Here is a 115,343-nt window from a genome sequence, read left to right on the forward strand (position 1 = left end):
GCGCCTTGTCGGTGTAGACGAGGCGGCCGATGCCGGCCGTGTCGAACAGCTCCAGGCATTCCTCGCGGGAGAGGACCTGGAGCCCCGCGGAGTCGTACATCGCACCCCTTCGCGCCCCGGTCGCCGAACTGACACGTTCGGCGCTGTGATCGTCCTTGCCTAGAGTCGGAAGTCCCGGCTTCCTCGGCTTCCACCCGGATGGGGGATTTCCACCATGTCGTCACCCGATGTTCCCGCCTTTCTCCGACGCCTCGGTCTGGCCGAGGCCGAACCGCCGGGCGTGGCGGCGCTGACCCGGTTGCACCAGGCGTTCGTGGAGCGGGTGCCGTACGAGACGGTGGAGATCCAGCTCGGTCGGCTGACGTCGCTCGACCCGCGCGACTCGGTGGCGCGGGTGCTGTCCGGTCTCGGCGGGTACTGCTTCCACCTGAACGGGGCGTTGGCCGCGCTGCTGCGGGCGCTCGGCTACCGCGTGACCATGCACGCCGGCGGTGTGCAGCTGACGCGGGACGTCGAGCCGGTCATCAACCGGAACCACCTCGTGCTGACGATCCGGGACCTGCCGGGGTCCGACGACACCTGGCTGGTGGACGCCGGTCTGGGTTTCGGCCTGCACGCGCCGTTGCCGCTGCGGGAGGGCGCGTACCGGCAGGGTCCGTTCACGTTCGGGCTGCGGCCGTCGGTGGTCGCGCCGGGCGGGTGGCGGATGGAGCACGACGAGCGGGGCAGCTTCCTGGGCATGGACTTCGCACCCGAGCCCGTCACCGGCATGGACCACTTCGCCGACCGGCACCTGCACCTCTCCACCTCACCGGAGTCGGGGTTCGTCCGCACGTTCTGCGTGATGCGGGTGGACGGCGGGGGGCGGGACGTGCTGCGCGCGCTGACCCTGTCCCGGATCGGGGAGACCACGACCAGGACGCTGCTGGACCGCCCGGCCGACTGGTTCGCCGCGCTGGCCGACGTCTACGGCCTGGTGCTCCCCGCCGAGGACCGCGACCCGTTGTGGCGCAAAGCCGTGTCCCAGCACGAAGCGCGCTTCGCGGAGGCGACCGCTCAGACCGCCTAGTACTCGGTGAAGTGCCGCACGAACCCCTGGTAGAGCTGGGGTGCGAACCGCTGCAACGCCAGGTCGAGCATGGGGCCGCCGGTCTCGTCCGCCAGCAGGATCCAGTGGCCGTACATGTTCTTCGGAACGCTGCGGTAGGTGGCGGCGAACGCCTGCTTGTCCCTGGGCGCCAGGTGCATCCACAGCGACGGCTTGTCACCGGTCCGCGACAGCGCCACCGCGTGCAACTCGTACCACGGCACCGTCCACGATCCGCTCTTCTCCTCCCAACGCAGCCCGTGCGGCTCCACGACCAGCCGACGAGGCCGGGCGCGCCGCCGCCAGATGCCACCGCCGACCAGGCCGCCGAGCGCGACCAGCGGTCCGACCACCATGGCCGCCAGGTGGCCGTCGGAGTACGACAGGAACATCAGCAGGACGCCGAACGCGGTCAGCCCGAGCTGCACCGCGAGCGCGACCCGCCGCTCGGTCCGGTTGCCGAAGGGGATCGCGATCTCGTTCACGCGAGTCCCACGGACGTCGTGTCCTCCGGCGTCATCCGCCTACCCCCTCCACCAGTCGATCAGCCGCAGCGTAGGGGTCCAGCTCACCCGCCACGACCCGTTTGGCGAGGGTTTCGAGCGCGGACGCGCCGCGCAGGCCGCCGATGCGGGAACGCAGCCCCGCCAACGCGATCGCCTCGACCTCGCCGGCCGCCCTGGTCGCGCGCCTCCGCTCCAGCTCACCGCGTTCCGCCAGCCAGGCGTGGTGCGAGTCGATGGCGTCCACGACGTCGTCCAGGCCTTCGGAGCGCGAGGCGACCGTCTTCACCACGGGTGGCCGCCACAGGCCGCCCTCCCGGTCCCGGCGGCCCAGGGAGATCATGTGCTTGAGGTCGCGCGCGGTCTGGTCGGCGCCGTCGCGGTCGGCCTTGTTCACCACGAACACGTCCGCGATCTCCAGGATGCCCGCCTTCGCGGCCTGGATGCCGTCACCCATGCCGGGCGCGAGCAGCACCACCGTCGTGTCGGCCAGCGCGACCACCTCGACCTCGGACTGGCCCACCCCGACGGTCTCGACCAGCACCACGTCGCACCCGGCCGCGTCCAGCACTCTTAGCGCCTGCGGCGTGGCCCACGACAGCCCGCCCAGGTGACCTCTGGTGGCCATCGAGCGGATGAACACTCCGGGGTCGGTGGCGTGCTCGCCCATCCGCACCCGGTCGCCGAGCAGCGCGCCGCCGGAGAACGGCGACGACGGGTCCACGGCCAGCACGCCGACCCGTTCGCCCCGCGCGCGGTAGGCCGCGACGAGCGCCGACGTGGACGTGGACTTGCCCACGCCCGGAGCGCCGGTCAAGCCGATGACCTGGGCGTTCCCGCAGAACGGCGCCAGCGCCGCGGCCACCTCGCGCAGCTGCGGGCTGGCGTCCTCCACCAGCGAGATCAGCCTGGCGACCGCGCGCGGTTGTCCCTCACGCGCGCGGTCGACCAGTTCTGCTACGTCAACGGTGCGGGCCACACCTCTAGACCTTAGGGACGCGGACGATCAGGGCGTCACCCTGACCACCACCGCCGCACAGGGCAGCCGCGCCCACGCCGCCACCGCGGCGCTTCAGCTCCAGGGCGAGGTGCAGCGCGATCCGGGCGCCCGACATGCCGATCGGGTGACCGAGGGCGATCGCGCCGCCGTTGACGTTGACCTTGTCCTCGGCGATCCCGAGTTCACGCGTGGAGACGACGCCGACCGCGGCGAACGCCTCGTTGATCTCGACCAGGTCCAGGTCGGCCGGGTCGATGCCCTCCTTGGCGCACGCGGCCTTGATCGCGTTCGCGGGCTGCTCGTGCAGGCTCGCGTCCGGACCGGCCACCACGCCGTGCGCGCCGATCTCGGCCAGCCAGGTCAGGCCCAGCTCCTCGGCCTTGGCCTTGCTCATCACGACCACGGCCGCCGCGCCGTCGGAGATCTGCGACGCCGAGCCCGCGGTGATGGTGCCGTCCGGGGCGAACGCCGGGCGCAGCTTGGCCAGCGTCTCCACCGTCGTGTCGCCGCGCACGCCCTCGTCGGTCGAGAACAGCACCGGGTCGCCCTTGCGCTGCGGGATCGAGACGGGGGCGATCTCCTCGGCGAACACGCCGTTCCCGGCGGCCTGGGCGGCCAGCTGGTGCGAGCGGGCCGCGAACGCGTCCTGCTCCTCGCGGGTCAGGCCGTAGCGGGCGTTGAACTTCTCCGTGGAGGAGCCCATCGCGACCTGGTCGAACGCGCAGAACAGGCCGTCGTGCGCCATGTGGTCGATCATCGACACGTCGCCGTACTTGAACCCGCCGCGCGACTTCGGCAGCAGGTGCGGCGCCTGGGTCATCGACTCCTGGCCGCCTGCCACCACGACGTCGAACTCACCCGCCCGGATGAGCTGGTCGGCGAGCGCGATCGCGTCGATGCCGGAGAGGCACACCTTGTTGATCGTGAGCGCGGGCACGGTCATCGGGATGCCGGCGTTCGCCGCGGCCTGGCGCGCGGGGATCTGGCCGGCGCCCGCGGTGAGCACCTGGCCCATGATCACGTACTGCACCTGCTCGGGCGCGACGCCGGCCCGTTCCAGGGCGGCCTTGATCGCGACGCCACCGAGCTGGGCGCCGGAGAAGTCGTTCAACGATCCGAGCAGTCGCCCCATCGGGGTTCGGGCCCCGGCGACGATGACGGAACCGGACACAACAGCCTCCACAGCGGGTGTAAGCGAGTGTTAACACGCCACGATACCCAGTGTTACCGCGCGGTAGCCTGTGAGGCGTCGCACAGCAGGACCTGCACCGATTCGGTCATTACCCTTTCCTGCCATGGAAGAGATCCGAGCTTTCGTCACGGCCATCGACCACGTCGGGATCGCCGTGCCCGACCTCGACGCCGCCATCGCGCTGCACCGGGAGCACTTCGGTCTGGTCGTCTCGCACGAGGAGGTCAACGAGGAGCAGGGCGTGCGCGAAGCGATGATGCGCACGCCGGGCGACGACGGCACGGGCGCCGCCGTCCAGCTCCTCGCGCCGCTCACGCCGGAGTCGACCATCGCGAAGTTCATCGACCGGTCCGGGCCGGGGCTCCAGCAGCTCGCCTACCGCGTGTCCGATGTGGACGCCGCGTCCGAAGCACTGCGGGCCAAGGGGTTCCGACTCCTGTACGACTCGCCGCGGCGTGGTTCGGCCGACAGCCGGGTGAACTTCGTGCACCCCAAGGACGTGGGCGGCGTGCTGGTGGAACTGGTGGAGCCGGCCGCGTCCCGCTGAACACCCCCGAGCGGGGGTTCAGTCGAGCGCGGGGCGCCCCGGCACCGGCGGCCCCGGCCGTTCGAGCGCGGACGCCACGAAGGTCAGCTCCAGGTCCATCCGGTCGTCGTCCGGCGCGTGCCGGGCGACCGCGTGGCGGTAGCTGACCGCGAGCGCGAGCAGCGCGGCGGCGCTGTCCACGTCCTTCGCCGCCACCGCCGCCCCACCGGCCGCGATGATGACGTTGCGGATCTGCCGCACCACGGACCGGTAGCGCTCGTGCAGCGCGTCGCGGACCGCCGTGTGCGTGTCCGCCTCCCGCCACAGCAGGTGGCTGAGCAGCGGCGATGCGTTCAACCGGGCATCCAGCGCGGCGACGAGCCTGCGCAGGCTCTCCGCGATGTCGCCGACCACCACGACCCGGCGCGCGTCCACCGTGCCGTCCGGCAGGCGCTGCACGAGCGCCGCGAGCAGGTCGGCCTTGCGGCGGAAGTAGTAGTGCACGAGCCCTTTCGGCACCGCGGCGCGTTCGGCGATGCGCGAGGTCGGCGTGGCGTCGAAGCCCGACTCGGCGAACAACTCCTCGGCCGCTCGCAGGATCCGGTCACGGGCCGACGAGTCCTCTGCCAATGCTGCCTCCTGCGTTTGATTGCCGTGTTGGATTGCCGTGTTGGATTGCCGTGTTGGATTGCCGCTGCTCCGCAGGCGGCGGCTCGGTCGCCTGGAAGTCGACCGCTCGCGACCCATTTTCCGACGATCGAAAAGCGTGATCGTCGGAAAATGTGCCGCGAACGATCGACGCGACCTCGCGGGGGTGGTGCGAGCGGCCGATCCATCAGGGTGGGGTGGGCGGCCGATCCATCAGGGTGGGGTGGGCGGGCGATCCGCAGGGGTGGTGGGCGGGCGATCCGCGGGGGGTGGGGTGAGTGGGCTTCGGGTGCGGATGGGAGTCAGGCCGTTCCCGGAAGCCGGCCGCGGTGTGCCGCGTTCGCCAGCGGGAGCGCCATCGCGCCGGCCGCCGCGGTCAGCACGCCGCCTACCCACGAGACCCACGACGCGCCCGTCAGCTCGCTGTAGCCGATCACCCACGGGGAGATGAACAGCAGCGCGCCGAGGACGATCTGGAACCACTCGCCGTAGACCATCCCGGGCATCGCGAGCGACGCGAGGCCGTCGATGGCGATCAGCGCACCGAGCACGATCATCGTCCACATGGCGCCCGCGGTGGTCGCCACCACCAAGGGCGAGAGCAGAACGAGGGCGCCGATGACAACCTCGGCCCAGTCCTGCCACCTGGTCCACGCCTTTGCCATGACCTCTACCTCCGTCCTTCGACTGGAACACCTCCGATGGTCCGCTTGGTTGGCCGCCCGGTCAAGAAATCAGGGCGTCGAGATCGGCAACCGATCGGGCGAAAAGTCAGTGCGGTGCCTCACAGCTGTGGGTTCTGAATCGGTTACCCGTGGGTAACCTCCTGCCACCTGCGTGGACCTGGTGCCACCACATCCCTGCTCACCCCACCTGGGAGGGAACCTCGTGCAGAAGATCCTCGACGCGATCCTCGCCGACGAACTGGACGCGATCGGATCGCTGGACGTACCGGAGAGTTACCGGGGCGTGACGGTGCACGCCGACGAGGTGGCGATGTTCGAGGGGCAGGCCACCAAGGACAAGGATCCCCGCAAGTCGCTGCACGTCGACGAAGTCCCGACGCCCGAGCTCGGGCACGGCGAGGCGCTGGTGGCGGTGATGGCGAGCGCCATCAACTACAACACCGTGTGGACCTCGATCTTCGAGCCGATGCCGACGTTCGCGTTCCTGAAGAAGTACGGCGGCCGGCACGACCAGCCGTTCCACGTCGTCGGCTCCGACCTGGCCGGCGTGGTGCTGCGCACCGGTCCCGGCGTGACCTCGTGGAAGCCCGGCGACCGGGTGGTCGCGCACTGCCTCGACGTGCAGCTGGAGCACCCGGACGGGCACAGCGACACCATGCTCGACCCGGAGCAGCGGATCTGGGGCTTCGAGACCAACTACGGCGGCCTGGCCGAGATCGCGCTGGTCAAGGCCAACCAGCTGATGCCGATGCCGGCCCACCTGACGTGGGAGGAAGCGGCGTCACCCGGTCTGGTGAACTCCACCGCGTACCGGCAGCTCGTGTCGACCAACGGCGCGAACATGAAGCAGGGCGACACCGTGCTGATCTGGGGCGCGTCCGGCGGCCTCGGCTCGTACGCCACCCAGTTCGCGCTGAACGGCGGCGCGACCCCGGTGTGCGTCGTGTCGTCGCCGGAGAAGGCCGAGATCTGCCGCAAGATGGGCGCGGAGCTGATCATCGACCGCAGCGCCGAGGGCTACAAGTTCTGGAAGGACGAGCACGAGCAGGACGTCCGCGAGTGGAAGCGGCTCGGCGCGAAGATCCGCGAGCTGACCGGCGGGGACGACCCGGACATCGTGTTCGAGCACCCCGGCCGCGAGACGTTCGGCGCGTCGGTCTACGTGGCCCGCAAGGGCGGCACGATCGTGACCTGCGCGTCCACCAGCGGGTTCATGCACCAGTACGACAACCGGTACCTGTGGATGCACCTCAAGCGGATCATCGGCTCGCACTTCGCGAACTACCGCGAGGCGTGGGAGGCCAACCGGTTGGTCGCCAAGGGGAAGATCCACCCGACACTGTCCAAGGTGTACTCGTTGGAGGACACCGGACAGGCGGCGCACGACGTGCACCGCAACGCCCACCAGGGCAAGGTCGGCGTGCTGGCGCTGGCCCCGGAGGAAGGGCTCGGCGTCCGCGACCACGAGCGGCGTGCCGCGCACCTGGCCGGGATCAACCGATTCCGGGGCGTGTAAAGCGAAATCACCCTTGATGTGCGGCCGGCAGGTGCCGGCCGCACATCAAGAGCGGGTAGCGTGAGCGGCATGGGCCTCGCCGACGACCGTGACCTCGTCCCCCTGGGATCCGGCTTCGACATCGTCAAGCGCGGATACGACCGCGCCCAGGTCGAGGACCACCTGGAACGCCTCGACTCCGACCTGCGCCTGCTCGCGGCCGACCGCGACGCGGCGGTGTCGCAGACCAACGACCTGACCCGGCAGCTGGAAGCGGCCCGGTCGGAGATCGCGGAGCTGCGCGGGCAGGTGGAGCGGCTGTCGCTGCCCCCGACCACGCTGGAGGGGCTGAGCGAGCGCTTGCAGCGGATGCTGCGGCTCGCCCAGGACGAGGCGAACGAGATCAAGGCGCGGGCCGAGGCCGAGGGCGGGCACATCCGGGCCAAGGCCGAGGCCGACGCGGGGGTGCTGCGCACCCGGTACGAGAAGCTCATCGCGGAGCTCGACCAGCGGCGTGCCGACATGGAGGCCGAGCACCGGGGCGTGCTGGAGAAGGCGCGCGCCGAGGCCGACCGGGTCGTGGGTGAGGCGAAGGCCGAGGCCGAGCGGTTGGACGCGGAGTCGCTCCAGCGCCGGAACACGATCGAGGAAGACTTCGAGATCGCGATGGCGGCCCGACGGGTCGAGTCGATGAAGGTGCTGGCCGAGCAGGAGGCGTCGTCCAAGGGCGAGGCCGAGCGGCGGCTGCGCGAGGCGGCCGAGGAAGCGGCTCGGGTGCGGGCCCAGATCGCCCAGGAGCAGGCCGCTTCGAGCGCCGAGGCGCAGCGCCTGGTGCGCGAGGCCACCGAAGAGGCGAACCGCCGCCGCCACGACTCCATCAGCGAGGCCACCGCCCGCGTGCAGGAGGCGACGGACGAGGCGAACCGCCGAGTGCGCGAGGCCACCGAGGAGTCCAACCGCCGCGTCGCGCAGGCCACCCAGAAGGTCGACGCCCTCCGGCAACTCCGCAACCGCCTGTCGCAGCAGCTGCACGCCGTCCGCACCGCCCTGCACGACGTAACCCCCCTCCTGGACCCGCTGGCCGAAGAACACCCCGCCGGCACCCCCACCCCCGCCGGCACGCCCGCCCCCGCAGCCGGCCCCGCCACCCCGGCCGCTACCGCCCCGGACCCCGACAAGCCGACCCCGGACGGCCCCACCCAGAAGATCGCCCGCCCCAACCCCAGGGCCAACGCCGGCAAGCGCTGACCCCCGACGCCCGCGCCCCGCCGCGCGAGTTCACCGCTCAGGCACCGCGAGTCGCGCACTCGAGCACCGCGAACCACGCGTTCAAGCACCGCGAGTCGCGCACTTGAGCACCCCGAGTCCGCCGGCGAGGACGCCCGCCGTCACACGCCGGCGCGGTGACGCCAGTCCAGGACGGCCGAGGCGAACGCGTCCGGCACCTCCACCGGCGTCAGGTGCCCGGCCCCCGGCAACTCGACGTACTCCCCACGCCGCAGCACCTCGGCCAACTCCCGGGCCAACGCGGGCGGCGTGAGGGCGTCGTGCTCCCCCACCAGCACCAACGCCGGCACGTCCACCGACGCCAGCACCTCCGTCGAGTCGGGTCGCGCGGCCATCGCCCGCTGTGCCCAGGCCACCTCCGCCGGGTCCTGCCCGAGGATCGACTCCCGCACCCGCGCAGCCACCGCCGCGTCCGCCGCACGCCCGAGCAGCCCACCCACCACGGCGTCCGGCACCCATCCGACGCCCTCCGCCTCGACGCGTGCCGCCATCGTCAACCGGTTCGCCCGCGCCTCGTCCGTGTCCGCCCCGGCGCGCGTGTCGGCCAGCACCAGCCCGGCCACCCGCGACGGGTCCCGCCGCAGCACGGCCATCGCCACGTACCCGCCCATCGAGCACCCGCCGAGCACCGCCCGCTCGATCCCGCGCTCGTCCAGCACCCGCAGCACGTCGTCCGCAACGACCATCAGATCGGGTGAACGACCACCGCCACGCTGGTCCGGTGTGATGGGTTTCAGCAGGTCACGCACCCCATCCCACATGTGCGAGTCGAGGGGGAAGGCGTGCAGCAGGACTAGCGGCGCAGACTCCATACCCGGTTCCATACCCCGAATTGTCGGACCCCGTCTCTACCTTCGTCCCATGACCTCCAACCCGGGACCGGACGAGATCCGGACCGACCGCCTCCTGCTGAGGCGCGTCGGCCCGGCTGACGTGCGCTCCGCGATCGCCGTGAGACCGGGGAGGTCATCGGCTTCGGCGGCCTCCGCCACCACGAGCTGGACGGGGAGCCGACGTTGAACCTGTTCTACCGGTTCCGCCCTCGGCACTGGGGTCGCGGCTACGCACCGGAGATGGCACGCGCGGCCGTCGACTGGGCGAGCCGGGCCCGGCCGGGCCGTCCGGTGGTGATCATCACCGATCCCGACAACACGCCCTCCCAGCGCGTCGCGGAGAAGCTGGGCTTCGCGAACGTGGGCGACAGCACGATTGACGAGGGACCGGTGCAGGTCTGGCGGCGTCAGGAGGCCACGATGGTCACTTGACGGCGTTCGTGAGGGCCGGACCAGGTGCGCGGCAACGGCGTGGGCACCTCGGGCACGGCCGCGGACACGATCGCGTCCAGCACCTTGTCGGCGTGCCCGACCATGAGGTGCTTGGCGCCGGGGAAGTCGATCACGTCCGCGGTCGGGATGTCCGCGCCGAACCGCTGCCTGGCCTCGGCCGGCGGCAGGTAGGTGTCGAACTCGGGCACCAGGCACACCACGGGTTTGCCCGCACGCGCCCAGGCACGCAGGTGATCGGATTCGCTCCACCGCAGAGGAGGTGAGATCAGGACGGCGCCCTCGACTCTCGGGTCACACCCGTGCATGAGCGCGAGGTCGGTGCCGAACGACCAGCCCACGAGCCACACCGAGGGCAACCCTCGATCGGTCGCGAACGCCAAGGCGGCGGCGACATCCAGCCGCTCCCCCACGGCGTGGTCGAACGCGCCCTCGCTGCGCCCCGCCTCACTCACCGTGCCGCGCGTGTTGAACCGCAACACCGCCAAGCCGGCCAGCGCGGGCAGCCGCCACGCCGCCTTGCGGTAGAGGTGGGAGTCCATCATGCCGCCGTGCGTGGGCAACGGGTGCAGCAGCACGACGGTGGCCCTTGGGTCCCGGTCCGCCGGCAACGCCAGCTCGCCGACCAGCGCGAGCCCGTCGTCGGTCCGCAACGTCACCGCTTCCCGGCGTGCCGGGAGCACGGTGTCGGCTTTGATCCGGACTTCGTCAGCCACGACGACATCCTGCCGGCCGCCGTATCGCGCCAGCGGCACGGGAGCCAGGAGGCAGCACGGGAGCCAGGAGGCAGGAGGGCGAGAAGGCCGGATGCGCGGGGCACGCCAGTCAGTCCGCACCCGCAGGACGCACGCCGGCCAGTCGGACGTGCACGGCAGTCCGCACAGGCTGGGCAGGCCGCATGCACCGGGCGGACCGGGCAATCCGCGCACGCGCAGGCGGGCTGGCCTTCGGGACAGGCACGTCGCGCATGCGGGCACTCAGCCGCAGCAGCACAGCGGTGAGCACGCAGCGTCACCAACGACGGGACGTGGGGCCTCTCCGGCCGCGTGACGACCAGCAGCCCTGGTGCCAGTGGCGGCGGTCTTCGACCGAGCCGTGGTCGGAGGCGGGCCAGGCGACGACGTGCGGGGTGCCGGGGCGGATCTCGTGGTCGCAGCCGGGGCAGCGGTAGGTCTTGGTGGTGGCGGCGCCGGAGACGGTGCGCACCAGCCACTCGCCGTCCGGGCCGCTCTCCGCGCGCGCCCAGCCGTGTCCACCGATGGGTGACGGCTCGTCGGGGCGGTTCGGGCGGTTGCGGCGGGGCACGGGTAGCGAGGGTATCCGGGCTCGCCGTGGGTGATCCCCTACGGTCCACGGGGTGAGCAAGTCGCGACGGGTCATATTAACCCTGCTTCTGATGGTCGAAATGGCCGTGACGCTGCTGCCGGTGGTGCGAGGACTGCTGATCGAACCGTCGGCGACGGACGTTTCGCCTGGTGGTCGGGTCCACCCGGTGATCCACGAGGACGACGTGCCGATCGGTCAGCCGGCCGGGCTCCGGCAGGGCGTGCTGCTCGCCACGACGATGTTGATGCTGGTCACAGCAGCGTCCGCACTGGCGACGGCGTGGTTGCGACCAAAGGCGCGGACGTGGACGGTGACGTTCACCGGCACCCACGTGGCCGCCGCAGGTCTGGGATGGGTCCACGGCCTGCCGGTGATGACGCTGCTCGCGGCAGTGTCCGCTGTTGGGGTGCCCTTGCTGGTGCTGTCCCCGTCGCGACGGGGAGAATGAGGGACGTGCCCACCTACGAGTTCCGTTGCAAGGCGTGCGGGTCGACCTTCGACGTGAAGCGGTCGATGAGCGAAGCCTCCGCACCCGCACCGTGCCCGAACGGCCACGGCGACACCGTGAAGCTGCTGTCCATGGTCGGTCTCGGCGGCAAAGCCGACGCGCCCGCCGGCGGCGGGAACGGTGGCGGCGGGTGCTGCGGCGGCGGCTGCTGCGGCTGACCAGCCCTCCCACCGCGTCCTTCCACCGGCCCCTCAGGGCCGGCAGAAGGCCCGAAGCCGGCAGGGTCCCTCCCGGGCTGCGACCCTCCCGAGCCCATAGAGCCCTTGGGCGGCCCAGGCCGTCAGCCGGCGGGGCCGACCGTCAACTGCCGGGTCAGCCGGTGGGTTCCTTCGACAACAGGACCTCGGCCACCTTCTTGCCCTGGTCGCAGATGGCGCCGAACCGGGCCGAGCCGTCGATCACGATGATCCCGATGCCGCCCCCGGCGTAGTCCATCACCAGCACGCACGACGGCTGCACCGACGTGTCCGTGGTCCGGTCGAAGTACGTCACCTTCCGGTCCGCCAAGTCGAACTCGCCGTTGCTCTGCTCCAGCGTGATCGGCCTTCCCTCGCGGAACCTGAGGGTGACGCCCACGTCCAGCGATTCGACCGACGTCTGCCACTTGCACGACTGGTCGAACGACGTGTCGTACCCGGTGTCGGTGGGCTCAGCGCCCTTGTCGGGCACCTCGTACGGCAAGTCCTTCCACCCGATCAACGAGCAGATGTCGCCCACTGCCGACGGCTCGCCCGAAGGCGACGGCTTCGGCTTGGTGGACGACTTGCCGGACCCCGTCGGCGTGGGCTTGGTCGAGGTGAACGGCGGGTCTACGTCGAGCACCTGTTCCGCCACCGGAGTCCCGTTGACCGTGTACGCGCAAGCGCTCGTCAGACCGAACGCCACCACCAGGAGCGAGATCACCACACGCCGCATGGTGCCCACGATGCCAAACGCCGATTCACGCCACTCCATCAGGCCGCGTAACCGGCCCTCAGACCGAGTAGTCGCGGAAGCCCTTGCCGGTCTTGCGCCCCAGCCTCCCGGCCTTCACCAGGTGCTCCAACAACGGCGCGGGGGCGAAGCCTGCTTCACGGAACTCCAGGTAGAGCGTCCGCTCGATCGCCAGCGACACGTCCAGCCCCACCACGTCCAGCAGTTCGAACGGCCCCATCGGCAGCGAGCAGCCGACCTTCATCGCGTTGTCGATGTCGTCGGCCACCGCGTAGTGCGCCTCCAGCATCTTCACCGCGTCGTTCAGGTACGGGAACAGCAGCGCGTTGACGATGAACCCGGCCCGGTCGCCGCAGTGCACCGGCACCTTGCCCAGGTCCAGGCACACCCGCCGGGCGGTGGCCACGACGTCGGCCGACGTGGAGATCGTCTCCACCACCTCGACCAGCTTCATCACCTGCGCCGGGTTGAAGAAGTGCAGGCCGACCACGTCACCGGGCCGCGCGGTGGCGGCGGCGCACTCGATCACGGGCAGCGACGACGTCGTGGTCGCCAGCACGGCACCCGGCTTGCACACCTCGTCCAAGGCCTCGAACACGGCCTTCTTGACCGACAGCTCCTCGGCCACCGCCTCGACCACCAGGTCGCAGTCGGCCAGGTCCGAGAACTCCACGGCGGGCGTGATCCGGGCCAGCGACGCATCACGGTCGTCCGCGGCGAGCTTGCCCCGTGACACCGCCTTGTCCAACGACTTGCCCACCTTGGCCACGGCGGCGGCAGCCTTCTCGGACGACCGCGCCCGCAGCACCACGTCGTACCCGCGCTTGGCGAACACCTCGACGATGCCGGTGGCCATGGTCCCGGTGCCGATCACGCCGACCCGCTGGACCTCACGAGCGGGCACGCCTTCCGCCGCGGCCACCGGCGTGTGCACGTCCGGCACGACGACAGGTGAGTCGGGCGCGTCGTAGGTGTAGAAGCCGCGCCCGCTCTTCCGGCCCAGCAGCCCCGCCGTGATCATCTGCTTGAGCAACGGCGCGGGCGCGTGCAGGCGGTTGCGCGACTGGTGGTACATCGTGTCGAGGATCTCGTACGCGGTGTCCAACCCGATCAGGTCGAGCAGCGCCAGCGGGCCCATCGGGTAGCCGCAGCCGTACCGCATGGCCGCGTCGAGGTCCTCCCTCGTCGCGTAACGGGATTCGTACATCCGGACCGCGTGGTTCAGGTACCCGAACAGCAGCGCGTTGGCGATGAACCCGGCCCGGTCGCCGATCACGACCGGCGTCTTGCCCAGCCCTTCGACGAACGCGACCACGTCGGTCACCACGTCCGGCTCGGTGACGACCGTCCGGATCACCTCGACGAGCTTCAACACCGGCGTGGGGTTGAAGAAGTGCATGCCGACGACCTTGCCCGGCCGTCCGGTGTGGACACCGATCTCGGTGATCGACAACGACGACGTGTTGGACGCGAACACCGCGTCGGGGCCGCAGATCCGGTCCAGCTCGGTGAACACCTCGGCCTTGAGCTCCATCCGCTCCGGCACCGCCTCGATCACGAGGTCGGCGCCGGCCAACGCGTCCAGCGACGTGGCGTAGGAGATGCGCGCCAACGTGGCGTCCCGCTCCTCCGCGGACAGCTTCCCGCCCGCCACGGCGCGGTCCGTCGAGTGGGTCAGGTGACCGCGTCCGCGGTCCAGGGCGGACTCGTCCACGTCCACGGCCACGACAGTGACGCCGGTCCGGGCAAGCACCTCGGCGATACCGGCGCCCATGGTGCCGAGACCGACGATTCCGACCGTGTTGAACTGGCGCGTCACTGTGTACCTCCCACTCACCGGAGTGGCTACCGGACGGTAACTTGTCGCGACTATCCCACGGCCGTCACGCGTCGTTCGCGTGAGCTTCACCATCGGTATCGTGCAAGTAATCGGTCCAGGGACGTCTCAACAGCTCATTCGTCGAACCGCCGCGCGGCCAGTTCCTCCACCCTCCGCACGGCCTCGGCAGCGTCGGCCCCACTGGCCACGACCTCGATCCGGGCACCACCGGGCGCGCCCAAACCCATCAACGCCAACACGCTCTTGGCGTCCGCCTCCTCGTCCCCGAACCGGACCACCACCGTGGCGTCCAACGCGTCCAACGCCCGGGCCACCAACGCCGCCGGCCGGGCGTGCAGCCCGACGGAGTTCGTCAGCGCGACCTCCGCCCGGACCGACTCCCCGTCCTCGGCCCCAGCCCCAGCCCCAGCGGAAGCAGAAGCAGAAGCAGCCGAAGCAGCAGCAGCCGCCACCTCCGACAACCCGGCGCCACCCTGCGCGCGAACGGCAGCGGCCACGGCACCCTCGACCAACGGCGCGTCCACGACGACCACCGACCCGACAGCCTCTTCAGCGGCCATGTCAGCGACCATCTTGGCGCTACCGAGATCGAACAGGACGACCACACCGGCACCCGAATCGGCCTGCGCGATGGCCTCCCCCACCGCCGCGTAGTCCGTCCCCAAGCCACCCGAACCATCGCCACCGGAAGGCACGATCTTCACCGAGGGCGCCATCTGCCCGGCCAGCTCTGCCACGCCCGACGCCAACTGCCGGCTGTGCGACACCACCACCAGCCCGATCACCGCACCCTCCCCGCCAGCGTCCTCAACAGCAACGACGTCGACCGCGCCCCCGGATCGAGGTGCCCGGCGCTGCGCTCGCCCAGGTACGACGCACGCCCCTTCCGGGCCACCAGCGGCACCGTGGAGTCGGCGCCCAGCTCCGCCGCGTCGGCCGCCGCCGACAACACCTCGGCCACCCCGCCGCCACTGCCCGCCGCGGACTCGGCAGCAGCCACCGCAGGCGTGAGGGCGTCGACCATCGTCTTGTCCCCCACCTCGGCCTTGCCCCGCGCCACAACGCCGTCCAGCGCGGCCCGCAGCGCCTCCGCGACCGCCACACCGTCCAGCGACGCGACATCACCGACCGACGTGGCCGCACGCAGGAACGCCGTCCCGTAGAGCGGCCCGGCAGCGCCGCCGACCGTCGAGATCAAGGTGGTCGCCGCCAACCTCAGCACCCCACCCGGCGACGCGGGGGCCTCACCGTCCAGTTTGGACGCCAACGCGGTGAACCCGCGGGCCATGTTCTCGCCGTGGTCGCCGTCGCCGATCTCCCGGTCCAACCGCAGCAGCTCGTCGCGGTGCTCCACCACGACCGCCGCCACCGCCCGCATCGCCTCGGCGAGGGTCTCCGCCGTGCACTCCATCAGACACCCCACCGCAGCGCCGGGGTGTGCACGGGCGCGTCCCACAGCTCGACCATCTCGTCGTCCAGCTTCAACAAGGTCAGGCTCATGCCCTGCATCTCCAGGCTCGTGACGTACGGACCGACCAGCCGCCGCTCCACCGTGATCCCCCGTTCCGCGAGGAGCCGTTCCGCGATCCCGTGCGCCAGGTACAACTCGATCAGCGGCGTCCCACCCATCCCGTTCGTGAACAGCAGGACCCGGTCCCCGTCCCCGAACGGCAGGTCCTCCAGGATCGGGTCCAGCAGAGCGGGCACCAGCTGCTCCGCCGTCCCCACCTTCACCCGCTGACGACCGGGCTCACCGTGGATGCCGATGCCCAGCTCCATCTCGTCGTCGGCCAGCGTGAACGACGGCTCGCCCGCGTGCGGGACGGTGCACGCCTCCAACGCCAGCCCCATCGACCGGACCCGCGAGACGACCCGCCGCGCCAGCGCCTCACACCCGTCGAGGTCGACCCCGCGTTCCGCCGCGGCCCCGACGATCTTCTCCACCAGGACGGTCCCACCCACACCGCGCCGACCGGCGGTGAACAGCGAGTCCTTGACCGCGACGTCGTCATCTATCACGACGGTGCGGACGTCGACGCCGTCCGCACCGGCCAACTCTGCGGCGGTCTCGAAGTTCAGCACGTCACCGGTGTAGTTCTTCACGATCAACAACGCCCCCGCGCCGCCGTCGGTGCGCGTCACGGCCGCCGCGACCTGGTCAGGCGTAGGGGAGGTGAACACGGCTCCGGGACAGGCAGCGTCGAGCATCCCGCGCCCGACGAACCCGCCGTGCAACGGCTCGTGCCCCGACCCGCCGCCGGAGATCAGAGCCACCTTGCGAGGCACCGGAGCATCCGCCCGAACCACCACCGCCGGTTCGTACTGGATGTCCAGCAGGTCCGCGTGCGCGAGCGCCATCCCGCGCAACGCGTCCACCACCACTGTCGCCGGATCGTTGATGATCTTCTTCACGGGTGACCTCCCGATCGACGCTGATCACCCCATTACTACTCCACCGGAAGCGGCCCGGAAAGCGGGAGCTACGGTGAGGCTGCCCTAACAACAGCAGGTCAGTGACCTGGAGTAGCGGAGGAACCCCCCAGCGTGGCACACACCAGGATCGCGGCCCTGCTCGTCGCCGCACTCGCCCTCGGCGCGTGCGGCCAGGCGGAGACCCCCGCGGACAAGCCCGCAGTGGCCCAGGGTGGCTCGGAGTTCGGTCAGGCGGGCCGCAAGAGCGCCGGCTTCGGCACCGACGCCCGACCGGGCCAGTTCCCCCGGACGATCAAGCACGCCCTGGGCGAGACGGTCATCGAGGAGCGCCCCGAACGGGTGGTCGTCCTCGACGGCGGCGAACTCGACAACGTGGTGGCCCTGGGCATCGAGCCGGTCGGCGTCGCCTACCCGGACGGCGCGCCCACGATGCCGACCTACGTCGGCGACAAGGCGGGCGCCCCCGAGAACGTCGGCGGCATCACCAGCCTCAACCTGGAGACCATCGCCAAGCTCCAGCCGGACCTCATCATCGGCTCCCAGCTGCGCGCGGAGCAGCAGTACCCGAAGCTGTCCGAGATCGCACCGACCGTCTTCGCCGTCCGACCGGGCTACACCTGGAAGGACAACTTCCGCCTCAACGCCGCGGCGCTCGACCGCGTCGAAGAGGCCGAGAAGCTGATCGGCGACTACGAGGCGCACGCCAAGCAGGTCGGCGAGACCATCGAGCGCGAGGCGGGCAAGCGCCCCACCGTCACCATGCTCCGCTTCATGCCGGGCAAGACCAGGCTCTACGCCGAGAAGTCGTTCATCGGCACCATCCTGATCGACGCCGGCATCCCCCAGCCACCGGCGAGCCAGGCGGACGACCTCGCGGTCGAGGTCAGCACGGAGCAGATCAGCCAGGCCGACGCCGACTGGATCCTCATCGGCACCTACGGAGACCAGACCAAGACCGCCCAGCAGCAAGTCCTGGGCGGCCCGCTGTGGCAGACCCTCGGCGCGGTCAAGGCGGGCCAGGCCAAGCCCGTGAGCGACGAGACCTGGTTCCTGGGTCTGGGCGTCCTGGCCGCCGAAGAGGTCCTGACCGACCTGGAGGAGACCCTCGCCGCCGGCTGACCACCCCGACCCGGTGACCTACCGCCCGTACAGCACCCGGACCAGCCGGAGCACGCGCCGAATGGTCCGGGACCCCCGGTCGTAGGTCATCGGGTTGAGCATCGCGGCGAACCGCTTCCGGGTGACGGCGTGGGCGTACGTGAACTCCCGCAGCCCGTCCTCGCCGTGCACGCGTCCGAACCCGGAGTCGCCGACCCCGCCGAACGGCAATCCGGGCACCGACGCGTAGGCCAGGACGGAGTTCACGGACACCATGCCGCACCGCAGCTTGTCCGCCAGCTCCTCGCCCCGGTTCCGGGAGAACACGGAAGCACCCAACCCGTAGGACAGCGAGTTGGCCTGCCGGACGGCCTCGTCCGCATCCGCGACCCGGTTGATCACCAACGTGGGCCCGAACGTCTCCTCCACGGCCGCCTTGGCATCAGCCGGCACGTCCACCAGGACCACCGGCTCGACGTACGGCGCCCGGATCGACTCCAGCCCACCCACGACCGCCCGCGCCCCGCGCTCCAACGCGTCCGCGACGTGCGACTGGATGATCCCGACCTGCGCGGGCATGGTGATCGGCCCGAAGTCGGCGTTCGACTGGCCACCGGGCTTCAGCTTCGACGCCTTCTCGGTCACCAGCGCGACGAACTCGTCGTACACGGCCCCGGCCACGTAGACCCGCTCGACGCCGGCGCAGGTCTGCCCGGCGTTGAAGATCCCGCCCCACACCGCGCCATCGGCCGCCGCCCGCACGTCGGCGTCCTCGGCCACGATCATCGGGTCCTTGCCGCCGCACTCCAACAACACGGGGGTCAACGAGGCCGCACAAGCCGCCATGACCTTCTTGCCGGTCGGCGTGGACCCGGTGAACGCCAGCTTGTCCACCCCGGCCGCGCACAACGCGGCCCCCGTGGCGCCGAACCCGGTCACGGTCTGGAACACCGGGAACTCCGGCACGACCTCACCGAACGTGGACGCCAGGAACACCCCCACCCCCGGCGTGAACTCGGACGGCTTGAACACCACCGCGTTCCCCGCCGCCAACGCGTACGCGATCGACCCCATCGGCGTGAACGCCGGGTAGTTCCACGGCCCGATCACCCCGACCACACCCAGCGGCCGGTACTCCAGCGACGCCGAGTGGTTGTACATGAGCATGCCGGGCGAGATCCTGCGCTTGCCCAGCACCTTCGGCGCGTGCTTGGCCGCCCAGTGCAGGTGGTCGATCACCAACGCCAACTCGGTCCGCGCGTCGTCGGCGGACTTCCCGGTCTCCGCGCTGATCAACGCCTGGAGCTCGTCCAGCCGTTTGACCAGCACCTTCCTCCAGGCGTCCAGCCGGGCACGCCGACCGTCGAACCCGAGCCCGGCCCAGAACGCGGACGCGTCACGCGCCATCCGGACGGCTTCCCGGACGTCGTCCTCCGACGCCACGGGGTGGTGGCCGACGACCTCGCCGGTGCGCGGGTCCAGCGAGGCGAACCGCTGCCCCTCGTCCTCGACCCGTGCCGGAGTGGTGGGAGCGGTCTGCGTCATCGGGCCCTCCAAGCACGTACACGAACGCGGGCGTTACTCGACAGTAACGGGTAACTCCGGATGATGTCAGCCCCCGGCTGAGAGCCCACCCACCCCGACCGGCACCCGCCGACCCGGCCAACGCACCCGATCAGGCCTTCGGGATCTTCCCCACCAACGCCTTGGCGAACGCCACAGCCGTGGCGCACCGGTCGAACTGCGAGTCCTTCGGCCCGGCCGACTTCACCTCGACGACCTCGCCCTCGTTGTCCTCGCCGACCAGCTGTACCCACTTGACCTCGCACGACGGGAACGCCGTGACGCTGTCCACCTGGTAGCCGGTCACCCCGCCGCCCAGGTCGACCTCGGTCTGCTTGTCGTCGAAGTCGCGGTCGCGCGGAACGAACGTGGCGCGGAAGTCGAGCGTCAGCTCGCGGTCGTCACCCACCCAGGAGCAGTTGTGCAACCCGTACGGGTACAGGCGGTGGTCGGCGCCCACCGCGGCGTCGATCGCCGCCTGGTCCGGCAGCACGCAGGGCTCCAGCGTGATCAGCGAGCCCTTGGCAGGCGTCCGGGTCGGCGCGTCGGCCCTGATCCGCTTGACCACCGACTCCGCGACCACCCGGCCGGGCGTGCACGCGTCGCCGTCCTCGTAGCCGATCTGCACGGTGATGCCCAGGCCCGGCTTCTCCTGGGTGATCACCGAGACGAAGCAGGCGCTGTTCTCCAGCGTCTGCTCGTGGCTGCGCAAGCCGGCGAGCTGCTTGTCGGCGTTCTTCAGCTCCGACGTCATGGTCTGGCCGAGTTCGACGGTGACCGCGAGGTCCTTGCCCGCCTTGTCCTTCATGAAGTTCGAGCACCTGCTGAACCCGCTGCCCGACCGGCGCCCCGGCGTGCCGAACTGCTTCAGCACCTCTTCGTCCAGCAGCTCGCAGGGGTCGATCAGGCGGACCTTGTCCGGCGCGAACACCGGTTCGACCGGTTCGCCGCCCGGCGCCGGCGTGCTGCGGGACGTCCCGGTCGGGTCGGACACGTTCTCCGCGTTCGCCGGGATGGTGGTGCGCGGAAACCTCTGCTTGGCCAGATCCGTGCCGGCGCAGCCGGCCACCAGGAGGATCGCGCTCAGGACGGCGACGAGACGGTGCACGACGTGCACGGTAGCGACCGACTGCGCCATTCGGGGCGAGAACCCTGTGTTCGCCCTCACGGCGACGCTCGGGAACGATTCAGAAGATCGACGCGCTGCACCAGGTGACCCCGATGGAACCGACGAGAGGAGCAGCGCGTGCGCACCCGCATCCGACGCGCCGTCCAGTGGCTCGACACCTGGACCGTCGAGGCGTTCAACCCGGTCTACCCCCCGCGTTGATCGCCCGGTCCCCGGTCACTCGGTCCCCACAGGGGCCGGCCCGCCCAAATCGGGATCCTCCGGGTCGGGCACACCCGGCTCCGGCACGATCACCGGCCGCAACGCGGCCCAGCCGGCGAACAGCACCGACAGGACGATCATCCCCACCCCGGACCACAGGTTGATGTTGAGCCCGTCCGCCTTCGCCAGGTCGGACTCCTCCGTGAACCCGAGACCGACCACCAGCAACACCGCGCCGAAGATGGCGAAGAGCAGCGCGATCACCAGTCGCAGGTCGAACAGACCGGCCTTGTGCGCCATGACGACCTACCCCTCAGCCGAAGATGATGTTGAGCACGAAGGTCAGCGCCAGCACGCCGATGCCCAGCAGCAGCGGCGACCGGTACCACCCGGCGTCGTCACCGGTGGTGGAGTGCATCCGGTCCTCCTTGGGCGTCATGCTGTAGACCAGCCCGACCAGCCGTTCCTCCGGCACCGGCCGGGTGAACAGCGTGACCACCACGCTGACCACGATGTCGACCGCGAACGCCGCGCCCGCGCCGATGAAGCTGGCGCCCTGGCCCGGCAGGTCCAGCACGCCCGTCTCCGCGAGCACGAACACCGCCACCGCCGCGACCGTGCCCGCGACCAGGCCGGCCCAACCGGCCGCGGCCGACATCCGCTTCCAGAACATGGCCAGGATGAACGTGGCGAACAGCGGCGCGTTGAAGAACGAGAACAGCGCCTGGATGTAGTCCATGATGTTGCCGTAGCCGGCCGCGAGGAACGCGGTGCCGATGGCGACCACCGTGCCGCCGATCGTGGCCAGCCGGCCGACCCGGAGGTAGTACTCGTCCGGGCGGCCCTTGCGGACGTAGTCCTGCCACAGGTCGTACGTGAACACGGTGTTGAAGCTGGACACGTTCGCCGCGACACCCGCCATGAACGACGCCATCAGACCCGTGATCGCGATGCCGAGCATGCCGTTCGGCAACAGCTCACCGATCAACGCGGGCAACGCGTTGTTGTAGGTGACCCCGCTGGAGTCGTCGCCGGCCTTGAGCGCCACCATCTCGGGCACGACCAGCGCCGCGATGATGCCCGGAATGATGATCACGAACGGGATCAGCATCTTGGGGTACGCGCCGATGATCGGCGTGCGCCGGGCAGCCGACATGCTCTTGGCCGACAGCGCGCGCTGCACCTCGGCGAAGTTCGTCGTCCAGTAGCCGAACGACAGCACGAAGCCGAGGCCGAAGACGATGCCGATCACGCTCAGCACCGGGTTCTGGATGCCCGTCAGCTCGGTCGCGGGCCACGCGGACAGCTGTTCGGCCCCACCCGGACCGCCGGTGACCCGAGCGACCAGACCGTCCCACCCGCCCACCTTGTGCAGCCCGACGATGGTCAGCGGCAACAGGGCCGCGATGATCACGAAGAACTGCAGCACCTCGTTGTAGATCGCCGCCGACAGGCCGCCCAGCGCCGTGTAGGTGAGCACGATCGCCGCCGCGATGACCACGGACAGCGGGATCGGCCAGCCGAGCATGAGGTTCAGCAGGAACGCCAGCGCGTACAGGTTCACGCCCGCGATCAGCACCTGGGCCGCGGCGAAGCTGATCGCGTTGACCAGGTGCGCGCCCTTGCCGAAGCGGCGGCGCAGGAACTCCGGGACGCTGCGGACCTTGGAGCCGTAGTAGAACGGCATCATCACCAGGCCGAGGAAGACCATGGCCGGGATCGCGCCGATCCAGTAGTAGTGCACGGTCGCCATGCCGTACTGCGCGCCGTTGGCCGCCATGCCGAGCAGTTCGATCGCGCCGAGGTTGGCGGAGATGAACGCCAGGCCCGTCACCCACGCGGGCAGCGAACGGCCGGAGAGCAGGAAGTCCAGGCTCGACGAAACCGATCTGCGGGCCAGGAAGCCGATGCCGAGCACGAACACGAAGTAGATCGCCAACAGGCTGTAGTCCAACAGACCGGCGTCGAGCCTGAGATCCGCCTGGGCCAGCACGGGCACCTTCGCCCACCTCCCCGATCACACCGTCTCCGACACTGCCGGACACCATCGATCACCACCGCACAGCCGCTCAAGCCGACGGTAGCGGACCCCGGTGTGGCTTGCCGGTATGAATTACCCCCGGCTAAACCCCAGGTGCGGAGAGGGTGAGCGCCACTCCGGTGAGGACGAACGGCGTCTCGGCGTAGATCGGCCCGGAGGTGGCGCCAATGGTGAAGTGGGTGCCCGGAGCGGAATCGCCGAACGAGTCGGGCACGCGAACCGGGACCCCGGCGAACCGCCCGGCCGCGTCCGCCGTGGTCTCACCGACCTGGAGTCCGTGGAAGGTGAACAGCACGCGCCCGAGCGCCGGATAACCCTCACCGCTGAGCCGGACGTCCCCACCGGCGTGACCGGCCAGGGGCTGCGCCGCGAGACGTGCGGCCGCCGGAGCGGCGGTGGAGCTCATCGGCGTGACCACGGGTAGCGGAACGGGCTCCTCCCCGGCGCAGCCGGCCAGCACCAGGGCGAGCACCACGACCAGGACCGGCGCACCGGGTCTTCGCACGCACGCCTCCAAGCCCGTCGACGGGAAGTCAGCGTATATCGCCGGAACCGACCTGCCACGCGGCCGAACGGCCTCCGCCGGCCCGCACTTGTGCGGACCGGCGGAACCACCCTCAGAAGGGCCAGTCGGCGTTCCGACCGCTCTCCAGCAACGGGATCATCCGGAAGGCCTGGTCGGTCAAGCCGCCGAACGCGTGCCGGTCACGTCCACCGCTCGGCGCGTGGCCGTGCCGGTACCCGGCCAGGTTCCACGTGTACAGCGGCACGTGCCCGGGCAGCGCCTGGTGCACGTCGCCCTCGTCGGACTGCTCGTCGGTCAGGATCACCACGCGGTCGTGACCGGCGTAGTGCCGGCGCAGGGCCCCGGACGTGTCGGTTCCGCCGCCGAGGAAGTAGCCGTCGGCCTTCCACCGGTCGACCGACCGCAGCAGCGACTCGCCGGGCCGGACGGGGAACACCATCGTCCTCGCGCCGGGCGGGTCGCTGGAGTAGTACTGCGAGGAGCTGAACGACACCACGTCGGCGTCCGCGCACCGCAGACCGAGGGCGATGCCGAACACCGCCGCCGCGTCCCAGCGCATCAGCGAACCGTCCCTGCTGAACCCCGCCTGCATGGAGCTGGACGTGTCCGCCAGGACCAGCGTCCGGCCGCCCAGCGCGGGCACGTTGGCGAGCGACTGCGCGATGGCACGCTCCAGCGCCCACGCCCACCGCAGCGACGGCGCCGCCCGGTACGCCGACAGGAACCGCATCGGCAGCTGCCGGGACCGCGCCACCTGCTCCGGGTCGGCCAGCCGCGCCGCGACCTCCGCGGCCACCTCGTCCGAGACGCCCGCCTCGTCGAAGTTGCGCAGGTTGCGGAGTTGCGCCATGTACCCCATCGACGGGACCAGCGCCTCCCACACGTCGGCGGTCATCGGGCCTTGGAGCCACCCGGCGACCGACTCCCACGTCATGCCCGCGTCGCGGAGGGTCGACCTGACCGCGTCCCGGTCCTGCCGGAACAGCGCGCGCCGCTGCTCCGCCGGCCACGCCGTCAGCTCCGCGCGTGCACGCAGCACGCCCAGCGACGCCGGGACCGGGTCGGGGCTGCCGTGACGGCGGTCGAGGGCGTGGGCGAACAGGTCACCCTGCTCGCGGTCGACCGGCGAGGGGTGCACGAGGTTGAGCACGTCGCCGAACCGGAAGCCGCGGGCCTCCGAATCCCACTTCACCAGCGCGCGCTCGTCGTACAGCCGCCGCACAGCGTCCCCCACGCCGCGCTTGACCGGCTTCGGCAGGGCCCGGCCGTGGCGGGAGGTCCAGTAGGCCAGGAACTCGCCGGGCTCGTCCGCGCGCTGGAGCACCGAGTCCACGACCTGCCGGGACATGCCGTGCTCACCGGCGTCCAAGCGGGCCTTGACGAAGTGCGCGGCGCCGACGAGGGACGCGGAGCGCATGTTCGCGTCACCGCGCAGCCACGCCAGGAACCGGGCCGTCCACCCGGGGTCGGCGATGGTCACGGCACGCACCAGCTCGGCGTAGCGGTCGTCCCGCTTGTCCGAGGTCTCGTAGAAGGTCTCCTCGCCGACCATGTTCGCGACCGAGAGCAGGAACAGCTCCGACCGCGGGTCGCGCGCGTACCCGGCGCCGCCCTCGTGGGTCAGCCCACTCGGCACGGACTCGGACACGACGGGGCTCGACACCAGTGGGCGGACGTGCGCGGAGTTGAACTTGCTCATTGCTCGGCCTCGGGATTCCTGAGGGAGCGACGACAGCCTCACACGTGCCCGAGATCGGAGTCGGCGAAGGCACGATGGTGTCCTGGGCCGCTGGACGACACCGACCACCGGTCGGTGGCGGGATTCGAACCCGCGTCACCCCTTGGGAAGAGGAAGTAGCCCCCGCCTGCGCACCGGGCACGTGTGGAGTTGGGTGCTCCCGAGATCAAACCGGTCGCGCGGTGGAATTCTTATCAGGAAGTAGCCGCAAGACCTCGCACCGGGAGTGCTGGGGAAGCCTAGTCCGAGCCGGGCACGGATCAACCTGATTTTCAGAACAACCGGAACTCGTCCGACTCGATCCCGCGCAGCACGTCGTAGTCCAGCACGACGCAGCGGATGCCGCGGTCCTCGGCCAGCGTGCGCGCCTGCGGCTTGATCAGCTGGGCCGCGAACACGCCCTTCACCGGCGCGAGCAACGGGTCCCGGTTGAGCAGTTCCAGGTACCTGGTCAGCTGTTCCACGCCGTCGATCTCGCCGCGCCGCTTGATCTCCACCGCGACCGAGCCGCCGGACGCGTCCCGGCACATCAGGTCGACCGGGCCGATCGGGGTCGGGAACTCGCGGCGGACCAGGGTCCAGCCCTCGCCGAGCGTGGTGACGTGCTCGGCCAGCAGCTTCTGGAGGTCGGCCTCCACACCGTCCTTGACCAGGCCGGGCTCCGGGCCCAGCTCGTGCTTGGAGTCGTGCAGCACCTCGGCCAGCGTGATGATCAGCTTCTCGCCCGCCTTGTTCTGCACCACCCACATGTCCGGTTCCTCGATCAGCCAGCACGGCGGGCTCATCCAGTTCAGCGGCTTGTACGCGCGGTCGTCGGAGTGGATCGACACCGAGCCGTCCGCCTTGATCAGCAGCAGCCGCTGCGCCATCGGCAGATGGGCGGTGAGGCGTCCGACGTAGTCGACTTTGCAGCGAGCGATGACGAGGCGCACGGCGGACAGGCTACGGGGTGCGGGGCCTGATCCACCGGCAGGTACCGTCGGCCGACGTGTCACCCGGTCGTCGTTGGCACAGGGAGAGTGATCGTGGAAACCCTCGGATCGCGTGAGGTGTACGCGAACCAGTGGATGGTGGTCCGGGAGGACGCCATCGGGCGCGCGGACGGCACCACCGGGATCTACGGCGTGGTGGACAAGCCGGACTTCGCGCTGGTGATCCCCATGGACGGCGAGCGCCTGCGGCTCGTCGAGCAGTTCCGCTACCCGTTGGGCCTGCGGCGCTGGGAGTTCCCGCAGGGCACCGCGCCGGACCGCGCCGACGTGGACCCGATGGCGCTGGCCGAGCGCGAGCTGCGCGAGGAGACCGGGTTGCGGGCGGGCAGGCTGGTGCAGCTGGGCGTGCTCGACGTCGCGCCCGGCATGTCGAGCCAGCGCGGCCGGGTGTTCCTCGCCACCCACCTCACGGAGGGCTTCCACGAGCGGGAGCACGAGGAGCAGGACATGCGCTCGGCGTGGTTCCCCCGGGCGGAGTTCGAGGCGATGGTCGCGCGGGGTGACATCACCGACGCCCAGTCGATCGCCGCCTACACGCTGCTCCTGCTGCACGAGAACGCGCAGCCGTGAGCGAGCAGCCGTGAGCGAGCAGGTGGACGAGGCCGGTGCCGTGAGCGGACCCACCGCCGTGCGGGCCGAGTTGGTGGAGCTGACGTCCGCCGGTGTGCTGGCGTGCGCGGACGGGTTGGCCGACGTGCTGCTGGACGTCGTCGAGGGTGGCGCGTCGGTCGGTTTCCTCGGTCCCCTGTCGCGCGACGAGGCGGTCGAGTGGTGGCGTGCGCTGGCCGCCCCCGTGGCCAACGGCGTGCTGGTGTTGTGGGTGGCGCGGGACGGGGAGCGGGTGCTCGGCACCGTCCAGCTGAGGTTCGCCGCCATGCCCAACGGCGCGCACCGCGCCGAGGTGGCCAAGCTGCTGGTGCACCGCGACGCCCGGCGGGCGGGCCTGGGACGCGCGCTGCTGGACGTGGCCGAGCGTGCGGCGGCGGAGCGCGGCGTGACCCTGCTCGTCCTGGACACCGAGACCGGCTCGGCCGCCGAACCGCTCTACCGGCGGGCGGGCTGGACGGAGGTCGGCGTCATCCCGGACTACGCCACCGACCCGACCGGCGTGCCGCGGCCGACGACCGTGTTCTACAAGCGGGTGGGATAGCTCCCCCGGTCAGGTTCCGCGCCGGTCAGGTTCCGCGCCGGTCACCTTCTGGCCGGTCACCTTCTGGCCGGGCAGCACGTCGAGTGGGCAGATGTCCGTCTGCCCGCTCGACGTTCCGGAGGGTTCATGTCCGCCGTTCACGTAGTCCTCATCGTCCTCACGATCGTGGCCAACGCCGGCATGGCCGTTGCCGACTTCCTGGAAGCGGACTTCGTCCTGGCCAACTCGGCCGCGGTCGACGTGCCCCGGCACTGGCTGCCCGCTCTGGGCGCGCTGAAAGCCGCCGGGGCCGCCGGTCTCCTCCTCGGCCTGCTGGGGGTGCCGGTCGTCGGGGTCGCGGCGGCGACCGGGCTGGTGGCGTTCTTCGTGGGCGCGATCGTCGTCCACGTGCGCGCCCGCGCCTTCCGCACCATGACGTTCCCCGCCGCGTACCTCGTCCTGGCCGTGGCCTCGCTGGTGATCCAGACGGGATGATCCGGACGGGATGATCTGGACGGGATGATCCGGACGGGGGTGAGCTAGTCGGACCACACCGCCGGGCGCTTCTCCAGGAACGACGACATGCCCTCCTTGGCCGCCGGGGTCTGGGACGCGGCGGCCATGACCTCCAGCGCGATGCCGTACGCGTCGGCTTCCGGCCGGTCCAGCTGGGCGTAGATCGTCTGCTTGCCCAACGCCTTGCCGGCCCGGCTGCCCCTGGTGGCCCGGCGCATCAGGTCGCCCACGGCGTCGTCCAGCTCCGCCAACGGCACGACGCGGTTCACCAGGCCCCACTGCTCGGCGGTCCGCGCGTCCACGGTGTCACCGGTCAGCGCCATCTCCATCAACCGCTTGCGCCCCACGGAACGCGCCACCGGTACCGCGGGCGTGTGGCAGAACCAGCCGGCCTTGCCACCGGGCAGGGCGAACCCGGCCTCCTCCGCCGCCACCGCCAGGTCGCAGGACGCCACCAGCTGGCAGCCTGCCGCCGTGGCCAGGCCGTGCACCCTGGCGATCACCACCTGCGGCACGGACTCGATGGTCCGCATGAGGTCCGTGCACAGGGTCAGCAGCTCGCGCACGCCCTCCAGGTCTCGTGCCGACACGTCGGCGAAGTCGTGCCCGGCGGAGAACACCGGCCCTTCGCCCGCGAGCACCACGCCCACCGCGTCGGTCGCGGCGACCTCGCGGAACGCGGTCAGCAGCTCCGCCAGGTGCTCGGCGGACAGCGAGTTGCGCCGGGCGGCGCGGTCCATGGTGATGCGCACGACGTCGTCCGTGCGATCGACGCGGATGTGCTGGTATTCGGCCATGTTGCGACCGTAACCGGCCGTGCAACCACCTGCCGGGGAACTGCCGTCCAGTCGGTATGAGACTTCGCCTGGTGGCCGTCGGGCTGCTGCTGGCGGGCTGCGCCGGCACGCCGTCAGCGGTACTCCCCCTCGATCCCGGCGCGCCCACCGCGCCCGGCGCCCCCACCGCGCCCGCCCCGGTCGACTTCCCGGTGCACGCCGTTCCCCGTCCGATCGTGCTGATCGGGTCACCGCCGGCGCAGGTGGAGTCGGTCGGGAGCGAGGACGAGAAGGTGGCGGCGGGCGGCGGGCGCTTCGCGTTCACCGGTGCGGAGCCCGCGACACCGGGGCCGATGTCGGTGACGCTGCCCGACGGTCCGGCCACGGTGCCGCTGATCGGCGTGCGGGAGGCGGTGGACGCGATGTCCGAGGACGGGTCGCAAGGCCCGCCGCTGGAGCTGGTGAGCGCCGAGCTGGGCACGGCGGGGTTCCGGACCGACCGTGGAGAGCTGGAGCTGCCCGCGTGGCGGTTCCGCAGCGCGTTCGGCAGCGTGTGGGCGTGGCCGGCGCTCACCCCGGACGCGTTCTGGAAGCTCGGCGAGGTCGGTGCCTCCCTGCACCACGCGGTTGCGTTCGACGGGGTGGAGCTGGTCGTCCAGCTGCCCGACCCGGGGCCGCCGTGCCCCGGTGAGGAGCCGGCCGTCAGCGAGCCCGTGGTGACCGAGGGGGCGGCGTTCGTGACGGTCGGCCTGCGGACGACGGGCGGCGGCGGCACCTGCGCCCGTGACGCGATGTACCGGAGCAAGCCCTACCCGGTGAAGCTCAAGGAGCCCTTGGGCGCCCGGCTGCTGGTGGACGAGAGCAACGGCGTCATCCCGGTGGCGATGCGCTGACCCCGGTCGGGCTCGGGGCAGCTGCGGCACCGCCGGTCAGGAGGCTGCCGGTACTCGGAACGTGCGGCGGTAGGCGTCCGGGGTCACGCCCAGTTCGGCGCGCAGTCGGCGGCGGAGGTTGGTGGGGGTGCCCAGGCCTGAACGCTCCGCCACGCGGTGGACCGGGAGGTCCGTCGTCTCCAGCAGGCGTTGCGCCAGTCGCACCCGCTGCACCCGGAGCCACCGGCCGGGGGTGCTGCCGGTCGCGGCGAGGAAGGTCCGGTGGAAGGTCCGGTCGCTCATCCCCGCGTGCGCGGCCAGGTCGGCGACGCCGATCGGCGTGCCCAGCCGCCCCACCGCCCAGTCCACTGTGGAGGCGATACCGGCGCGGTCCGGTCTGGTGGGCAGGGGCGGGTCCACGTACTGGCGTTGGCCTCCCTCACGGGTCGGCGGCATCACCAGGCGACGGGCCAAGGCCGCGGCCACGTCAGCACCGTGCGCCCGGCGCACCAAGTGCAGGCACAGGTCCAAGCCGCCGACCACACCCGCCGACGTCAGGACCTCGCCGCCATCGGTGAAGAGCACGTCCCGCACGACACGCGCGCGAGGTGCGGCGTCCTCCAGGGCGTCGAGCAGCCGCCAGTGCGTCGTCGCCTCCCGACCGTCCAGCAACCCCGCCGCCGCCACCGTGAACGCGCCCGAGCACAGCGCCGCGACCGTGCCGGAGAACGACCGCAGCGCGCGCACGGCCGCGGGCGGCACCGGCGCGGACGGATCGACCCGACCGGGCACCACCACCAGGTCGCAGTCGGCCAACCCGGCCAACCCGTGCGTCGCCGGAATGACGCCCACCGGCTCCACCGGCGTCGCCGCCCGCCCGGGAGCGCAGAGCCGCAGCGTGAACGGGCCGATGCCGCTGTCGGTCCGGTCGACGCCCCACACCTCGCTGACCACCGACACGTCGAACATCCGACTTCCCGGCAACACCAGGACACCGACCGCGCGCATGGCAGGAAAGTACCTCAACGCGCCGGATCTGCCACTCACGTCCCAGGCCATGTCGGACGCACAGTTGCGGCATGACCGCTTTGATCCTGATCGACGTGCAGCGCGGCTTCGACGACCCGTACTGGGGCAAGCGCAACAACCCCGACGCGGAGGCCAACGTCGCCCGGCTGCTGGCCTCGTGGACCGGCCCCCTGGTGCTCGTCCGGCACGACTCGACCACGCCGGGCTCACCGCTGCGCCCCGGCCAGGACGGCAACCGGTTCAAGCCGGAACTCGACCTGGCCGAGCCCGACCTGGTGTTCGCCAAGAACGTCAACTCCGCGTTCCACGGCGAGGTCGACCTCCACGCGTGGCTGACAGCCCGGCGCATCACCGACATCGCGCTCGCCGGCGTCCAGACGAACATGTGCGTGGAGACGACCGCCCGGGTCGGCGGCAACCTCGGCTACCGGGTGGAGGTCGTCCTCGACGCCACGTTCACGTTCGACCTGGAGGACCTGACCGCCGACCAGCTCGCCCAGGCCACCGCCACCAACCTGCGTGGCGGTGGCTTCGCCGAGATCGTCTCGACCGACGACCTCGTCTGAGGCGCTAGAGGCCGTGGACCGACCGCACCACGGTCACGATCTCGTCCATGATCCGGGTCAGCTCGTAGTCCTTCGGCGTGAACACCCGCGCCACACCGCGTTCCCGGAGCTTGTCGGCGTCGTCGGGCGGGACGATCCCCCCGACGACGACCGGCACGTCACCGGCGCCGGCCGCCCGCAGGCCGTCGACCACGGCGGGCACGACCTCCAGGTGCGAGCCGGACAGGATCGACAGGCCCACCACGTGCACGTCCTCCTGCACGGCGGCGGCGACGATCTGCGCGGGCGTGAGGCGGATGCCCTGGTAGACGACCTCGAAGCCGACGTCGCGCGCCCGCACGGCCACCTGCTCGGCGCCGTTGGAGTGCCCGTCGAGCCCCGGCTTGCCCACCAGGATCCGCAGCCGCTCGCCCAGTTCCTCACCGGTCGCCCGCACCCGCTCGCGCACCCGGCCGATCTCGGCCCCGGCCTCACCGGACGCCGACGCGGCCGACACACCGGTGGGAGCCCGGTACTCGCCGAACGTCTCGCGCAGCGCCGACGACCACTCCCCGGTCGTCACGCCCGCGCGAGCACACGCGATGGTCGCCTCGACCAGGTTCCGATCCGTCTTGGCCACCGCGCGCAAGTCGTCCAGGGTGGACTTCACCAGGGCGTCGTCGCGCGAGGCCTTCCACTCCCGGAGCGCCTCGACCGCCTGCTGCTCCACCACCGGGTCGATCTGCAGGATCGAGTCCGCGCCCTCGGTCTGCAACGGCGACGGCTCGGTGGTGGCGAACTTGTTCACGCCCACCACGACGTCCTCACCGGACTCGACCCGCCGACGCCGGTCCGCCAACGACGACACCAGCGCCGACTTCATGTACCCGGACTCGACGGCCGCGACCGCGCCGCCCATCGCCTGCACGCGGTCGATCTCGGCCCGCGCGCCCTCGACGATCTCGTCCACCTTGGCCTTGACGACGTGCGAGCCGTCGAAGATGTCCTGGTACTCCAGCAGGTCCGTCTCGTAGGCCAGCACCTGCTGCATGCGCAGCGCCCACTGCTGGTCCCACGGCCGGGGCAGGCCCAGCGCCTCGTTCCACGCGGGGAGCTGGATCGCACGGGCGCGCGCGTCGCGGGACAGCGTCACGGCCAGCATCTCCAGCACGATCCGCTGCACGTTGTTCTCTGGCTGCGCCTCGGTCAGCCCGAGCGAGTTCACCTGCACGCCGTACCGGAACCGGCGGTGCTTGGGCTCGGCGATGCCGTACCGGTCGCGGGTGATCTCGTCCCACAGCTGGACGAACGCCCGCATCTTGCACATCTCCTCGACGAACCGCACCCCGGCGTTCACGAAGAACGACATCCGGGCGACGACCTCGCCGCGCCGTTCCTCGGGCACCTGGCCGGAGTCGAACACCGAGTCGAGCACCGCGATCGCGGTCGACATCGAATACGCGATCTCCTGCACCGGCGTCGCGCCCGCCTCCTGCAGGTGGTACGAGCAGATGTTGATCGGGTTCCACTTGGGCACGTTCGACACGGTCCACGCGACCACGTCGGTGATCAGCCGCAGGCTCGGCCCCGGCGGGAACACGTACGTGCCGCGGGACAGGTACTCCTTGATGATGTCGTTCTGCGTGGTGCCCGCGAGGGTGGCGCGGTCGGCGCCGTGCTCCTCGGCCACGCTCACGTACAGCGCGAGCAGCCACATGGCCGTCGCGTTGATGGTCATCGACGTGTTCGCCTCACCCATCGGGATCTGGTCGAACAGCTGCCTCATGTCGCCGATGTGGCTGACAGGCACGCCGACCTTGCCGACCTCGCCCCTGGCCAGCTCGTCGTCCGGGTCGTAACCCGTCTGAGTGGGCAGGTCGAACGCCACGGACAGGCCCGTCTGGCCCTTGGCGAGGTTGCGGCGGTACAGCGCGTTGGAGGCGGTGGCGCTGGAGTGACCCGCGTACGTCCGCATCACCCACGGACGGTCGCGCTCTCGGTCGGCCGGGTACGGCACGGCAACCTCCTACGACGTTGTTCCCCGTAGCGTACTGACGGGTAACACGGGCCGCGCGTGCCGTTGCTCACTGAATCGAAGCTGGAGGACGATAGCGGGCGTGACCACGCTCACCACCCTCCTGCTGACGGCAGTCGTCTTCGCCTTCCTCGCGCTGGTGCTGAGGTGGGCGTTCGGCAACGACCGGCGGGCCGTGCCCGATTACACCGGAGACGACTTCGGCCTGCTCACCGAAGTCACCGCCGTGTCCTCCCCGGCCGCCGCCGACGTGCTGGCCACACGCCTGCGGGCGGCGCGGATCAAGGTGACCGTGGTCCCGCGCGACGGCCTGCACCGGCTCATGGTGTTCCCCGCCGACGCGCCCGACGCCAAGCTCCTGCTGCGGGAACAGCTGTGGTGACCGGCCGTGGGCCCCGGGTCAGCCGCTGACGCGCTCCACGACCGCACCCAGCTTGCGCAGGTTCTCCACGAAGCCCGGGTAGCCGCGCTCGATGTGGAAGATCTCGTACACCTCGGTCGCACCGTCCGCGCACAGCCCGGCCAGCACCAGCCCCGCGCCCGCGCGGATGTCCGACGCCCACACCGGCGCGCTGGACAGCCGCTCCACCCCGCGCACCACCGCGTGGTGGCCGTCGGTGCGCGCGTCGGCGCCCAGCCGGACCATCTCCTCGATGAACCGGAACCGCGCCTCGAACAGGTTCTCGGTGATCATCGACGTGCCCTCGGACACGCTGGACAGCGCGATCGCGAACGGCTGGAGGTCGGTGGCGAAACCGGGGTACGGCAGCGTCACGAAGTCCACCGACCGGGGCCGGTCGCGCTGCACCACGCGGAAGCCCTCGTCGTCGAAGACGGTCACGTCCGCGCCCGCCATCCGCAGCTTCTCCAGCACCAGGTCGAGGTGGTGGGGGTTCACGCCGTGCACGGTGATGTCGCCGCGCGTCATGACCGCCGCGAACGCCCAGGTGGCGCCCACGATCCGGTCCCCGATGACGCGGTGCTCGGTCGGCCGCAGCGACTCGACGCCGTGCACCGTGAGCGTGGACGTGCCCGCGCCCTCGATCTTCGCGCCCATCTCCTGGAGCATCACGCAGATGTCCACGATCTCCGGCTCGCGGGCGGCGTTGTCGATGACCGTGGTGCCGTTCGCCAGCACCGCCGCCATCAGGATGTTCTCCGTCGCGCCGACGCTCGGGAAGTCGAGCCAGATCTGGGCGCCGTGCAGGCCCTCGGCCTCGGCGACCACGCAGCCGTGCTCGATCTCGCTGTGCGCGCCGAGCTTGCGCAGGCCGGCCTGGTGCATGTCCAGCGGCCTGTTGCCGATCGCGTCGCCGCCCGGCAGCGCGACCACCGCGCGCCGGCACCGGCCCACCAGGGGCCCCAGCACGCAGACGGACGCGCGGAGCTTGCCCATCGCCTCCGAGTCGGCCCGGTGGTTGAGCTCCTTCGGCGTGCTGATCGTGACGACGCTGCCGTCCAGGGTCACCTCGCAGCCCAGGCTGCGCAGCACGTCCGCCATCAGCGGCACGTCCAGGATCTCCGGGCAGTTGGTGATGGTGGTGGTGCCCTCGGCGAGCAGTGCCGCTGCCATCAGCTTGAGCACGCTGTTCTTCGCGCCTACGACGTCGACATGGCCGACGAGGCGCCCACCGCCCTGAACCCGGAAGTGCTCACTCACGTAAGGAACTCCTCGCTCGATGTGCGGGCAATCCTACGGATGGTCTGAATCGTGCCCGTCCGTGGTGGCCCACTGCGGTGTCTACAGTGCTCGGCATGGCCGTGCACCTGACGAAGATCTACACCCGGGTAGGCGACGACGGGACCACCGGGCTCGGCGACTTCTCCCGCGTGCCCAAGACGTCACCTCGGATCACGGCGTACGCCGACGTGGACGAGACCAACGCCGCGCTCGGCGTGGCCCTGGCCCTCGGCGCCTTGGAGCAGGACGTCGCCGAGGTCGTGCGGCAGGTCCAGAACGACCTGTTCGACGTCGGGGCCGACCTGTGCACGCCGATCGCCCCGGACCCGAAGTACCCGCCGCTGCGGATCACCCAGGCCTACGTGGACCGGTTGGAGTCGTGGTGCGACTCGTTCAACTCCCGGTTGGGCAAGCTGGAGTCCTTCATCCTGAACGGCGGCACGCCCGGCGCGGCCCTGCTGCACCAGGCGCGGACCATCGCGCGGCGGGCCGAGCGCGGCACGTGGGCGCTGATCGAGGTCGAGGCGGAGCAGACGAACGTGCTGACCGCGAAGTACCTGAACCGGCTGTCCGACCTGCTGTTCATCCTGGCCAGGGTGGCGAACCCGGACGGCGACGTGCTCTGGCAGCCCGGCGCCAACGCCTGAACGCGGTCAGCCCGCCGCGTGGTCGACCTTCTCGGCGCCGATGCGCGCGATCCGCTCGGCGCCCCAGTCGCCCAACGCGGACAGCGCGTCGTTGAGGGAGGTGCCGTGCTCGGTCAGCGCGTACTCGACCCGGGGCGGCACCTCCGGGAACACCTCGCGGCGCACCAGGCCGTCCTCCTCCATCTCCCGCAGCTGCTGGACGAGCATCTTCTCGCTCACCCCCGGCAGGCCCCGGCGGAGCTGGGCGAAACGCCGCACGCCGTGCTGGTGCAGCTCCCAGAGGATCAGCGACTTCCACTTCCCGGACACCACGTCCATCGCGGCGTCGATACCGCAGAAGTAGGGACCACGTCGGGCCTTCGTCGCCATCTGCCCTCCTCGGACCACGCTTACCACAAGGTGGGTACTGCACTAATTAGTCCGTACTGGTCGAGAGTACCGGTACCGGCGACGATCTAGGCATGACAAACACCTCTGTGAGCGTTCTCGGACTCGGCGAGATGGGTTCGGCCCTGGCGGCGGCACTGGTCGGGGCGGGCCACCCGACCACGGTCTGGAACCGGTCCCCCGGCAAGGCCGGCGTCCTGGTCGACCTGGGCGCCACCGCCGCCACGACGGCGCGCGACGCGGTGGCCGCGAGCCAGGTCGTGGTCGCCTGCCTCTTCGACGCCGCTTCGGTCCACGAAGTCCTCGACCCGGTCGCCGACCAGCTCGCCGGCCGGACCTTGGTCAACGTCACCACGACCACCCCGGACCAGGCCAGGGAGATCGCGGGCTGGGCAGCCGACCGCGGCGTGGTGCACCTGGACGGCGGCATCATGGCCGTGCCGTCGATGATCGGGCAGCCCGGCTCGTCCGTCCTCTACAGCGGGTCGGCCGACGCGTTCGAGCAGTGCCGTCCGCTGCTGGACCTGTGGGGCGAGAGCACGTACTTCGGCGAGGACCCGGGCATGGCGTCGCTGTACGACTTCGCCCTGCTCTCCGGCATGTACGTCATGTTCGCCGGGTTCCTGCACGGTGCGGCGATGGTGGCGGGAGCGGGCGTGTCCGCGACGGAGTTCGCCGGTCGGGCCGCGCCGTGGCTGTCCGCGATGACCGGGGCGTTCGCCGAGTTCGCCGCGGTGGTGGACGGCGGTGACTACACCGTCGCCGGGCAGCAGAGCCTGGAGTTCTCCGACCTCGGCGACATGGTTGAAGCGAGCGCCGCGCAGGGCGTCGGCACCGAGGTGATCGGCATGGTGCAGAACCTGATCCGGCGGCAGGTCGACGCCGGCCACGGCGAGGAGGGCTTCGCCCGCATCTACGAGAGCATCAAGCAGCCCGCCTGAGCAGCGGCCCGCACCCGAGGCAGCAGCCGGCCGAGCGCCGGCAGGAAGTTCCGGTTCAGGAGGCCCAGGGAATGGAGCGGCCCGGAGGCGCTGATTCCAACCAGGACAGGAATCCTGTCAGCGCGTCCGGGCCCATCGCGATCTCGACTTCGCCCCTGTTGCCACGACAGCGGAGCACTACCGCGCCCGTGGGCATCGCGTACGTCTCCGGCGGGGTGGGCTCGCGTCGGTCGTCGATCTCGAACCCCTCGCGGGAGATGACCATGTCCGGGCCGGAGCTCAGGCTCAGCACGCGGAACCAGGTGAACTCGTCACCGCGGTAGTGCCCGACGCCCAGGTGCCAGCCCCGACCGGAGCCTTCGAGCCTCGATCTCAGCGCGACGTGCACACCGCCCGCTCGCAACAACCGGACGCGGCGCCACGCGAGGTACGTGAGGACCACCACCGCGACGAACAGGACCACCCCGACCAGTTCGGCGATCCCCACGGCGTTTGTCCGCTCGTCCGCGTCAGGCCGTGTGACCCGCGGCGCGGAGCCGCGCGATGGCCCTGACCCGCTGCACGTCGTCCACGTTCCGGACGTCCGCGCGGGCCCGTTCGACGTCGATCTCGTGCGACAGCTCCGCGTCCTCGGCCAGGACGCTCACCCCGTCACCGGTGACGGAGAGGAAGCCACCGTGCACGGCCGCCGTCACCAGCTCGTTGTCCGTGGTGCGGATCCGGACCACGCCGCCCTCGACCAACTGCCCGAGCACGGGCTCGTGGCCGGGCAGGATGCCGATCTCGCCTTCAAGCGTCTGCGCGACCACCGAGGTGGCCTTGCCCGACCACAGGCGGCGTTCCACGGCGACCAACTGGACGGTCATCTCGGCCACGCGCATCTCCCTCGTCGACTGGAGTCACGTGCAGTCTAAACGGTGACCGGAACACCCCGCCGCACCAGCCACCCCCAGACGCTCTCGCGGTGCCGTGGCGCACGACCCGGGGAGGTTCCGGTGGGTGCGAGACTGGGCCCGTGCCCACGCCGAAGTCGCTGCTGGAGCGGGCGTTCTCGCTGTTGTCGGTGTTCAGCGCGGACCGGCCGGCGGTGACGCTGTCCGAGCTGAGCCGCCACTCCGGGCTGCCGTTGAGCACGACGCACCGGCTGGTGGCGACGCTGGTGGAGCTGCGCGCGCTGGACCGTGCGGCGGACGGGCGGTACTCCGTGGGGCTGAGGCTGCTGGAGCTGGGCGTGCTGGCGCCGGGGAGCCTGGACCTGCGGGAGCGCGCGCTGCCGTTCCTGGAGGACCTGTACGAGGTGACGCGGCACAACGTGCAGCTGGCCGTGCGGGACGGCACGGAGGTCGTGTACGTCGAGCGGATCTCGGCGCGGGACGCGGTGAACGTGGTGACGCGGGTCGGCAGCCGGATGCCGTTGCACTGCACGGGTGTCGGGCTGGTGCTGCTGGCCGCCGCGCCGGCGGCGGTGCAGGAGGCCGTGCTCGCGGGGCCGCTGAAGCGGTACACGCCGAAGACGATCGTGTCGCCCGGTGGGCTGCGCGAGGTGCTGGCGCGGGTGCGGCGGGACGACTACGCCATCAGCGACCGCCAGATCGAGATGATCACGTACTCGGTCGCCGCTCCGGTCCGGGGGCAGGACGGGGACGTGGTGGCCGCGGTGTCGGTCGTGGTGCCCACCGGAACGGGTACGGAGGCAGTCGTGCCCGCCGTGCGCACGTGCGGCTTCGCCATCTCCCGCGCCCTGTGCTGGGCCTCGACCTGACCGCGCAACTCGCGGTGCCCGACTGGACAACTCGCCCAAGCCCCGCGAGTCCTCCGCTCCGGCACCGCGAGTCCTCCGGTCGGGCACCGCGAGTTGCGCAGTCGGGTGGGGTAAAGCGGCAGGGCCGCCCCCGCGTGGCGGGGACGGCCCTGGTGTGCCCGGGTGGGCTTACTTGCCCGCGAGCTTCTTGGCGTTGGCCTCGACGTCGTCCAACCCGCCGCAGGAGAAGAACGCCTGCTCCGGGAGGTGGTCGAACTCGCCCTTGCAGACGCGGTCGAACGCCTCGATCGTGTCCTTGATCGGCACGAACGACCCCGGCTGGCCGGTGAACTTCTCGGCCACGATGAAGTTCTGGCCGAGGAAGCGCTCCAGGCGACGGGCGCGACCGACGAGGACCTTGTCCTCTTCGGACAGCTCGTCCATGCCGAGGATGGCGATGATGTCCTGCAGTTCCTTGTACTTCTGCAGGATCCGCTTGACCTCCTGCGCCACCCGGTAGTGCTCCTCGCCGACGATCGACGGCTCGAGGATCCGGGACGACGAGGACAGCGGGTCCACCGCCGGGTAGATGCCCTTCTGGGAGATCGGACGGGAGAGTTCCGTCGTCGCGTCCAGGTGGGCGAACGTGGTGGCCGGCGCGGGGTCGGTGTAGTCGTCCGCGGGCACGTAGATGGCCTGCAGCGAGGTGATCGACTTACCGCGCGTCGAGGTGATGCGCTCCTGGAGCTCACCCATCTCGTCCGCCAGCGTCGGCTGGTAACCCACGGCGGACGGCATGCGGCCCAGCAGGGTCGACACCTCGGAACCCGCCTGGGTGAACCGGAAGATGTTGTCGATGAACAGCAGCACGTCCTGGCCCTGCACGTCGCGGAAGTACTCCGCCATCGTCAGCGCGGACAGCGCGACCCGCATACGCGTGCCGGGCGGCTCGTCCATCTGACCGAACACCAGGGCGGTGTCGTTGAGGACGCCCATCTCCTCCATCTCGAGGAGGAGGTCGGTGCCCTCACGGGTGCGCTCGCCGACGCCGGCGAACACCGACGTGCCGGAGAACTCGCGGGCGATACGGGTGATCATCTCCTGGATGAGCACCGTCTTGCCCACGCCCGCGCCGCCGAACAGGCCGATCTTGCCGCCCTTGACGTACGGGGTCAGCAGGTCGATGACCTTGATGCCCGTTTCCAGGATCTCGGTCTTGCCCTCGAGCTGGTCGAACGCCGGTGCCTTGCGGTGGATGCCCCACTGCTCGCCGTCACGGCCGAGACCGGGCTCGTCCAGGCAGTCGCCCAGCGCGTTGAACACGTGCCCCTTGACGACGTCGCCGACGGGCACGCTGATCGCCTTGCCGGTGTCGGACACCGTCGCGCCGCGGATCAGACCGTCCGTCGGCTGCATCGAAATGGTGCGGACCAGGTTGTCGCCCAGGTGCTGGGCGACCTCCAGGGTCAGCGTCTTGGCCACCGCTTCGGCCGTGATCTCCACGTGCAAAGCGTTGAACAGCTCCGGCACCGCGCCACGCGGGAACTCCACGTCGACGACGGCACCGATCACCCGGACCACACGGCCGGTGCGGGTGGTGGTGGCAGTAGCACTCATGTCACTCATCACTTCCTGCGCCCCCGGTAAGCGCGGAGGCGCCACCGACGATCTCGCTGATCTCCTGGGTGATCTGGGCCTGGCGCGCCTGGTTCGCCTGACGGCTGAGGGTCCGGACCAGTTCGGTGGCGTTGTCCGTCGCCGCCTTCATCGCGGTCCGGCGCGCCGCCGACTCCGAGGCCGCCGCGTCCAGCAGTGCCGAGAAGAGCCTGGTCTTGACGTACTTGGGCAGCAGAGCGCCCAACAACGTCTCCGCGCTCGGTTCGAACGAGTACACCGACCGGATCTTCTGCGGCTCCGGGTCGTAGTCGACCACCATCGGCGCGATCCGCTTGGCGACCGGCGTCTGGCTGAGCATGGACCTGAACTCCGTGTAGACCACGTGCAGCTCGTCCACGCCCAGGACGCCGTCCGGGCCGGGCTGGTCGCCCTCGTCGTCGCTGCCCGCGACGAACGCCTTGACCAGCTCGTCACCGGCTTCGGAGGCGTTGACGTAGTGCGGCAGCTGCGAGAACCCGCTCCACTCGCCCGCGATCGCGCGCCGGCGGAACCGGTAGTAGCCCGCGCCCTTGCGGCCGATGACGTAGAGCACGGGCTCCTTGCCCTCGGACCGCAGCAGCGTCAGCAGCTCCTCGGCGGCCTTGAGCACGTTGGCGTTGTAACCGCCGCACATGCCCTTGTCGCTGGTCACGACCAGCACGCCGGCACGGCGCGGGTTCTTGCGCTCGGTCAGCAGCGGGTGGTCGAGGTTCGCGGACGCCGTCGCCAGCGCGGAGAGGACCGAGGTGATCTCCTCCGCGTAGGGACGGGACGCCGCGACCCTCGTCTGCGCCTTGGCGAGACGGGACGTGGCGATGAGCTCGTACGCCTTGGTGATCTTCTTGGTCGAGTTGACCGTGCGGATCCTCTGGCGCAGCTCGCGAATCTGGGCCGCCATGCCTACGTCACTTCTCGGTCGGAGCGGGCCGGTTGACCTTCACCGACTCCTGTCCGACCTTGTCGGCGTCCATCGCTTCGGCCGGCGCCTCGTTGACCACCGCGGCGCCGCTCGATGCGGTGAACTGCTGCTTGAACGCGTTGACAGCGTCCACGATGCCCTGCTCGGCGTCCTTCGACAACGTCTTGGACTCGCGGATGCCCGAGAAGATGACGTCGTGGCTGCGGCGGACGTGGTCCAGGAACTCCGACTCGAAGCGGCGGACGTCGCCCACCGGGATGTCGTCGTAGTGGCCGTTCGTGCCGAGGTAGATCGAGACGACCTGCTCCTCGACCGGCACCGGCGAGTACTGGCCCTGCTTGAGCAGCTCGACCAGGCGGGCGCCGCGCTCCAGCTGGGCGCGGGAGGCCGCGTCGAGGTCCGAGGCGAAGGCGGAGAACGCCTCCAGCTCGCGGAACTGCGACAGGTCGAGGCGGAGCGAGCCGGCAACCGTCTTCATCGCCTTGATCTGCGCGGCGCCACCGACGCGGGACACCGAGATACCCACGTTGACGGCCGGGCGCACACCGGCGTTGAACAGGTCGGACTCGAGGAAGCACTGGCCGTCGGTGATCGAGATGACGTTGGTCGGGATGTACGCCGACACGTCGTTCGCCTTGGTCTCGATGATCGGCAGGCCGGTCATCGAGCCGCCGCCCATCTCGTCCGACAGCTTCGCGCAGCGCTCCAGCAGGCGCGAGTGCAAGTAGAAGACGTCGCCCGGGTAGGCCTCACGGCCCGGCGGGCGGCGCAGCAGCAGCGAGATGGCGCGGTACGCCTCGGCCTGCTTGGTCAGGTCGTCGAAGATGATCAGGACGTGCTTGCCCTGGTACATCCAGTGCTGGCCGATGGCCGAGCCGGTGTACGGCGCGAGCCACTTGAAGCCGGCCGAGTCGGACGCGGGGGCGGCGACGATGGTGGTGTACTCCAGCGCGCCCGCCTCCTCCAGCGCGGTCTTGACGCCCGCGATGGTGGAGCCCTTCTGGCCGATGGCGACGTACACGCAGCGGACCTGCTGCTGCGGGTCGCCCGAGTCCCAGGCCTTCTTCTGGTTGATGATCGTGTCGATGCAGACCGCGGTCTTGCCGGTCTTGCGGTCGCCGATGATCAGCTGGCGCTGGCCGCGGCCGATCGGGGTCATCGAGTCGATGGCCTTGATGCCGGTCTGCATCGGCTCGCTCACCGGCTGGCGCTGCAGCACCGAGGCGGCCTGGAGCTCGAGGGCGCGGTTGTCGTCGGCCACGATGTCGCCGAGGCCGTCGATCGGCTGGCCGAGCGGGTTCACCACGCGGCCCAGGAAGCCGTCACCGACCGGCACGGAGAGCACCTGGCCGGTCCGCTTGACCTCCTGGCCCTCTTCGATCTTGTCGAAGTCACCGAGGATGACCGCGCCGATCGTGCGGACTTCCAGGCTCAGGGCCACGCCGAGCACGCCGCCGGGGAACTCCAGCAGCTCGTTGGTCATGGTGCCGGGCAGACCCTCGACGATGGCGATGCCGTCGTAGGTCTCCGCGACGACGCCGACCTCTTCCCGGGTCACTTCCGGGGAGTAGGCCGAGACGTACTTCTCGATCGCACTGCGGATCTCGTCCGACGAGATCGTCAGCTCCGCCATGTCGTTCCTGCTCTCACTTCGTTCTGGGAAGGGGCTTGTGGGCCGCGGTTCCGGTTCGGTCAGCCGGCCAGGTCGCGGCGCAGTGACGCCAGCCGACCGGCCACGCTTCCGTCGATGACTTCGTCGCCGATCTTGATCAGCAGGCCGCCGCGCAGCGTGGGGTCGACCTCCACGTGCAACGCGATCGGCCTGGAGTAGATCCTGGTCAGCGTGGCTTCGAGTCGGTCACGCTGGGCCGCGTCCAGCTCGACGGAGGAACGGACGTACGCGACTGAACGTTCCCGGCGCTTGGCCGCGAGCGACGCGAGGTCGCTCAGGCCGTTGACGACTCCCTGACCGCGCGGCTCACGGACGAGCTGGTCCACCAGGGTCTTGGTGGTCCGGTCGACCTTGCCCGCGACGAGGCTGTCCACCAGCGCGACCTTGCCGGCGGACTCGGCCGCCGGGTCGGACAGCGCCAGTTCGAGGGCGTGGTTGCCGGCGATGATGCGGCCGAGCCGGAACAGCTCGTCCTCGACCGAGTCGAGCTTGCCGTCCCGCTCCGCCCGCACCAGCAGCGTGGTGCGGGCCAGCGACTCGACGCCGTCGACCAGCTCACGCGGGCTGGACCAGCGGGCGGTGACGACCGTGGCCAGCACCTGCAGGGCCGCGTCGGAGACCTTGCCGTCGAGCAGCCCGTGCAGCAGCTGGTCGCGGGACGCGGCCTCGGAGGAGTTGTCGGCCAGTGCCCGGCGCAGCGCGGGCTGCGCCGACAGCAGGCTCACGACGGCGAACAGCTCCTCGCCCAGCTTCGCCAGCGACTCGCTGGCGGTGGGGCCCGTCGTGCCGTCCACGACCTCCAGCAGCCGGAGTTCGGCGGCGGCGAGGGCGTCACGGCTAGCGGCGTGCAGCGTCATCGGCGTTCCCTCACTTGGCGGCCGGAGCCGACGTGCCGTCGAGCTCGGAGAGGAACCGGTCGACGGTGCCCCGGCGGCGCACCTCGTCCTCCAGCGACTCGCCGACGACCCGGTCCGCCAGGTCGATGGCCAGCCGGCCCAGCTCGCCCCGCAGCTCGGCGACGATCTGCGCGCGCTGCGTCTCCAGCTGGGTCTGCCCCTGCGCGACGATCCGCGTGGACTCTTCCTGGGCCTTCGTCCGCAGCTCGGTGATGATCTGCTCGCCCTCGATGCGGGCGTCATCCCGGATGCGCGCCGCCTCGGCGCGCGCCTCGGCGAGCTGAGCCTTGTACTGCTCCAGCATCTTGTGCGCCTCGGCCTGCGCCTGCTCCGCCTTCTCGATGCTGCCCTCGATCTTGGCGGCACGTTCGGCGTACAGGACCTCGAACTTCGGCGTGACGAACTTCTTGATGATGAAGAAGAGCAGCAGGAAGGCGATCAGTCCGATGATGATCTCGGACGTGTGCGGCAGAACCGGGCTCGGCACCCCTTCGGCCGCCACGATGAGTGTGTTCATCACAACCGTCTCCTTATGCGATGAATGAACACTCAGCCGGTGGCGAGGAAGAAGACGACGAAGCCGAGCAGGGCGAGGACCTCGACGATGGCGAAGGTGGTCCACGCCAGACCCAGCAGCACGCCGCGGGCCTCAGGCTGACGCGCGGTGCCGTTGATGACGGCGGAGAAGATCATGCCCACACCCAGCGCCGGGCCGATCGCGGCGAGGCCGTAGCCAATGGCGGCCAGGCCCGCGTCGGTCATGCCGGCTTCCTGCGCAAGAACGATAGCGCTCACTTGTGCCGTTCCCTTTCCAATTCGGTCCACGACGCTCGTCGTGGATCGGAGGCTTGCTTTTTTATCAGTGCTCTTCCGCCAGCGCCGCGCCGATGTAGCCGGCGGACAGCAGAGCAAAAATGTAGGCCTGCAACACCATGATCAGCGCTTCCAGGAACGTCAGCGCAATGGCGAAGAGGAAGGAGATCGGCGCGACCGCGATCGCCACGCCGCCCGAGAACAGGAGGGCTTCACCGGCCAGGATGAACACCATCAGCAGAAGGTGACCCGCGAACATCGCCGCGAAAACACGGAGGGCGAGCGTGAGCGGGTTCAGGATGAACTTCTGCAGGAACTCGATCGGGATCAGCAGCGGGAGCACGAACCACGGCGCGCTGGGCGGCATGGTCTGGTGCTTCAGGTAGCCGAGGAAGCCGTGCCGCCGGATGCCCACGAAGTGGTAGACCGGGTAGACCACCAGGAGCGAGACGGCCAGCGGGAACCCGATGTGCGCCATCGTCGGGAACTGCACGAACGGCACGATCCCGAACAGGTTGTTCACCAGGATGAAGCTGAAGATTGTGATGATGAGCGGGACGAACGGCTTGAAGTCCTTGCTGCCGATCTGCTCGCGCGCGATGCCGTTGCGCCCGACGTCGTAGAACGACTCCGCCAGGAACTGGAACTTGCCCGGCACCAGCTTCATGTTGCGGCTGGCGGCCAGGAAGAAGGCGGAGATGATGAAGATCGACAGCACCACTAGGACCATCGGCTTGGTGACTTCGCCGAAGATCGGTGGGAGGAAGAAGTCCTTCACACCGGGTGCGACGAACTCATCACCCGCAGCCAGCACCATCGTGGTCACTGTGTTCCTTCCGGTTCTCCCGGCCGGCGTTCACTCCGCCGGGGGAATCGTCACGATCTGGACAGAACGTACCTTACGGACCGCAAGCGGCTACGAGAGGCACCCCCACTACCGGGTGTCCCGTCCTGCGCGAACCGTACCAGCCGGTAGATCAGGTGTTACCAGGGGTGGGGATGACGATCTGACTGCGACTGCGCTTCGAAGCGCGCACCTCCATGAAGGTGGTCACCACGATGGTCGCGACCGTGGTCAGCGCCAGTGCGTTCACGTGCAGCGCCGGGAACGCGCGCAGCAGGAACATCACGCCGACCAGCAGGATCAGCTTGCCCATGAACCCGCCCAGCGCGGCGACCATGATGAATTGCACGGGCAGTGCCGCGGTCTTCCGCATGAGGACCAGCGTGCCGACCGAGGACAGGCACGCGATCACGCCACCGATCAGAGCGGAGACCAGACCGGTGACGCCGGCCACACCCGTCCACACGGCCAGGCAGATGGCCACCGTGACGAGCGCCGCCCACATCGCGCCGCGGAACATCTCGCCGGCGAGCCGTTCGACGACGGCCTCGTGGCTCCACTCCTTGGCGTCCTGGGAGCTGTCCTGGCTCATGTCACCCCTTCCCACTCTTCACGACCGAGTGTAAAGAGGCCTGGTCGGTGGACAGCCCATCGGGGGTCAGGTGCGGCGCACCTCACGAAGTCTGGGTATCGCGGAGACCAACAGTGCGAGAAGAAGTCCGATGCCCAGGCACCACACCACGACCACGACGTCGAACAACGTCAACGCCACCGCGCCGAACGCCAGCACGCCCGCCCACAAGTAGATCAACAGCACCGCGCGGCGCTGGGAGTGGCCGATCTCCAGCAGCCGGTGGTGCAGGTGCATCTTGTCCGCGGAGAACGGGCTCTCGCCGCGCCGGGTGCGCCGGACCACGGCCATCAGCAGGTCGAGCATCGGCACGAACAGCACCGCGGCCACCACGACCAGCGGCGACAGCAGGCCGAGGACGTCGGTCGCGCGGACCGACTCGTAGTTGATCTTGCCGGAGGCGGAGATGGTGGCCGCGGCGAGCATCAACCCGATCAGCATCGAGCCGGAGTCGCCCATGAAGATCCGGGCCGGGTTGAAGTTGTGCGGCAGGAACCCGAGGCACGCGCCGGCCAGCGTGGCGGCGATCAGCGCGGGCGGGTAGGCGCCGACGTCACCGCCGTTGTTGGCCAGCAGGCCGATGGAGAACACGCAGGTGGCGGTGGCGGCGATGAGGCCGATGCCCGCCGCCAGGCCGTCCAGGCCGTCCACGAAGTTCATCGCGTTGACCATGGTCACGGCCAGCAGCACGCTCAGGATCGCGCCCTGGTTCTGGTCCAGCGACAGCAGCGAGCCGGTGCCCTCGCCGTCGTCGCCCCACGGCACCCAGAACAGCAGCCACTGCAGGCCGAACAGCACCAGGATGCCCGCCGCGGTGACCTGGCCGGCGAGTTTCGTCAGGGAGTCCAGCTCGAACCGGTCGTCCAGCACACCCACCAGGACGATCACGCCACCGCCCACGATCACCGCGTACGGGTCGTAGGAGAAGTCGAACGCCGACCGCAGCACCGGGAGCTGGTGCGCGAGGAGCATGCCGCCCAGCACGCCGCCGTACATGGCGAGCCCGCCCATCCGGGGCATCGGCTTGACGTGCACGTCGCGTTGGCGCGGGTAGGCGACCGCGCCGATCCGGAACGCCAGCTTGCGCACCAGGCCGACGAGCAGGAACGTCACGACCGCGGCGGTCAGCGCGACGAGCAGGTACTCCCGGACGGGGAGGACGTTGGACACGGCAGGCAACTGGCCCACGGCTGGCTAGCCCCTCGGGGATGGGGTGTCGGGTGGGTCTTGCGGTAGCGCGGCCCGCTGCGGTGGATTCCGCCGCAGAGGATTCAGCTGTGGTGAAGCCCGCTGCAGTGGATCCCGCTGGGGCGGTTCGCGCGACGGCACCACCACGCTACTCCGATCGGCAAGATCCACTAGCGGGCGACCTCGACTTCGACGCCCAGCGCCTTGGACACCTCGGCGAGCGGCACCGCGCCCTCGCGCAGCACCACCGGGTCGGGGCCGGTCAGGTCGACGATGGTGGAGGCGATGTTCTCCGCCGCCGGGCCGCCGTCCAGGTAGACGCCGACCTCCTCACCCAGCTGGTCCCACGCTTCCTGCGCGGTGCCCGCGGGCGGGAAGCCCGACTTGTTGGCGCTGGACACGGCCATCGGGCCGACGTCGCGGAGCAGTTCGAGGGCGACCGGGTGCAGCGGCATGCGCAGCATCACCGTGCCGCGGGTGTGACCGAGGTCCCACGCCAGCGACGGCGCGTGCTGGAGCACCAGCGACAGGCCGCCGGGCCAGAACGCCTCGATCAGGGCGCGGGCCTGCCGGGGGACGCTGAGGACCAGACCGTCGATGGTGGTCCACGAACCGACCAGCACCGGTACCGGCATGTCCGGACCGCGACCCTTGGCTTCGAGCAGGCCGCGGACGGCGGACGCGTCGAACGCGTCGCAGCCGATGCCGTAGACGGTGTCGGTGGGGAGGACCACGAGGCGCCCGGAGCGCACCGCGCTCGCGGCGGCGGAGAGGCCTGCCGCCCGGTCAGCCTGGACGCTGCAATCGTAGACCGTGCTCACCTTGCTGATCCAAGCACAGCGGGGTGCGGGGCAGCGGCGGAGGTCGCGGTGTGGGTCACGGGCCGCGGCGGCGGAAGGCGGTTCCCGCCGTGCCCGCGTCGACGGCGACCTCCTTGTCGACGGCCCACTGCTGCTTGCGGTGCGCCATCACGAAGCCGAACACCAGGGCGCCGCCGACCACCACACCGCCGATGGTGACGGCCGCGCTGCCCACCGCGCTGCCGACGAACGGCAGGACGAGGACCGCGAGGCCGACGACCGCCGCCGTCCACACGTCCGGTTCGACCCAGCGCCACCGCTCTGCGCGGTCCAGGCGGTGGTGCAGGTCGGTGGCGAACGCGATCAGCCCCGGATCGGGGCTGAGTGCCAGGATCTCGGTGGCGAGGGCGCGGCACTCGGCCAGTCGACGGCGGTCGGTCACCGCCGGCGCGCCGTCCGGCGTGACGGCGCGGATCTCGGTGGTGCGGGCGGCGAGTGCGATGGCGAGGTGGGTGCGCAGGAGGTCGTCGGCCCGCGGGCTGCCGCCGCGGTCGAGCTCGCCGCGCACCACGGTGGCCGCGTTGCGCGCTTCGTCGGTGCGGTCATCGGCGAGGGCCGACGTGATCGCGGCGACCGAGCGGGTGAGGCGGGCGCGGTCGAGGTCGGCGAAACCGGCGGTCTCGACCGGTTCGATGCGGGAGGCGAGCCACGCGCGTTGGCCGGTCCACTCGTTCGGCCCATTGACAGGCATTGCCGACTCTCCGATTTACTCATCGGGCTGGAAATCGCCCCCAGGTTATCCCGTCACCCCGGGAAAGGACGAGATGGCGAATCCACGGAAATCCGACCGGAGGCCGGCCGCGGCCCTTCCGCTGGCGTTGTCGATCACCGCGGTCTACCTGGCGGTCGCGGGTGCGGCGGGCGCGCTGACGCTCCAGGCCAAGTCCGCCGCCTCGGTGCCCCTGCCCAGTCCGCCCAACGCCTCGCCCTCGCTCCCGCGGAACCCCGTCACACCACCGCTGCCTCCGTCCGCCGTGCCCACGACCACTGCCGCACCCGCCCTTCCGCCTGGGTTTCGGCTGGTAGAAGCTCCAGGTGGGCTGGCGACCGCGGTGCCCGAGGGTTGGACGATCAACACCGGCACGGTGGCGACGACCCTCGTGGCGACCGACCCGACGAACCCCCGCCGCGAGATCCGGCTGGGCGGCGCGCCGGTGACCGACCCGTCGACAACCCTGCTCGCCCGCATCACGGCGGCGGCCGTCGAACGCGAGCAGGAGCCCGGCCACACCAGGTTGGCACTCGCGCAAGCCGAGATCCGCCAATTCCCGGCGGTGCGGTGGGATTTCGAGGAAACCGTGGACGGCGTCGCTGAACGGGCGGCCGTCGCGTACTGGGAAACGGGTGGGATCGAGTACGTCGTCTACGCCTCGGGGCCTTCCGCGGAGTGGTCGAAAACCCGATCCACCCTGAAAGTCCTCATCGACAACGCGCGCCCCTGAACCGGACTCAGGTTCGGCGGGCGGTGGCGAAGCGGGGGCGGCCGGCCAGGTCCGCGTGGTCGGTCACGTCGGTCAGGACGCGGCGGGAGGCCAGCAGCGCCGGGACCGCGTCGCCCTGGGTGTCGTCGTGCTCGATCGCCACGTGGCCGCCCGGCTTGAGCAGGCGTGCGGCCAGGGCCACCACGTGCCGGATCACGTCCAGGCCGTCCGGACCGCCGAAGACCGCCTGACGCGGGTCGTGGTCGGCCACCTCCGGCTGGACCTCGGTCGCGTCGGGCACGTACGGCGGGTTGCACAGCACCAGGTCCACCTGACCGTCCAGATCGGACAGGACGTCCGGCGCGGTGACGTCACCGGCGTGGAGGGTGATCGGGGTGTCGCCGGCCGCGCTGCGGGCTTCGGCGTTGCGGCGCGCCCACGCCAGCGCCGCCGGGTCGCGTTCGATCGCGTGCACGGTCGCGCGGGGCAGCAGGTGCGCGGCGGCGAGGGCCAGGGCGCCGGAGCCGGTGCAGAGGTCCACGACGGTCAAGCCGGCCGTCTTGTCCACTGTGGACAGCGCCCAGTCGATCAGCAGCTCGGTCTCCGGGCGCGGGATGAACACGCCCGGGCCGACTTCGAGGTCCACGCCGCCCAGGTGCGACCGGCCGGTGATGTGCTGCAACGGGATGCGGGTCGTGCGCCGCAGCACGACCTTGTGCAGCGCGTCCACCACCGGCGGGTCGACCAGCGGGATCAGGGGCAGGCGCGAGCGTTCGACACCGAGCACGTGCGCGGCGAGGAGTTCGGCGTCCACCCGGGGGCTGTCCACACCCGCCGCGGCCAGCATGCGTTCCGCTTCGAGGATGGCCAGCCGCAGCGGGTGTCGGGTCATGCCCAAAGGATAGACACAGATCCGATCGGCACCGGTCAGAAGTTGATCATGTGACCGGCCAGGCCGTGGACCGCTTCCTTGACCGCCTCGCCCAGCGTCGGGTGCGCGTGGACGTTCCGCGCCACCTCGTGCACGGTCAGGTCCCACTGCTGCGCCAACGTCAGCTCCGGCAGCAGCTCGGTCACGTCCGGACCGATCAGGTGACCGCCGAGCAGCTCGCCGTACTTCGCGTCGCTGATCAGCTTCACGAACCCGGCCGAGTCGCCGATGCCGTGCGCCTTGCCGTTCGCGGTGAACGGGAACTTCGCCACGCGGACGTCGTAGCCCTTCTCACGGGCCTGCGCCTCGGTCCACCCGAACGACGCGATCTGCGGCTGGCAGTACGTCGCCCGCGGGATCATCACGTAGTCCAGCTCCATGGTCTCCGCGCCCGCGATCGTCTCGGCGGCGATGATGCCCATGGACTCCGCGGCGTGCGCGAGCATCAGCTTCGCGGTCACGTCGCCGATGGCGAAGATGTTCGGCACGGTCGTGCGGCAGCGTGCGTCGACGGCGATCGCACCGCGTTCCGTGAGCTGCACGCCGGTGTTCTCCAGCCCGTAGCCCTCGACCCGCGGCTGGAAGCCGATGGCCTGCATGACCTTGTCCGCCTCCAGCACCTCCTGCGCGCCGTCCTTGGACACGGTCACGCGCACGCGGGGGCCGGAGTCGTCGATGGACTCGACCCGCGTCGACGTCCGCACGTCGATCCCGAGCCGCTTGTACCGCTTGGCCAGCTCCGCCGACACGTCGGCGTCCTCCAGCGGCACCACCCGGTCCAGGAACTCGACCATGGTGACCTTCACGCCGTAGTTGTGCAGCACGTACGCGAACTCGACGCCGATGGCGCCCGCGCCCGCGATGACGATGCTCTCCGGCAGGTCCTTCGTCATGATCTGCTCTTCGTACGTCACCACCCGGTCGGACAGCTTCGTCCCCGGGAGGAGTCGGGTCGTCGCGCCGGCCGCGATGATCGCGGAGCCGAACGTGACGGTCTCGTCACCCACCTGGATGGTGTTGGCGTCGACGAACGTCCCCCGGCCGTTGTACTCCGTGATGCCGTTCTTCTTCATCAGGAAGTGCACGCCCTTGACGCGCCCGTCCGCGACCTTCCGGCTGCGCTCGTACGCGACGCCGTAGTCGAACTTCACCGTGCCGTCGACCTGGATGCCGTAGGTCTTCTGCTCGTGCGTGAACAGGTGCGCCAGCTCCGCGTTGCGCAGGAGCGCCTTCGACGGGATGCAGCCCACGTTCAGGCAGACCCCGCCCCAGTAACGCTCCTCGATGATCGCCGTCTTCAGGCCCAACTGGGCCGAGCGGATCGCGGCGACGTACCCGCCTGGCCCCGCACCGAGGACCACGACGTCAAAGTGTGCGCTCATGAGCCCCACATTAGGTGCCCAGTTGGTCCGACAAGAACTCAACGGTGCGACGCCACGCGTCGACCCTCGCGGCGGCCGTCGCGGCAGGCGTGCCGCCCATCGAGAACCGGACGCCGGGGCCCGGGACGACCACGTCCGTGGTCGGCCGGTGCGGTGGGCCCGCGATCAGGTGTCCTGCCTCGGGGTACACGACGTGCTCGTGCCGGTGCGGGTGCCCGTGCTCCTCCAGCCGGCGGAACGCGACCTCGCTCAGCTCCGCGCACGGCCACGACTCGTCCCGACCGGATGAGAGCAGCAACACACCGCCGTCGATCCGCTCGACCGGGATCTCGGTGTCCTCGGGGATGCCGTCGGTGAGGTCGAACGCCGGCCTCAGCCGCACCGGTTCGCCGTCCACGATCCTGCGGCGCAGCTCGTGCGGGATCGAGTACGGCAGGTACGGCAGCGGCCTGTCCTGCCACGTCCACGACGCGGCCTCGTGCTCCAGCTTCTGCAGCAGCCGGGGCCCGGGCCCGATGCACTGCGTGACCACCCCACTGCCGACCACGCTCACCACGGCCTTGACCCGGGGGAACGTCGCGCCGACCAGCAGCGCCAGCTCACCGCCGCGGGAGCCGCCCGTGACCCCGAGCCGCCCGGCCCGCGCGCCGAGCCACTCCAGTGCGGTCCCGAAGTACTCCAGCGGGATCTCGACCAGGTCGTCCGGCACGCCCGGCGCACCGAAGTGGGCGAGCGCGAGCGCGGCGAACCCGTGGCCGGCGAGCAGCGCGGCGTCCAACTCGTGCACGCCGCCCTCGGACCCGCTCAGCACGAGCACGCCGGGGTGGGTTCCGTCGTCGTCCGGCTCGAACAGCACGCCTACCAGGCCGTTCTCCGTGACCTCGGTCCGCCGGACGCCCTCGGGCACGGTGCGGCGATCCACTTCGACCCGACCGATGCCCTCGACCGAGAGGACCGTGCCGTGCCGCTCGCCGCCGGTCGGCGTCATCGACCAGAACAGGCCCATCGGGTCGACGCCCGAGTAGGCGCCTTCGACCGGCGCGTGCCTGGTCACGTCCACCACGCCGCGTTCGTCGGCCCGGAACACCGCCGACGCGGCACGGTCACCGGTGGTCGCGCACAACGTCACGACCTGGTCCGGGGACAGACCCGTGACGACGATCTCCAGCGCGGTGTCGAGGGGGGCGCTGCGCGGGTTCACCAGGATTTCCGCCATTGCGCGCCCCTCTCGTCTGCCTACCCCTCGGCGAGTCGCGTAGCGCGGTCCGCCGCCGCCAGCGCGTCGAGCACCGCGTCCAGATCGCCGTCGAGCACTTGATCCAGGTTATGCGCTTTGTACCCGACACGGTGATCGGAGATGCGTGACTCGGGGAAGTTGTACGTGCGCACCCGCTCGGACCGGTCGACCGTGCGGATCTGGACGCGGCGGGCGTCCGACGCCTCCTGCTGCTGCTTCTCCTCGGCCAACGCGGTCAGCCGGGCCTGGAGCACCTGCATGGCGCGGGCCTTGTTCTGGAGCTGGCTGCGCTCGTTCTGACAGGACACCACGATGCCGGTGGGCAGGTGCGTGATGCGGACCGCCGAGTCGGTCGTGTTGACGCTCTGGCCGCCCTTGCCGGACGAGCGGAACACGTCCACGCGCAGGTCGTTCTCGTCGATCTCGACCTCGACGTCCTCGGTCTCCGGGAACACCAGGACACCGGCGGCGGACGTGTGGATGCGGCCCTGCGACTCCGTCACCGGGACGCGCTGCACGCGGTGCACGCCGCCCTCGTACTTCAGCCGCGACCAGACGCCGTCCGGGGTGTCCGTGCGGCTCTTGATGGCCACCGTGACGTCCTTGTAGCCGCCCAGGTCGGAATCCGTGCCGTCGAGCACTTCGGCTTTCCAGCCGTGGCGTTCGGCGTACCGCAGGTACATGCGCAGCAGGTCGCCCGCGAACAGGGCCGACTCCTCGCCGCCCTCGCCGGACTTGATCTCCAGCACGACGTCCGCGTGGTCGTGCGGGTCGCGCGGGAGGAGGAGCTCGGTGAGCTTGGACTCCAGCGCCGGGACGGTCCTGGCCAGCTGCTCCGCCTCCTCGGCGAACACCTGGTCCTCGGCGGCCAGCTCACGGGCCGTCTCCAGGTCCGACTTCGCCTGCTCCAGCTCCCGTGCCGTCTTCACGATGGGGGTCAGCTCGGCGTAGCGCTTGCCGAGCTTCCGCGCGCCCGTCTGGTCGGCGTGCACCGAGGGGTCGGCGAGCTTGGCTTCCAGCTCGGCGTGCTCGGCCAGCAGGGCGTCCAACGTCACGGTCTTGCTCCGGTCTTGGAGAGGTGCGGCCTTGGTGGGGTCCGGAGACGACAACGGCGTCCACCCCTCGATCGGGGGTGGACGCCGTTCTGGCAGCTACTTGGCGCGCTTGCCGTAGCGGGCCTCGAAGCGCGCGACCCGACCACCGGTGTCCATGATCTTCTGCTTGCCCGTGTAGAACGGGTGGCAGTTGGAGCAGATCTCGACGTGGATGTCACCGGACGTCTTGGTGCTGCGGGTCTGGAAGGTGTTGCCGCAACCGCAGGTGACCTCGGTCGTCACGTACTCGGGGTGAATGCCGGTCTTCAACGTCTCGTCCCTTTCCTCGTTGGCCGCCGGGTCCTCGTTGCTGTTCTTCGAGGTGAACCGGAGCCGGACTCGACCCGACAGTGTGCCAGATCGGCTGTCCACCCCTGCAACGCGAGGTCGGACGCGGTTGTTCCCCGTAACCGGTGTCACAACCGTTCGCCGATCGGGGTCGACCATTCGGCGCTTCAGGTAACCGCTGGGCTACTCAGAGCAGTGTCGGCGTTGCGCGGACGCCACACTGGGCGCGTGTTGTGCGCTGTCGGACGCCCGCTGCGGTTGGCCTCGTGGCTGGCGGTGCCGTTCCTGTTCACGAGTGCCGTGCTCGGCCTGACCGGGCTGGGCGGACTCGTGCTGGGCGTTCCGGGGTCCGTCGCCCTGTCGGTCCCCGTCTTCGGCGGGGGTGCCGCCGTGGGCATCGCGCTGTCGAACACCGTCGTGTGGACCGCCCGGTGGCAGCGCACGTGGCTCCGCTGGCCGTACCTAACGTCCTTCTTCTTGGCCGGCCTGCTGCTGGACGGCGTGCGCGTGCCCGTGGTGGCCGCCGTGTGCCTCGGCGTGCCGGTGACCGCCCTGCTGGTCGCCGAGTACTTCGTGGAACGCCGCCGCACCGCCGCCCTCGCCGAAGCCGGCCACGCCCCCGCCACCCACTGCTGACCCCACCCCGCGGAGGGCGAAGGCCCGCCCGGCTGGGTGCCGGACGGGCCTTCGGTGCTGCTGAGCGGGTCAGTCGTTGTCGCCGCTCGGGGTGTTCTTGGCCACCTGCATCAGGAACTCGATGTTCGTCCGGCTCTTGCGGAGCCGGTCGAGCAGCAGGTCGATCGCCTGCTGGCTGTCCAGGGCGTGCAGCACCCTGCGCAGCTTGTGCATGACGGCCAACTCGTCCGGGGACAGCAGCAGGTCTTCCTTGCGGGTGCCGGACGCGTCCACGTCCACCGCCGGGAAGGTCCGCTTGTCCGCGATCTTCCGATCCAGCTTGAGCTCGGCGTTACCCGTGCCCTTGAACTCCTCGAAGATCACGCTGTCGCCCGCGGACCCGGTCTCGACCAGGGCCGTCGCGATGACGGTCAGCGAGCCGCCGCCCTCGATGTTCCGGGCCGCGCCCAGGAACCTCTTCGGCGGGTACAGCGCGGTCGAGTCGACACCACCGGACAGGATCCGGCCGCTCGCGGGGGCCGCGAGGTTGTAGGCACGACCCAGTCGGGTGATCGAGTCCAGCAGCACGACCACGTCGTGACCCATCTCGACCAGGCGCTTCGCCCGCTCGATGGCCAGTTCCGAGATCGTGGTGTGGTCCGACGGCGGACGGTCGAAGGTGGAGGCGATGACCTCGCCCTTCACCGACCGCTGCATGTCGGTGACCTCTTCAGGCCGCTCGTCCACCAGCACCACCATCAGGTGACACTCGGGGTTGTTCTTGGTGATCGCGTTCGCGATCGACTGCAACACCGAGGTCTTGCCCGCCTTCGGCGGCGACACGACCAGGGCTCGCTGGCCCTTGCCGATCGGCATCACCAGGTCGATGACGCGCGTGGTGAGGATGTGCGGTTCCGTCTCGAGGCGCAGGCGCTCGTTCGGGTACAGCGGCGTCAGCTTGGTGAAGTCCGGCCGGTTGCGGGACTCCTCCGGGTCGAGGCCGTTGATCTTGTCCACCCGCACCAGGGGGTTGAACTTCTGGCGCTGCTGCTCGCCGTCGCGCGGCTGCCGCACGGCGCCGATGAGGGCGTCACCGCGACGGAGGCCGTACTTGCGGACCAGCGACAACGACACGTAGACGTCGTTCGGCCCGGCCAGGTAGCCCGACGTGCGGACGAACGCGTAGTTCTCCAGCACGTCGAGGATGCCCGCCACGGGCAGCAGGACGTCGTCGTCGCGCACCTCGGTGTCGGTGGTGGGACCGGCTTCGTCGCCACGGCCGCCACGGCGGCGGCGGTCGCGGAAGCGGCGGCCACGACGGCCACCGTCCTCGTCGCCGTCGTCACCCGGGCCGCTCTGCTGGCGGTTGCGGCTCTGGTCGCGATCACGGTCGCGATCACGGCCACCGCGGTCGCCGCGGTCGCCGCGGTCGTCACGACCACCGCGGTCGCCCCGGTCACCGCGGTCGCCCCGCTCCTGCCGGTCGCCGCGGTTGCCGCGGTCGCCCCGGTCCTGGCGCTGTTCGCGCTGTTCGGAGCGGTCCTGCCGGTCGCCGCGGTCACCGCGGTCGCCCCGGTCACCACGGTCGCCGCGGTCGGGACGCTCGGTGCGCTCGCCCTGCTGGCGGTCGGCCTGCTGGCGGTCGGCCTGCTGGCGGTCGGCCTGGGCACGGTCACCCTGGGGGCGGTCGACCTGGACGCGGTCGGCCTGGACGCGGTCGGCCTGGGGCCGCTCGGCCTGGCGCTCCACCTGAGCGGGACGCTCGGCCTGCGGCTGGGCCTGCTGGCCTTCCGCGGCCGGAGCCTCGGGGCTGCCGGCGGGGCGGTTGGCGGAACGACGGCGGCGGTTGCCCCGACGTCCACCCTCCTCCTCGGCGGGCCGGTCGGTCACGTCCAGCTGCTGCTGGGTGGGCTTCTCGACCGGCGCGGGGGCCTCGGCGGCCCGCTCCTTCACGGACGCCTTCGCGGCGGCCGCCTTGGGCGCGTCGGCCTTCTTCTCGGTCTTTGACGGCTCGGTCTTGGGCGGCTCGGCCTTGGACGGCGTCGCGGCACTGCCCCGACCGGAGGTACCGCCCTGCCGCTCCTTGATGGCCGCGATCAGGTCGCCCTTGCGAAGGCCGGCTGTGCCGGTGATGCCCAGCTGACCTGCGAGTTCACGGAGTTCGGCCAGCACCATTCCAGAGAGGCCCGCGCGCTTGCGCGGCGTGGCGCTGCCGTTCGAAGGGGTGGTCAGAGCATTCTCCTCGGCTCCGGAACTGCCGGCAGCGGGATTGGGAGCAGCAGGAGCTTGGCTGCTCAGTACATCGGTGTTGGTCACACATGTCCTTCCTGACCGGATCGCGCCTCCTACGCGACCCAGCGGACCTGCCGTCCGACGGAATGCGGTGCGGCAGTTTCGTCCCGGTTCAGGCGGACCTCGGACGGCGCGGAACGCGCACGAAAGCGGAGTCCTCCGGTACGGGACTTCGGTCACACGGCGAGCGGGTGCCTTCCAGCGTCGACCCCGTCCATACGGCACAGAGCCAGCTCACTGGAGGAATGCGACCCGGAACGAAAGTCCGGGCACCACACCGGCGCCCGTGCGCGCGGTGACTGATGGCCCCGAGGGTAGACGCAGCTACCGTCCGGTGCAACAACCGGGGTGCGGCGCGTCGTTTCACTCAGTCGAGTGGCGCAACGCGGACCCCGCCCAGGTCGACCGGCACGCGACGAGCGGCGAACCCGGTCAGGTCCACCCCCGGAGGCAGCTCGCCGTCCACGGGCAGGGCCAGGACCGTCGGTCCCGCCCCCGACACCGCGGCCGGCACCCCGGCGTCCCGCAGCGCCCGCACCAGGCGGGTCGTCGCAGGCCAGGCGGGTTCCCGGTACGGCTCGTGCAGCCGGTCGTCCACCGCGTCGAGGAGCAGCGACGGGTCCGCCGTCAGGGCGTGCACGGCGAGCGCCGCACGGCCCACGGCGAACGCCGCGTCCTCGTGCGGCACCTTGGACGGGAGCAGGCCGCGGGTCGTCTTGGTGGACGACTCGACGTCCGGCACCAGCACGACCGGGGTCACCCGCGGATCGGGCTCGACACGCACCGCGTGGTACCGGTCACCCTGCGTCCACGCGATGGCGACGCCGCCGAACATGCTCGCCGCGGCGTTGTCGGCGTGGCCCTCGAACTCCGCGGCGAGTTGCAACGCGCTCGTGTCCAACTCGCGACCGGCCAGGGCGAACCCGGCCGCCACACCGGCCACGACCGCCGCCGCCGACGACCCGAGACCGCGCGAGTGCGGAATCGCGTTGCGGCACGTCAGCCTCAGCCCCGGCACCTCGGCGCCGACCAGCTCGCACGCCGCCCGGAACGCCCGGACGACCAGGTGGCCCTCGTCCGTCGGCACGTCCGAGGAGCCCTCACCCGAGACCCGGATGACCAGACCGGCCGGAATGGCCTCGAACTCCAGCTCGTCGTGCAGGGCCAACGCCATGCCGAGCGCGTCGAACCCCGAGCCGAGGTTCGCCGTGGAGGCCGGCACCGCCACGCGGACACCCGTCGAGCGGACACCTGTCACGCGGGCGCCCGTCACGCCAGCTCCAGCGCGGTGGCGACGGCGCCCGGGTCCACCGGCACCGGCTCGACCTCGGCCATGCCGAGCAGTGCGGTGTCCGGGTCCTTCAGGCCGTGGCCGGTGACCGTGCAGACGACCGTGGAGCCCTTCGGCAGGCGCCCGTCGGCGACCGTGGCCAGCAGGCCCGCCACGCTGGTCGCGGACGCGGGCTCGACGAAGATGCCCTCGGTCGACGCCAGCAGCCGGTAGGCCTCCAGGATCTTCTCGTCCGTCACGGCCTCGAACAGCCCACCGGACTCCTCCTTGGCCGTCACCGCGCCGGTCCAGGACGCCGGGCTGCCCACCCGGATGGCGGTCGCGATGGTCTCCGGGTTCGCCACCGGCGCGCCCAGCACCAGCGGCGCGGACCCCGAGGCCTGGAAGCCGAACATGCGCGGCGTCGCGGCGATCACGCCGTCCTTGTGGTAGTCCGAGTAGCCGCGCCAGTACGCGGTGATGTTGCCCGCGTTGCCCACCGGGAGGCAGTGGACGTCGGGCGCGCGGCCGAGCACGTCGCAGATCTCCCACGCGGCGGTCTTCTGGCCGATCAGCCGCACCGGGTTGACCGAGTTGACCAGCGTGATCGGGTACTCGATCGACGTCTTGGAGGCCAGCTCCAGGCAGTCGTCGAAGTTGCCCTCGATCTGCAGGATCTTCGCGCCGTGCGCGACCGCCTGGGCCAGCTTGCCCAGCGCGATCTTGCCCTGCGGCACGAGGACCGCGGCGGCCATCCCGGCCTTGGCCGCGTACGCCGCCGCGCTCGCCGACGTGTTGCCGGTGGACGCGCAGATGACGCCCCGGATGCCGCTGGCCAGCGCGTGCGTCATGGCCACGGTCATGCCGCGGTCCTTGAACGAGCCGGTCGGGTTGGCGCCTTCGACCTTGATGTAGACCTGGCAGCCGGTCAGCTCCGACAGGTGCCGCGCGGCCACCAGCGGCGTGCCGCCCTCGTGCAGGGTGATGACCTCGGCGCCCTCGGGGAGCGGGATCCGGTCCGCGTACGCGTGGATGATCCCCGGCCACCCCGGTCGCACGGCCGCCGGAGTGCCGGCGCCGCCCATGGTCGCCTGTGCCGTCGTCATAGCTCTTCGCCTTCCACCCGCATCACGCTGACCACTTCACGAACCACGGGCAGCCCGCCGATTTTGTCCACGGTCGACCGCAATGCCGCATCGGTCGCGGCGTGGGTGACGATCACCAGGCTGGCGTCGTCGACCCGGCCCTCCTGCCGGACCGCCGCGATGCTCACGTCGTGCTCTGCGAACACCGCCGCGACCTGCGACAACACGCCCGCCCGGTCGGCGACGTCGAGGCTGATGTGGTAGCGCGTGGGCGTCTGGCCCATCGGCCGGACGGGCAGCGCCGCGTACGCCGACTCGCGCGGGCCGCGCCCGCTGTGCACCCGGTTGCGGGCCACCGCGACGAGGTCGCCGAGCACCGCGCTGGCGGTCGGCGCGCCGCCCGCGCCCTGGCCGTAGAACATCATCTCGCCCGCCGCGTCGGCCTCCACGAACACCGCGTTGAACGCGCCGTTCACGCCCGCGAGCGGGTGGGACTTGGGGATCATCGCCGGGTGCACGCGGACGGAGATGCTCTCGGTGGTCGGGGTGCCGTCCGCGGTCGTCCGGTCGTCGGCCCCGCCGACGGTGACCCGCTCGCAGATCGCGAGGAGCTTCACCGTGCGGCCGAGGACCTTGGCGGCGGCGATGTCGGCGGCGCTGACGGACGCGATGCCCTCGCGGTGCACGTCGGCGGCCGTCACCCGGCTGTGGAAGGCGAGGGACGCCAGGATCGCGGCCTTGGAGGCGGCGTCGAAGCCGTCCACGTCGGCCGTCGGGTCCGCTTCCGCGTACCCGAGCCGGGTCGCCTCGTCCAGGGTCTCGCCGTAGCTCGCCCCGGTGGAATCCATGCCCGACAGGATGAAGTTGGTCGTGCCGTTGACGATCCCCATCACGCGGGTGATGCGGTCGCCGGCGAGCGACTCGCGCAGCGGGCGCAGCAGCGGGATCGCCCCCGCCACGGCGGCCTCGAAGTAGAGGTCCGCGCCGGACGCGTCGGCCGCCTCGAACAGGTCCGCCGAGTGCTCGGCGAGCAGCGCCTTGTTCGCGGTCACCACCGACTTGCCCGAGCGCAGCGCGGCGAGCAGCAGCGTGCGGGCGGGCTCGATGCCGCCGATGACCTCCACGACGACGTCCACGTCCGACGCGATGAGGGCCTCGGCGTCCGTCGTCAGCAGTTCCGCGGGCACGTCGCGGTGCTTGTTGGGCTTGCGCACGGCGATGCCGGCCACCTCGACCGGTGCGCCGACGCGCGCGGTGAGGTCGGCCGCCTGGTCGATGAGCAGCCGGACCACCTCGGTGCCGACCGTGCCGCAGCCCAACAACGCGACCTTGATCGGTTCGTGGCTAGACACTCATACCTCCAGGCGGAACAGGTCTTCCTCGGTCTCCCGGCGCAGGAGCAACCGGGCCTGGCCGTCCACGACCGCGGCGAGCGCGGGCCGGGGAAGTCGGTTGTAGCCGCTGGCCATCGAGTAGCAGTACGCACCGGTCGCGGCCACCGCGATCAGGTCGCCGGGAGCGAGGTCGTCGGGCAGCCAGCAGTCGCGCACGACCACGTCACCGGACTCGCAGTGCTTGCCGACGACGCGGCACAGCACGGGGTTGGCGTCGTCCGCCGCGTCGCGCGACACCAGCTTGCAGTCGTACACGGCGTCGTAGAGCGCGGTGCGGATGTTGTCGCTCATGCCGCCGTCCACGCTCACGTACCGGCGGACGACGCCCGCGTCGAGCTGCACGTCCTTGATGGTGCCCACCTCGTACAGCGTCACCGTGCCGGGGCCGACGATGGCCCGGCCCGGCTCGACCGCGATCTTGGGCACCGGCAGTTCGGCGTGCTCGCACTCCTTGGCCACGATGTCGCGCAGCTGCCTGGCCAGCTCGGCCGGCGGCGGCGGGTCGTCGTCCGGGGTGTAGGCGATGCCGAGGCCGCCACCCAGGTCGACCGTCGTGACGTGCTCCAGGATGGCGCCGCCGTGCTCGTCGCGGAGTTCCGCGAGCAGGCCGATGACCCGGCGCGCGGCGACCTCGAAGCCGCTGGCGTCGAAGATCTGCGAGCCGATGTGGCTGTGCAGGCCGATCAGCCGCAGCGCCTCGCACTTCAGCACCCGGCGGGCCGCCTCGGCCGCGTCACCGGAGGACAGCGAGAAGCCGAACTTCTGGTCCTCGTGCGCGGTGGCGATGAACTCGTGCGTGTGCGCCTCGACACCGACCGTCACCCGGATCATCACCGGCTGCACGCGGCCCCGTTCCCGGGCGATCTGGTCCAGCCGGGCGATCTCGTAGTACGAGTCCAGCACGACCGCGCCGACACCGGCCTCGACCGCGCTGGTCAGCTCGGCGGTGGACTTGTTGTTGCCGTGCAGCGCGATCCGCTCCGGCGGGAAGTCCGCGCGCAGCGCCACGGCCAGCTCGCCGCCGCTGGCCACGTCGATGCTCAGGCCCTCCTCGGCGACCCAGCGGGCCACCGCGACGGACAGGAACGCCTTGGACGCGTAGTGGACGCGGGTCGGGTCGCCGAACGCCTCGGCGTGCTCGCGGCAGCGGGCCCGGAAGTCGGCCTCGTCCATCACGAACAGCGGGGTGCCGTGCTCCTCGGCGAGCTGCCGCACGTCGACGCCGCCGAGGCGCACCACGCCGTCGTCGCCGCGTGCGGCGTTGCGCGGCCACACCTGCGGGTGCAGCGCGCCCAGCTCCTGGGCCGACGACGGCCGGTTGCCCGCCGTGTTCGACGGGATCATGACGTCGGCGTGCCGGGGACCGGCCGGGTGGGCGCGCATCACATGCGCTCCGGCGCGGTCACGCCCAGCAGCGCGAGGCCGTTGGCGAACACCTGGCGGGTCGCCGCGCACAGCTGGAGCCGGGCGCGGTGCAGCTCGGTGGTCTCCTCGTCGCCGCGCGGCAGCACCCGACAGGCCTCGTAGAACCGGTGGTAGGTACCCGCCAGCTCCTCCAGGTACCGGGCGACGCGGTGCGGTTCGCGCAGCTCACCGGCTGCGCCGACGACGCGGGGGAACTCGCCGACCGTGCGGATCAGGTCGCCCTCGCGGTCGTGCGTGAGCAGGTCGAGCGCGTCGCCGGGCGTCACGCCCAGGTCGGCGGCGTTGCGCAGCAGCGACGACAGGCGCGAGTGCGCGTACTGGACGTAGAACACCGGGTTGTCGTTGCTGTGCTTGCGCAGCAGGTCGAGGTCGAGGTCCAGGGACGAGTCGACCGAGGAGCGGGACATCGCGTACCGGGCGGCGTCCACGCCGACCGCGTCCACCAGGTCCTCCAGGGTGATGACGGTGCCCGCGCGCTTGCTCATCCGGACCGGCTTGCCGTCGCTGACGAGGTTCACCATCTGGCCGATCAGCACCTCGACCGAGGCCGGGTCGTCGCCCAGCGCGGCGGCGGCGGCCTTGAGCCGGCCGATGTAGCCGTGGTGGTCCGCGCCGAGCATGTAGATGCACAGGTCGAAGCCCCGCGACCGCTTGTCCAAGAGGTAGGCGATGTCACCCGCGATGTACGCCGGCTCGCCGTCGCTCTTGATGACCACGCGGTCCTTGTCGTCGCCGAACTCGGTGGACCGGAGCCACCACGCGCCGTTCTCGAAGTACAGCGCCTCGGAGCCCTTGAGCTGCTCGACGGCCTTCGCGACCGCCCCCGACTTGTGCAGCGAGTCCTCGTGGAAGAAGACGTCGAAGTCCGTGCCGAAGTCGTGCAGGGCCTCCTTGATCTCCTCGAACATCAGGCCGACGCCGATCCGGCGGAACAGCTCGTGCGAGTCGTCCGAGGTCAGCGCGCCGGGCTCCTGCCGCAGCACCTCGGCCGCGATGTCGCCGATGTAGCCGCCCGCGTAGCCGTCCTCCGGGGCGGGCTCGCCCTTCGCGGCGGCGATCAGGGACCGGACGAACCGGTCGATCTGCGCGCCCGCGTCGTTGAAGTAGTACTCGCGGGTGACCTCGCCGCCGTTGGCCTCCAGGATGCGGCCCAGCGCGTCGCCGACCGCCGCCCAGCGGGTGCCGCCCAGGTGGATGGGGCCGGTCGGGTTCGCCGAGACGAACTCCAGGTTGATCCGGGTGCCGGCGAGCGAGTCGCCGCGGCCGTACGCCTCGCCGGCCTTCAGCACGTCGCGCACGATCTCGCCCTGGGCGTCCGCGGCGAGCCGCAGGTTCAGGAAGCCGGGGCCCGCGACCTCGACCGAGGCGATGGCGTCGGTGCCGGTCAGCGCCTCGGCCAGCCAGCCGGCCAGGTCGCGGGACGTCACGCCGACCTTCTTGGCGGTCTGGAGGGCCACGTTGGTGGCGTAGTCGCCGTGCTCGGGGTTGCGGGGGCGCTCGATCGTGACCGCTGTGGGCAGGGCAGTGGGATCGAGGCCGCGGGTGGACAACACGTCCACGGCCGTCGCACGGACCAGGTCAGCGAGCGCAGCGGGAGTCACCCGGCAAGTCTAGGGAAGTGTTCCCGCTGGTCTCGACCGGGATGCGCGTCCCGCGAAGTGGGAAACCCCACCACCGCCGGCCACCCGCCGTGACGGGCAGTTGACGGTGACCAGACACCGTATCCCTACACTGACCTGCGGCATGGGCGTATGACGAGACTGAGGCGGACATGACCAGCGGCAAGAAGACGAAGGCCGCGCGCTCCAGCGTTGCGGCGGCGCGCTCCTCGGTGGTGGCGAAGAAGCCGAAGCCATGGGGAACCATCGTGGCGGTGGTAGCCGTGTTGGCCCTGGCCGGCACCGTGTTCGGTTACGCGTTCGGGCAGATCTCGGACCAGAACGCCAAGGAAGCGGCGCTCGCCAAGTGGGTCCCGTCCGAGGAGAACCAGGACCCCTCGGACCAGATCCCCGGCGTCATCAAGCGCGAGTACAAGCCGGGCAAGCACGTCGACGCGACGAAGCGGGTGGCGTACGACTTCGCCCCGCCGTTCGGCGGACCGCACGACAACGCGTGGGCCGACTGCAACGGCGTCGTGTACCCCAACGCCGTCCGCACCGAGAACATGGTCCACTCGCTGGAGCACGGCGCCGTGTGGGTTGCCTACAACCCCGACCAGGTGACCGGCGAGGCGCTGGACAAGCTCAAGGCGAAGGTCGACGGCCAGCCGTTCACGATCATGTCGCCCTACCCGGGCCTCGACAAGTCGATCTCGCTGCAGGCGTGGGGCCACCAGTTGAAGCTGGACAACGCCGACGACGAGCGCATCGACCAGTTCATCCAGTCGCTGCGGCGCAACCAGTACACGTACCCCGAGGTCGGCGCGTCGTGCGACAACCCGTCGTTCGCGTCGAGCCCGGCCCCGTTCGCGTCCGAGCCGCCCGGTGCGGACGCCGAGCCGATGGGTGACGAGGCGGAGAGCGCCCGGGACGCCGCCGGCACCGCGCCGACCGACGCCAGCGCGCCCGCCGGCACCACCGCCGGCAGCTGATCGAAGCACCTGGTCGAGCGCGGTGACCGACAACGCAGTGACCGACAACGCCGGGACCACCGCCGGACGGGGCAACCTCGTCCGGGCGGTGGTCCTCGGCGCGGCCGTGGTCGCCACGCTGCTGCTCGGCGCCGCGGTCGGCCTGCTGATCCAGCTGCCCAACTCCGACGACACGTCGGTGCCCTCGGCCGACTCGGTGGACGTCGGCTTCTGCCAGGACATGTCCACGCACCACCTCCAGGCCGTGCAGATGGCCAACCTCGCCCGCGATCAGTCCACGGACGAGGAGGTCCGGCTGTTCGCCTTCGACATCACCGGCACGCAGCTGGAGCAGGTCGGCCGGATGAAGGGCTGGCTGATGCTCTGGGGCATGCCGGAGCAGGCGCAGCCGGGACGCCACATGGAGTGGATGGCGTCGGGGTCCGAGCACGGGCACAGCGCGACCGGCGACACCGCGGGCAGCGCCGTGATGCCGGGCATGGCCACGTCGGAGGAGCTGACGAAGCTCCGCTCGCTGTCGGGCGCGGAGTTCGACACCTACTTCCTCCAGCTGATGCTGCGGCACCACCAGGGCGGCGCGCCCATGGCCGAGTACGGGGCCGAGCACGCCGGCCGGCACGCGGTGCGGACCCTCGCGGAGAGCATGCTCAAGTCGCAGACCAGCGAGAGCGACTACATGGAAAAGCTGCTCGCCGACCGCGGCGCCGCTCCCCTGCCCCTCTAGCGTCAGCCTTTCGGCGGTTCACGTCACCCAGTCGGGGCTACCCGTGAGTAGTAGCGTGGGAGGCCCCGTCCTGGAGGTCAGCGATGACCGCAGTGGATCCCGACCGGAACGTCGACGAGCGCACCGCGCGCAAGGTCGCCGAACAGGCGCGGGAGACGCGGTGGCGCCATCCCAGCTTCGGCCGGGAGCTCTTCCTCGGCCACTTCCGGCTCGACCTGATCCACCCCCACCCCAGCGGCTCCGCCGAGGACCGGGAACGCGGCGAGGCGTTCCTGACCATCCTCCGCGAGTTCTGCGAGAACACCGTCGACGGCGCGCTCATCGAGCGTGAGGCCCGCATCCCCGACCACGTGCTGACCGGCCTGAAGCAGCTCGGCGCGTTCGGCATGAAGATCGGACCGGAGTACGGCGGCCTCGGCCTGTCCCAGGTCCACTACAACCGGGCGCTGATGCTGGTCGGCTCGGTCAACCCGGCCCTGGGCGCGATGCTGTCCGCCCACCAGTCCATCGGCGTGCCGCAACCGCTCGCCCTCTTCGGCACGGACGAGCAGAAGCGGGAGTACCTGCCCCGCTGCGCGAACGGCGCGATCAGCGCGTTCCTGCTCACCGAGCCGGACGTGGGCAGCGACCCGGCCCGCCTCGGCACCACCGCCACGCCCACCGACGACGGGTACCTGCTCGACGGCGTGAAGCTGTGGACGACGAACGGCGTGGTGGCCGAACTGCTCGTGGTGATGGCCCAGGTGCCCGGCAAGGGCATCAGCGCGTTCGTGGTCGAGGCCGACTCGCCCGGCATCACGGTGGAGAACCGGAACGAGTTCATGGGCCTGCGCGGGCTGGAGAACGGCGTCACCCGGTTCCGCCGGGTCCGCGTGCCGAGTGCCAACCTGATCGGCGAGGAGGGTGCGGGCCTCAAGATCGCGCTCACCACCCTCAACACCGGCCGGCTGTCGCTGCCGGCGATGTGCGCGGGCGCGGCGAAGTGGTGCCTGAAGGTCGCCCGCGAGTGGTCCGTCGAACGGGTGCAGTGGGGCCGCCCGATCGGCCGGCACGAGGCCATCACCGGCAAGGTGGCGTTCATCGCGGCCACCGCCTACGCGCTGGAGGCCGTGCTCGACCTGGCCGGCGAACTGGCCGACAAGGGCGGGCACGACATCCGCATCGAGGCCGCGCTGGCCAAGCTCTACGGCTCCGAGATGGCGTGGCTGGTCGCGGACGAGCTGGTCCAGCTGCGCGGCGGTCGGGGCTACGAGACGGCGGCGTCCCTGGCGGCCCGGGGCGAGCGGGGCGTGCCGGCCGAGCAGATGCTGCGCGACCTGCGGATCAACCGGATCTTCGAGGGCTCGACCGAGATCATGCACCTGCTGATCGCGCGGGAGGCGGTGGACGCGCACCTCGCCGTCGCCGGGGACATCATCGACCCGGAGGCGGACACCAAGCGCAAGGCGCGGGCGTTCGCCAAGGCGGGCGGGTTCTACGCGAAGTGGCTGCCGACCCTCGTGGTCGGCAAGGGCCAGGTGCCGCGCGCGTACGGGGAGTTCGGCCCGCTGGCCGGGCACCTGCGGTTCGTGGAGCGGGCGAGTCGGCGGTTGGCCCGGCAGACGTTCTACGCGATGTCCCGTTGGCAGGGCCGGCTGGAGCGCAAGCAGCGGTTGCTGGGCCGCATCGTGGACATCGGCGCGGAGCTGTTCGCGATCAGCGCGGCGTGCGTGAAGGCGGCGGCGGACGGCGACCGGGCGGTGGGGCTGGCGGACGCGTTCGCCGCGCAGGCCAGGGTCCGGGTGGACGAGCTGTTCGACGGGTTGTGGCGCAACTCGGACGACTCGGACCTCGCGGTGGCGCGGCAGGTCCTGGACGGGCGGTTCACCTGGCTCGAAGAGGGCGTGCTGGACCCGTCGAGCCCCGGTCCGTGGATCGCCGATTCGGCGCACCACGCTTCGCCAATGCACGACGTGCACCGGAAGACGCCTTAGTCGGGTCGATTCCGTTGTCCACACGGGGCAGGTGTTGACGGGCGCGGCACCTGCCCCGTGTGACGGTCGAAAGGGGACCACGTCCCCCGTACTCCCCTTTCGACTCCCCTAACAACTAACGGAAGGACACACAACCCTCCAGGAGGAGGTACGGTCACGCTACGTCCTTACTGGCGAGTTCATACCTACGACGTTCGAGTGAATCACCAGGTAGAAGCCTCTTGACTACTCTCAGAGAGTGACTCGCCCTCGGCGGCCACGCCCCGTGCGCACGGTGGGTGATCGCACCAGGCCGCCGGACAGGCTTGTGGACAAGTTCCCCGACGGATCTTGACAACGATGTCAGCTAGCCCTTTGCTTCGCTAAAGATCAGCTGTCGGATGCGGAAGGCGTGCGCAATGGGGCTCATGCGGGGAAGAAGATCTCTCGCGGTCATAACGATCGCTGCACTCACGTCGGTGAGCGTGGGAGGCTGGTCGTCCGCGACCGCCGCACCGGGGGAGCCAGCCGTGAGCGAGACGCTCTTCGCCACGTCGTTCGAGGACGGGCAGCCGCAGCCGAAGTGGTCGAGCACGGTCGAGACGGGACCGGACGGCACGCCGCGCACGTCGGGCGTCAACGGCTCGGACTCCACCGGCATCCCCGGCAACGTCACCGACCGCGTGGTCGACGTGGCGGCGAATTCCGAGTACGCGGAATCGGGTGAGGTCAAGGAGAACCTGGTCGACGGCAACGTGTCGTCGAAGTGGCTGACCTTCACCCCCACCGGCTGGGTCCGGTTCACCTTCGCCGAGCCCGTCGCGGTGCGGCGGTACGCGATGTCGTCGGCCAACGACGCGCCCGAGCGCGACCCGAAGGACTGGACGCTGCGCGCGTCCAACGACGGCACGACGTGGACGCCGGTCGACGCCCGCACCGGCGAGGTGTTCACCGAGCGGTTCCAGACCAAGACCTACGACACCGCGAACACCGAGGCGTTCCGCTTCTACCAGCTGGACATCTCGGCCAACGCGGGCGGCGTGAACCTCATCCAGCTCGCCGAGGTCCAGTTCTCCGACGGCTCCACCACCCCGCCGGCGCAGAACATGCGCACCACCGTGGGCAAGGGCGCCAACGGCGGGTACAACGCCAAGGCCGGCGCCGGGTTCACCGGGGTGAAGGCGTTGCGGTACCAGGGCACGCACGTCGCCGACGGGCGCGGCTACTCGTACAACAAGGTCTTCGAGGTGGACATCCCGGTCACGTCGACCACCGAGCTGTCGTACCTGATCTTCCCGTCGTTCATCACCGACGACCTGAACTACCCGGCCACGTTCGTCTCGCTGGACCTCGCGTTCGCGGACGGCACCTACCTCAGCGACCTGGGCGCCCGCGACCAGCACGGCTTCGAGCTGTCACCGCGCGGCCAGGGCGCGGCGAAGTCGTTGTACACCAACCAGTGGAACCGGGTCGCGTCGGTGGTCGGCGCGGTCGCGGCCGGCAAGACGATCAAGCGGATCCTGGTCGCCTACGACAACCCCGAGGGGCCGGCCGGGTTCAACGGGTGGGTGGACGACATCGCGGTGAAGTCCGCGCCCGTGGTGGTGGAGCGGCCACGCCCGTCGGACTGGGTGCTGACGAACCGCGGCACGAACTCCAGCGGCTCGTTCTCCCGGGGCAACAACTTCCCGGCCACCGCCGTGCCGCACGGCTTCAACTTCTGGTCGCCGATGACGAACGCGGGCTCGATCAGCTGGCTGTACGAGTACGCGAGGAACAACAACCGGGACAACCTGCCGACCCTGCAGGCGTTCACCGCGAGCCACGAGCCGAGCCCGTGGATGGGCGACCGGCAGACGTTCCAGGTGATGCCGTCCACCGGCACGCCGACCGCGGACCGCGCGGCGCGGGCGCTGCCGTTCCGACACGAGAACGAGGTCGCACGGGCGCACTACTACGGCGTGACGTTCGAGAACGGGATGCGCACCGAGATCGCGCCGACCGACCACGCCGCGCTGTTCCGCTTCACGTTCACCGGCGACTCGTCGAACCTGGTGTTCGACAACGTCAACAACAGCGGTGGCCTGACGCTGGACCCGGCGTCGGGCGTGGTCACGGGCTTCTCCGACGTCAAGAGCGGCCTGTCGACCGGCGCGACGCGGATGTTCGTGTACGGCGTGGTGGACAAGCCGGTGAAGTCGAGCGGTCGGCTGACCGGCGCGGGCCGGGACAACGTCGCGGGCTTCTTCCAGTTCGACACGTCGGCCGACAAGACCGTCACGATGAAGATCGCCACGTCGTTGCTGGGCGTGGACCAGGCGCGGCGGAACCTGGAGCTGGAGGTGTCCACTTCGGATACGTTCGACTCGGTGCGGGACCGGGCGCAGGAGGCCTGGGACCGGGTGCTCGGGATGGTGGAGGTCGAGGGGGCGTCCGAGGACCAGCTCACCACGCTGTACTCGAACCTCTACCGGCTCTACCTGTACCCGAACTCGGGCTACGAGAACACCGGCACGGCCGACGCGCCCAAGCACCAGTACGCGTCACCGGTGCAGGCCGCCGGCCCGTCCACGCCGACGCGGACGGGCGCCAAGGTCGTGGACGGCAAGATCTACGTCAACAACGGGTTCTGGGACACCTACCGGACCACGTGGCCCGCGTACAGCCTGTTCACGCCGACGAAGGCCGGTGAGCTGGCGGACGGGTTCGTCCAGCAGTACCGGGACGGCGGCTGGATCTCGCGCTGGTCGTCGCCCGGCTACGCGAACCTGATGACCGGCACCAGCTCCGACGTGGCGTTCGCGGACGCGTACGTCAAGGGCGTGCGGTCGTTCGACGTGAAGGCGGCCTACGACGCGGCGGTGAAGAACGCGACGGTCGCACCGCCGAACGCGGGCGTCGGCCGGAAGGGCCTCGACACGTCGATCTTCACCGGCTACACCTCCACCGCCACCGGTGAGGGCATGTCGTGGGCGATCGAGGGCTACGTCAACGACTACGGCATCGCCAACATGGCGCGCCGGCTGTACGAGGAGACCGGGGACCCGCAGTACCAGGCGTCGTCCGAGTACTTCTCGAACCGCGCCCAGAACTACGTGCACATGTTCGACCCGGCCACCGGGTTCTTCCAGGGCCGCAGGCCGGACGGCACGCGCCGCGCGGCGCCCGACCAGTACGACCCGCGCGAGTGGGGCCACGACTACACCGAGACCAACGGCTGGAACATGGCGTTCTCGGTGCCGCACGACGGCCAGGGCCTGGCCAACCTGTACGGCGGGCGGGACGGGCTGGGGTCGAAGCTGGACGAGTTCTTCGCCACCCCGGAGACGGCGAAGTTCCCCGGCTCGTACGGCGGCGTGATCCACGAGATGACCGAGGCGCGGGACGTGCGGATGGGGCAGCTGGGGCACTCCAACCAGGTGTCGCACCACATCGCGTACATGTACGACTACGCCGGTCAGCCGTGGAAGACGCAGGAGAAGGTGCGGGAGATCATGTCCCGGCTGTACGTGGGCAGCGAGATCGGCCAGGGCTACCCCGGTGACGAGGACAACGGCGAGCAGTCGGCGTGGTGGCTGTTCAGCGCGATGGGCTTCTACCCGCTGCAGATGGGCAACGCGTCGTACGCGATCGGGTCGCCGCTGTTCGAGAAGATGACCGTGCACCTGGAGAACGGGCGCTCGCTCGTGATCAACGCGCCGGCGAACTCCGCGCGGAACATCTACGTGCAGTCGCTGAAGGTGAACGGGAAGACGTGGGACAAGTCGTACCTGCCGCACGCCGAGATCGCGTCGGGCGGGACGCTGGACTTCGAGATGGGGTCCGCCCCCTCCCGCTGGGCCACCGGTCCGGACGCCGCGCCGCCGTCGTTGACCACGGGTTCGGAAGCCCCCGCGCCGCTGCGCGACGTGACGTCGTCGGGCACGGTGACCGGGGCGCCGGCCGCGCTGGTGGACAACACCTCGCAGACGTCGGGTGCGTTGTCGTGGTTGCAGGTGGACCTGCCGTCGAAGAAGGAGAGCGCTTCGTTCTACACGCTCACGTCCGGCAAGGGCGGCGGTGATCCGGCTTCCTGGGTGCTGAAGGGTTCGTACGACGGGAAGACCTGGGCCACGGTCGACGAGCGGTCCGGTGAGGCGTTCCCGTGGCGGCAGCAGACCCGGGCGTTCAAGATCGCCCGGCCGGGTCACTACCAGCACTACCGGCTGGAGTTCCCGGGTCAGTCGACGCCGGCCGAGTTCGAGCTGCTGGCCAAGCCGTTCGTGACCTGCGGGACCGTGGTCACCGGTGAGCACGTCGGAGCGTTGCGCGTGGAGTCCGGCGTGACGTGCGTGGACGGTGCTTCCGTGACCGGCCCCGTGACGGTGGCGGCGGGTGCGTCGCTGTACGTGTTCGGCGGCACGGTGGAAGGCCCGGTGACGGCGACCGGCGCGGCGGCGGTCGTGCTGGTCGAGACGTCGGTGAGCGGGCCGGTGACCATCAGCGGGACGTCCGGTGAGCTGGCGTTGGAGCGGGTGGACGCCGGCGGACCGGTGCGGCTGGTGGACAACAAGGGCGGCACGCTCGTGGCCGGCAACACCGTCGCCGGGCCGCTGGCGTGCACGGGCAACGAGCCCGCTCCGGTGAACAGCGGTTGGGCGAACGAGGTGAGCGGGCCGAAGAACGGTCAGTGCCGTTCGCTGTAGGTGGTGGTCACCAGGAGATTTCGCGGCACCGCTGCGCGGAATCTCCTGGTTCGACCTGGAGCGTGGCGTGCTCGATGTGGTAGCGCTGGGCCAGCAGCTCCTGGGCGGCGTGCAGGACCTCGGCCGGGTCGACGTGGTCGTGGGTGGTGAGGTGGGCGGAGGCGACCTCCATGCCCGAGGTGAGCGTCCAGACGTGCAGGTCGTGCGCCTCGGCCACGCCGGGGAGTCGGCTCAGCTCGGCCCGGACCTCGGTGACGTCCAGGGTTGCCGGGGCGTGCTGGAAGAGGATGCGCAGCGCGCTCGCGGCGAGCTTGCAGGTGCGAGGTAGGACGAACAGGCCGATCGCGACACCCATGACGGGGTCGGCGTAGCGCCAGCCGAAGATCAACGTCACGGCGCCGCTGATGAGCACGCCGACGGAGCCGACGAGGTCGGCCAGGACCTCCAGGTACGCGCCTCGGACGTTGATGCTGTCCTTCGCGCCTTCCCTCAGCATGAGGAAGGCGACGACGTTGGCGACGAGGCCGGCGGTGGCGGCCAGGACGACGGGGAGACCGGGGACTTCCGGCGGGTCGTCGAACCGGCCGACGGCCTCGTAGACGACGTAACCGGCGACGCCGAACAGCAGCACGGCGTTGGCGAGGGCGGCGAGCACCTCGGCGCGGTAGAGGCCGAACGTGCGGCTGCCGCCCCGGTGCGTGCGGCGGGCGAGCATGATGGCGGCGATGGCCATGCCGATGCCCAGGACGTCGGTGAGCATGTGGGCGGCGTCGGAGATCAGGGCCAGCGAGCCGGTCGCGATGCCCACCGCGAACTCGACGGCCATGAAGACCGCTCCGATGCCGAAGGCGATCCACAGTCGGCCGAGGTGCTTGGCGCTCCCGCTCAGCGACGACCCACCGTGGCCGTGTCCGTGACCCATGCCAGGCAACATATAGTCACATGCGCATGAGTGCAACCCGGTGCCCGAAGGGGTGACCGGAGGGATTACAGGCGCCACACCCGTCCGAGTGCGCGAACCAGGCCCGGTGCGACCCGGTTGGCCAGGTGCACCGCTTTCGCCTCCGCCGTGACGGGTACCACGAGCCTGTCCCGGTTCACCGCTGCGAGCACTTCGGCCGCGACCTTCTCCGGCCCGAAGCCGCGGAGCCGGTAGGCCCTGGTGGCGGTCCGGCGTTGTTCTTCCTGCTCAGCGGCGGTCGACCCGGCGAACGTGAACGTCTTGGTGATGTTGGTGTGCACGATGCCGGGGCAGATCGCCGTGACGCTGACGCCGTGCTCGCGCAGCTCGGCGTCCAGGCACTGCGCGAGCATGAGGACGGCGGCCTTCGTAGTGGAGTAGGCGGGCAGGACCGCGGTTGGGAAGTAGGCGGCGGCCGAGGCCGTGACGACCAGGTGGCCGCCTTCGGCGCGGTCCACGAGCTGCGGCGCGAAGGCCCTGAACGTGTGGACGACGCCCCAGAGGTTGACGTCGACGACCCGCCGCCAGTCCTCCTCCGACGTGTCCAGGAACGGTCCCGCCACGCCGATGCCCGCGTTCGCCATGACCACGTCGGGGATCCCGTGCCGGGCCTTGATCCTGTCCGCCATCTCGTGCGTGGCCGGCCCGTCGGTGACGTCGAGCCGGTAGGCGTGTCCACCCGTCCGCGCGGCCGTCTCCCGCGCGGCGGCCTCGTCCACGTCGAGCGCGACCACTTCGGCCCCTTGCTCGGCGAAGGCGTGCGCGGTGGCCCTGCCGATCCCGCTGCCGGCGCCCGTGATGACCACCAACCGCCGCTTCCGCCGGCGGTTGTCGATCGCGTCCTCGATGTGCCGGGCGACCTGGTCGGGGTGCGTCCGCTGCGCCCAGTGGCCCGTGTGGAGCACGCTACGAGTGAGATCGTCCACCCACGGTTCAGCGGCCTCCAGGTGCGCGCGCGTCACGTACGGATCCTGCGTCAACTCGATCTGGTGAACCCTGGTGGACACCGGCGACGGTCGCCACCGACGTCCGAAGTTGGCCCGGTACATGCCCAGCCCGTTGGCCCACTCCCGCCGTCCCGCGTGCAGCCGTTCCCGCACCACCGGCAGCGCCCAGACCAACTCCGGCACCACCGGCACCTTGAACCCCGCGATGTACCAGGAGTGCCGCAGCAGCCCGAACACCTTCCACGGCCGCCACCGATTCCGGCGCACCCAGTCGGACACGTGCCCGAGGTCGGGCCCCGACATGCTGGTGAAGGAGAGGAACAGCTCCGGGTGCGCAGCCACCGCCGCCCAGCCCTGGATCGACCCCCAGTCGTGCCCGACGAGGTGGACGGGCCGCCCCGCCACCTCCCGCACCACGGTCGCCAGGTCCTCGACCAACCGCTCCATCGCGTACCCGCCGTGCCCGCCGGTCGGAGCCCCGGACTTCCCCGTCCCCCGCCCGTCGTACCGGATGACGTGGAACCGCTTCGCGAGCCGCCGGGCGACCGGCTCCCAGACGTCGGAGCTGTCCGGGAACCCGTGGGTCAACAGCACCGGAGTCCCCCCGACCACCCCCTCCTCCAACACCCGAAGGCGCAGGTCACCGACCTGAACGAATCGCTCACGCACCGGTTCCACAACCCAGGAGGGTAGGGGGTGAAAACCCGTCCGCCCAGTGCGCTAAGCTTCTCCCCGTAGCTGCGGCCCCCGTAGCTCAGGGGATAGAGCACCGCCCTCCGGAGGCGGGAGCGCAGGTTCGAATCCTGCCGGGGGCACCACGCTCGACCATCACGAAAAGGCCCTTGACCAGCGCGAACGCGGTCAAGGGCCTTCGTCGTCTGTCCGGCCGTGTCCGTTGCTCTACGGCTGCTTGTGCCGAATGTGTGCCAGAGTTCCTAGCCCTCCGGTCGGTGCCCAACGCGGCCTGCGCGCTCCCCCACCGGTTCGGCGCGAGAGGCATTGACGATCAGTAGCGGCTCGGATTGAGGTCCCCGGATTCGGTGCCGAAGCGCTCGCCGACGTCGCCCACGGCGGCGCCTGGCACATTGGGTTCCTCGCCGGCCGCGAGGGCGCGTTCCCCACCGACTACGCGTTCTTTCGCTCACCACGGTCCCGACGCGATCACGGACGCCAACGAGCTCGTCGGCTCCTGCCCAAGTCCCGACGCGTTCGCCGGCGCCGTCGGGCTGCACCGATCCCTGCTCTCCGAAGGGGAAGAGCTCCGCGAGCTCGCGACCAGGAAGCCGGCCATGCCGTGCTCGCCGTCGCCGGGTTCTCGGCCGACCTCACACCCGCGACGCCGCGACAGGTCGCCACCGACGTGACGGCGGCACACATCGACGGAATTGGGCACCACGTCGCGGCGGATGCCCCAGACCAGTTCGCGAAGATCCTCCGCTGCTTATCCGCGGACGTCGACCGGAGATGTCATGACGGCCCGGCACACCAGTGAAGAACGGCACGGCCGCGCGCCACTAGGTGTCAGTCGAGGAGCTGGTACTCGAAGCGCTCCACCCACCCGGCTTGTCGATCATGCTCGACCGCGCGTTCCAGCACGTCCAACACCTCCGCGAACCGCCGCTCGCCCAGCGCTTCACGGCTCGCCCGCACGTTTGTCCACCGCAGGGTGACGGGGCGTGCCACGTCGGCGCTGAGGCGGTCCCACAGCGCGTCGAGGTTGCGCCCGTAGTACGGCCCCAGGTCCAGGGCGCGTTCGATCCGGACGTGGAAGTCCGCGAGCGATCCGATCTCAGAGCCGTCCAGTCGCACGATCAAACCTCAACGACCTTCCTCGCCCCGTCCGTCCTCCGCGCGTCCTCGCGTGAAGCACCGCGAGCGCCTTCCCAGTATCAAAGGTCAGGCGAGCGTTGGCCGAGCTGTCCCGGTCAAACGGGGTCAAACCGGTGCGCGAGCAAGCCGCGCAGCTGGACTCGACACTCACCCACGTGGCCACACCCGAGTCGCCCGCACCGCCAACGTCGTCGTCCGCTCTCGGATCGCCTCGTCGTCCCAATCGTCGGCATGCTCATCGAGCAGGTGCTTGTTGAGCATGAGGACGCTGTGCTGGCCGATCGCTTTGCGCTTGCCCTCGATGGCAGTGCCGTCGCCCAGTGTGGTGGGTGACCATGGGTAGTTCGAGATGACCGGGTTGAGCTTGCTGGTCACCAACGTGAGGTTGCCGAGGCGCTGCACCAGGTGGTCGCGTTCGGCGGCGTCGACACCCCGGTCGGCCACGAGGGGCCAGTGGCGCTGCCAGGACTGTGGCATGACGTGTTCGATGGTCAGGTCGCCGCGGCGGCAATGCGCCTCTTCGGTCTTGGGCGACCGGTAGCTGTCCTCGAGGGCTTCCAGCAGCATGCGCGCCCGGCGGCGTGGCACCAGGGTCGTGTAGAGCCGCATGGTATCCAGGCTCTTGGCCACCTCGTCGTCGGTGGGCCACCGACGGGAATCGCCGTGCTGGTTCAGCAGGAACTCCACTGCCACCTCGCCCACCTGCTCGCGGGGAACGGCCTTGAGCTGGCGGAGGAGCTCGACCGTCAGCGAGTTGGTGTCGCTGAGCGTCATCCGGGACAGCAGGCGCCGGATGACCCAGCTCTCGACGGCCCTCAGCGCCTGGTGGCGTGCCGCATCGGGGATCGCGGAACCGGGTCGGACGAGCCACAGGAACAGCGGCATGGTGGCCGCGATGTCGGCTACCTGGATAACCCGGTAGTGGAACGTGCCCTCGACCGAGAACGGCGGCAGGTCGGCTAGCCTGCGGTAACAAGCGCTGTCCTCCCGCAGCTCCGTCAGCATGGGTCGCACGTCCGTCAGGCCTCTGATGACCTGGTCGCGAAAGCTGATGAAGATCTTGTCCGAGGGAACCGCGTGCGCCAGGCGCATCGTGAGCCAGTAGTTGAGGAAGACATCGATGCGCGGCCGGTTCAGACGGCCCTGCCGCAGTTCCTGTCGCCAGTAGTCCTCGTCGAAACCAGCCCAGTACTGCTGGTTGAGCGCCTCGATGTCCAGTGCGTGCTTCTCCGCGAGCTGGAACACCGCGTTCTTGATCAGATCGGCCGCGAGCAGAGGGCTGCCGCGGTCGTTGAGGGCTTCGAAGATCGCCTGTGCGTTGTCGTTCGGGTCCAGGTCGATGACGACCACCCTCAAGTGCAGTGCCAGTGCCTCGGTCAGCGCTCGCAGCCGCTCGGAGGGTTCTGTGTCATCCGGCGCCTCCAGCGTCCACGCCTCGATGCGCTCACGCAGGAACCTGATGCCGTGGCTGACCCGGTGCTCACCGTCGTCGTTGTCCTCGTCGTCCATCGCCGTTTGGAAGGCCGCGCGGTCGGCCAGGATCGGCCAGACCTTGAGCACCTCGTCCTCGGTGTCCACGATGTGCGCGGGATTGCGCACCAACGTCTCCAACAGCGCCGCGTCCCGCGGCCGGCCGTGCCGCCTGGTCACCTGGCGCGCGGCGTTGAGCAGGAGCTGCAAGGTGATCAGGCGCTGCTGGCCGTCGATGACTTGCCGGATCGCGATGTAACCGGACGGGTGCAGCTGCTGCTCCAGCACGACCGCTCCGAGGAAGTGCGGCGGCACGGAGTCATCCTGCGGCCCACGGTCGAGCACTTCTTCCGCGACCGCGCGAACGTCGTCCCAGAGCGGTGTCCACTGCTTCTCCACCGACCACACGTAGGGACGCTGGAACACCGGGATGATGTATCGAACCTGCGGCTCGAACAGCTTCTGCGGCGTCAGCGTGTTCGCCTGCATGCGGAGGTCCTCCAACCGCCGGGGGCGGGTCGACGGCAGGCCGCACGACGAAAGACCGTCTGCGGCTACAAGTGGAATAACGCACACGGTTGCCGTGACGTTACCGACGTACACGAAACACTCGTCGTTACCTGGTGCAGTCGACCGCTGCCCGCGCCCTGGACCGCTTCGACCGGCATGGCCATCCGCGCACGACTCCCGGCAGGTGGCCGGAGCCTCACCACTGAAACTCTTCGGGCCGTACGTGCGATAGAGGGCAGGACACGCGGCCTTTCCGGAGCCATGGCGACGTCGGCGTCATGGCCGGGCGGAAGTCGTAGCCCTCCGATCCGGCAGCCGTACGACAACTACAGCGACAACAGGGAACACTTCGTGACAAGCAGCAGCGCCTCCAGCAACGGGGCCCGTTTCCTCGCCGCCTTCAACGCCATCGAGAACCACTTCCGCGCCGGCGTCAGCCCGGCGGGCAACCCCGGCTTCGCGAGGCTCCTCAACGACTACGGGAAGAAGGTGCGACTGACGTCCAGGCAGAAGGACGAGCTGGAAGCCTTCGCCGACCTGCGCAACGCCATCAGCCACAAGAGGTACTTCGCTGGCAGGCCCATCGCCGAACCCGTGGACGAGGTCGTCCGGGACATCGAACGCCTGCGGGACCTGGTGATCTCACCCCCGACCGCACTGCAAGCGCTCAAGCGCGACCAGGTGCACCGGCTCGACGCTCGATCGCAGATCGCCGATGCCCTCGCTCTGGTCAAAGAGCACGACATCTCGCAACTCCCGGTCTACGACGACGGGGGTTTCCAGGGTCTTCTCACCACCAACGCCATCGCGCGCTGGCTGGCGGCGCAGTTCGCCGACCACGCCGGCCTCGCCGAGGCCGCCCCGGTCAGCGAGGTGTTGGAGTTCGCCGAACCGCACGAGACCGCCGAACTGCGCCCCCGCGACACGACCGTTCTGCAGGTGCTGGACCTGCTCGCACCGTCCTCGCCCGGCACGCGACCGGTCACGGCGGTGATCATCTCCCACTCGGGCAAGCGCACGGAACAGCCGCTGGGAATCGTCGTGGCCCAGGATCTCCCGCGGCTCTACGCGAGCATCCGATAACGATCCGCGCGCCACACGCCAACCGACCGCCTGCCCCCTGGTCAGGCGGTCGTGTCGCGGTTCTTGAGCAGGGCTCGCAGCTTCTGGAGCGCGCGGTGCTGGGCGACGCGGACCGCGCCGGGCGTCAGCGAGAGCAGTTCGCCGGTCTCGGCGGCGGAGAGACCGACCACCACCCGATACACCAGGACTTCGCGCTGAGTCTCACTCAGCACCCCCAGCAACCCGTGCACGTTCTCCAGTAACTCGGTCCGCAGCGCCGCCTGCTCGGGACCGCTGCGGTGGTCGGCGGAATCGGGGACGTCGGCCACGGGAGTCGTGCGGTCACGCACCTTCTTGCGGAAGAAGTCCGCGACCTTGCGGGAAGCGATGCCGAAGGCGAACGCGCCGAACCCGTGCCCTTCGTCCCGGTAGGACGGCAGTGCGGTCAGCACGCCGATCAAGGTCTCCTGGGCCACGTCGTCGGCGGTGGCGTACGTGCCCGCGCCGCGAATCCGCGCACGGCAGTAGCGGATGAGACGGGGGCGGAGGACGGCGAGCAGGTCACTGGTCGCCTGCCGGTCACCGCCGGCGGCAGAGCGGGCGAGGACGTCGAGGTCGACGTCGGACCCGGTGCGGCAAGTCATCAGCAGACCTCCAGTGAGCGAACGCCCGTGCGGTGTTGACGCCCAATAGGAACATCTGTACATGTACACAGTCAACAAGATTTGTACGACGAGCTATGCTCACATGCATTCCCCCATGGAGGTGGTCATGCCGGAACACGCCCTGGTGACAGCTGCCGAAATCGCCCGATTGGCGAACGTCGGCCGTGCCGCGGTCGGCAACTGGCGGAAGCGGCACCCGGACTTCCCGGAGCCGGTGCCCGGTTCCGGGGGCTCCCCAGCGTTCCGCCTGCACGAGGTCGAGAGCTGGCTCCGAAAACAGGGCAAGCTGACCGACAGCCGACCAGCCGACGCCGTGTGGCTCGCGCTGGACGCCGGCCGCAACGAGACCGACGCGCTCGAACTCGTCGCCGACGTGGCGACCCATCTGCGCGACCCTGGCGCCGCCGAGCTGCCCGAGGAGGTCAGCGGCCTCATCGGCGACCTCCCCGAGCCGGAGGCGGGCGAGCTCATCGAGTCGCTCACCAGGCGGGTCTTCGACCGGCAGCAGCGCCAGCACCTGGCCACCCCGGTCGAACTGGCGCGGCTGATGGTCGAACTCACCGGCCCGATCACGGGCACCGTCTTCGACCCGGCATGCGGCCCCGGGAACCTCCTCCAAGCGGCGGAGCAGGCGGGCGCCCGCCGACTGGTCGGTCAGGAGATCAACGCAACGCTGGCCAGGCTGGCCCGCGCCCGGCTGGCGGCACTGGTGCCCGTGGACATCGCGACCGGTGACGCACTGCGCGCCGACGCCTTCACCGACCTGCGCGCCGACGCCGTGGTGTGCGACCCCCCGTCCGGCTACCGGGACTGGGGGCACGACGAACTGGGCATCGACCCCCGCTGGGAGTACGGCTTCCCGGTGAAGGGCGAACCTGAGCTGGCCTGGGCGCAGCACTGCCTCGCCCACGCGAAGCCGGGCGGGTCGGTGGTGCTCGCGCTCCCTGCCGGCGTCGCTTCCCGCCGGTCGGGCCGCGCGGTCCGGCAGGCGATGCTGCGCCGGGGCGCGGTGCGAGCGGTGATCGCCCTGCCCGCCGGGGTGCGGATGTCCACCGGCGTCCCGATCCACCTGTGGGTGCTGCGCGCACCGGACGCCGAGGGCGTCGACCCGGTCCTCCTGGTCGACATGGGCCACCACCAGCCGTCGCGACGCGGACAGGCGGACTGGTCCGCGCTGGCGGACGAGGTGCTCGACGTCTGGCGCGAGTTCCGCGACACCGGGACGGCCGACGAGGTCGCCGGCCGGCAGCGGGTCTTCGAGCCGATCCACCTGCTCGACGAGGACGTCGACCTCACCCCGTCCCGGCACCTGCCATCGCCGGAACCGGCGCTCGATCCCCGCGCGCTCGAACGCACCAGGCTGGACCTGACGCACCTGCTGGACGAGCTGGGCGGACTGCTGCCGGAGTTCTCCGGCGCCCCGCCGAGCACGCGGGCGACGAAGACGATCAACGAACTCGCGCGGGCGGGCGCGCTCGTGGTGCGCCAGCAGGCCGGGCCGCTGCCCACCGACGAGGCGGGCTCGGGTCCGCCGGTGCTGACCGTGCGCGACGTCGTGACCGGGAGCGAACCGGAAGCGCGCTTCGACGGCACCGAGGACGACGACCCGATCCGCCTGCTGCCCGGCGACCTGGTGGTGCCGCTGGTGGTCGCCGGCCACCAGCGGCACCCGACCCGGGTGATCGACCGCGAGGGCCTGGTCCTCGGCCCTCAGCTGCACGTCATCCGAGTGGACCCGAACAGGCTGGACGTGGACTTCCTGGCGGCCCAGATCCGCGTCAACAGCGGCACCCGTGCGAGCAGTACGACGACGTCGGGCGCGCGCCGGATCGACGTGCGCCGCGTCGAGGTCCCGGTGCTGGACCTCGAACGGCAGCAACGGCTCGGCGCGGCGTTCCGGCGGCTCGAAGCGTTCGAGTCGAAGCTGGGTTCCGCTGCATCGCTAGGGACGGAGCTTGCCCACCAGTTGACCGAGGGACTCGCTCGCGGGGTCGTGGAGCCACCCGAGTAGAAACGTCCTCTGCTTCCCCTACGACATGCTCTGCGTCGTGCCGAACCCTTGAGGGAGATTTTGTGAGCAGTACGCACACGAAGCTTGCGGGCTTCATCTGGTCGGTGGCCGACCTGTTGCGCGGCGACTACAAGCAGTCCGAGTACGGCAAGGTGATCCTGCCGTTCACGGTGCTGCGCCGGCTGGACTGCGTGCTCGCGCCGACCAAGGACGCGGTGCTGGAGCGCAAGGCCAAGCTGGCCGAGCAGGGCGTGCAGAACCTGGACATGCTCAAGCGCGCCACCGGCGGACTGAGCTTCTACAACACGTCGAAGCTGGACTTCCAGGCCGCCGTGCGCGACCAGGACAACGTCGCGAACAACCTGAAGGCCTACGTCGGCGCGTTCTCGGAGAACGCCCGCGAGATCTTCGAGGCCTACGAGTTCACCGCCCAGCTGGGCCGCCTCGACGGGGCCGGCCTGACCTACCAGGTGGCGTCGAAGTTCGCCGAGATCGACCTCAGCCCGGAAGCGGTGGACAACCACCAGATGGGCTACGCGTTCGAGGAGCTGATCCGGCGGTTCTCGGAAATCTCGAACGAGACGGCCGGTGAGCACTTCACGCCGCGCGAGGTCATCAAGCTCATGGTGAACCTCCTGCTCGCCCCGGACGAGCAGGACCTGCTGACGCCCGGCGTGGTGAAGACCGTGCTGGACCCGGCGTGCGGGACCGGCGGGATGCTCACCGCCGCCGAGGACTTCATCCTCGACCACAACCCGCAGGCCAAGGTCGTGCCGCACGGCCAGGAGCTCAACGCCGAGTCCTACGCCATCTGCAAGTCCGACATGATGATCAAGGGCGAGAACGCGTCCAACATCAAGCTCGGCAACTCGTTCAGCCAGGACAAGCACTACGGCAAGACGTTCGACTACCTGCTCGCCAACCCGCCGTTCGGCGTGGAGTGGAAGAAGGTCAAGGACGACGTCGAGACCGAAGCGAAGATCGGCTTCGCCGGCCGGTTCGGCGCGGGGCTGCCGCGCATCAACGACGGCTCGCTGATGTTCCTCCAGCACATGATCCACCACATGAAGAAGCCGGAACAGGGCGGCTCGCGCCTCGCTATCGTCTTCAACGGCTCACCGCTGTTCACCGGCGCCGCCGAGTCGGGCGAGTCGAAGATCCGGCAGTGGATTTTGGAGAACGACTGGCTGGAGGCCGTCGTCGCCCTGCCGGACCAGCTCTTCTACAACACCGGCATCTCCACCTACTTCTGGATCCTCACCAACCGCAAGGACGAGGCACACCGGGGCAAGGTGATCCTGCTCGACGCGCGCGAGCACTGGTCGAAGATGCGCAAGTCGCTGGGCGACAAGCGCAAGTACATCCCGGACGCCGACATCGCCAAGCTCACCGAGCTGTATGGCGAGGCGCTGACGGCCGCCGAGGACGCGAACCACCCGATGCACGAAAAGGTGAAGGTCTTCGCCACGAGGGACTTCGGCTACCACCGGATCACCGTGGAACGACCGCTGAAGCTCCGCTTCGAGGTCACCGAGGAAGCACTCGCCGAGCTGGAAGTGGCGAAGCCGCTGGCCAAGTACGAGGGCCGCGAGAAGCTGATCGAGGCCCTGCGCGGCCTGGTCGACCGCCCGGCCGCGATGCGGAAGGTCGACTTCGCGAAGACGATGAAGGAAACGCTGGCCCCGCTGGGCAAGCTGCCCGCGCCCGTGGACAAGGCCATCTGGGCGGCGGTGTCGATCAGCGACCCCGAGGGCGAGTTGCAGACCGACAGCAAGGGCAAGCCACTGCCCGACCCGGACCTGCGCGACAACGAGAACGTGCCGTTGGACGAGGACATCGACGAGTACATGGCCCGCGAAGTCCTGCCGCACGTGCCGGACGCCTGGGTCGATCACACCAAGACCAAGGTGGGCTACGAGATCCCGTTCACGCGGCACTTCTACAAGTACGTGCCGCCGAGGCCGCTTGAGGAGATCGACGCCGAATTGAAGGAACTGGAAGCGCAGATCCAGCGCCTGCTGAGCGAGGTGACGAAGTGACGTGGCCACAGGTTCGACTGAAGTACCTCGCCCGTCTAGTGGCAGGAGGAACTCCCGAAGTAAACAATCCTGCATATTGGACGGATTCACCTGACGATGGACATGCCTGGGTATCGATTTCTGACATGTCCAACCGTTCAGAGGTGGCGACAACAAGCAGGCGCATAACCAAAGCGGGCCTACAGTCCGCACGCCTGCACGTTGCTCCGCCCGGAACTTTGCTGTTTAGCATGTACGCCAGCCTGGGACATACAGCCGTCCTACAAAAGTCCGCATGTTGGAACCAAGCAATTCTCGGGGTAATCCCAACACGTAAAGATGTAGACCAAAGATTCCTCAAGTATTCACTCATGTCCCTTCGAGAAAAACTAACCGCCCAAGCCCGGAGCAACACTCAGGACAACCTGAACGCCGAGCAAGTAAGAAACCTTACGGTACCTTATCCAAACTCAAGCGAGCAGCATCGCATCGCCAACTTCCTAGACGTCGAAATTTCGCAGATAGACCGACTCATCACCCTAAAAGAATCTCAGTTCAGGGTCATTCAGGAAAAGCATGACGCTTCCATTGCAAAAATCTTTACGGTTTCCGGATGCGTTAGACCAATTCGATTGAAGCGATTGCTGCGCGCCCGCCCGAGGTACGGAGTCCTTGTTCCTACATTCGTCAGCAGAGGAGTTCCTTTTATTCGCGTCAACGACCTTCTAAACCTCGAAGGTCGCACGGAAAACCTCGTACACATACCCGAGAAGCTCTCTGCGCAGTACAGAACAACAATTGTTCGAGAAGGCGATCTCCTTGTCAGCGTCGTAGGGACGCTGGGTCGCGCCGCAGTAGCATCAAAATACGTCGTCGGAGCGAATGTAAATCGAGCAATTGCGATACTGCGACCTAATCCGGGAGTGTCGACCGGCCTTCTACACGCGTGGGTATCCAGCACAATTTTTACCAGACAGGCACTAGACGCGACCGCATCGGATAGCGCACAAAGAACATTGGGAATGGAAGACTTGTCGAACTTCGTCGTCGCCTGGCCAGCCGATCCGCGAACGCAATACGAAATGGAGCAGGCCGCGGCACGTATCGAGGCGAGTTCGCGCATGCTGAAAGAAATAGTATCGGCTCAATCGAACCTCCTCGCCCAACGACGTCAAGAACTGATCACCGCTGCTGTCACGGGCCAGCTCGATGTGACGACGGCGCGGTCCGGGGTGCACTGATTCGCAGCGGTGGCCGCGTCCGCTGCGGACGCGGCCTCCACCCGATCAGCCGTCGAACCGACCAGCGCGGATCTCGTCCATGAACGCCGCGACCCGGGCCTGCCCGAACCGCAGCACAGGCCCGGTCGGATTCTTCGAGTCACGGACGCCGCGCTGGTCTCCGCTGCACGCCAACTCGACGCACGCGCCGCCCGAACTGTTCGACCGCGAGGACCTACGCCACATGGCACCTTCCATCATCATGCCGCTCCTCGGTTGCCGTCATAGATCCGCAACCACCGTACTCAGCAGCGAAAGCGACTCCGAAGGCGGCAGCGTGAGGGGAAGCAGTTCGGACATGGTCGTCTCGTAGCGAGCGATGCGGTCCGATTCGTCCACGAACACGCCATCGGTCAGCGTCTCGACGTAGACCACATTCGGCCGCCGACCACCCTCGGGAGTGAGCACCAGGAACAACGGTGCGCCAATACAGGGATGCGCGCCGAGCGAAGTCGGGGCGACGCGCAGCTCGACCACGCCCTGGCCGGCGAGGTCCGCCAAGTGTTCAAGTTGCTCGCGCATCACCTCGACGCCTCCAACGCGGGCGCGCAACACGTGTTCTTCCACAACGAGGCGGACAGTGGGCGGGTCTTCGCCTGTGAGCCGTTCCTGTCGAGCCATCCGGGCTTGCACCAAGCGCTCGACGTCGGCCGGGCTCAGCGATGAGTTCACGCCGATGATCGCGCGGGCGTAGCGCTCCGTCTGCACCAGGCCGTGCAACAACATCGGCTGGTACACGCGGATGATCGAGGCCGTCTCCTCGGTGGCGAAGAACTTCTTGACCCGTTCCGGCACGGCGCTGCCCCACGAGGTGCGCGGTCTGCGCTGTCGTGCCAGCCGCGCCAAGTGCTCGATGTCGCCGCGCTCATCACCGGCGACCCCGTACGCGTCGAGCAGGGTGTACAGCTCGGCGAGCCGCACGGACACCTGCCCCTTCTCGATGGTGTAGATCTTCCGGTCCGAGCAACCGAGCGCCCTGGCCGCGTCGTCGCGATCCAGTCCGGCCGCCTCACGCAGTCGCCGCAGCTCCTCGCCCAACTCGGTCTTGTAGAGGGTCGCGTTCCGCTGCTCCGCCATCACTCCTGCTCTCCCTGTGTGCGGCTCAAAGTCTGCATCACCGCGACCCCGAAGACGATCTACCCGATCGTGTACAGGCAAGTCGCTAGATAATCATGCATGCAGGGTTTACGTTCGAGAGGTCGATCCCGCTCCGCCGCACAGACCGCCGCCGCGTCGCACGGCTCCCGAAGCGTGGCGTGGCGGCCGGGGTGCCGCCCACGCCTTGCCCCCGCCCCGACCGTGGGCGGCACCCCTCCAGCACTCACCACCAACCACCGCCGAACCCACCAGGAACCGCCGTGATCAGCACCGATGACCTCGACCTCTCCCTCGGCCTGCGACGCTGGCCTGCGCTGCGCTCCCTGCTGCGGATGCGCGACTCCGACTGGCGTTGGCTCCGGCCGCCGCTGGACGACGACGGCAACCCCCTCGAACTGCACGGCCTGCGCCCCTGGCTCGGTCTGCCCGTCGTGGACGCCATCCGCATCCGCATGGACACCGACGTCCTCGGCGTCCGGGTCACCTCCGACGGCGACCTGCTCTGGCAGCGCGACGGCGACCTCACCAGCGTCGTGGACGGACTGCTCGAACTGCCACCACCGTGGGACTCGCGCGCACCGCGCCTGGTCATCGGCCACGCGCCCGACCGCACCACCCGCCTCTGATCACCGACCGCTCCTGACCGCCCTGCCCGGTCGGGGACTCGACGCTCCCCCACCGCGCCGCCGGCCGTGAAGTTCCCCGTAACGAAACCGCTCCACCACGCGACGTGACGTTGCGCGTGCCGAAGTCCGACCCGGCCGCCCACTCCGACCACCGCCGCCGCGACTGGCCGACTCGACGTGACGACGGCACGCTTCGGGGTGCGCCGAGTCATGCGCGGAGGAGGCAGCGAGTGAGCACGGGACCTGCGCCGTACGGCGACCCTTCGACCGGCGGCGACGCGGTGGCGATCGGCTGGGCCAAGGCGAAGGTCGGCGCGGCGGCCAGGGCAGCGCTGGACGACGCGCGCAGGTTCGCCGAGCGGGCCGCCGCGCTGCTGCTCGCGCCCGACGCGCTGCGGGAGAGCGCGCGTCACCAGATCGGCGTCCTGATCGAACAGCGGGCCCGTGCGGCTCTCGGCGCCCGCCCCGTCGCCGATCTTCGCGGCCTCGCGGGCAAAGGCGCCCGGTTGGGCGCCCTCGCCGATGCCGGGTACCGGACCGTCGCGCAGGTGCTCGGCGTGAGCCCGCACCAGCTGCAAGCGGTGCCGGGCATCGGGCCGCAGACGGCCCAGCAGGTCTCGGCCGCCGCGCACCGGCTGGCCCACGAGGTCCGGCGGGAGACGCGGGTCCGCTTCGACCCCGACCTGCGGCACCCCGCCGAGACGCAGCTCCTCGCCACCCTCGCCGCCGCCCGTCACGCCGACAGCGCACGCGCGACCCTGCAAGCACCGTTGCAGCAGTTCACCGCACACGCCGCGCACCTGGTGCGGGAAGCGGAGCCGACCACCAGCCGCACGGCCATGTTCTTCCGGTTCGGGTCGCGAAAGCAGACGGCGCTCCTCGCACTGGCCCGGCTCGACGCGCTGCTGTCGGACCCGCGCACGGTCGCGCTTCACCGCTCCGTGGAGCAGCAGGAACGGGCCGCCGACCCGGCCGCCTACCCGCCCGACCACCTGTGGCAGGAGTACGCCCGGGACGCCGCCGGGTTCAACGCGCTGCTGTCCACGCTCGGCGGCCAGGGCGACGACGACGGCGAAGCGGCTCAAGGCTTCCTGCCGGAAGAACTCCGCCAGGAGATCACCGCCGTCCCGCTGGACACGAGCCTGCTCAAGGCGACCCTGCGCGGCTACCAGGTGTTCGGCGCGCAGTACGCGATCCACCAGAAGCACTCGATCCTCGGCGACGAGATGGGGCTCGGCAAGACCGTGCAGGCCCTCGCGACCATGACCCACATGGCCGTGATGGGGCAGAACCGCTTCCTCGTGGTCTGCCCCGCGAGCGTGCAGATCAACTGGATCAACGAGATCGCGAAGCACACCACGCTGACCGGCCACAGCCTGCACGGCTCCGGGCGGTCCGCCGCCGTGCAGCGCTGGCTGCGGACCGGCGGCGTCGCGGTCACCACGTTCACCACGCTGGGCCGCCTCGACGGCATCGCCGACGCGGGCATCGCGATGCTCGTGGTCGACGAGGCGCACTACGTCAAGAACCCCGAGGCGCAACGCGCCAAGAACGTCGCCGCCATCATCGCCCGGTCGCAGCGGGCGCTGTTCCTCACCGGCACGCCGATGGAGAACCGGGTCGAGGAGTTCCGCAACCTCGTCCACCACCTGCAACCACGGGTCGCGCGCGGTCTCGACCCCGCCGACGCCCTCGCCGGGGCCAGGCGGTTCCGCCGCGCGGTCGCGCCGGTCTACCTGCGGCGCAACCAGGAGGACGTGCTCACCGAGCTGCCCGACAAGATCGAGGTCGAGGACTGGGTGCAGCTCACGACGGCCGACACCGCCGCCTACACGGCCGCGGTGCGCGCGAAGCACATGATGGGGATGCGCCAGGCCGCGTTCCACGCGCCCGACTCCGCCAAGCTCGAACGGCTCGCCGAGATCGTGGACGAAGCACTCGAAGACGGCCTCAAGGTCGTCGTGTTCTCGTACTTCCTCGCCGTGCTCCAGACCATCCACACCAAGCTCGGCGACTCGGTGGTGGGCGTGCTGACCGGGTCCGTGCCGCCCGTCGCCCGGCAGCAGCTCGTCGACACCTTCACCCGGCGGGAAGGCCACGCCGTGCTGCTCAGCCAGATCGAGGCAGGCGGCGTCGGGTTGAACGTGCAGGCGGCCTCCGTGGTGATCATCGCCGAGCCGCAGTGGAAGCCCAGCACCGAGGAGCAGGCCATCGCCCGCGCCCACCGGATGGGCCAGGTCCGCAAGGTGCAGGTGCACCGGCTGCTGGCCAAGGGCAGCGTCGACGAGCGCCTGCGCGAGGTCCAGGAGCGCAAGAGCCTGCTGTTCGCCGAGTTCGCGCGCAAGAGCGATGCCAAGGAAGCCGATCCCCGGGCGGTCGACGCCGGCGAGCACCGGCCGGCGTTCCTGGACGACGACGCCATCCCGCTGGAACAGCGCATCATCCGCGCCGAGCAGCACCGCCTCGGCATCGAGTCCTGATCAGGGAAGGGGACCAGTGGTCCTGGCACGTGAGACGACTCTTCAGGAATTGTTAGAGGGGTCGAAGCAGTACCAGATCCCGCTGTACCAGCGGACCTACTCCTGGGAGACGGCCCAGCTCAAGCAGCTGTGGGAAGACATCACGCAGTTGGCCGAGGATCGCGCGCACGACCGCGAGCTGACCCACTTCATCGGCTCGGTGGTGCTCACGCCCAGCCCGGGCAACGGGCCGACCGGTGTGCAGGAGTTCCTGGTGATCGACGGTCAGCAGCGGCTCACCACCCTGTCCATCCTGCTGTGCGCCCTCCGCGACCACCGGGCGGCGACGGAGGGCAAGGAGCACCGCGAGCGCGTCGACGAGCAGTACCTGATCAACAAGTGGCGTCCCGGGCAGCAGCGGTTGAAGCTCGTGCCGACGCAGGCCGACCGCGCCGCCTACCTCGCCTGCCTCGACTTCACCCCGCAGGCGGGCGGGACCGACCGCATCGGTGCCGCCTACCGGTTCTTCTCCGCTCGACTCGTGAGCGCGGACGATCCCGACGACCCGCACGACGTCGAGCGGATCGAGGACGCGGTGATCTCGGGCCTCGCCCTGGTCTCGGTCACCGCGCAGCAGGGTGACAACCCGCACCGCATCTTCGAGTCGCTCAACAACACCGGTCTGCGTCTCACCCAGGCCGACCTGTTGCGCAACTACCTGTTCATGCGGCTGCCCACCCGCGGTGAAGCCGTCTACGAGTCGCTGTGGCTGCCACTTCAGAACACCCTGGACCGCGGCCAACTAGAGCTGCTGTTCTGGCTCGACCTGGTGCAGCGCGACCCGCGCGCCAAGCAGGCCGACACCTACACCGGCCAGCAACGGCGCCTGGATCGGATGCGCTCGGAAGAGGAGGTCGAGCGGGAGGTCGCTCGGTTCGGCAGGCTCGGACAGCTCCTGCGGACGATCCTCGACCCGTCGCGTGAGCCGGACCCGGCGGTGCGGCATCGCTTGACGCGGCTCGGCGAGTGGGGAACCACGACCGTCTACCCGGTGCTGCTGCACCTGCTGGACCGGCGAGTCGGCGGCACGGCGGACTCCGCACAGATCGCGACCGCGATGCGGTACCTCGAAAGCTACTTCGTCCGCCGCCTCCTCATCGGCCGCCCCACGGCCGGCATCAACAGGACGCTGCTGACGATGGTGACCGAGATGGACTCCGAGGCTCCGGTCGACCATGCCGTCCGCCGTTATCTGGCGACCGGCCGCAAGCACTACGCGAGTGATCGTGAGATCCGCGCCGCAGTTCGGTCCATGCCCTACTACCTCAACGGGCGTCCGAATCACCGGACGTTGGTGCTGCGGTGGTTGGAGGAGACCTACGGCAGCAAGGAGCCGGTGGACCTGTCGTCGCTGACGATCGAGCACGTGCTGCCCCAGACTCCGACCCCGGAGTGGCGGCAGGTGCTGGCGGAGGACTTGGAGGCCCGAGAGGAGCTCGGGCAGGTGCACGAGGCCCTGGTGCACACGCTGGGAAACCTGACCCTCACCGGTTACAACGCCACCCTCGGCAACAGCCCGTTCGAGGTGAAGCGCCCCAAGCTCGCCGGTAGCGGCGTGCTCATGAGCCAGGAGATCGCCAAGCAGGAGCGCTGGGGACGGTCGCAGATCCTGGAACGCGCCGACGCGCTTGCCGAACGGGTGATCGGCGAGTGGCCTGCGCCGGCCACGCATGGCGGCGATTCATCGGGAGTGCCATGGGGCGTGATGAACAGAGCCCTTGCCGAACTGCCCGCCGGATCCTGGACCACCTACGGTGACCTCGCCGCGCTGATCGGCAGTCATCCCGTGTCCATCGGTCAGCGCCTCGCCACCACGCCCGCTCCCAACGCGCACCGGGTGTTGCAGTCCGACGGCAAGGTGTCGCCGAACTTCGCCTGGCTCGACCCGGCGCAGACCGACGACCCGCGAGACCTGTTGGAGGCAGAGGGGGTGACGATCGACCATCACGGGCGGGCGGCCCGCACCCAGCGCGTCACCACGGAAGGCCTCGCCGTGCTCATCGGCGCGGACGTCCCGGACCTGGTCCCGGAACTCGGCCCGGGTCAGGATCCGGCAGCACGCGACCGGTTCCTCGATCAGCTCGCGGAGCAGCATGGCCACGACATCGCCAAGGCGGTGATCACGGTGCTCGACGCCTGGACCCACTGCGGCGGACACCTGGCCTACGGCGCCGAGCAGGAGACTTCGTGTTTCCTCATGTCCCGTGGGAAGTCCCATCCCGACGGGAACATCTGGCCCGCTACCGTCTACCCGAGCGGCAAGTTCGAGATCGTGTTCCAGCACCTCCGCAGGCGGCCACCGTTCGACGGCCTCGCGCGGCGCGAGGAACTGCGGCAACGGCTCAACGGGGTCGACGGTGTGGACCTGCCCGCGGCGAAGATCGACCAACGACCGGGTTTCGACCTGGGTGTGCTGCTCAGCCCGGCTGCGCGCGAGCAGGTCATCGCGGTGCTCGGCTGGTTCCACTCGGTCGCGGGCAACGGCCCGTCCGCTGGTGACGACGTCTCGTGACGCGGGCTCGGCCCTGCTCTCCGAGCCGCGGACGCCGCGCACTCGCACCGGATGCAGCAGTCCAACAGCAAGATCATTTTCGGCCACCGCGCAGGTTGCCGAACCGGCCGAGAGGGAACCCCCCTGTGACCGAAGTACTGCCCGACTCCGCCGATGCCGACGACGACGTCGACCGCGAAGCCGTCGATCAGGAGCGGGCCGAGCTGCGGGAGTTCGTCGCGGGGCTGAGCTCGGACGACATCAAGTCGGGCGGCTGGTTCACGAAACTCTGCGCCCAGGCATTACGGTCGTACAGCCGGAAAGCCACCTGGGAGTACTTCCAGGAGGAGTACAAGGGCGTGCCCGCCGACGGTATCGTCGAGCGGCAGATCAAGCTCGCGGCGAAGTACGCCATGATCGAAGGCGGGATCAGCGCCGGCATCTACGCCGGGACGATCACCGCGACCATCGGGACGTTGGGTGGTGCCAGCGCCGCCACCGTTCCGGTCGGTGTCGCCACCTTCATGGTCGACCTGACGTTCATCACCCAGTTGCAGATGCGCCTGGCCTACGACATCGCGGTGATCTACCGGATTCCCCTGGACGTGGATGACCCCGAAGACATGATGAAGCTCGTCCAGGTCGCGTTCGGCATCAAGGCCGGCGAAGTCGCCCGAGGCAGCCTCAAGTTCGTGCCCGGCCTGGTCCGGCAGGTCCTCAAGAAGTACTACTCCGGCGCGGTCCTCGCCGCCGCGAAAAGCCTTCCGGTCATCGGGAAGCACCTCCTGCAGCGCAATGTCATCAAGTTCGCCATCCCTGGGGTCGGGATTCCCCTCACCGTCCTCATGAACCGCTACACGACCGTGGTCGCGGGACGCCACGCCCGATCCGTGTTCCGGGACGAGGCAGAGGTGATCGAACTCGCCGACACGCTGATCCGACGCACGCGGCACCCGCAGCTGATGCTGTGGGTCGCGTGGCTCGTCATCAACTCGGACGGCACGATCGCCGACGCCGAGAGTCTGCTGTTCCAGCGGCTGACGCGGCTCGCTCGGGAACGGCACCAGGTCGACGACGAGCAACTCGCCAACGTCGTCACCCTCGAACCGGACGAGGTGTGGCGCCGCATCGACGCCGAGCCCGGGGATCTCGGTGACGTGGTCGACGCCGCCGAACGGGTCGGCGCCGTCGACGGGGATCTCAACGCGCACGAGAAGGCGGTGATCGCCGAGCTGCGGGATCGCTGCCTGCGCCAGACTCCGGGCTAGCTCCAGGCGTGCACGGATTCCGCGAAGCGAGCACAAACCCCTGCAACGCAAGGAATGGCGTGATAGCACGGCCTCGCAGCGGTTGCCCGCGACGCGCATCCCACGGTTGCCGAACAGATTCGCTCTTCCGTGCTGATCGATCACGGTGCGCGTCGTTGTTGACCAGTTTTCGCACCCAGTGGAGTGATGATCTGCGAATGCATGTTCGAATACCATCGGGGGTATGGATGTTTCGCCCGCGCTGCTGAGCGAGGATGGTGTTTTCACCGCCGTCGCGGAGGTCGAGGCGTCCGCACGTGCGCTGCACCGCCGGCGGTTGGAGTTGTTGGCCGAGGTGTTGCGCTGCGGCTATGACCTCGACGTGTACCGGCGGCTGGTGCGGGCGAATCCGGTGGAGGTAAAGCAGTGGATCGGGCAGGTGGGGTTGTTCCTGCCGTCGATCACGCCGACCGGGCAGCCGTTGCCGCCCTTGTGCCGGGTGGCGGGCGCGGCATTGGTGGAAGGCGTGTTGTCGGAGGGTCATCTGCGGGAGTTGGCGCGGGCGGTCACGACGCTGAAGCTGCCGGACTGGTCTGAGAAGGTCCTGGTCGAGGCCGCCAGGTCGGTGGAGCCGAAAGCGGTGCGGCAGTTGGCCGACCGGATCCGGGACCGGATCGAGCAGGACTCCGTCGATGAAGTGGACGAGGTCGCGGCTGAGCCGGCGGATGTGTTGTACACGCGCGATCTGCCGGGTGGGCGGGTGGAGTTCTGGGGTGAGTTGTCGGCGGAGACCGGCGCGCGGTTCACCGCGATGGTGGAGCCGTTGTCGACGCCGCGTCCGGACGGGCCGAAGGACCGGGCGCACCGGTTCGGTGAGGCGTTCGCCGATCTGGTCGCGTTGGCGTCACGGTCGGGGGATCTGCCGTCCGAGGCCGGGGAACGGCCGCACATCAGCGTGACGGTGGACTTCGAGACGTTGCGGCGGGGTGTCGGGCACGCGGTGCTCGACGGCGACCACTACCTGACTGCGGCGCAGGCGCGGCGCATCGCGTGCGACGCCAAAGTCCTACCGGTGGTGATGGGTGGCAATTCCGAGGTGCTCGACCTGGGGAGGGCCAAGCGGACGGTCAGTGTGGCGCAGCGCCGAGCGCTGCACGCGCGGGATCGCGGCTGCGCCTTCCCCGGCTGCTCTCGTCCGCCGAAGTGGACCGACGCGCACCACGTGCGACATTGGGCGGACAGGGGTGCTACCGATCTGGACAACCTCGTGCTCCTGTGCCGCGCGCACCACAGCCTCGTGCACCACTCACAGTGGCGGATCGTCATGACGGGTGGGGTGCCGGCGTTCATCCCGCCGCGTCACGTCGATCCCGCACAAATGCCCCGTCAGAACCTCCTCCACCGGCCACCCGTACCCATCGCGGCCTGACATCACCGCCAATCCCCGCCGTCCGTAACGCCGCCGCGGCGAATGACGACGTTCCGCAACGTGCGGGTCGCGGCCCGCCGCGCCAGGGTGGCGGTGGATGATCGACGGGTCGGCAGTGGTGCCCCGCAGTGGAAGGACAGTCCGATGGCCGTGCACACGGAGCAGGCGTTCGAGGACGCCATCGAGGCGTCCCTGATCGCGGCCGGGTGGCAGCGCGGGCGGCGCGACGACTACGACCGGGAACTCAGCCTGGACACCGAGCAGTTGGCCGCTTTCGTCAACGCGACGCAGGCGGACGTGTGGAACCAGCTGCGGGTGCACTACGGCGACAGCGTCGGCGAGGCGAGGCGGCAGTTCGCCCGCCACGTCGCCAGGGAGATCGATAAGCGCGGCGCGGTCGACGTGCTGCGGCACGGCGTGCGCGACCGGGGGCACCTGATCCGGCTCGCCTACTTCCGCCCCGCGCACACGCTCGCCGACGACGCCCTGGTGCGCTACGAGCAGAACCGGCTGTCGGTCACCCGCCAACTCGCCTACTCGGAGCGGGACCGCGGCAAGGAACTCGACTTGGCGCTGTTCGTCAACGGCGTCCCGGTCGCCACCGCAGAGCTGAAGAACCCCCTCACCGGGCAGAACGTCGAACACGCGAAGGAGCAGTACCGCCAAGACCGCGATCAGAGGGAACCGCTGTTCGCCAAGCGAACGCTGGTGCACTTCGCGGTCGACCCGGACCTGGTGTTCCTCACCACGCGTCTCGCCGGCGAGAAGACCCGCTTCCTGCCCTTCAACACCGGCTCGGAAGGACCCGGGGAAGACGGCGGGGCGGGTAACCCGCAGGCGGAGCCGGGCCGCTACCGGACCTCCTACCTCTGGGAAGAGGTCTGGCAACCGGAAGCGTGGCTCGACATCATCCGCCGCTTCGTGCACCTGGAGGAGGGCGGGCCGCAGCGCGGTGGCCGCAAGCCCGGCCCGCACTCGCGGAACCTGATCTTCCCTCGCTACCACCAGTGGCACGCGGTGCGCAGCCTGGTCGCGCACGCCGCCGGCCACGGCTCCGGGCACAACTACCTGGTGCAGCACTCGGCCGGGTCGGGCAAGTCCAACACCATCGCCTGGCTCGCACACCGGCTCTCTAACCTGCACGGAGCGGACAACGAGCAGGTGTTCGACAAGGTCGTCGTGATCACCGACCGGTCCGTGCTGGACCGGCAGTTGCAGGACACCATCTACCAGTTCGAGCACCGCGCGGGCGTGGTCGCCAAGATCAGCGACAAGGCGGAGGGCTCCAAGTCCGAGCAGGTGGGCAACGCGCTGGCGGGCGAGACGACGAAGATCCTCATCGTCACCCTCCAGACCTTCCCGTTCGTGCTCGAGAAGGCCGACGGCCTGCGCGGGAAGCGGTTCGCGATCATCGTCGACGAGGCGCACTCGTCCCAGTCCGGAGAATCCGCCGCCGCGCTCAAGCGGGTGCTGACCAAGCTCGGCAGCGACGACATCGACGAGGACAACGACCCGCTCACGGCGTCGGCGCTCGCACGGGGGCGGCACGAGAGCCTGTCCTACTTCGCGTTCACCGCCACGCCGAAGCAGAAGACGCTGGAGCTGTTCGGGGTGCGGAAGGGCGAGCACTGGTGGCCGTTCCACGTCTACTCGATGCGCCAGGCCATCGAGGAGGGTTTCATCCTCGACGTGCTGCGCAACTACGTCACCTACAAGACGTACTGGCGGCTCACCGGCGGCGACGACGGCCGTGAGGTGGACGAGCGCAAGGCCAGTGCCGCCCTGGCGCGGTTCGCGGTGCTCAGCCCGGCCAGCCTCCGGCAGCGAGCCGAGATCATCGTCGAGCACTTCGTCAAGCACACCCGTGGCCGGCTGGGCGGTCGGGCCAAGGCCATGGTGGTGACCCGGTCCCGCGAGCACGCGGTGAAGCTGTACCGCAACATCAAGGACTACGTCGACATGCGCGGCTATCCCGACTGCGGCGTGCTCGTCGCGTTCTCCGGCGAGGTGAAGGTGGACGGCCTCGACGCCGACACCGTCACCGAGCCCTCGCTGAACGGCTTCAGCGAGGCGGCGTTGCCGAAGGCGTTCGCCTACACCCGCGCCGACGACGAGAACGCGGCGGCCAATCCCAAGCCCGAGTACCGCATCCTCGTCGTGGCCGAGAAGTACCAGACCGGGTTCGACCAGCCGTTGCTGACCACGATGTACGTCGACAAGGCGCTCAAGAGCGTGGCCGCGGTGCAGACCCTGTCGCGGTTGAACCGCACCCACCCCAGGAAGGGGCAGGACGACCTGTTCGTTCTCGACTTCGCCAACGACGCGGAGACCATCCAGAAGGAGTTCCGGCCGTTCTTCGAGGCCACGATCACCTCGCCGACCGACCCCAACCTGATCTACGACGCGGAGCGGGCGGTGATGGACCACCAGTTGCTCGTCGAGTCGGAGATGGAGGCGTTCGCCGCCGAGTACCTGCGTGCGCAGGAGCTGGTGGGCCAGGGGAACAAGTGGGACCACGCGCACGCCGAGCTGTACCGGCTCACCGACCCGGCGCGCGACCGGTTCGCCCAGCTGCTCGACGACGAGCCGGAACAGGCGGAGGTGTTCCGCTCGGACCTGCGCGACTACGTGCGCAAGTACGGGTTCCTCGCGCAGGTGGTCGGCTACCCCGACCGCACGCTCGAACGGCTCTACGTCTACGGGAAGATGCTCCTGCCGAGGCTGGCGCGTCGTAAGGACCCGGGCATCGACCTCGGCCAGGTCGACCTCACCCACCTGCGGATCGGCAAGACCGGCGAGCACGACCTGGCCCTCGACCCCGAGGGCCGGCAGGTGCTCCGCGGCTTCGATGGTGACGGCGCCGGTGGTCAGCACGAGCGTCCCGTCGCGTCGCTGGCCGAGCTGATCGCCGAGCTCAACGAGCGGTTCGGCAGCAACCTCGGGGAGCACGACATCGTGCGCGGCTCGGCGGAAGCCGCGATGGCCGAGCCGCAGGTGAGGGCCGCCGCGTTCGCCAACGATGAGGAGAACTTCGGGCACGTCTTCGACGAGGTGTTCGAGGACAAGCTGTACGAGCGGATCGAGAACGACACCAAAGCGGTGCAGATGTTCGCCGACGACCCGCAGTTCAACTCGGAGCTGAAGAGCATCGCCCGCCGCTACGCCTACGAGTCGCTCCGTCGGGACGTGGTCTGATCCATGGCGGTGCGACGGACCCTGGCGGAGCGGTACGAGCTCACCTCGCCGATCGGCCGCGGCGGGATGGGCGAGGTCTGGTCGGGCTACGACAAGCGGCTGGACAGGCCGGTCGCCGTCAAGCTGCTGCGCCCGGACGTGCTGCCGCGCGGATCGGACCACAGCACCCTCGCGAAGCGGTTCCTGCGCGAGGCCCGGCTCACCGCCCGCGTGGAACACCCCGGCGTGCCCGCGGTGTTCGACGCGGGCGCGGAGGGGCATGAGCTGTACCTGGTGATGCAGCTCGTCCCCGGGATCGACCTGGGCGACTTCCTCACCCAGCACCAGCCGGTCCCGGTGGACTGGGCGGTCGCCGTGGCCGCGCAGGTCGCGTCGGTGCTGGCCGCCGCGCACGCGGTGTCCCTGGTCCACCGCGACCTCAAACCCGGCAACGTGATGATCAAACCGGACGGCTCGGTCACCGTGCTGGATTTCGGCGTCGCGACGCTGCTCGACACCGACCTGACCCGCCTGACGACGACCGGCGAAGCCGTCGGCAGCCCCGCCTACATGTCACCCGAGCAGGTCCTCGGCGGCGTCCCCAGCCCGCGCAGCGACCTGTACGCCCTCGGCTGCATCCTGCACGAACTCCTCGCGGGCACGCGGCCCTTCACCGCCGAGGGCTCCTACCCGGCCATGCGGCAGCACGTGGAAGACCCGCCGCCACGGCTGCGGGCTCAGCGGACCGACACGCCGGCCGCGGTCGAGGAGCTGGTTCTGGGGCTGCTGGCCAAGACGCCTGAGAATCGTCCAGCCGATGCGCAGGAGGTGTACGAGCGGCTGCTGCCCTTCCTGCCCGCGCCGCGGTCCGGTGTCCGGTCCGACGAACCGTCGAGACCTTCCGATCCCACCCGCCCGTACCGGCACCCGTTCGCCCCGCGCGGTCGCGGCACCTCACGCCGATCGGTGCCCGCACCCCCTCGGACACCGGACTTCACCGGCGCACGCGACGAGGCGGCCGAACTGGCCATCGCCGGCCGGTTCACCCAGGCAGCGGAGCTGCTGGAGAGCCTCCTCGGACACACCGGCACCGTCGATCCTCCACGCGCTCAGCGCCGAGGCGCCCGCCTCCAGCTCGCGAACACCCTGCTGCTCGGCGGCGACTACGCCGGCGCTCTCGCGCAGTACCAACTTCTCGTCGCCGAGATCGGACCCGAGCGGACTGCCGACGACTCCGACGTCCTGCACTGGCGACTCCAGATCGCGGTCTGCCACGCCGCCCTCGGTCATGCTCCCGAGGCCTTGGCGCACCTGGAACCGGTCTTGGAGATCCAGCGAGGACAGCTCGGCGCCACCCACCACGAGGTTGTCGAGCTACGCCGGGAAGCCGCCAAGTTGCAGGCATCGGCAGGGGATGTGCGGGGCGCGGCCGCACGGATCCGCTCACTCGTGGCCGACCTCGGCCCTTCGCATCCGCGACGCGGGGAACTCCGGGCCATGCTGAGCCGGTTCACCGGATGACGTACCGGTGGTGCGGCGGATCGCACCCGATCCTCGGGATACTGCGCGGAGGTGCCTGCCAGGCGTGCCCGCCAGGAGCTGTGCAGGGCCGACTGGACGAGCCAACTGTGGTCTGGTGGCCGGCCCCGGCGGTAGCACTTTCGGCTGATCCGGGGCGGTCCGGCGGCTCGTACCATGGCCCGATGCGCGAACTGCTCCGCTCCGTGTGGCGGGAGCCGCGGCCGGTCCTCCGGTCGCCCCGGGTGTGGTGGGACTGGGCCCTGGTGGCCGTGTTGGCGCCGCTGGCCGTGGTCGAGGGTGTGAGCCGGGCCGGCGTCCCCGACCGGGTGCTCTCCGTGGCGGTGGCGGTAGGACTGCTGTTCACGTTGTTGTGGCGCCGGTCCCGGCCGTTGACGGCGGTGGCGGTCGCGTTCGGGGTGAGCGCGGTGTGCACGGTGGTGCTGGGGCGCGAGTTCCCCGACCTCGACGTGATGGCCTACATGCTGCTGTTGCCGTTCGCGGTGTTCCGCTGGGGCTCCGGGCGGGAGATGGTGCTCGGGGCGGCGGTCATGCTCGGCAAGGTCGGTCTCTCCACCGCCTTGGGGCACCTGCGCCCGCAGGACACGCTCGCCGTGGTCGTCGTGCTGTTCTTCCCGATGGCGCTGGGCGCGGCCGTCCGGTACCGGGCGAGGGCGCGGGCGCGGGAGTTGGAGCAGGCGAAGCTGGTGGAGCGGGAACGGCTGGCACGCGACCTGCACGACACCGTCGCCCACCACATCACCGCGATGGCCATCCGGGCCCAGGCCGGGATCGCGACCGCGGCCTCCGACCCCTCGGCCGCCGTGGAGGCGCTGCGCGTGATCGATGCCGAGGCGGCGCGGGCGCTGGACGAGATGCGCGGCATCGTCCGGATCCTGCGCGCCGAGCAGCCGGTGGACCTGGCGCCCAACCCCCGCGTCGCCGACCTCGGGCAGCTCGTGTCGCGCACCGGGCCGGCCGTCGAGGTGGAGGTGGACGGGGACCTCGACGACGTGCCGTCGCCGGTCGCCGCCGCCGTCTACCGGCTGGCGCAGGAAGCCGTCACCAACGCCCGGCGGCACGCCCGGCACGCGACCCGCATCGACGTGCGCGTGGTGGCGGACGACATCGAGGTCCGGCTGCGGGTGAGCGACGACGGGGAGCCCGTTCCGCGCCGCCCGTCCGGTGCGCCGGGCTACGGGCTCATCGGCATGAGCGAACGCGCCGGCCTGCTCGGCGGCACCTGCGCGGCGGGACCGAACCCGGACCGCGGCTGGACCGTGACGGCCGTGCTGCCGAGGACGGGTGCGTCCGCGTGAACACCCGGGTGCTCGTCGCCGACGACCAGGAGATCGTCCGCACCGGACTCGCCATGATCCTCGACGCCCAGCCGGGCATCGAGGTCGTGGGTGTGGCGGCGGACGGGCGGGAGGCCGTCGACCTCGCCCGCCGGCTGCGGCCCGACGTGTGCCTCTTCGACATCCGGATGCCCGTGCTCGACGGCATCGAGGCCACCCGCCGCCTCGCCGGGCCGACCGTCGCCGACCCGCTCGCGGTCGTCGTCATCACGACGTTCGACATGGACGAGTACGTCTACGCCGCGTTGCGCGCGGGCGCCCGCGGCTTCCTGCTCAAGAACGCGGGAGCGGACATGCTCACCCGCGCGGTGCAGGCGGCCGCGGCGGGGGACGCGCTGATCGCACCGAGCATCACCGCCCGGCTGCTGACGGCGTTCGCCCAGCACGTGCCCTCGACGCCGCCGGCCCAGCCGATCGACCCGCTGACCGGGCGCGAGGAGCAGATCCTCGTCGCCGTGGCGAGCGGGCGGACCAACAACGAGATCGCCGGCGAGTTCCACATCACGCTCAGCACGGTCAAGTCCCACATCACCAGCCTGATGACCAAGCTGGGCGCCCGGAACCGCGTCGAGATCGCCATGTGGGCCTACGAGACCAACCGGGTGCGGTCCCGCTGACGCCGAAAGTACGACGACGCCGTAGCACCACCGGCCACCCGGACGTCGGCCCAAACTCCGATGATCCGCGCCCCGCCGGTCGGCACGATCAGTGCCATGACGACGCGAACCCCGGTCAGGCCTCAGTGGCGCACACCCACCGCGCTGATCCTGCTCAGCGTGATCCCCGTCGTGGCGGGCGTGTTCCGGACCGTCCAGCTGGTCGGTGGCGCGGAGGTCACGCCGGACAACGCCCGGTTCTTCGCCTCACCCGTGCCGGTCCTGCTGCACATCGCGTCCGTGACCCTGTACTGCGTCGTGGGCGCGTTCCAGTTCGTTCCCGGCTTGCGCGGTCGGCGGTCCGGGTGGCACCGGCTCGCGGGCCGGTTCCTCGTCCCTTGTGGACTGGTCGCGGCGGCGTCCGGCCTGTGGATGTCCTTGTTCCACCCCCGTGGCCCGGCCGTGGGCGACCTCCTGACCGTCTTCCGCGTCGGCTTCGGCACGGTGATGTTCGTCGCCCTGGTCCTGGGACTCGTGGCGATCCGCAACCGCTCCTTCGCCACCCACCGCGCGTGGATGATCCGCGCCTACGCGGTCGCTCTGGGCGCGGGCTCGCAGGCCGTGATCATCGGTGCCTGGATGCTCGCCGCGGGTCCACCGGACGAGTTCGCCAACGCCCTGCTGATGGCGGCGGCCTGGACGCTGAACCTCGCCGTGGCCGAGCGGATCATCCGCAGGCGTTGACCGACCGGCCCCCGGCCGGTGCCCGAGCCGGCTCAGCCGCGCAGGCGGCGCACGACGTGCCGGGCGTCGCGGCCGACGCCGCGCAGGGTGGCCGACGACAGGGTGCGCTGCCACTCCAGACCGACGTAACCCAGACCTCGGTGGGTGGTCGACAGTCCCGCCCGGTGGCGGGGGCGGCCGGCGGGGTCGAGCGCGCCCAGCGGCTCCAGGTACGTGAGGCCCGGCCGGTAGCCGGTGGCGAGGATGATCGCGTCCAGGGGTTCCCGGGTGCCGTCCGCCCGAGTGACGGTGGTGGCGTCCAGGCCGGTGAACACCGCTCTGCGGTCGGGACGGCCGGATGCCAGGGCCGACTCGTAGACGCCGGTGTCCAGCACCGGTGTGGAGAACCGCTCGGGCAGCCACCGGCCGATCGGCGCCGAATCCACGCCGGTGACCGTCAACCACCAGTGCACGTCACGGCCTGCCGGGCGTTGTGGCGCGAACCGGACCGGCTTCCGGCTCGCCACCGTGACCCGGGCGACGCCCGCCAACTCGACCGCGATCTGCACCGCGGAGTTGCCCGCGCCCACCACCACGACCCGCTTGTCGCGGTACGGGGCCGGGTCGCGGTACTCGGCGGCGTGGACGACCGAGCCGGTGAACGCGGGCGGCCCCGGTAGCGTGGGACGGTAGGGGGTGCCGAAGCCGCCGGTGGCCGCGATCACCCGGCGTGCGGCGAGCGTCCGGCCGGGCAGCCCCACCTCGAACCCGCCATCGGCCGCCACGACCTCCTCCACCCGGTGACCGGTGCGGATGTCGACGCCGAGGTGTTCCGCGTACCTCGCCAGGTAGTCCACCACCTCGTCCCGCGCCGGGTACCGGTCCGGGTCGCCGCCGAACGCCAACCCGGGCAGCGAGCAGTACCGGGCCGGGGAGAACAACGTCAGGCTGTCGCAGTACCCCGCCCACGACCCGGTCGGCCGCTCACCCGCCTCCAGCACCACCGGCCGGCCGCCCGCCGCCTTCACCGCGTGCGCGGCGGCCAGACCCGACTGGCCACCACCGATCACCACCCACTCAACCATCGAAGGTCGCCGAACGGGCCGGCATCGCGCAGTCCACCGCCTCCGAACACCTGGCGGTGCTCCGCGACGGCGGCCTGCTCACCGCCCGCCGTGACGGCAAGACCGTCTACTACCGCGCCGACCCCGCCGGGATCTCGGCGGCGCTCACCGAACTCCAGGACTACCTGGCCGGCTGCTGCCCGCCGCCGGGGTGAACGGGCGCGCGGGGACGAGCCGCGCGCCCCGCGGCGATCAGAAGTCGAACTCGTCGATGTTGCGCTGGTCGAACACCGTGGGCGGGCCGAGCACGACGACGCCGTCCGCGCCGATGGTGTACTCCCCCAGCTTGCCCGCCGTGAACCTCTCGCCCGGCGCACCCGTGATCCGGCCGGACGCGAGCGCCGCACCCGCGTACGCCGCCAGGTAGCCCAGGTCGGCCGGGTTCCACAGGGCGAAGGCCTCGACCGTGCCGTCCTTGACGAACTCGCGCATCTGGTTCGGCGTCCCGAGCCCGGTCAGCGCCACCTTGCCCTTGTACTCCGACCCCGACAGGTAGCGCGCCGCCGCCGCGACGCCGACCGTCGTGGGCGAGACGATGCCCTTCAAGTCCGGGTACGAGCGCAGCAGGCCCTGCGTCTCCTGGAACGACTTCTGGTCCTCGTCGTTGCCGTAGGCGACCGTGACGATCTCGATCCCGGCGTGCTCGGGCTTCTTCAGCTCCTCGCGCATCAGCTCGATCCACGCGTTCTGGTTGGTCGCGTTGGGCGTCGCCGACAGGATCGCGATCTTCCCCGCGCCACCGATCTGCTCCGAGATCAGCTCGACCTGGTTCTTCGCGATGCCCTCGGCGGTCGCCTGGTTCACGAACACGTCCCGGCACTCCGGCTTGGTGTCGGAGTCGAACGTGACGACCTTCGCCCCCGCCTGCCGGGCGTTGTTGAGCGCGCCGCAGATGGCGTTCGGGTCGTTGGCGGACGTCACGATCACGTCGGTCTGCTGCTGCGACAGCGTGTTGATGTAGCTGACCTGGGACGACGCGCTGGCCTCGGACGGCCCGACCTCCTTGTACGAGCCCTTCAACTCCTCGGTCGCGGTCTTGCCACCCCCGTCCGCGACGGTGAAGTACGGGTTGTTGACCTGCTTCGGCAGGAACGCCACGTCGAGTCCTTCGACCAGCGCCGCGTCGGGGTCGGCCTGGCCGGTGGCCCGGGTCGCCGCGGGGCTGTCCTCGGAGCCGCGGGTGGTGCCACCGCACCCGGCGGTGACGAGCAACGCCAGGATCGCGATCAGGCCGACGCGCGCGGTGCGTGGGGGCTGTGACATGGGGCTTCCTCTCTCGGCAGGGACAAACGTCAAGCGGTGCGCCGTCGCCGCCGCCACCGGGTCCGGCCCATGCCGACGACGTTCGGCACCACGACCGAGGCGATGAGCAGTCCGCCGGTGACGACGTTGAGCGTGTCCGCGGCGACGTCGGCGAGTTGGAGGGCGTTGCGGACGGCACCGAGCAGCAGGACGCCGGCCAGCACGCCGAGCAGCGTGCCGCGACCGCCGAAGATCGAGACACCGCCGAGCAGGACGGCCGCGACGACCGCCAGCTCCAGGCCGGCGGCGTTGTCGGCCCGCGCGCTGGCGAACCGCAGCGTCCAGTACACCCCCGCCAGGCCCGACACCGCGCCCGAGACGACGAACAGCCGGAACTTCGCCCGCGCCACCCGGAGACCGGAGAACGTGGCCGCCTCGGCGTTGTTGCCCATCGCGTACAGGGACCGGCCGAAGGGGGTCGCGTGCAGCACGACGCCGAACACCACCGCCAGCACCAGCGTGACGACCGCCGCCCACGGCACGGACCCGCCGCCGACGGTGCTGCTCGCGGCGGTCGTCCAGCTGAACGGGAAGTCGGCGACGGCCTGGTCGCCCAGCACCACGAACGCCAGACCCCGGTACGCCGCGAGCGTGCCGATCGTGACCGCCAGCGACGGCAGCGCGAACCGCGTCACGAACACGGCGTTCACCGCGCCCAGCACCGCGCCGAGAGCCACCACCAGGACCACGACCAGCTCCAGCGACAGGCCCGCCACCCACAGCTGCCCCATCACCGCGCTGCACAGCCCCAGCGTGCTGGCCACCGACAGGTCGATCTCCCCGGTGATGACGATCAGCGTCAGCGGCAGCGCTATCACCGCGATCGCGACCACGTCCAGCAGCAGGAACTGGAGGTTCCGGCCACTGGCGAAGCCCTCGACCAGGAGCCCGGCGACCACCACGACCGCGGCGAGCACCACGAGGAGCACGGTGTCCCACCGGGTCAGCGCGGAGCGCACGACGTCACGCGCCACGGGACGACCTCCCTCGCAAGCGGTTCGCCGCGCGGACGGCGAGCATCCGGTCCAGGCCGATGGCGGCGAGGATGAGACCGCCGACGACGGCCTGCTGCCAGAACGGGTTGATCCGCAGCACCGCCAGCGAGCTGCCGATGGTGGTCAACAGCAGCGCGCCGAGCGCGGCCCCGTACACGCTGCCGCTGCCGCCGAAGATCGCCACGCCGCCGACCACGGCCGCCGCCACGACCTGGAGTTCGATCCCGGTGCCCGCGGTGGCGTCGATCGTGCCGAACCGCGCCGCGTACAGGACACCGGCCAGCCCCGCCATCGCGCCGCAGACGACGAACGACGTGAACACCCGCCGCCCGACCGGGATGCCGGACAGGCGCGCGGCGGCGGGTTCGGAGCCGATCGCGTACAGCTCGCGGCCACTGCGGTAGTCGCGCAGGGCGAACCCGACCACCAGCACCACGACCAGCGCGATGATCGCGAGCACCGGGACGCCCAGCACGGTCCCCGTGCCCAGGCCCAGGAACGAGCGCGGCATGTCGGAGGCGTTGATCTGCTCGCCCCGCGCCCAGGAGTGGTCGATGCCGCGGAACGCGTAGAGCGTGCCGAGGGTGATCACCAGCGCGGGCACCCGTGCGGCGGCGACCAGCACGCCGTTGACCACACCGCACAGCGCGCCGAGCCCGACACCCGCCAGGACGGCCACCGCGGTCGGCGTTCCCGGCGCGGAGCTGAGCAGCTTGCCGGTGGCGAACGCCACCAGCCCGAGCACGGACCCGACCGACAGGTCGATGTTGCGCGAGATGATCACCACGGTCTGGCCGACCGCGAGGACCACCAGGATCGCCGCGCCCAGCAGCAGGTCCCGGACGCTCTGCGGCGACAGGAAGTGCGGACTGTCCACTGTGGTCACGAGCACCAGCAGCCCGAGCGCCACGACGATGCCCGACTCGCGCACCAGCCACAGCTTGTGGACCAACCGCGACCCGTTCTCCCCGGCGCTCACGCCGACACCCGGCCCGTGGCGGCGAACATGACCGATTCCTCCGTCGCCTCGTCACGGGTCAGCGAAGCGGTGATCCGGCCCTCGTGCACGACCAGCACCCGGTCGGCCATCCCGAGCACTTCGGGCAGCTCGGACGACACCATGAGCACGGCAACCCCCTCGGCGGCCAACCGGGACAGCAGCCGGTGCACCTCGGCCTTCGTGCCCACGTCGATGCCCCGCGTCGGCTCATCCACGATCAGCAGCCGGGGAGCGGTGGCCAGCCACTTGGCCAGCACCACCTTCTGCTGGTTGCCGCCCGACAGCGTGCCGACCGCGTCCGACAGCCGCCCGTACTTGACCCGCAATCGCTCCGTCCACTCGCGCGCGGCACGGCGCTCGCCGCGACCGCTGAGAAAACCCAAGCGGGCCAACGGTTTCAGCCGGGAAAGCGTCGCGTTGCGCTCGATCGACATCTCCATCACGAGCCCCTGCTGACGGCGGTCCTCCGGCACCAGCGCCACCCCCGACGCCACCGCGGCGGCCGGTGAGCCACCCGGGAGCCGTTCCCCGCCCACCCGCACCTCGCCCGAGTCGTAGCGGTCGATCCCGAACACCGCGCGCACCACTTCGCTGCGCCCCGCGCCGACCAGACCGGCCAACGCGACGATCTCGCCGGCACGCACGGAGAACCCGATGTCGGCGAACACCCCGTTCCTGGTCAGCCCGGCTACCTCCAGCACCACGTCACCGGGCTCCACCTCTTCCTTGGGGAACAACGTGGACACGTCGCGCCCGACCATCCGCCGCACCACCTGGTCGACGGTCAGGTCGGAGACCGGGTCGGTCGACACCAGGGCGCCGTCCCGCATCACGGTGAGCCGTTGGCAGAGCGAGAACACCTCGGTGAAGCGGTGGGAGATGAACAGCACCGCCGCGCCCTGCTCGCACAGGGTGCGGACCACCGCGAACAACCGCTCCACCTCCACCCCGGACAGCGCGGCGGTCGGCTCGTCCATCACGAGCACGCGCGCGTCCAGCGACAGCGCCTTGGCGATCTCGACCACCTGCTGGTCGGCGATGGACAGGCCTCGCGCGGGGCGGTCCGGGTCGATCCGCACGCCGAGCCGGCCGAACAGCCGGACCGCCGCGTCCTTCATCGCCGCCCGGTCGATCCGGCCGAACCGACCCGAGGGCTGCCGGCCCATGAAGATGTTCTCGGCCACCGAGAGGTCCGGGAACAGCGTGGGTTCCTGGTAGATGACCGCGATCCCGGCCGCCTGCGCCGCCGCCGGTCCGGTCAGCTCCACAGCGCGACCGTCGATCGTGATCACGCCGGCGTCCGGCTCGTGCACGCCGGCGAGCACCTTCACGATGGTCGACTTGCCCGCGCCGTTCTCCCCGACCAACGCGTGCGCCTCGCCGCTGTACAACGGGAACGAGACCTCGCGGACGGCCGCGACCGCGCCGAACGACTTGGAGACTCCGCGCACTTCCAGCAGTGGAGCCGCGCATTCCAGGTCCATCCGGCACCCCCGTGACTGAAATGTTTCAAGTCAGTGCTTGACCTTGGAGGCTAGGCTCGGCGTGGAGGAGCGTCAACGGTTCGGCCGCAACTCCACCGGTATGCGGCACGTTTCAACCCGACTGTCGCACGAGGTCCACGCACCGTCCACATCGGACGGCGCTACGCGACCCCGCCGCTACGCGACCCCGCCGAGCGGGCGCAGGCGGGTGGAGTCCCGCACGACCAGTTCCGGCTCGAACACGCGCTGCTCGTGCACGTGCCCGACGGCGTGCCGCGCCTCGGCCAGCATCAGCTCCGCCGCCGTGCGACCGAGGAGCTGGCGGGGCTGGGCGACCGACGTCAGCGGCACGGCGGCAGCGGCGGCGAACTCGATGTCGTCGTAGCCCACGATGGCCAGGTCTTCGGGTACCCGCAGGCCGAGCCGCACCGCCTGCTGGAGCAAGCCGAGCGCGAGCATGTCGTTGGCGCAGAAGGCCGCGGTCGGCCGCCGGGACGCGGGCAGCCCGGCCAGCCGCTCCCCCGCGCGCCTGCCCTCGGCGACGTCCAGGCGGGCCGTCTCCAGCACGGTCAGCGGTTCGGCGTCGGCGCGGGCCAAGGCCTGCTCGGCGCCCGTGATGCGGTCCTCGACCTGGCCGATCGAACGAGGTCCGCCGACGAACGCGATCCGGCGGTGCCCGGCGTCGAGCAGGTGGGACACGGCGAGGTCGCCGCCCAGCACGTCGTCGACCGACACCGAGCAGCGGTCCGGGCCCGCGCCGCGGTCCACCACCACGACGGGCGTGCCCCGGCCGGCCAGCGCGGCGATGCGCGGGTCGTCCGCGTCGACGGGCGTGATGAGGATGCCCTCGACCCGCTGCTGCTCCAGCAGGTCGAGGTACATGGCCTGACGTGCCCGGTCCTCGCCGCCGTCGCACAGGAACAGCGCGAGCCCGGCGGCGTCGGCCACCTGCTGCGCGCCCGCCGCCACGTCGGTGAAGAACGGGTTGCGCGCGTCGAGCACCACGTAGGCGAGGGTCCGGCTGGTGCCGCCGCGGAGCTGCCGGGCCGACTCGTTGCGCACGAACCCCAGCTCGGCGATCGCGTCCACCACGCGCTTGCGGGTGCGCTCGGCGACCATGTCGGGCCGGTTGAGGACGTTCGACACGGTGCCGAGGGACACCCCCGCGCGCGCTGCGACGTCCTTCATGCTCGGCGCGGCCACTTCGGCACCCCTCCTCCGTGCTCGACAGGGACGTGCGGTGAAACGTCCAAGCACTGGTTTCGCGGCGAGTTTAGCAGCCGCGCCCTCCGTCCAGCCTGGACTGGATCGGCCCTGCACAGCACCGTTGTGAAACGTTTTAAAGTGGGCTAACGTCGGTGCTGCCGGTTGACCCCGCTGTCGAGAGGAACGACGTGTGATGTCCCCACAGGAGGTGCTGTCGGGCCTGGACGGGTTCACCATCGAGGTGCCGAGTTGGGCGTACGGGAATTCCGGCACCCGGTTCAAGGTGTTCAGCACGCCGGGCACCCCTCGGGACCCGTTCGAGAAGATCGCGGACGCGGCCCGGGTGCACGCGCTGACCGGGTTGGCGCCGCGCGTGTCGCTGCACATCCCGTGGGACCGGGTCGACGACTACGGGGCACTGGCCGCGCACGCCCAGGAGCACGGCGTGCGGATCGGGGCGATCAACTCGAACCTGTTCCAGGACGACGACTACAAGTTCGGTTCGCTGACCCACACCGATCCGGCAGTGCGGGCCAAGGCCGTCGCGCACCACCTCGAGTGCGTCGAGATCATGGCGAAGACCGGCTCCACCGATCTGAAGCTGTGGCTGCCGGACGGCACGAACTACGCGGGGCAGGCGTCGTTGCGGGCCCGGCAGGACCGGTTGGCCGACTCGCTCGCGACGATCTACGCGGCGCTGGAGCCGGACCACCGGCTGCTGATCGAGTACAAGTTCTTCGAGCCGTACTTCTACGCCATGGACATCCCCGACTGGGGCACCGCGCTGCTGCACTGCCAGGCCCTCGGCGACCGCGCGCAGGTCGTGCTGGACACCGGTCACCACGCGCCGGGCACCAACATCGAGTTCATCGTCATGCAGCTGCTGCGGGCCGGCCGGCTGGGCGCGTTCGACTTCAACTCCCGGTACTACGCCGACGACGACCTGATCGTGGGCTCGGCGGACCCGTTCCAGCTGTTCCGGATCATGGTGGAGATCGTCTCGGTGGGCGGGCACCGCCCGGAGTCCGGGGTGAACTTCATGCTCGACCAGTGCCACAACATCGAGGACAAGATCGCGGGCCAGATCCGTTCCGTGCTCAACGTCGAGCAGGCGCTGGCCAAGGCGCTGCTCGTGGACACCGGCGCGCTGACGGCGGCGGAGGAGGCCGGTGACGTGCTCGGCGCGCACGACGTGCTGATGGACGCCTTCCACACCGACGTGCGCGGTGCGCTCGCCGACCGCCGCGAAGCCCGCGGGCTGCCGCGCGACCCGATGGCCGCCTACCGGACGTCCGGCTACGCCGCCGAGATCGCCGCCGGGCGCGTCGGCGGCACCCAGGCCGCCTGGACCTGATCCCCGTCGCCACCCGCTCGTCCACGAGGAGCTCCCCGAACATGACCGACAACCCGACCGCGGCGTCGCTGGTCGCCCGCTCGAACCGGCTGGGCGCCGACCCGCGCAACACCAACTACGCCGGCGGCAACACCTCGGCCAAGGGCGCGGAGACCGACCCGGTCACCGGCGACCAGGTCGAGCTGATGTGGGTGAAGGGCTCGGGCGGCGACCTGGGCACGCTCACCCCCGCCGGCCTGGCCGTGCTGCGGCTGGACCGGCTGCGCGCCCTGGTGGGCGTCTACCCCGGCGTCGACCGCGAGGACGAGATGGTCGCCGCGTTCGACTACTGCCTGCACGGCAGGGGCGGCGCCGCGCCGTCGATCGACACCGCCATGCACGGCCTGGTGGACGCGCCGCACGTGGACCACCTGCACCCGGACTCGGGCATCGCGCTGGCGACGGCGGCCGACGGGGAGGAGCTGACCCGGCAGTGCTTCGGCGACCGGGTGGCGTGGGTGGACTGGCGGCGGCCCGGTTTCCAGCTGGGCCTCGACATCGCGGCGATCAAGGCGGCGAACCCGCAGGCCATCGGGTGCGTGCTGGGCGGGCACGGGATCACCGCGTGGGGTGACACGTCCGAGGAGTGCGAGGCGCACTCGCTGGAGATCATCCGCACGGCCGAGGAGTTCCTGGCCGAGCACGGCGTCGCGGAGCCGTTCGGCGCGGTCGTGCCGGGCCGTGAGCCGCTGCCCGAGGCCGAGCGGCGGGCCAGGGCGGCGGCGATCTTCCCGACCGTGCGCGGACTGGCGTCGACCGACCACCCGCAGGTGGGGCACTACACCGACGCCGACGTGGTGCTGGACTTCCTGGCCCGGGAGAAGCTGGCACCGCTGGCCGAGCTGGGCACCTCGTGCCCGGACCACTTCCTGCGCACCAAGGTCAAGCCGCTGGTGGTCGACCTGCCCGCCGGCGCGAGCGTCGAGGAGATCACCGCGCGGCTCAAGGAGCTGCACGCCGCCTACCGCGACGACTACCGCGCGTACTACGAGCGGCACGCCGCCCCGGACTCGCCGGCCATGCGCGGCGCCGACCCGGCGATCGTCCTGGTGCCCGGTGTGGGCATGTTCTCCTTCGGCCGCGACAAGCAGACCGCGCGGGTGGCGGGCGAGTTCTACGTCAACGCCATCAACGTCATGCGCGGCGCGGAGTCCGTGTCGACCTACCGGCCGATCGCCGAGTCGGAGAAGTTCCGGATCGAGTACTGGGCGCTCGAAGAGGCCAAGCTGGCCCGGATGCCCAAGCCGAAGCCGTTGGCGACCCGCGTCGCGCTGGTGACCGGGGCCGCGTCCGGTATCGGCAAGGCCATCGCCGAGCGGCTGGCCGCCGAGGGCGCGTGCGTGGTCGTCGCCGACCTCGACGGGGAGAAGGCCGCGGCGGTCGCGTCCGGGATCGGCGGTGCGGACACCGCGATCGGCGTGGCCGCGGACGTGTCGGACGAGGACGCCGTGGAGCGGGCGTTCGCCGAGGCCGTGCTCGCGTTCGGCGGGGTCGACCTGATCGTCAACAACGCCGGGCTGTCGATCTCCAAGCCGTTGCTGGAGACCACCGTGCGGGACTGGGACCTCCAGCACGACGTGATGGCGCGCGGGTCGTTCCTGGTGTCGCGGGCCGCCGCACGCGTGATGATCGACCAGGGCATCGGCGGCGACATCGTCTACATCTCGTCGAAGAACGGCGTGTTCGCCGGGCCCAACAACGTCGCCTACGGCGCGACCAAGGCCGACCAGGCCCACCAGGTGCGCCTGCTGGCCGCCGAACTGGGCCCGCACGGCGTCCGGGTCAACGGCGTCAACCCGGACGGGGTGGTGCGCGGCTCGGGCATCTTCGCCGGCGGTTGGGGTGCCCAGCGCGCCGCCGTGTACGGGGTCAAGGAGGAGGAGTTGGGCGCCTACTACGCCAAGCGCACGCTGCTCGGCCGCGAGGTGCTGCCCGAGCACGTCGCCGCCGCCGTCTTCGCGCTGACCGGCGGTGACCTGTCGCAGACCACCGGGCTGCACGTCCCGGTCGACTCCGGCGTCGCCGCCGCCTTCCTGCGCTGATGGGCGTGCGGATCGCGGCCGTCGACCTGGGCGCGTCCAGCGGGCGCGTCATGGCGTTCGACATCGCGGCCGACCGGGTGGACTTCACCGAGGCGCACCGGTTCCCCAACGGGCCGGTGCGGCTCGGCGACACCCTGCACTGGGACGTGCTCGCCCTCTACCAGGGCGTGCTCGACGGTCTGCGGGCCGCCGGGCCGCGCCCGCTCGACTCGGTCGGCATCGACTCGTGGGCCGTCGACTACGGCCTGCTCGACGCCACCGGGGCGCTGCTGGGCAATCCCGTGCACTACCGGGACGCGCGCACCGACGGGGTCCCCGACGCCGTCCACGCCCGCGTTCCGGCGGCCGACCTGTACGGGGTCACGGGGCTGCAAGTGCTGCCGTTCAACACGGTCTACCAGCTCGCTGCCTCGCGGGGAACGCCGCAGCTGGACGCGGCCCGGCAGCTGTTGCTGATCCCCGACCTGCTCGGGCACTGGCTGACCGGGGCGCGGGTCACCGAGGTCACCAACGCCTCCACCACCGGCCTGCTCGACGCCCGGACCCGGACGTGGTCCACGGAGTTGATGTCCCGCCTCGGTGTCGCCGAGGGGTTGTTCACGCCCCTGGTGGAACCGGGCACGGTCGTCGGCGAACTCCTGCCGCACGTGGGGGCCGGCGCCACGCCCTTGGTGGCGGTCGGGTCGCACGACACCGCGTCCGCCGTGGTGGGGGTGCCCGCGACCACGCGGAACTTCGCGTACGTCGCCACCGGCACGTGGTCGCTGGTCGGGGTCGAACTGGACGCGCCGGTGCTCACGGAGGCCGGCCGCCGGGCGAACTTCTCCAACGAGCTGGGCATCGACGGCACCGTGCGCTACCTGCGCAACGTGATGGGCCTGTGGCTGTTGCAGGAGTGCCTGCGCGAGTGGGGCGACCCCGACCTGGCGGGCCTGCTGGCCGCCGCCGCGACCGAGCCCGGCTTGACGGCCGTGGTGGACGCGGGCGATCCGGCGTTCATCCCGCCCGGCGACATGCCCGCCCGCATCGCCGCCGCTTGCGCCCGGACCGGCCAGCCCGCGCCGGCGACGCCTCCCGCGGTGGTGCGGTGCGTGCTGGACAGCCTGGCCCTGGCCCACCGCCGTGCGGTCCGCGAAGCCTCCGACCTGTCCGGACAGCGCGTGGACGTCGTGCACGTCGTGGGCGGCGGGGCGCGCAACCGCCTGCTGTGCCGACTCACCGCCGACGCGTGCGGGCTGCCGGTGATCGCCGGACCGGTCGAGGCCGCCGCCCACGGCAACGCGCTCGTCCAGGCCCGCGCGCTGGGCGTCGTCACCGGCGGTCTGTCGGAGCTGCGGGCGTTGGTGCGCGCCTCGACCGAACTGGCCCGGTACGAGCCGAACGGCGACGCGTCGGCTTGGCAGGCGGCGGAAGAGCGCCTGACCGCGCCCGGGTCCGGAGCGGCATAGCGCCGGGGGTGGTGCGGCCGTGACGTGCCCGGCCGCACCACCCCCGGATTCATCAGCCCTTGAACCGGACCGTGTACTCCCGTTGCCCGGTGCCGTCCTCGCTGGTCACCGTGACCCTGGCGACCGGGTCGGCGCGGTCGGCCTGGTCCACGGCCACCTTGGCGTACGGGTCGGCCGCGACCGCCGTCACCTCGCCCCGCCGTGCGTCGACCTGGTACGCCGTGGTGCCCGGGTGGAAGCCCGCGACCGGCGTGCCGTCCACGGCGAGCCGCGCCGCCGACGCGTCCGCCGACTGCCCGGGCGCCTTGGCGAACACCTGGATCTCGCTGATCGTCATGTACATCGACGGCCGTGCGGTGAACACCACCCGGACCCCGTCGGTGGCCGATGCCCGCAAGGGGACCTCGACCACGGGCGCCGGCACGCCGTCACCGACGACCGGCACCACGTCGCTCGCGTCGACCCACGTGCCGCCGGCGTCCCGCACCTGCACGCGCAGCGACTGCGCGTAGCTCGCGGTCGACCCGTCGCGGTAGAAGTGCACGACGACGCGGTCGACGTCCCGCGCGCCCGGCAGCTGGTAGGTCAGCGTGTCCGACGGGTTCTTCGTGCCCGACCTCCAGTTGGACCAGGCCTTGTCGTTCGTGACGCCGTTGCGCAGGCGGTCGGCGGAGTAGCCGGGCTCGGTGTAGGTGGACGAGGCCCGCACGCCGTCCTCCAGCGCCGCGTTGGTCTCGACCGGCTGGGTGACCTGCACCCGTGCCGTCGCGGGCACCGTCGAGCCGTCGACGACCTGTGCCGTGCCGTGGAGCGTCACCACGCCCGGCCCGGTGGTCGCCGGCATCGGCTGCCACGTCACCGGCAGCTCCGTCGTGCCGCCGTTCGTGCCGACGCCGACGACGGTGGTGGGCAACGAAGGCACGCCGCCGACGTACGCCTTCGCCCGTCCCGGCAGGGTCGACGCGATGGTGTCCACGGTGACGACCGCCGTGGTGCGGAACGTCCGACCCAGCGGATCGGTCGCGGTGCCCGGCACCCGCACGGTCCCCGGTCGGGACCACCGCGTCGCCGGCATCGGCTCCCACTGCACGGACAACGCGCCGCCCGTGCCGTCACGCAGCTCGGCGGGCACGGTGGACGGCAGTTCGGGCGCCCGACCCGGCACGGTGAAGACCGCCACGTCCTGCGCGCCCAGCACGGTGCGGTCCACCACGGTCCACCGCTGGTTCGCCCCGGAGAACGGGGTGTAGACGCCCACCGGCGAACCGTCCGCGGTGGCCTGGCCCGTCACGTCGGGCAGCCGCCCGGTGGCCGCGTTGACGAACGTGTAGGTGCCGTCACCGGTCGTGGACATGATCCACTGCGCGGCGGGGTCGGCCTCCCCCGCCGGTTCGAGCACGAGACCGCTCCCGCGATCCGCCAACCGCCGGCCGCTCACCGCGTGCGACACCGCGTAGCGCTCGCGGTTGCCCACGCCCCCGGTGACCCGCTCGACCCGCCACAACGCGCTCGCGTCGGACTGGTCGGCCGTCCGGACCACCACCGAGCCGCCCTCGGCCGCCGGCACCAGGGCCTTGCCGCTCTGCACGCCGACCAGGCCGTAGACGTGACCCTCCTG

At 70.6% G+C, this 115,343-nt stretch carries 105 protein-coding genes and 1 tRNA gene (2 of these 106 cut by a window edge); 42 read left to right on the forward strand and 64 right to left on the reverse strand.

The window, feature by feature from the left end; genetic code table 11:
• Positions 1-100, reverse strand: the 5' end (the start) of a protein-coding gene (locus ACRAKI_RS30795; RefSeq protein WP_447003990.1) for a pyridoxamine 5'-phosphate oxidase family protein. Its footprint begins 302 nt before the window's first position; only the first 100 of its 402 coding nucleotides appear in the window; it begins with the start codon at positions 98-100; its stop codon lies beyond the left edge, outside the window.
• 114 nt (positions 101-214) lie between these two features.
• Between ACRAKI_RS30795 and ACRAKI_RS30800 the strand changes: the two genes are divergently transcribed.
• Positions 215-1,069, forward strand: a complete 855-nt coding sequence (locus tag ACRAKI_RS30800; protein WP_447003991.1) for an arylamine N-acetyltransferase family protein — start codon at positions 215-217, stop codon at positions 1,067-1,069.
• On the opposite strand, the gene ACRAKI_RS30805 is transcribed toward ACRAKI_RS30800, so the two are convergent.
• Genes ACRAKI_RS30805 through ACRAKI_RS30815 form a run of 3 tightly spaced genes read right to left on the reverse strand, consistent with a single transcriptional unit; the run spans position 1,066 to position 3,761 of the window.
• A complete protein-coding gene (locus tag ACRAKI_RS30805; RefSeq protein WP_447003992.1) occupies positions 1,066-1,572 on the reverse strand; it encodes a hypothetical protein in 507 nt (168 codons plus the stop codon). The genes ACRAKI_RS30800 and ACRAKI_RS30805 overlap by 4 nt on opposite strands.
• 31 nt (positions 1,573-1,603) lie before the next feature.
• Positions 1,604-2,569, reverse strand: a complete 966-nt coding sequence (meaB, locus tag ACRAKI_RS30810; RefSeq protein ID WP_447003993.1) for a methylmalonyl Co-A mutase-associated GTPase MeaB — start codon at positions 2,567-2,569, stop codon at positions 1,604-1,606.
• A gap of 4 nt (positions 2,570-2,573) precedes the next feature.
• Positions 2,574-3,761, reverse strand: a complete 1,188-nt coding sequence (locus tag ACRAKI_RS30815; protein WP_447003994.1) for an acetyl-CoA C-acetyltransferase — start codon at positions 3,759-3,761, stop codon at positions 2,574-2,576.
• A 124-nt stretch (positions 3,762-3,885) separates the two neighbouring features.
• Between ACRAKI_RS30815 and mce the strand changes: the two genes are divergently transcribed.
• On the forward strand, positions 3,886-4,329 hold the full coding sequence (gene mce, locus ACRAKI_RS30820) for a methylmalonyl-CoA epimerase (protein ID WP_447003995.1): 444 nt from the start codon (positions 3,886-3,888) through the stop codon (positions 4,327-4,329).
• An 18-nt stretch (positions 4,330-4,347) separates the two neighbouring features.
• Here the strand turns inward: mce and ACRAKI_RS30825 are convergent, their stop codons facing one another.
• The gene (locus tag ACRAKI_RS30825; RefSeq protein WP_447003996.1) at positions 4,348-4,938 is read right to left on the reverse strand and encodes a TetR/AcrR family transcriptional regulator; all 591 of its coding nucleotides are present in this window, start codon (positions 4,936-4,938) and stop codon (positions 4,348-4,350) included.
• Positions 4,939-5,258: 320 nt separating this feature from the next.
• The gene (locus tag ACRAKI_RS30830; protein WP_447003997.1) at positions 5,259-5,621 is read right to left on the reverse strand and encodes an SPW repeat protein; all 363 of its coding nucleotides are present in this window, start codon (positions 5,619-5,621) and stop codon (positions 5,259-5,261) included.
• 223 nt (positions 5,622-5,844) lie between these two features.
• On the opposite strand from ACRAKI_RS30830, the gene ccrA reads away from it, so the two are divergent.
• Entirely contained in the window at positions 5,845-7,158 is a 1,314-nt protein-coding gene (ccrA, locus tag ACRAKI_RS30835) for a crotonyl-CoA carboxylase/reductase (RefSeq protein ID WP_447003998.1), read from the forward strand.
• Between the two features lie 69 nt (positions 7,159-7,227).
• Positions 7,228-8,385, forward strand: coding sequence for a chromosome segregation protein (locus ACRAKI_RS30840; protein WP_447003999.1), 1,158 nt, complete (start codon positions 7,228-7,230; stop codon positions 8,383-8,385).
• Positions 8,386-8,525: 140 nt separating this feature from the next.
• Here the strand turns inward: ACRAKI_RS30840 and ACRAKI_RS30845 are convergent, their stop codons facing one another.
• Positions 8,526-9,236, reverse strand: a complete 711-nt coding sequence (locus ACRAKI_RS30845) for an alpha/beta fold hydrolase (protein ID WP_447004000.1) — start codon at positions 9,234-9,236, stop codon at positions 8,526-8,528.
• 186 nt (positions 9,237-9,422) lie between these two features.
• Here ACRAKI_RS30845 and ACRAKI_RS30850 point away from each other — a divergent pair, with 186 nt between their 5' ends.
• Positions 9,423-9,689: a GNAT family N-acetyltransferase gene (locus ACRAKI_RS30850; protein WP_447008564.1), complete on the forward strand. Its 267-nt coding sequence runs from the start codon at positions 9,423-9,425 to the stop codon at positions 9,687-9,689.
• Here the strand turns inward: ACRAKI_RS30850 and ACRAKI_RS30855 are convergent.
• Positions 9,665-10,423, reverse strand: a complete 759-nt coding sequence (locus ACRAKI_RS30855) for an alpha/beta hydrolase (RefSeq protein ID WP_447004001.1) — start codon at positions 10,421-10,423, stop codon at positions 9,665-9,667. The genes ACRAKI_RS30850 and ACRAKI_RS30855 overlap by 25 nt on opposite strands.
• A 295-nt stretch (positions 10,424-10,718) precedes the next feature.
• Complete coding sequence (locus ACRAKI_RS30860; RefSeq protein ID WP_447004002.1) at positions 10,719-11,012, reverse strand: hypothetical protein; 294 nt, start codon at positions 11,010-11,012, stop codon at positions 10,719-10,721.
• A gap of 52 nt (positions 11,013-11,064) precedes the next feature.
• Between ACRAKI_RS30860 and ACRAKI_RS30865 the strand changes: the two genes are divergently transcribed.
• Positions 11,065-11,481 (forward strand): hypothetical protein, encoded by a 417-nt coding sequence (locus ACRAKI_RS30865; protein ID WP_447004003.1) that lies wholly within the window; start codon positions 11,065-11,067, stop codon positions 11,479-11,481.
• A 5-nt stretch (positions 11,482-11,486) separates the two neighbouring features.
• Positions 11,487-11,699, forward strand: a complete 213-nt coding sequence (locus ACRAKI_RS30870; RefSeq protein WP_447004004.1) for an FmdB family zinc ribbon protein — start codon at positions 11,487-11,489, stop codon at positions 11,697-11,699.
• A gap of 154 nt (positions 11,700-11,853) precedes the next feature.
• Here the strand turns inward: ACRAKI_RS30870 and ACRAKI_RS30875 are convergent, their stop codons facing one another.
• From ACRAKI_RS30875 to dhaK, 5 genes are all read right to left on the reverse strand, one after another.
• Complete coding sequence (locus ACRAKI_RS30875; RefSeq protein ID WP_447004005.1) at positions 11,854-12,456, reverse strand: DUF3558 family protein; 603 nt, start codon at positions 12,454-12,456, stop codon at positions 11,854-11,856.
• A gap of 58 nt (positions 12,457-12,514) precedes the next feature.
• A complete protein-coding gene (locus ACRAKI_RS30880; RefSeq protein WP_447004006.1) occupies positions 12,515-14,293 on the reverse strand; it encodes a 3-hydroxyacyl-CoA dehydrogenase family protein in 1,779 nt (592 codons plus the stop codon).
• A gap of 134 nt (positions 14,294-14,427) precedes the next feature.
• Positions 14,428-15,099 carry a dihydroxyacetone kinase phosphoryl donor subunit DhaM gene (dhaM, locus tag ACRAKI_RS30885; protein ID WP_447004007.1) on the reverse strand — a complete coding sequence of 224 codons (672 nt, stop codon included), beginning with the start codon at positions 15,097-15,099 and terminating at the stop codon, positions 14,428-14,430.
• Complete coding sequence (gene dhaL / locus ACRAKI_RS30890; protein WP_447004008.1) at positions 15,096-15,725, reverse strand: dihydroxyacetone kinase subunit DhaL; 630 nt, start codon at positions 15,723-15,725, stop codon at positions 15,096-15,098. The genes dhaM and dhaL overlap by 4 nt, the downstream gene beginning before the upstream one ends.
• Positions 15,725-16,726, reverse strand: coding sequence for a dihydroxyacetone kinase subunit DhaK (dhaK, locus tag ACRAKI_RS30895; protein ID WP_447004009.1), 1,002 nt, complete (start codon positions 16,724-16,726; stop codon positions 15,725-15,727). Before dhaK ends, dhaL begins: the two co-directional genes overlap by 1 nt.
• A 132-nt stretch (positions 16,727-16,858) precedes the next feature.
• Here dhaK and ACRAKI_RS30900 point away from each other — a divergent pair, with 132 nt between their 5' ends.
• Entirely contained in the window at positions 16,859-17,866 is a 1,008-nt protein-coding gene (locus ACRAKI_RS30900) for an ABC transporter substrate-binding protein (RefSeq protein ID WP_447004010.1), read from the forward strand.
• An 18-nt stretch (positions 17,867-17,884) separates the two neighbouring features.
• Here ACRAKI_RS30900 and ACRAKI_RS30905 read toward each other — a convergent pair whose 3' ends face one another.
• The 7 genes from ACRAKI_RS30905 to nucS form a co-directional block, all read right to left on the reverse strand.
• On the reverse strand, positions 17,885-19,390 hold the full coding sequence (locus ACRAKI_RS30905; RefSeq protein WP_447004011.1) for an aldehyde dehydrogenase family protein: 1,506 nt from the start codon (positions 19,388-19,390) through the stop codon (positions 17,885-17,887).
• A gap of 130 nt (positions 19,391-19,520) precedes the next feature.
• Complete coding sequence (locus ACRAKI_RS30910) at positions 19,521-20,516, reverse strand: hypothetical protein (protein WP_447004012.1); 996 nt, start codon at positions 20,514-20,516, stop codon at positions 19,521-19,523.
• 237 nt (positions 20,517-20,753) lie between these two features.
• Positions 20,754-21,038, reverse strand: coding sequence for a hypothetical protein (locus ACRAKI_RS30915; RefSeq protein ID WP_447004013.1), 285 nt, complete (start codon positions 21,036-21,038; stop codon positions 20,754-20,756).
• 13 nt (positions 21,039-21,051) lie between these two features.
• On the reverse strand, positions 21,052-22,737 hold the full coding sequence (locus ACRAKI_RS30920) for a sodium:solute symporter family protein (protein ID WP_447004014.1): 1,686 nt from the start codon (positions 22,735-22,737) through the stop codon (positions 21,052-21,054).
• A 124-nt stretch (positions 22,738-22,861) separates the two neighbouring features.
• Positions 22,862-23,284 carry a hypothetical protein gene (locus ACRAKI_RS30925; protein ID WP_447004015.1) on the reverse strand — a complete coding sequence of 141 codons (423 nt, stop codon included), beginning with the start codon at positions 23,282-23,284 and terminating at the stop codon, positions 22,862-22,864.
• A gap of 112 nt (positions 23,285-23,396) precedes the next feature.
• Complete coding sequence (locus ACRAKI_RS30930; RefSeq protein WP_447004016.1) at positions 23,397-25,004, reverse strand: TROVE domain-containing protein; 1,608 nt, start codon at positions 25,002-25,004, stop codon at positions 23,397-23,399.
• 311 nt (positions 25,005-25,315) lie between these two features.
• A complete protein-coding gene (nucS, locus tag ACRAKI_RS30935; protein WP_447004017.1) occupies positions 25,316-25,975 on the reverse strand; it encodes an endonuclease NucS in 660 nt (219 codons plus the stop codon).
• Between the two features lie 93 nt (positions 25,976-26,068).
• On the opposite strand from nucS, the gene ACRAKI_RS30940 reads away from it, so the two are divergent.
• The 3 genes from ACRAKI_RS30940 (at position 26,069) to ACRAKI_RS30950 (ending at position 27,659) form a co-directional block, all read left to right on the forward strand.
• Positions 26,069-26,605 (forward strand): NUDIX domain-containing protein, encoded by a 537-nt coding sequence (locus ACRAKI_RS30940; RefSeq protein WP_447004018.1) that lies wholly within the window; start codon positions 26,069-26,071, stop codon positions 26,603-26,605.
• 10 nt (positions 26,606-26,615) lie between these two features.
• On the forward strand, positions 26,616-27,185 hold the full coding sequence (locus ACRAKI_RS30945) for an N-acetyltransferase family protein (protein ID WP_447004019.1): 570 nt from the start codon (positions 26,616-26,618) through the stop codon (positions 27,183-27,185).
• A gap of 126 nt (positions 27,186-27,311) precedes the next feature.
• Entirely contained in the window at positions 27,312-27,659 is a 348-nt protein-coding gene (locus ACRAKI_RS30950) for a DoxX family protein (protein ID WP_447004020.1), read from the forward strand.
• Positions 27,660-27,703: 44 nt separating this feature from the next.
• On the opposite strand, the gene ACRAKI_RS30955 is transcribed toward ACRAKI_RS30950, so the two are convergent.
• Entirely contained in the window at positions 27,704-28,477 is a 774-nt protein-coding gene (locus ACRAKI_RS30955) for an enoyl-CoA hydratase-related protein (protein WP_447004021.1), read from the reverse strand.
• Between the two features lie 56 nt (positions 28,478-28,533).
• Here ACRAKI_RS30955 and ACRAKI_RS30960 point away from each other — a divergent pair, with 56 nt between their 5' ends.
• Positions 28,534-29,349, forward strand: coding sequence for a hypothetical protein (locus ACRAKI_RS30960; RefSeq protein ID WP_447004022.1), 816 nt, complete (start codon positions 28,534-28,536; stop codon positions 29,347-29,349).
• A gap of 36 nt (positions 29,350-29,385) precedes the next feature.
• Here the strand turns inward: ACRAKI_RS30960 and ACRAKI_RS30965 are convergent, their stop codons facing one another.
• Positions 29,386-30,336 (reverse strand): GlxA family transcriptional regulator, encoded by a 951-nt coding sequence (locus tag ACRAKI_RS30965; protein WP_447004023.1) that lies wholly within the window; start codon positions 30,334-30,336, stop codon positions 29,386-29,388.
• 71 nt (positions 30,337-30,407) lie between these two features.
• Here ACRAKI_RS30965 and ACRAKI_RS30970 point away from each other — a divergent pair, with 71 nt between their 5' ends.
• Positions 30,408-30,923 carry a cysteine hydrolase family protein gene (locus ACRAKI_RS30970; protein WP_447004024.1) on the forward strand — a complete coding sequence of 172 codons (516 nt, stop codon included), beginning with the start codon at positions 30,408-30,410 and terminating at the stop codon, positions 30,921-30,923.
• Positions 30,924-30,927: 4 nt separating this feature from the next.
• Here the strand turns inward: ACRAKI_RS30970 and ACRAKI_RS30975 are convergent, their stop codons facing one another.
• Positions 30,928-32,919, reverse strand: coding sequence for a protein meaA (locus ACRAKI_RS30975; RefSeq protein WP_447004025.1), 1,992 nt, complete (start codon positions 32,917-32,919; stop codon positions 30,928-30,930).
• Positions 32,920-33,019: 100 nt separating this feature from the next.
• Between ACRAKI_RS30975 and ACRAKI_RS30980 the strand changes: the two genes are divergently transcribed.
• Complete coding sequence (locus ACRAKI_RS30980; RefSeq protein ID WP_447004026.1) at positions 33,020-33,319, forward strand: hypothetical protein; 300 nt, start codon at positions 33,020-33,022, stop codon at positions 33,317-33,319.
• Between the two features lie 18 nt (positions 33,320-33,337).
• On the opposite strand, the gene murA is transcribed toward ACRAKI_RS30980, so the two are convergent.
• Positions 33,338-34,597: a UDP-N-acetylglucosamine 1-carboxyvinyltransferase gene (gene murA, locus ACRAKI_RS30985; RefSeq protein ID WP_447004027.1), complete on the reverse strand. Its 1,260-nt coding sequence runs from the start codon at positions 34,595-34,597 to the stop codon at positions 33,338-33,340.
• 95 nt (positions 34,598-34,692) lie between these two features.
• Here murA and ACRAKI_RS30990 point away from each other — a divergent pair, with 95 nt between their 5' ends.
• Positions 34,693-35,265 carry a cob(I)yrinic acid a,c-diamide adenosyltransferase gene (locus ACRAKI_RS30990; protein ID WP_447004028.1) on the forward strand — a complete coding sequence of 191 codons (573 nt, stop codon included), beginning with the start codon at positions 34,693-34,695 and terminating at the stop codon, positions 35,263-35,265.
• 6 nt (positions 35,266-35,271) lie between these two features.
• Here ACRAKI_RS30990 and ACRAKI_RS30995 read toward each other — a convergent pair whose 3' ends face one another.
• Positions 35,272-35,634: a winged helix-turn-helix transcriptional regulator gene (locus ACRAKI_RS30995; RefSeq protein ID WP_447004029.1), complete on the reverse strand. Its 363-nt coding sequence runs from the start codon at positions 35,632-35,634 to the stop codon at positions 35,272-35,274.
• A gap of 92 nt (positions 35,635-35,726) precedes the next feature.
• Here ACRAKI_RS30995 and ACRAKI_RS31000 point away from each other — a divergent pair, with 92 nt between their 5' ends.
• Positions 35,727-36,593 (forward strand): NAD(P)-dependent oxidoreductase, encoded by an 867-nt coding sequence (locus ACRAKI_RS31000; protein ID WP_447004030.1) that lies wholly within the window; start codon positions 35,727-35,729, stop codon positions 36,591-36,593.
• Positions 36,594-36,648: 55 nt separating this feature from the next.
• On the opposite strand, the gene ACRAKI_RS31005 is transcribed toward ACRAKI_RS31000, so the two are convergent.
• Positions 36,649-37,080 (reverse strand): DUF2550 domain-containing protein, encoded by a 432-nt coding sequence (locus tag ACRAKI_RS31005; RefSeq protein ID WP_447004031.1) that lies wholly within the window; start codon positions 37,078-37,080, stop codon positions 36,649-36,651.
• 22 nt (positions 37,081-37,102) lie between these two features.
• Complete coding sequence (locus ACRAKI_RS31010) at positions 37,103-37,468, reverse strand: F0F1 ATP synthase subunit epsilon (protein ID WP_447004032.1); 366 nt, start codon at positions 37,466-37,468, stop codon at positions 37,103-37,105.
• Positions 37,469-37,608: 140 nt separating this feature from the next.
• Between ACRAKI_RS31010 and ACRAKI_RS31015 the strand changes: the two genes are divergently transcribed.
• Positions 37,609-38,355 carry an IclR family transcriptional regulator gene (locus tag ACRAKI_RS31015; protein ID WP_447004033.1) on the forward strand — a complete coding sequence of 249 codons (747 nt, stop codon included), beginning with the start codon at positions 37,609-37,611 and terminating at the stop codon, positions 38,353-38,355.
• Between the two features lie 168 nt (positions 38,356-38,523).
• Here the strand turns inward: ACRAKI_RS31015 and atpD are convergent, their stop codons facing one another.
• The 11 genes from atpD to ACRAKI_RS31070 all read right to left on the reverse strand — a co-directional run bounded on the left by atpD (position 38,524) and on the right by ACRAKI_RS31070 (position 48,504).
• Positions 38,524-39,960 (reverse strand): F0F1 ATP synthase subunit beta, encoded by a 1,437-nt coding sequence (gene atpD, locus ACRAKI_RS31020; RefSeq protein WP_447004034.1) that lies wholly within the window; start codon positions 39,958-39,960, stop codon positions 38,524-38,526.
• Positions 39,953-40,888 (reverse strand): F0F1 ATP synthase subunit gamma, encoded by a 936-nt coding sequence (locus tag ACRAKI_RS31025; RefSeq protein WP_447004035.1) that lies wholly within the window; start codon positions 40,886-40,888, stop codon positions 39,953-39,955. The genes atpD and ACRAKI_RS31025 overlap by 8 nt, the downstream gene beginning before the upstream one ends.
• A 7-nt stretch (positions 40,889-40,895) precedes the next feature.
• The gene (atpA, locus tag ACRAKI_RS31030) at positions 40,896-42,542 is read right to left on the reverse strand and encodes a F0F1 ATP synthase subunit alpha (RefSeq protein ID WP_447004036.1); all 1,647 of its coding nucleotides are present in this window, start codon (positions 42,540-42,542) and stop codon (positions 40,896-40,898) included.
• A 59-nt stretch (positions 42,543-42,601) separates the two neighbouring features.
• On the reverse strand, positions 42,602-43,438 hold the full coding sequence (locus ACRAKI_RS31035) for a F0F1 ATP synthase subunit delta (RefSeq protein WP_447004037.1): 837 nt from the start codon (positions 43,436-43,438) through the stop codon (positions 42,602-42,604).
• 10 nt (positions 43,439-43,448) lie between these two features.
• A complete protein-coding gene (locus ACRAKI_RS31040; RefSeq protein WP_447004038.1) occupies positions 43,449-43,994 on the reverse strand; it encodes a F0F1 ATP synthase subunit B in 546 nt (181 codons plus the stop codon).
• Positions 43,995-44,026: 32 nt separating this feature from the next.
• Positions 44,027-44,272 carry an ATP F0F1 synthase subunit C gene (locus tag ACRAKI_RS31045; protein ID WP_447004039.1) on the reverse strand — a complete coding sequence of 82 codons (246 nt, stop codon included), beginning with the start codon at positions 44,270-44,272 and terminating at the stop codon, positions 44,027-44,029.
• Positions 44,273-44,336: 64 nt separating this feature from the next.
• On the reverse strand, positions 44,337-45,116 hold the full coding sequence (atpB, locus tag ACRAKI_RS31050) for a F0F1 ATP synthase subunit A (protein WP_447004040.1): 780 nt from the start codon (positions 45,114-45,116) through the stop codon (positions 44,337-44,339).
• A 151-nt stretch (positions 45,117-45,267) separates the two neighbouring features.
• A complete protein-coding gene (locus tag ACRAKI_RS31055; protein WP_447004041.1) occupies positions 45,268-45,726 on the reverse strand; it encodes a hypothetical protein in 459 nt (152 codons plus the stop codon).
• A 66-nt stretch (positions 45,727-45,792) separates the two neighbouring features.
• A complete protein-coding gene (locus ACRAKI_RS31060; protein ID WP_447004042.1) occupies positions 45,793-46,953 on the reverse strand; it encodes a glycosyltransferase family 4 protein in 1,161 nt (386 codons plus the stop codon).
• Positions 46,954-47,123: 170 nt separating this feature from the next.
• Positions 47,124-47,774: an L-threonylcarbamoyladenylate synthase gene (locus tag ACRAKI_RS31065; RefSeq protein WP_447004043.1), complete on the reverse strand. Its 651-nt coding sequence runs from the start codon at positions 47,772-47,774 to the stop codon at positions 47,124-47,126.
• A gap of 55 nt (positions 47,775-47,829) precedes the next feature.
• A complete protein-coding gene (locus ACRAKI_RS31070; RefSeq protein ID WP_447004044.1) occupies positions 47,830-48,504 on the reverse strand; it encodes a hypothetical protein in 675 nt (224 codons plus the stop codon).
• 73 nt (positions 48,505-48,577) lie between these two features.
• Between ACRAKI_RS31070 and ACRAKI_RS31075 the strand changes: the two genes are divergently transcribed.
• A complete protein-coding gene (locus ACRAKI_RS31075) occupies positions 48,578-49,255 on the forward strand; it encodes a hypothetical protein (RefSeq protein WP_447004045.1) in 678 nt (225 codons plus the stop codon).
• A 7-nt stretch (positions 49,256-49,262) separates the two neighbouring features.
• On the opposite strand, the gene prmC is transcribed toward ACRAKI_RS31075, so the two are convergent.
• From prmC to rpmE, 5 genes are all read right to left on the reverse strand, one after another.
• The gene (gene prmC, locus ACRAKI_RS31080) at positions 49,263-50,126 is read right to left on the reverse strand and encodes a peptide chain release factor N(5)-glutamine methyltransferase (protein ID WP_447004046.1); all 864 of its coding nucleotides are present in this window, start codon (positions 50,124-50,126) and stop codon (positions 49,263-49,265) included.
• 35 nt (positions 50,127-50,161) lie between these two features.
• Complete coding sequence (lpdA, locus tag ACRAKI_RS31085; protein ID WP_447004047.1) at positions 50,162-51,547, reverse strand: dihydrolipoyl dehydrogenase; 1,386 nt, start codon at positions 51,545-51,547, stop codon at positions 50,162-50,164.
• Positions 51,548-51,557: 10 nt separating this feature from the next.
• Positions 51,558-52,763, reverse strand: coding sequence for an acyl-CoA thioester hydrolase/BAAT C-terminal domain-containing protein (locus tag ACRAKI_RS31090; protein ID WP_447004048.1), 1,206 nt, complete (start codon positions 52,761-52,763; stop codon positions 51,558-51,560).
• 20 nt (positions 52,764-52,783) lie between these two features.
• Positions 52,784-53,839, reverse strand: coding sequence for a peptide chain release factor 1 (prfA, locus tag ACRAKI_RS31095; protein WP_447004049.1), 1,056 nt, complete (start codon positions 53,837-53,839; stop codon positions 52,784-52,786).
• Positions 53,840-53,935: 96 nt separating this feature from the next.
• Positions 53,936-54,148 (reverse strand): 50S ribosomal protein L31, encoded by a 213-nt coding sequence (gene rpmE, locus ACRAKI_RS31100; RefSeq protein ID WP_447008565.1) that lies wholly within the window; start codon positions 54,146-54,148, stop codon positions 53,936-53,938.
• 246 nt (positions 54,149-54,394) lie between these two features.
• Here rpmE and ACRAKI_RS31105 point away from each other — a divergent pair, with 246 nt between their 5' ends.
• The gene (locus tag ACRAKI_RS31105; RefSeq protein ID WP_447004050.1) at positions 54,395-54,802 is read left to right on the forward strand and encodes a hypothetical protein; all 408 of its coding nucleotides are present in this window, start codon (positions 54,395-54,397) and stop codon (positions 54,800-54,802) included.
• A gap of 69 nt (positions 54,803-54,871) precedes the next feature.
• Here the strand turns inward: ACRAKI_RS31105 and rho are convergent, their stop codons facing one another.
• The 6 genes from rho to argS all read right to left on the reverse strand — a co-directional run bounded on the left by rho (position 54,872) and on the right by argS (position 63,848).
• Positions 54,872-57,097 (reverse strand): transcription termination factor Rho, encoded by a 2,226-nt coding sequence (gene rho, locus ACRAKI_RS31110; protein ID WP_447004051.1) that lies wholly within the window; start codon positions 57,095-57,097, stop codon positions 54,872-54,874.
• Positions 57,098-57,440: 343 nt separating this feature from the next.
• Positions 57,441-58,301, reverse strand: coding sequence for a homoserine kinase (gene thrB / locus ACRAKI_RS31115; protein ID WP_447004052.1), 861 nt, complete (start codon positions 58,299-58,301; stop codon positions 57,441-57,443).
• A 41-nt stretch (positions 58,302-58,342) separates the two neighbouring features.
• A complete protein-coding gene (thrC, locus tag ACRAKI_RS31120; protein WP_447004053.1) occupies positions 58,343-59,449 on the reverse strand; it encodes a threonine synthase in 1,107 nt (368 codons plus the stop codon).
• Positions 59,446-60,780 (reverse strand): homoserine dehydrogenase, encoded by a 1,335-nt coding sequence (locus ACRAKI_RS31125; RefSeq protein WP_447004054.1) that lies wholly within the window; start codon positions 60,778-60,780, stop codon positions 59,446-59,448. The genes thrC and ACRAKI_RS31125 overlap by 4 nt, the downstream gene beginning before the upstream one ends.
• Complete coding sequence (gene lysA / locus ACRAKI_RS31130) at positions 60,781-62,205, reverse strand: diaminopimelate decarboxylase (protein WP_447004055.1); 1,425 nt, start codon at positions 62,203-62,205, stop codon at positions 60,781-60,783.
• On the reverse strand, positions 62,205-63,848 hold the full coding sequence (argS, locus tag ACRAKI_RS31135; RefSeq protein ID WP_447004056.1) for an arginine--tRNA ligase: 1,644 nt from the start codon (positions 63,846-63,848) through the stop codon (positions 62,205-62,207). The genes lysA and argS overlap by 1 nt, the downstream gene beginning before the upstream one ends.
• Before the next feature lie 170 nt (positions 63,849-64,018).
• Here argS and ACRAKI_RS31140 point away from each other — a divergent pair, with 170 nt between their 5' ends.
• The 4 genes from ACRAKI_RS31140 to ACRAKI_RS31155 all read left to right on the forward strand — a co-directional run bounded on the left by ACRAKI_RS31140 (position 64,019) and on the right by ACRAKI_RS31155 (position 72,198).
• Positions 64,019-64,837, forward strand: coding sequence for a DUF3105 domain-containing protein (locus ACRAKI_RS31140; protein WP_447004057.1), 819 nt, complete (start codon positions 64,019-64,021; stop codon positions 64,835-64,837).
• 22 nt (positions 64,838-64,859) lie between these two features.
• Positions 64,860-65,561: a DUF305 domain-containing protein gene (locus ACRAKI_RS31145; protein WP_447004058.1), complete on the forward strand. Its 702-nt coding sequence runs from the start codon at positions 64,860-64,862 to the stop codon at positions 65,559-65,561.
• A gap of 83 nt (positions 65,562-65,644) precedes the next feature.
• Positions 65,645-67,534 carry an acyl-CoA dehydrogenase family protein gene (locus ACRAKI_RS31150; protein WP_447004059.1) on the forward strand — a complete coding sequence of 630 codons (1,890 nt, stop codon included), beginning with the start codon at positions 65,645-65,647 and terminating at the stop codon, positions 67,532-67,534.
• Between the two features lie 407 nt (positions 67,535-67,941).
• Positions 67,942-72,198, forward strand: a complete 4,257-nt coding sequence (locus tag ACRAKI_RS31155) for a GH92 family glycosyl hydrolase (RefSeq protein WP_447004060.1) — start codon at positions 67,942-67,944, stop codon at positions 72,196-72,198.
• 7 nt (positions 72,199-72,205) lie between these two features.
• On the opposite strand, the gene ACRAKI_RS31160 is transcribed toward ACRAKI_RS31155, so the two are convergent.
• Entirely contained in the window at positions 72,206-73,120 is a 915-nt protein-coding gene (locus ACRAKI_RS31160) for a cation diffusion facilitator family transporter (RefSeq protein WP_447004061.1), read from the reverse strand.
• 65 nt (positions 73,121-73,185) lie between these two features.
• Entirely contained in the window at positions 73,186-74,784 is a 1,599-nt protein-coding gene (locus tag ACRAKI_RS31165; RefSeq protein WP_447004062.1) for an SDR family oxidoreductase, read from the reverse strand.
• A 65-nt stretch (positions 74,785-74,849) separates the two neighbouring features.
• Here ACRAKI_RS31165 and ACRAKI_RS31170 point away from each other — a divergent pair.
• Positions 74,850-74,924, forward strand: a tRNA-Arg gene (locus ACRAKI_RS31170).
• A gap of 703 nt (positions 74,925-75,627) precedes the next feature.
• Here the strand turns inward: ACRAKI_RS31170 and ACRAKI_RS31175 are convergent.
• Entirely contained in the window at positions 75,628-75,915 is a 288-nt protein-coding gene (locus tag ACRAKI_RS31175) for a barstar family protein (protein WP_447008566.1), read from the reverse strand.
• 168 nt (positions 75,916-76,083) lie between these two features.
• Positions 76,084-77,895 (reverse strand): DUF262 domain-containing protein, encoded by a 1,812-nt coding sequence (locus ACRAKI_RS31180; protein WP_447004063.1) that lies wholly within the window; start codon positions 77,893-77,895, stop codon positions 76,084-76,086.
• 372 nt (positions 77,896-78,267) lie between these two features.
• On the opposite strand from ACRAKI_RS31180, the gene ACRAKI_RS31185 reads away from it, so the two are divergent.
• Positions 78,268-78,999 (forward strand): CBS domain-containing protein, encoded by a 732-nt coding sequence (locus ACRAKI_RS31185; protein WP_447004064.1) that lies wholly within the window; start codon positions 78,268-78,270, stop codon positions 78,997-78,999.
• Positions 79,000-79,040: 41 nt separating this feature from the next.
• Here ACRAKI_RS31185 and shbA read toward each other — a convergent pair whose 3' ends face one another.
• On the reverse strand, positions 79,041-79,622 hold the full coding sequence (gene shbA / locus ACRAKI_RS31190) for an RNA polymerase sigma factor ShbA (protein WP_447004065.1): 582 nt from the start codon (positions 79,620-79,622) through the stop codon (positions 79,041-79,043).
• A 127-nt stretch (positions 79,623-79,749) separates the two neighbouring features.
• Here shbA and ACRAKI_RS31195 point away from each other — a divergent pair, with 127 nt between their 5' ends.
• From ACRAKI_RS31195 to ACRAKI_RS31205, 3 genes are all read left to right on the forward strand, one after another.
• The gene (locus ACRAKI_RS31195; RefSeq protein ID WP_447004066.1) at positions 79,750-81,654 is read left to right on the forward strand and encodes an N-6 DNA methylase; all 1,905 of its coding nucleotides are present in this window, start codon (positions 79,750-79,752) and stop codon (positions 81,652-81,654) included.
• Between the two features lie 62 nt (positions 81,655-81,716).
• The gene (locus tag ACRAKI_RS31200) at positions 81,717-83,693 is read left to right on the forward strand and encodes a type I restriction-modification system subunit M (protein WP_447004067.1); all 1,977 of its coding nucleotides are present in this window, start codon (positions 81,717-81,719) and stop codon (positions 83,691-83,693) included.
• A 38-nt stretch (positions 83,694-83,731) separates the two neighbouring features.
• Positions 83,732-84,913, forward strand: coding sequence for a restriction endonuclease subunit S (locus ACRAKI_RS31205; protein WP_447008567.1), 1,182 nt, complete (start codon positions 83,732-83,734; stop codon positions 84,911-84,913).
• A 45-nt stretch (positions 84,914-84,958) separates the two neighbouring features.
• Here ACRAKI_RS31205 and ACRAKI_RS31210 read toward each other — a convergent pair whose 3' ends face one another.
• Positions 84,959-85,138, reverse strand: a complete 180-nt coding sequence (locus ACRAKI_RS31210) for a DUF397 domain-containing protein (RefSeq protein ID WP_447004068.1) — start codon at positions 85,136-85,138, stop codon at positions 84,959-84,961.
• 36 nt (positions 85,139-85,174) lie between these two features.
• Positions 85,175-86,029, reverse strand: a complete 855-nt coding sequence (locus tag ACRAKI_RS31215; protein WP_447004069.1) for a helix-turn-helix domain-containing protein — start codon at positions 86,027-86,029, stop codon at positions 85,175-85,177.
• A 281-nt stretch (positions 86,030-86,310) separates the two neighbouring features.
• Between ACRAKI_RS31215 and ACRAKI_RS31220 the strand changes: the two genes are divergently transcribed.
• From ACRAKI_RS31220 to ACRAKI_RS31265, 10 genes are all read left to right on the forward strand, one after another.
• Entirely contained in the window at positions 86,311-86,676 is a 366-nt protein-coding gene (locus tag ACRAKI_RS31220) for a hypothetical protein (protein ID WP_447004070.1), read from the forward strand.
• 230 nt (positions 86,677-86,906) lie between these two features.
• Positions 86,907-89,156: a DEAD/DEAH box helicase gene (locus ACRAKI_RS31225; protein ID WP_447004071.1), complete on the forward strand. Its 2,250-nt coding sequence runs from the start codon at positions 86,907-86,909 to the stop codon at positions 89,154-89,156.
• Between the two features lie 16 nt (positions 89,157-89,172).
• The gene (locus ACRAKI_RS31230; RefSeq protein WP_447004072.1) at positions 89,173-91,707 is read left to right on the forward strand and encodes a GmrSD restriction endonuclease domain-containing protein; all 2,535 of its coding nucleotides are present in this window, start codon (positions 89,173-89,175) and stop codon (positions 91,705-91,707) included.
• Between the two features lie 125 nt (positions 91,708-91,832).
• Entirely contained in the window at positions 91,833-92,954 is a 1,122-nt protein-coding gene (locus ACRAKI_RS31235) for a hypothetical protein (RefSeq protein WP_447004073.1), read from the forward strand.
• Positions 92,955-93,177: 223 nt separating this feature from the next.
• Positions 93,178-94,362, forward strand: a complete 1,185-nt coding sequence (locus ACRAKI_RS31240) for a DUF222 domain-containing protein (protein ID WP_447004074.1) — start codon at positions 93,178-93,180, stop codon at positions 94,360-94,362.
• Positions 94,363-94,506: 144 nt separating this feature from the next.
• Positions 94,507-97,557 (forward strand): type I restriction endonuclease subunit R, encoded by a 3,051-nt coding sequence (locus ACRAKI_RS31245; RefSeq protein ID WP_447004075.1) that lies wholly within the window; start codon positions 94,507-94,509, stop codon positions 97,555-97,557.
• Positions 97,558-97,560: 3 nt separating this feature from the next.
• Entirely contained in the window at positions 97,561-99,057 is a 1,497-nt protein-coding gene (locus ACRAKI_RS31250) for a protein kinase domain-containing protein (protein ID WP_447004076.1), read from the forward strand.
• 182 nt (positions 99,058-99,239) lie between these two features.
• A complete protein-coding gene (locus ACRAKI_RS31255) occupies positions 99,240-100,373 on the forward strand; it encodes a sensor histidine kinase (protein ID WP_447004077.1) in 1,134 nt (377 codons plus the stop codon).
• Positions 100,370-101,029 (forward strand): response regulator transcription factor, encoded by a 660-nt coding sequence (locus tag ACRAKI_RS31260; protein WP_447004078.1) that lies wholly within the window; start codon positions 100,370-100,372, stop codon positions 101,027-101,029. The genes ACRAKI_RS31255 and ACRAKI_RS31260 overlap by 4 nt, the downstream gene beginning before the upstream one ends.
• A 96-nt stretch (positions 101,030-101,125) precedes the next feature.
• Positions 101,126-101,752: a DUF2306 domain-containing protein gene (locus tag ACRAKI_RS31265; RefSeq protein ID WP_447004079.1), complete on the forward strand. Its 627-nt coding sequence runs from the start codon at positions 101,126-101,128 to the stop codon at positions 101,750-101,752.
• Positions 101,753-101,784: 32 nt separating this feature from the next.
• Here ACRAKI_RS31265 and ACRAKI_RS31270 read toward each other — a convergent pair whose 3' ends face one another.
• Positions 101,785-102,816, reverse strand: coding sequence for a flavin-containing monooxygenase (locus ACRAKI_RS31270; protein WP_447004080.1), 1,032 nt, complete (start codon positions 102,814-102,816; stop codon positions 101,785-101,787).
• 56 nt (positions 102,817-102,872) lie between these two features.
• Here ACRAKI_RS31270 and ACRAKI_RS31275 point away from each other — a divergent pair, with 56 nt between their 5' ends.
• Positions 102,873-103,010 carry an ArsR/SmtB family transcription factor gene (locus tag ACRAKI_RS31275; RefSeq protein WP_447004081.1) on the forward strand — a complete coding sequence of 46 codons (138 nt, stop codon included), beginning with the start codon at positions 102,873-102,875 and terminating at the stop codon, positions 103,008-103,010.
• Between the two features lie 37 nt (positions 103,011-103,047).
• Here the strand turns inward: ACRAKI_RS31275 and rhaS are convergent, their stop codons facing one another.
• The 5 genes from rhaS to ACRAKI_RS31300 form a co-directional block, all read right to left on the reverse strand.
• A complete protein-coding gene (gene rhaS, locus ACRAKI_RS31280) occupies positions 103,048-104,118 on the reverse strand; it encodes a rhamnose ABC transporter substrate-binding protein (protein WP_447004082.1) in 1,071 nt (356 codons plus the stop codon).
• Between the two features lie 29 nt (positions 104,119-104,147).
• Positions 104,148-105,131 carry an ABC transporter permease gene (locus tag ACRAKI_RS31285; RefSeq protein ID WP_447004083.1) on the reverse strand — a complete coding sequence of 328 codons (984 nt, stop codon included), beginning with the start codon at positions 105,129-105,131 and terminating at the stop codon, positions 104,148-104,150.
• A complete protein-coding gene (locus ACRAKI_RS31290) occupies positions 105,121-106,131 on the reverse strand; it encodes an ABC transporter permease (protein WP_447004084.1) in 1,011 nt (336 codons plus the stop codon). Before ACRAKI_RS31290 ends, ACRAKI_RS31285 begins: the two co-directional genes overlap by 11 nt.
• Positions 106,128-107,636: a sugar ABC transporter ATP-binding protein gene (locus ACRAKI_RS31295; RefSeq protein WP_447004085.1), complete on the reverse strand. Its 1,509-nt coding sequence runs from the start codon at positions 107,634-107,636 to the stop codon at positions 106,128-106,130. The genes ACRAKI_RS31290 and ACRAKI_RS31295 overlap by 4 nt, the downstream gene beginning before the upstream one ends.
• A gap of 177 nt (positions 107,637-107,813) precedes the next feature.
• Entirely contained in the window at positions 107,814-108,824 is a 1,011-nt protein-coding gene (locus ACRAKI_RS31300) for a LacI family DNA-binding transcriptional regulator (RefSeq protein ID WP_447008568.1), read from the reverse strand.
• Positions 108,825-109,035: 211 nt separating this feature from the next.
• Between ACRAKI_RS31300 and rhaI the strand changes: the two genes are divergently transcribed.
• Genes rhaI through ACRAKI_RS31315 form a run of 3 tightly spaced genes read left to right on the forward strand, consistent with a single transcriptional unit; the run spans position 109,036 to position 113,725 of the window.
• On the forward strand, positions 109,036-110,196 hold the full coding sequence (rhaI, locus tag ACRAKI_RS31305) for an L-rhamnose isomerase (RefSeq protein ID WP_447004086.1): 1,161 nt from the start codon (positions 109,036-109,038) through the stop codon (positions 110,194-110,196).
• A gap of 41 nt (positions 110,197-110,237) precedes the next feature.
• Positions 110,238-112,277 (forward strand): bifunctional aldolase/short-chain dehydrogenase, encoded by a 2,040-nt coding sequence (locus ACRAKI_RS31310; RefSeq protein ID WP_447004087.1) that lies wholly within the window; start codon positions 110,238-110,240, stop codon positions 112,275-112,277.
• A complete protein-coding gene (locus ACRAKI_RS31315) occupies positions 112,277-113,725 on the forward strand; it encodes a rhamnulokinase (RefSeq protein ID WP_447004088.1) in 1,449 nt (482 codons plus the stop codon). The genes ACRAKI_RS31310 and ACRAKI_RS31315 overlap by 1 nt, the downstream gene beginning before the upstream one ends.
• A gap of 52 nt (positions 113,726-113,777) precedes the next feature.
• Here ACRAKI_RS31315 and ACRAKI_RS31320 read toward each other — a convergent pair whose 3' ends face one another.
• Positions 113,778-115,343 carry the 3' end of a glycoside hydrolase gene (locus ACRAKI_RS31320; RefSeq protein WP_447004089.1) on the reverse strand. It continues 1,620 nt past the right edge of the window, so 1,566 of the gene's 3,186 nt are visible here — the last part of the coding sequence; the start codon falls outside the window, past its right edge; it ends in the stop codon at positions 113,778-113,780.

It is taken from the genome of Saccharothrix isguenensis, from assembly GCF_052936305.1.

What these genes read in the sequence shown, in the direction of transcription:
- ACRAKI_RS30800 (WP_447003991.1), top strand. Translation starts at nt 215, where the DNA reads ATGTCGTCACCCGATGTTCCCGCCTTTCTCCGACGCCTCGGTCTGGCC.
- mce (WP_447003995.1), top strand. Translation starts at nt 3,886, where the DNA reads ATGGAAGAGATCCGAGCTTTCGTCACGGCCATCGACCACGTCGGGATC.
- ACRAKI_RS30830 (WP_447003997.1), bottom strand. Translation starts at nt 5,621, where the DNA reads ATGGCAAAGGCGTGGACCAGGTGGCAGGACTGGGCCGAGGTTGTCATC.
- ACRAKI_RS30840 (WP_447003999.1), top strand. Translation starts at nt 7,228, where the DNA reads ATGGGCCTCGCCGACGACCGTGACCTCGTCCCCCTGGGATCCGGCTTC.
- ACRAKI_RS30845 (WP_447004000.1), bottom strand. Translation starts at nt 9,236, where the DNA reads ATGGAGTCTGCGCCGCTAGTCCTGCTGCACGCCTTCCCCCTCGACTCG.
- ACRAKI_RS30875 (WP_447004005.1), bottom strand. Translation starts at nt 12,456, where the DNA reads ATGCGGCGTGTGGTGATCTCGCTCCTGGTGGTGGCGTTCGGTCTGACG.
- dhaL (WP_447004008.1), bottom strand. Translation starts at nt 15,725, where the DNA reads ATGGAGTGCACGGCGGAGACCCTCGCCGAGGCGATGCGGGCGGTGGCG.
- ACRAKI_RS30905 (WP_447004011.1), bottom strand. Translation starts at nt 19,390, where the DNA reads ATGACGCAGACCGCTCCCACCACTCCGGCACGGGTCGAGGACGAGGGG.
- ACRAKI_RS30915 (WP_447004013.1), bottom strand. Translation starts at nt 21,038, where the DNA reads ATGGCGCACAAGGCCGGTCTGTTCGACCTGCGACTGGTGATCGCGCTG.
- ACRAKI_RS30930 (WP_447004016.1), bottom strand. Translation starts at nt 25,004, where the DNA reads ATGAGCAAGTTCAACTCCGCGCACGTCCGCCCACTGGTGTCGAGCCCC.
- ACRAKI_RS30950 (WP_447004020.1), top strand. Translation starts at nt 27,312, where the DNA reads ATGTCCGCCGTTCACGTAGTCCTCATCGTCCTCACGATCGTGGCCAAC.
- ACRAKI_RS30955 (WP_447004021.1), bottom strand. Translation starts at nt 28,477, where the DNA reads ATGGCCGAATACCAGCACATCCGCGTCGATCGCACGGACGACGTCGTG.
- ACRAKI_RS30960 (WP_447004022.1), top strand. Translation starts at nt 28,534, where the DNA reads ATGAGACTTCGCCTGGTGGCCGTCGGGCTGCTGCTGGCGGGCTGCGCC.
- ACRAKI_RS30965 (WP_447004023.1), bottom strand. Translation starts at nt 30,336, where the DNA reads ATGCGCGCGGTCGGTGTCCTGGTGTTGCCGGGAAGTCGGATGTTCGAC.
- ACRAKI_RS30970 (WP_447004024.1), top strand. Translation starts at nt 30,408, where the DNA reads ATGACCGCTTTGATCCTGATCGACGTGCAGCGCGGCTTCGACGACCCG.
- ACRAKI_RS30990 (WP_447004028.1), top strand. Translation starts at nt 34,693, where the DNA reads ATGGCCGTGCACCTGACGAAGATCTACACCCGGGTAGGCGACGACGGG.
- ACRAKI_RS30995 (WP_447004029.1), bottom strand. Translation starts at nt 35,634, where the DNA reads ATGGCGACGAAGGCCCGACGTGGTCCCTACTTCTGCGGTATCGACGCC.
- ACRAKI_RS31000 (WP_447004030.1), top strand. Translation starts at nt 35,727, where the DNA reads ATGACAAACACCTCTGTGAGCGTTCTCGGACTCGGCGAGATGGGTTCG.
- atpD (WP_447004034.1), bottom strand. Translation starts at nt 39,960, where the DNA reads ATGAGTGACATGAGTGCTACTGCCACCACCACCCGCACCGGCCGTGTG.
- ACRAKI_RS31025 (WP_447004035.1), bottom strand. Translation starts at nt 40,888, where the DNA reads ATGGCGGCCCAGATTCGCGAGCTGCGCCAGAGGATCCGCACGGTCAAC.
- atpA (WP_447004036.1), bottom strand. Translation starts at nt 42,542, where the DNA reads ATGGCGGAGCTGACGATCTCGTCGGACGAGATCCGCAGTGCGATCGAG.
- ACRAKI_RS31035 (WP_447004037.1), bottom strand. Translation starts at nt 43,438, where the DNA reads ATGACGCTGCACGCCGCTAGCCGTGACGCCCTCGCCGCCGCCGAACTC.
- ACRAKI_RS31040 (WP_447004038.1), bottom strand. Translation starts at nt 43,994, where the DNA reads ATGAACACACTCATCGTGGCGGCCGAAGGGGTGCCGAGCCCGGTTCTG.
- ACRAKI_RS31055 (WP_447004041.1), bottom strand. Translation starts at nt 45,726, where the DNA reads ATGAGCCAGGACAGCTCCCAGGACGCCAAGGAGTGGAGCCACGAGGCC.
- ACRAKI_RS31070 (WP_447004044.1), bottom strand. Translation starts at nt 48,504, where the DNA reads ATGCCTGTCAATGGGCCGAACGAGTGGACCGGCCAACGCGCGTGGCTC.
- ACRAKI_RS31075 (WP_447004045.1), top strand. Translation starts at nt 48,578, where the DNA reads ATGGCGAATCCACGGAAATCCGACCGGAGGCCGGCCGCGGCCCTTCCG.
- prmC (WP_447004046.1), bottom strand. Translation starts at nt 50,126, where the DNA reads ATGACCCGACACCCGCTGCGGCTGGCCATCCTCGAAGCGGAACGCATG.
- lpdA (WP_447004047.1), bottom strand. Translation starts at nt 51,547, where the DNA reads ATGAGCGCACACTTTGACGTCGTGGTCCTCGGTGCGGGGCCAGGCGGG.
- ACRAKI_RS31090 (WP_447004048.1), bottom strand. Translation starts at nt 52,763, where the DNA reads ATGGCGGAAATCCTGGTGAACCCGCGCAGCGCCCCCCTCGACACCGCG.
- thrC (WP_447004053.1), bottom strand. Translation starts at nt 59,449, where the DNA reads ATGACGACGGCACAGGCGACCATGGGCGGCGCCGGCACTCCGGCGGCC.
- lysA (WP_447004055.1), bottom strand. Translation starts at nt 62,205, where the DNA reads ATGCGCGCCCACCCGGCCGGTCCCCGGCACGCCGACGTCATGATCCCG.
- ACRAKI_RS31140 (WP_447004057.1), top strand. Translation starts at nt 64,019, where the DNA reads ATGACCAGCGGCAAGAAGACGAAGGCCGCGCGCTCCAGCGTTGCGGCG.
- ACRAKI_RS31150 (WP_447004059.1), top strand. Translation starts at nt 65,645, where the DNA reads ATGACCGCAGTGGATCCCGACCGGAACGTCGACGAGCGCACCGCGCGC.
- ACRAKI_RS31155 (WP_447004060.1), top strand. Translation starts at nt 67,942, where the DNA reads ATGCGGGGAAGAAGATCTCTCGCGGTCATAACGATCGCTGCACTCACG.
- ACRAKI_RS31160 (WP_447004061.1), bottom strand. Translation starts at nt 73,120, where the DNA reads ATGGGTCACGGACACGGCCACGGTGGGTCGTCGCTGAGCGGGAGCGCC.
- ACRAKI_RS31180 (WP_447004063.1), bottom strand. Translation starts at nt 77,895, where the DNA reads ATGCAGGCGAACACGCTGACGCCGCAGAAGCTGTTCGAGCCGCAGGTT.
- shbA (WP_447004065.1), bottom strand. Translation starts at nt 79,622, where the DNA reads ATGACTTGCCGCACCGGGTCCGACGTCGACCTCGACGTCCTCGCCCGC.
- ACRAKI_RS31195 (WP_447004066.1), top strand. Translation starts at nt 79,750, where the DNA reads ATGCCGGAACACGCCCTGGTGACAGCTGCCGAAATCGCCCGATTGGCG.
- ACRAKI_RS31210 (WP_447004068.1), bottom strand. Translation starts at nt 85,138, where the DNA reads ATGTGGCGTAGGTCCTCGCGGTCGAACAGTTCGGGCGGCGCGTGCGTC.
- ACRAKI_RS31215 (WP_447004069.1), bottom strand. Translation starts at nt 86,029, where the DNA reads ATGGCGGAGCAGCGGAACGCGACCCTCTACAAGACCGAGTTGGGCGAG.
- ACRAKI_RS31240 (WP_447004074.1), top strand. Translation starts at nt 93,178, where the DNA reads ATGGATGTTTCGCCCGCGCTGCTGAGCGAGGATGGTGTTTTCACCGCC.
- ACRAKI_RS31245 (WP_447004075.1), top strand. Translation starts at nt 94,507, where the DNA reads ATGGCCGTGCACACGGAGCAGGCGTTCGAGGACGCCATCGAGGCGTCC.
- ACRAKI_RS31250 (WP_447004076.1), top strand. Translation starts at nt 97,561, where the DNA reads ATGGCGGTGCGACGGACCCTGGCGGAGCGGTACGAGCTCACCTCGCCG.
- ACRAKI_RS31255 (WP_447004077.1), top strand. Translation starts at nt 99,240, where the DNA reads ATGCGCGAACTGCTCCGCTCCGTGTGGCGGGAGCCGCGGCCGGTCCTC.
- ACRAKI_RS31265 (WP_447004079.1), top strand. Translation starts at nt 101,126, where the DNA reads ATGACGACGCGAACCCCGGTCAGGCCTCAGTGGCGCACACCCACCGCG.
- ACRAKI_RS31270 (WP_447004080.1), bottom strand. Translation starts at nt 102,816, where the DNA reads ATGGTTGAGTGGGTGGTGATCGGTGGTGGCCAGTCGGGTCTGGCCGCC.
- rhaS (WP_447004082.1), bottom strand. Translation starts at nt 104,118, where the DNA reads ATGTCACAGCCCCCACGCACCGCGCGCGTCGGCCTGATCGCGATCCTG.
- ACRAKI_RS31295 (WP_447004085.1), bottom strand. Translation starts at nt 107,636, where the DNA reads ATGGACCTGGAATGCGCGGCTCCACTGCTGGAAGTGCGCGGAGTCTCC.
- ACRAKI_RS31300 (WP_447008568.1), bottom strand. Translation starts at nt 108,824, where the DNA reads ATGAAGGACGTCGCAGCGCGCGCGGGGGTGTCCCTCGGCACCGTGTCG.
- rhaI (WP_447004086.1), top strand. Translation starts at nt 109,036, where the DNA reads ATGTCCCCACAGGAGGTGCTGTCGGGCCTGGACGGGTTCACCATCGAG.
- ACRAKI_RS31310 (WP_447004087.1), top strand. Translation starts at nt 110,238, where the DNA reads ATGACCGACAACCCGACCGCGGCGTCGCTGGTCGCCCGCTCGAACCGG.
- ACRAKI_RS31315 (WP_447004088.1), top strand. Translation starts at nt 112,277, where the DNA reads ATGGGCGTGCGGATCGCGGCCGTCGACCTGGGCGCGTCCAGCGGGCGC.